Below are 115,343 nucleotides of genomic sequence, written 5' to 3' on the forward strand. Positions count from 1 at the left end.
GTTTTGCTATTCGTGAAGGTGGTCGTACTGTTGGTGCCGGTATCGTCTCTAAGATCATTGAATAAATAATGCTTGTTAAAGGGATGTTAAAAGTGTTTTAGTTTTGAGAGTTAGGGGTATAGCTCAGTTGGTAGAGCGGCGGTCTCCAAAACCGCAGGTCGCGGGTTCAAGTCCTGCTGCCCCTGCCAAAGGGGAATAGAATTTTACATATAAGGGAGTGGATTTTGCTGCCTTTTTCGCTTTTTTTGATATAGGGCTTGTTTTTTTGTGTATGAAACGGTATTGAATAAAAAGTGAGGAAATTGCATAAGTCTGAAAGTTGGCTTTTGCATTTCTTTCTGTTTATTTTTTTGTATAAAATACAATAGGGCTAGAGAGAGTATAGTGTGACGATGGCATCTAAAACCAATCCGATTACCTTTTTGAAGCAGGTTTATGCAGAAACAATTAAAGTGAAATGGCCTACACGTCGTGAGACGGTTATTTCTACTGTTATGGTTTTGTTGGTAACTGCGTTGGCTTCAGCTTTCTTTTTTATTGTGGATCAGGTTATGAATTTTGGTGTTTGGCGGGTTATTGATCTTCTGAAATATCTTTTTAGTTGAGAATGTAAGGAAGTGTGACTGTGGCAGCTCGTTGGTATATTGTTCAGGCATATTCAAATTTTGAAAAGAAAGTAGCGGAAGCTATTGATAAGGAAGCAAAGCAAAAAGGACTTGATCATCTTTTTGAAAAGATTTTTGTTCCAACAGAGCGTGTTGTAGAGGTTCGTCGTGGACGTAAAGTTGATGCTGAGCGGAAATTTTTTCCTGGTTATGTTCTTGTTCGTGCTGAGTTAACAGATGAAGTTTATCATCTTATTAAGAATACGCCTAAAGTGACAGGTTTTTTAGGATCGGATGCGCGTCCTGTTCCCATTTCTGATCGAGAGGTTGAGCAAATTCTCAAACAAGTTCAAGAAAGGGTTGAGTCTCCAAAGTCTTCTGTATTGTTTGAGGTTGGAGAGCAGGTTCGTGTTGCTGATGGTCCTTTTGTTTCGTTTAATGGAATTGTTCAAGAGGTTGAAGAAGAGCGCTCTCGTCTTAAGGTTGAAGTGCTTATTTTTGGGCGTCCTACGCCTGTTGATTTGGAATTTGGTCAGGTTGAAAAACTCTGATTAAACTTAGAGTAGTTTTAATTACTTTAAGGAAGGAGTGGGAGGTGATTTATGGCTTTTGTCGGCTTAATGATCCGAACCACGTGACTGCGGCGGGTAATGGGCAAGATAAATTGTCAGTATACCAGTGAAATTAAAGGCAGATTGTTATGGCAAAAAAAAGTATAGGTCAGCTTAAGTTGCAGGTTCCTGCAGGAGCTGCTACTCCATCTCCACCGATTGGTCCAGCTCTTGGGCAACGCGGTATTAATATCATGGAATTTTGTAAGGCGTTTAATGCAGCTACACAAGAAATGGAAAAGGGAGCACCGATTCCAGTTGTTATTACGTATTACCAAGATAAGTCTTTCACATTTTCTCTCAAGACGCCTCCTGTATCATTCTTTTTAAAGAAGGAAGCAAACCTGAAATCTGGTTCAAAAGAGCCTGGTAAAGTGTCTGTAGGAAGCATTTCTCGCGATAAAATTCGTTCGATTGCGGAATCAAAAATGAAAGATCTTAATGCGAATGACATTGAGGCAGCAATGCGTATGGTTGAAGGTTCTGCTCGCTCGATGGGCTTGGAAGTGGTGGGCTAATATTATGGCAAAAGTAGCAAAAAGAATAAAAAATATCCGAAAAGATATTGATTTTAATGAACTTTACGCTTTAAAAGATGCCGTTTCAATGGTTAAGGAGCGTGCAGTTGCTAAGTTTGATGAAACAATCGAAATTTCAATGAACTTGGGTGTTGATCCTCGTCATGCTGATCAAATGGTTCGAGGAGTTGCTCATTTGCCTAATGGAACAGGAAGAAATATTCGTGTTGCCGTTTTTGCTCGTGGGGATAAGGCTGAGGAAGCTAAGGCGGCAGGAGCTGATATTGTAGGGGCTGAAGATTTGTTTGAAAGCATTAATGGAGGGACTATAGACTTCGATCGTTGTATTGCAACACCAGACATGATGCCTCTTGTTGGTCGTCTTGGTAAGATTCTTGGTCCGCGGAGTTTGATGCCGAATCCGAAAGTTGGTACTGTAACACTTGATGTTGCCGGTGCTGTCAAAGCTTCTAAAGGTGGTGCTGTTGAGTTTCGTGTGGAAAAAGCTGGTATTGTGCATGCTGGTATTGGTAAGGCTTCTTTTGGTGTTGAAAAAATCGTAGAAAATATAAAGGCCTTTGCAAGTGCAGTCATTAAAGCCAAACCGCAAGGTGCAAAAGGTGAGTATATTAAGCGCGTTGCTGTTTCTTCGACTATGGGAATTGGTGTTAAAGTTGATCCAGCAACGGTTCGTTCAGAGCTAGTGTAAGCTGATTTATAATTTTATTTTGGGGTATGTGAATATCAAAATTGTATTTAAAATGCTGGTTTTGATCAGCATTTAGCTATCTAAGCTTTATAGGGCTTAGGTTATACCGGAAGAAATTCCGGAATATCCTGTCCGAGATTGTAGGTGATGCTTTTAAGTATCTTAATCAAAAAAAACCTGCATGAGACTGGGGTAAAAACTGAGAGTTAAAAGACTTAAAGGGTTTGAGCCAAGGTTGCCTTTGATCGTTATGCGTGAAAAAGGGGACAGGATCCTCATCGGTGACATGAAGTATTTTATGTTATCAAAGGTAACCAACAGGTTTGTTTTAAGCAAATCTGTTAAATGGAGAGAGACAGTGAATAGAGCGGAGAAACGCGAATTTGTTACATGGCTTAACGAGGCTTTTCGAAAGTCTGGTTCTGTTGTTGTTGCACATTATTCCGGTCTGACAGTTTCACAGATGAATGATCTACGTTCGAAAATGGGTGAAGCTGGCGGTGCCGTTAAAGTCGCCAAAAACCGTCTTGCTAAAATCGCTCTTCAGGGCACGGAATCTGAATCGATAGTGGGTTTGTTTACTGGACAAACACTTATTGCTTATTCAGAAGATCCAATCACAGCACCGAAAGTTGCTGTTGATTTTGCGAAAAGCAATGACAAATTTGTCATCCTTGGCGGTTCAATGGGTGCAACAAGTTTAACTGTAGATGCTGTGAAGTCATTGGCTTCATTGCCTTCATTAAACGAGTTGCGTGCAAAACTTGTGGGTATGATTTCTACCCCTGCGACCCGTATTGCACAGGTTGTTAATGCTCCTGCTGGTCAGGTTGCACGTGTCATTGGAGCATATGCTCAGAAGGATAAGGCGGCTTAAGGCTGTTTGTATTCACGTTTATGGAAGGGCTTTAATGCTTTTCTGTTTTTTTGGATAAGATTTAATAATGGTTCAAATCTTTTAATTGAAGGAATTTAAAAATGGCTGATCTAGAGAAGATCGTAGAAGACCTTTCTAATCTAACCCTTTTGGAAGCCGCTGAGCTTTCTAAGTTACTTGAAGAGAAGTGGGGAGTTTCGGCTGCTGCTCCTGTAGCTGTCGCTGCTGTTGCTGGTGCTGCTGCTCCAGCTGCTGAAGAAAAAACAGAATTTGATGTTATTCTTGTTGAAGGTGGCGCGCAAAAAATTAATGTTATTAAGGAAGTTCGTGCTCTTACTGGACTTGGTCTTAAAGAAGCTAAAGATCTGGTTGAAGGGGCACCTAAGCCTATTAAAGAGGGTGCTTCTAAAGAAGAAGCAGAAAAAATTAAATCTCAACTTGAAGCTGCTGGTGCTAAAGTAGAACTTAAGTAAATTTAATTTTATCGGCGGGCATTTATGTTCGCCGATTTTCTTTCTCTTAATACAAAGAGGAAAAATAATGAGTAAAAAAACCTTTTCCCAACGGTTTCGTAACAATAATGGGATAGGTTTGCACTATCCGTCCCTTCATCATAGAGTCAAAAAGATAAATGGCTTATGTTGATGGGGAAAGTTAAAGATGCTCATTATTGAGTATCAAGTGAACTGGTCTGCATATGCAGGTTAATGATATAAGGCTTTCAAGGTTGGTCTACCTTGAAGAGTAAAGATCAAGGAGCGACGATGGCTCAGACTCACGCAATGATGTCTCAATTCAATGGTCGTAAGCGCGTACGCAAATTTTTTGGTAAGATTCCTGAAGTAGCAGAAATGCCGAATCTTATTGAGGTTCAAAAAGCGTCATACGATCAGTTTCTCATGGTTGAGGAACCGAAAGGTGGACGACCAGATGAAGGTTTGCAAGCTGTTTTTAAATCGGTTTTTCCTATTTCAGATTTTTCCGGTACAGCTATGCTTGAGTTTGTTGGTTATGAATTTGATTTACCGAAATTTGATGTTGAGGAGTGCCGTCAACGTGATTTAACTTATGCTGCCCCATTAAAGGTCATATTACGTTTGATTGTTTTTGATGTTGATGAGGATACTGGCTCCAAAGATATCAAAGACATTAAAGAGCAAGGCGTTTATATGGGCGATATGCCTTTAATGACGACGAATGGTACCTTTATTGTTAATGGTACGGAACGTGTTATTGTTTCGCAGATGCATCGTTCTCCTGGTGTCTTTTTTGACCATGATAAAGGAAAGTCCCATTCATCAGGAAAGCTTCTTTTTGCTGCTCGTGTTATTCCGTATCGTGGTTCTTGGCTTGATATTGAGTTTGATGCTAAGGACATCATTTATGCACGTATTGATCGACGGCGCAAGATTCCTGTTACTAGTCTTTTGATGGCACTGGGTATGGATGCGTCAGATATTTTATCGACGTTTTATGATAAAGTGCCTTATGAGCGTGATGGAGAAGGATGGCGAGTTCCTTATTCTGTTGATCGCTTTAAAGGAATGAAGCTCATCTCTGACCTTATAGATGCAGATAGTGGTGAAGTCGTCGCGGAGGCTGGTAAAAAATTAACAGTTCGTACTGCGAAGTCTTTGGCAGAAAAAGGACTTAAAGCGGTTAAAGTTAGTGAAGATGATTTATTAGGTTGTTATCTAGCCGAAGATATCGTCAATTACGAAACAGGTGAAATTTACCTTGAAGCTGGTGATGAAATTGACGAAAAAGTATTAAAAATTTTGCTTGATGTTAGTGCTGATCAAATCAATATCCTTGATATTGATCACATGAATATTGGCGCTTATATCCGCAATACTTTGAAGGTGGATAAAAATGAAAGTCGGCAGGATGCGTTATTTGATATTTACCGAGTGATGCGTCCAGGTGAGCCCCCAACAATCGATACAGCAGAAGCAATGTTCCATTCATTGTTTTTTGATCCAGAGCGTTATGATCTTTCAGCTGTTGGGCGTGTTAAGATGAATTTGCGTATGGATCTTGATTGTCCAGACACAGTTCGAATTTTACGCCAAGAGGATATTCTCGCTGTTGTTAAGATGTTGGTTGAATTGCGTGATGGTCGTGGCGAAATTGATGATATTGATAATCTTGGCAACCGTCGCGTTCGTTCCGTTGGGGAGTTAATGGAAAATCAATATCGCATTGGTCTTCTTCGTATGGAGCGTGCGATAAAAGAGCGTATGTCATCGGTTGAAATTGATACAGTTATGCCACAGGATTTGATCAATGCAAAGCCTGCAGCAGCAGCAGTTCGTGAGTTTTTTGGGTCTTCGCAATTGTCGCAGTTTATGGATCAAACTAATCCATTGTCGGAGATTACCCATAAGCGCCGTCTTTCTGCTCTTGGTCCAGGTGGTTTGACTCGTGAACGTGCGGGTTTTGAAGTCCGTGACGTACATCCTACGCATTATGGTCGTATTTGTCCGATTGAAACACCAGAAGGCCCCAATATTGGTCTCATTAACTCCTTAGCAACATTTGCGCGAGTTAATAAATATGGCTTTATTGAAAGCCCATATCGAAAAATTGTTGATGGAAAAGTCACAAAAGAAGTTATTTATCTTTCAGCGATGGAAGAAGCAAAGCATTATGTCGCTCAAGCTAATTCTTCATTAGATAGTGAAGGTCGTTTTACAGAAGAGTTTGTTGTTTGCCGTCATGCTGGTGAAGTTTTAATGGCGCCGCGTGATCATGTTGATTTGATGGATGTTTCACCAAAACAGTTGGTTTCAGTTGCAGCAGCGCTTATTCCTTTTTTGGAAAATGATGATGCGAATCGTGCGCTTATGGGATCGAACATGCAGCGTCAGGCAGTTCCTCTTGTACGTGCTGAAGCGCCATTTGTTGGGACGGGAATGGAAGCCATTGTTGCGCGCGATTCAGGAGCTGCTGTGAGTGCAAAACGTAGTGGTGTTGTTGATCAAGTTGATGCTACTCGTATTGTTATCCGTGCAACAGAAGATTTAGATCCTTCAAAATCAGGCGTTGATATTTACCGCCTACAGAAATTTCAGCGTTCTAATCAGTCCACTTGTATTAATCAGCGTCCTCTTGTACATGTCGGTGATAGGGTAGAGAAAGGTGATATCATTGCAGATGGTCCATCCACGGATCTTGGTGATTTAGCTCTTGGGCGGAATGTTCTCGTAGCCTTTATGCCTTGGAATGGATACAATTATGAAGATTCTATTTTGTTATCTGAGCGCATTGTTGCTGATGATGTTTTTACTTCAATTCATATTGAGGAATTTGAAGTTGCAGCACGCGATACAAAACTTGGGCCTGAGGAAATTACGCGCGACATTCCTAATGTTGCGGAAGAAGCGTTAAGAAATCTTGATGAAGCTGGCATTATTTATATTGGTGCTGAAGTTCAACCAGGTGATATTTTAGTTGGAAAGATTACCCCAAAAGGTGAAAGTCCCATGACGCCGGAAGAAAAGCTTCTGCGTGCAATTTTTGGGGAGAAGGCATCCGATGTTCGTGATACTTCTATGCGTATGCCTCCAGGGACTTTTGGTACTGTTGTTGAAGTTCGCGTTTTTAATCGCCATGGCGTGGAAAAAGATGAACGTGCAATGGCAATTGAGCGTGAAGAAATTGAGCGTTTAGCAAAAGACCGTGATGATGAACAGTCTATTCTTGATCGCAATGTTTATGCGCGTCTTACCGATATGTTGACAGGTAAAGTTGCTGTAGAAGGTCCGAAAGGCTTTTCGGGCAGCAAAAAGCTTGATGGTACAGTAATGGGGCATTATCCACGATCCCAGTGGTGGCAATTTGCTGTTGAGGATGAAAAACTTCAAAATGAAATTGAAGCTTTGCGCAAGCAATATGATGAATCAAAAGAAGCATTACAACGTCGCTTTATGGATAAAGTTGAAAAGGTCCAAAGAGGTGATGAAATGCCTCCTGGTGTCATGAAAATGGTGAAGGTTTTTGTGGCTGTGAAGCGCAAAATCCAACCAGGTGATAAGATGGCGGGACGTCACGGGAATAAGGGTGTTGTTTCACGTATTCTTCCCGTAGAAGATATGCCATTTCTTGAAGATGGGACCCATGCTGATATCGTCTTGAATCCGCTTGGTGTGCCTAGTCGTATGAATGTTGGACAAATTCTTGAGACGCATCTTGGTTGGGCATGTGCGGGGATGGGCAAGAAGATTGGTGATTTGTTAGAATTGTATCAAGAGACTGGGGATATATTGCCGTTGCGTCAGCGTATTGAAAATCTTATGCCTGATGATAATCAAAATGAACCGGTCCGTCAGTATGATAATGAAAGCCTTTACAAATTGGCATTACAGATGAAGAAAGGGGTTTCAATTGCAACGCCTGTTTTTGATGGAGCACATGAGTCTGATATTAACATGATGCTGGAGGACGCAGGCTTAGATAGTTCAGGGCAGGTTACGCTTTATGATGGTCGTACTGGAGAGCCTTTTGATCGTCCAGTAACGGTAGGATATATTTACATGTTGAAATTGCATCACCTTGTTGATGATAAGATTCATGCACGTTCTATTGGTCCCTATTCACTTGTTACGCAGCAGCCATTAGGAGGTAAGGCACAGTTTGGTGGTCAGCGTTTTGGTGAAATGGAGGTTTGGGCACTTGAAGCTTATGGTGCTGCATATACTTTGCAGGAGATGCTAACAGTAAAATCAGATGATGTGGCTGGTCGAACGAAAGTCTATGAGGCAATTGTGCGTGGTGATGATACATTTGAGGCGGGTATACCCGAAAGCTTTAATGTGTTGGTAAAAGAAATGCGCTCACTTGCTCTTAATGTGGAGCTTGATGATGCGCGCGAATTTATTGCACAGCGGGCATTGTCTGATACAGCAGAATAATAATTCAAGGAGCGCAGTAGAAAAAGACTGCGCTCTGATTGCTTTAAGAGTTTCAATAACCTTATTAAGGTTATACAGGTCATTTTTAAAAGTAAATGTATTTTAAAGAAGATCTGTTATAAAAAAATGAGATATTACAACAGGTTCTAAGAATCTTTGAAGGAGAACAGCATGAACCACGAGGTCATGAATCTTTTCAATCCTCAAGCGCCAGCGCAGACATTTGACTCTATTCGCATTTCTATTGCGAGTCCTGAGAAAATTTTGTCCTGGTCGTATGGTGAGATTAAGAAGCCTGAGACTATTAATTATAGGACTTTTAAACCAGAGCGTGATGGTCTTTTTTGTGCACGTATATTTGGCCCTATTAAAGACTATGAATGTCTATGTGGCAAATATAAACGCATGAAGTATAAGGGCATTATTTGTGAAAAATGCGGTGTAGAGGTTACTCTTTCGCGCGTACGTCGTGAGCGTATGGGGCATATTGAACTTGCGGCACCTGTTGCGCATATATGGTTTCTTAAATCATTACCAGGTCGTATTTCTACACTTTTAGATTTAACTTTAAAAGATATTGAGCGGGTTCTTTATTTTGAGAATTATATTGTAACCGAACCAGGATTGACATCTCTTAAGCTCCATCAGCTTCTTTCTGAAGAAGAATATATGCTTGCTATTGATGAGTTTGGAGAAGATCAGTTTACAGCTATGATTGGCGCTGAAGCTATTTACGAGCTTTTAGCTGGTATGGAGTTAAATAAAATCGCCAATGATTTGCGTCTCGAATTAGCTGAAACAACTTCAGAGTTAAAGCAGAAAAAACTGATTAAACGACTTAAAATCGTTGAAAATTTTCTTGAATCTGGAAATAAGCCAGAGTGGATGATTATGAAAACAATTCCGGTTATTCCACCGGATTTGCGTCCATTGGTTCCGCTTGATGGTGGGCGTTTTGCGACATCAGATCTGAATGATCTTTATCGGCGGGTTATTAATCGTAATAACCGATTGAAACGGCTGATTGAATTGCGTGCTCCTGGAATTATCGTGCGCAATGAAAAGCGTATGGTACAAGAAGCTGTTGATGCATTGTTTGATAATGGACGGCGTGGGCGTGTGATTACTGGAGCCAATAAACGTCCTCTCAAGTCCCTATCAGATATGTTGAAGGGTAAGCAAGGACGTTTTCGTCAGAACTTACTTGGGAAGCGTGTTGATTACTCGGGGCGTTCTGTTATCGTGACGGGTCCTGAATTAAAATTGCATCAATGTGGTCTTCCCAAAAAAATGGCTCTTGAATTGTTTAAGCCTTTTATTTATGCGCGGCTTGATGCAAAAGGCTATTCATCAACGGTAAAGCAGGCAAAGAAGCTTGTTGAAAAAGAACATCCAGAAGTTTGGGATATCTTGGATGAGGTTATTCGTGAACACCCTGTTTTACTCAACCGTGCGCCAACATTGCACCGTTTGGGGATTCAGGCTTTTGAACCTATCTTAATTGAAGGCAAAGCTATTCAACTTCATCCACTGGTGTGTACTGCTTTTAATGCGGATTTTGATGGAGATCAGATGGCGGTTCACGTTCCGCTTTCTCTTGAAGCTCAGCTTGAAGCTCGTGTTTTGATGATGTCGACCAATAATATTCTTCATCCGGCCAATGGTGCCCCAATTATTGTTCCCTCACAGGATATGGTCCTTGGTCTTTATTATCTTTCAATTGTTTCTGAAAAAGAACCAGGTGAAGGAATGGCTTTTTCTGACATAGGTGAGCTTCATTATGCCTTGGAAAATAAGGTTGTAACGCTTCATACGAAGATTAAAGGCCGTGTTAAGAATATGGGGAAGGATGGAAAAGAAGTTTCTAAACTTTATGATACGACACCTGGTCGTTTGATTATCGGTGAGCTTTTGCCAAGAAATTCGGATATCTCATTTGATATTGTCAATCAAGAAATGACGAAAAAGAATATTTCTAAAATGATTGATCATGTTTATCGGCACTGTGGACAAAAAGAGACGGTTATTTTTTGCGACCGTATTATGCAGCTTGGCTTTTCTTATGCTTGTCGTGCAGGAATTTCATTCGGTAAGGATGATATGGTTATTCCTGATAGTAAGCCGCGTTTAGTTGCAGAGACAGAAGCTTTGGCTAAGGAGTATGAACAGCAATATAATGATGGTTTGATTACACAAGGTGAAAAATACAATAAGGTTGTAGATGCTTGGGGTAAATGTACAGATCGCGTTGCAGATGAAATGATGAAACGTATTCAAGCCGTCGATTTTGATCCTAAAACAGGTCGTCAACGGCCGATGAATTCGATCTATATGATGTCGCATTCTGGGGCACGTGGTTCTGCTAACCAGATGAGACAATTGGCCGGTATGCGTGGATTAATGGCAAAACCATCGGGTGAAATTATTGAAACCCCCATTATTTCAAATTTTAAAGAAGGTCTAACTGTTAATGAATACTTCAATTCCACGCATGGTGCACGCAAAGGACTTGCTGACACTGCGTTAAAGACGGCGAACTCTGGTTATTTAACACGGCGTCTTGTTGATGTTGCACAGGATGCTATTATTTCAGCAGTTGATTGTGGTACCGCAAAAGGGCTTACCATGCAGCCAATTGTTGATGCAGGACAAATTGTTGCCTCCCTTGGGCAAAGGATTCTTGGTCGTACAGCGCTTGTTGATATTCTACATCCTGTCTCTGGAGAGGTTATCCTTGAAGGTGGAGCGATGATTGAGGAAGCTGATGTCGCGAAGATTGAAGAAGCTGGAATTCAATCTGTTCAAATTCGTTCTGCTTTAACATGTGAAACACGTCTTGGTGTTTGTGCAAAATGCTATGGTCGTGATTTGGCGCGTGGAACACCTGTTAATCAGGGAGAAGCCGTTGGTGTTATTGCTGCTCAATCCATTGGTGAACCGGGAACACAGCTTACTATGCGTACTTTCCACTTAGGAGGAACTGCGCAGGTTGTTGATTCATCTTATTTAGAGGCATCTTATGAAGGTAAGGTGGAGATTCGTAATCGTAATGTGGTTCGTAACTCTGAAGGACATTTGGTTGTGATGGGGCGTAATATGGCTATCCTTATCAAGGATGAGTTAGGAAAAGAGCGCGTTGTACATCGTGTTAGCTATGGTGCCCATATTTTTGTTGATGATGGTGATATGGTTAAACGTGGCCAACGTATAGCAGAATGGGATCCTTACACACGTCCAATTTTAACGGAAGTTGAAGGCTATGTGGGTTTTGAAGATATGATTGATGGTTTATCTGTCACTGAAACAGCTGATGAATCTACGGGTATTACGAAGCGTTTGGTGATTGATTGGCGCGCTAATCCACGTGGTGCGGATCTTAAACCAGCCATTATTATCCATGCAGATAAAGAAGGTGAATCCATTGCTAAATTGTATAAGGGAGGTGAAGCGCGTTATATGATGTCAGTGGAAACTATTCTTTCTGTTGAGCTTGGTGCTCATGTTAAGGCTGGTGATGTTATTGCTCGTTTGCCAATGGAAAGTGCCAAGACGAAAGATATTACGGGTGGTTTACCACGTGTGGCTGAGCTTTTTGAAGCGCGTCGTCCAAAGGATCATGCGATTATTGCTGAAGTAAGTGGTACGATTCGATTCGGCCGTGGTTATAAGAATAAACGTCGTATCATTATTGAACCAAATGATGAAACTCTTGAGGCAGTAGAATATTTGATTCCAAAAGGTAAGTTGTTTCACTTCCAAGAAGGTGATCAAATTGAAAAGGGAGATTATATCCTTGATGGTAATCCAGCACCTCATGATATCTTGGCGATTAAGGGGGTTGAAGCTTTGGCATCTTATCTTGTTAATGAGATTCAGGAGGTTTATCGTTTGCAGGGAGTTCTTATTAATGACAAGCACATTGAAGTGATTGTTCGTCAAATGTTGCAAAAAGTTGAAATTACTGAATCTGGAGATTCTGGTTATATTCCAGGTGATAATGTTGATCGTATTGAACTTGATGAAATCAATGATAATTTGATTGCAGAAGGGAAGAAACCTGCCTCTGGTAATCCCATTCTTCTTGGAATTACAAAAGCTTCTCTTCAAACGCCTTCTTTCATTTCGGCGGCATCGTTTCAGGAAACAACACGTGTTCTTACTGAAGCAGCAGTTTCTGGTAAAATTGATACTTTGCAAGGACTTAAAGAGAACGTTATTGTCGGTCGTCTTATTCCAGCAGGTACGGGGGGTACGATTTCTCAAATCCGTCGTATTGCTGCAGTTCGTGATGATTTGATTGTAGATGAGCAGCGTAAGTCTAGTAATAACGAAGTGGCTAAGGCTATGTTGACAAATATGACAACCCAAGCAGTTACTGAATAATTTAAATATAACATCACATAATAAAAAAACGTCTGAACTTTCTATTCAGACGTTTTTTTATTTCGAAATGCAGAAGTTGCATATTTTCCTGAAAAATATCAAAAATTATAAGGCAATAGTTATTTTAAACATCTTTAGTAGCTTATTGTTTTGTAATTATGTGAAACTCAAAAGCCATATTCAAGGAAAAGAGTTGATTCTCTACAAATTAAATAATGATTGATTTTGAATTTTAGGAAAATTGTTGATTGATATCTTCTATAAAGATTTTAAAGGACTTATAATGAAAGATCGATAGTCTTTTCTGTAATCTAAAAAATAATTGATTCTCTACTATACAATACTTGTATGACAAGAATGTATCTTCTTCTAAATTAGAATGCAGGGAAGTAGAGATTAGGGTGCTCACTAAGTATTATAAAAATAGACATATTTCTTATCACAATGTGATCTATGAAGACAGAATGAAAAAATGTACGAATATTATTCAATTGGAAAATTAACACGTGAGTTTTCAATAACAGCTCGGACTTTGCGTTATTATGAAGAAGAGGGACTTCTTATTCCTTTTCGGCGTGGAAATACACGGCTTTATACACAAACGGATCATCATAAGTTAAAACAAATACTGCGTGCTAAAAGAGTTAAATTTTCGTTGTCTGAAATATCTGATATGTTGACAATGGTTGGAAAACTACCTGATGATGAGAAGAAGCTTAAGAAATTAATTGCAGGAATTCATAAAAAACGAGCTGATTTAAAGCAGATGCAGAATGATATTGATGATCTTCTACAGGATTTAGAACGAATTGAGGAGAGTTTTTTTGAGAGCTTAGCGGAGTTGGGGGTTAATCATTGATTATAAAATTTATTTCATCTGCTTTTAGACAATTTTCTTTTTATTAAAAGAGATAGGTTACACTATCTCTAAGGGGAATCTTTAACACTACATGAAATGTGTAAGTCATTTAAAGAAATAGAGTGTTCGAAAAAAGCTGCGAAGGTATTTTCGCAGTATATTGTCCTTGATAAGTAAAAAAATTATTTTTCATAAAGAAAGTAAAAAACAATGGCAGTTTCTCCTATGAGTGTTTTTCAATCTATTTTATCACGAAAGTCAATTCGTGCTTTTACGGATCAGCCAGTTAGGTTGGAAACAATCAAAGAAATCTTAAAACTTGCAGCACGTGCACCATCTGGAACAAATATTCAGCCATGGCAAGTGATTGTGCTTACAGGAAGTGTATTACAGAAAGTAGGGCAAGAGCTTTCACAACTTGTGCTTTCAGGTGTAAAAGGAGAGCGTGAATATAGTTATTATCCACGTCAGTGGCGTGAGCCTTATATTTCAAGGCGTCGAAAAGTTGGTTTGGATCTTTATCAGAGTCTTGGAATTCAAAAAGGTGATGAAGAAAAAATACTTCATCAAAAGGCGCGAAATTTTTTATTTTTTGATGCACCTGTAGGACTCTTATTTACAATGGATCACGACATGGAAATGGGGAGTTGGCTTGATTTGGGTATGTTTATGCAGACCATTATGTTAGCTGCACGTGGATTTGGATTAGATACCTGCCCTCAAGCTGCTTTTGCTGATTATCATAAAGAGATTCGTACGCTTTTATCTATTCCTTCTGATCGCCATATTATCTGTGGTATGGCACTTGGTTATCGCGATATGAGTGCTCCAGAAAACAATTTTGAGACAGAACGAGAATCGTTAGAAAACTTTGTACGTTTCATTGAAACATACCCATAAAATATTTTATATAATTAAGCATACGTTTTGAAGAACTTGGTGCATTATGCAAAATATTTCCGATAAGAATTTCGCATCTTTATTGAATTTTAATATTGCATATTAACACTTATTTTACTACGTTTGGAACATTAAGAATGGTAACTCTAGGGGCATTGTCCGTTTTTTGAGGGTTGGCTAATGGAAAACACTATAGAAAGAAAGTGTTGGGTGGTAGCAAGACGAGCGACATTCGTGTTTATTGCTGTCATTTTTTTAGTTTATCTCGCAGTTTGATTTTAAACGGGACAAACGTTATGAAAAAGCATATATGCTCAAGCTGTACTATAGTTTTGAGGTGATACGTGTTTCTGTCTGTTTTTGAACTTTTTAAAATTGGGATTGGTCCTTCTAGCTCACATACGATGGGGCCGATGACAGCTGCTAATATGTTTTTGCAAAAGATAGGAGATTTTTCTCAGTCGTCTGATATTCAAGTTTCTCGTATACGTGTTTATCTTTATGGTTCTTTAGCTTTCACGGGTATTGGTCATGCAACAGATAGGGCTATCATATTAGGACTTTTAGGAGAAAAAGCTTCTACTGTTGATCCTGATAGCATGGGAGGGTTGTTAGAAAAAGTTATACGTGAAAAAAAAGTGCAACCAGAAGGCCATCTCGCTTATCAGTTTGATGTGCAGCGTGATCTTATTTTTGAACGAAAGAAAATTCTCCCTGGACATACAAATGGACTAGCCTTTGAAGGACTTAATACTGATGGGAATGTTCTGTTGCGGCAGATTTATTATTCTATCGGCGGTGGCTTTGTTGTGACTGAGGATGAATTAAGCCATATGAATGATAATATACAACCAGAAACATTAGAGGTGCCATATCCATTTGATTCTGCTGGTGCAATGTTATCAATGGCAGAAAAATCAGGACTTTCAATTGCTGAAATGAAGCGCTTAAATGAAGAAACAAAGATAGAGCGTTCTTCTCTTGATACAGGGCTTGATGAAATTTTTTCAGCGATGACAAATTGCATTGATAGAGGTCTTTCACAAGAAGGTGAGTTGCCTGGTGGATTACGTGTTCTAAGGCGTGCTAAAAAGCTGCATGAAACGCTTTTGGAAAATCAAAAGAAAAATCGCAATTATCCACTTTGGGCAAATGATTGGCTTTCGGTATATGCTATAGCAGTCAATGAGGAAAATGCAGCAGGTGGTCGTGTTGTTACAGCTCCAACAAATGGGGCAGCTGGTGTTGTCCCAGCAGTTTTGCGTTATTATCTTCAATTTAATGATGATTCAGATCGAGAGGGAATACATAATTTTCTATTAACGGCAGCAGCTATAGGCGGTGTTATCAAACATAATGCCTCTATTTCTGGTGCAGAAGTTGGGTGTCAAGGTGAAGTTGGAACGGCATCTTCAATGGCCGCAGCAGGGTTGACCGCAGCGTTAGGTGGAACGCCAGCTCAAATTGAAAATGCGGCAGAAATTGCGCTTGAACATCATTTGGGAATGACATGTGATCCTGTTGCAGGTCTTGTACAAGTTCCTTGTATTGAGCGTAATGCAATGGGAGCTGTTAAGGCGGTAACGGCTTCTTCTCTTGCATTATATGGTAATGGAGATCATTTTGTTTCTCTTGATGCTTGTATAGAAACAATGCGCCAGACTGGTCATGATATGAGTGAACGCTATAAAGAGACAAGTAAAGGTGGTCTTGCAGTCAATACAATATCTTGTTAGGATCTGAAACATTTTTCAATCCATAACTGGAATTTTTGGGAGGGGAATCGTATTTCCTGATAAAGCTTATGTTTTTTTGTTACTTATAAATCAAAATTCCACTTTAATGCAACAGCAGCTTGAAATAAATTCGAGATGATTCAGTGTTTTCTTAACGAATAGTAGCTTTGGCATGCAAGTTTGGAGGGGGAGTACTATCAGTATCTATCTGATTTGTCTCTAAAATGGGAAAAAAGTCTAATTTAGAAAAAATAAAAAAGCGTAAAGTAAAATTAGTGATCAGTCTGCCATTATTTTTTAGCTGGGTTTTATGGCTTTTAAAAGTTTCCATAGCCATATCTTTTAAGTAATGGAAGATTATGCCTGAGTATCCAAGGAAAATTTATGTTAAATCTGAATAATTATGATGAGGAGAGAGAATTTTAAAGATTTTAATTTTTAGAAGTGAAGATCTTTTGATACCTAGTATGGTAAAAAATACCTTGAAAAGAAATGCTAATTTACAATAATTAAGAGATATATTGGAAATATCTTTTTTATTTATAAATTCTGTACCGTCAAAAAAACTAAAATAAATAATAGCATATACATTAAAAAATATTTATCAAAATTCTCATGAGAATAGAATGCACACGATAGAACATTATCGTGTTACTCATTCATGAGTTTGCTTTAAAGAAATATCTCTCAACGCTCCCAAACTCATTTCGCGATGGCACCTGTGAATGGTATAACAGTAAATCCATTGAGCTATCCCCATCTTTATGCTTAATAAAAAGAGTATGCTGGCACGATTATACACTTTACCAGCCCCCCTTGTATGGGGACCAAAGCCCTTAGCATTTAAAACGGTTCATTATAGGCATTTTGAGTCTTTTTAGTACAGTTTCACGCCACACACTAATCTCGCTCATAACATACAAGAGAACGGTTTGGATTGATTCAACATAAACAAATTTCAAATGAGAGAATTTTACGATATTCGAGTTTCTCATCTAACATGCAAAATAATGAACTATCTTTATAAATCAGTATCTTGCATATGAATAGTATAATGTAAGTTTTCCATGAATGGTATAAAACCTATAGGGTATTAGCATCTTTATTTATAGAGGGAGAAAGCCAGCACTATTCATCCTTTTTTTTCAACTTTCAATGTTACAAAAGATTCTAGAGTACTTGAAATGATTCATAAGAGATATTTTGATTTCTTTTTTTAATAGTTTAATGCCAATCTTGCTCGTGATGAGCAAGCGAACGATTTTGACTGATTCAATACAAGAAGGAAAATAAGAGAATTTTACGAAAAACTCTTATTCAATATGCAAAAAATAAATTATAAATTAAAATCTTATGGAAATCGGTATCATGATATTTAATCTGATAATTTCTTTTATGTTTTTTCATCGATAGTATTTGTTGTATTTTCCAATTTTCTTTGTCTGTTGAAAGAAATAAAAGTAAGAGGAGTTAGATTATTTTTTACAGCGTTTATGTTGTAAGGGGGACCGTTATTAAGAGGGACTTCCTTTATTGAACTTTTACAATAATCCCTAAAATGATAAGTTTTCATCCAATGAAGCTATTCATTTTTTCCAAAAAGATATCAAGGATAATTTTTATATTAAATCCAAAAGTGAAAAAATATTGGGTGTTTTTTTATGTCTTTGAATAATGGTTTTATTGAAAGCTTGGAGGTATTGGATAGTTGGAAAAGCTGTCAGCACAATTCCATAATAAGAAAAAAGTATGTTTATCAAAGGAGTTTCTAAGGCTGTAGATAATGGTTAATAATAAAATAATTTTTTAGAGATGGTCTGTAGAATTAAATATTTGTTGCTCCTAGACGGATTTTGATAGGCACATTACCAGTCTGGCTAGCAACGCGTAAATGAATGCGTACAGGAGGCATTATGAGACGACGGTTGCGTATTGTTTGGCAAATGAGAAGGTTAACAAGAGATTGTGTATCTAATGCAGTCGAATTATATTTTAAACCAGTAAGTTTTGCGGCAGCATCGTGAAGAGAACGCAATGAAAGGAGGGATGATTGCTTCAATAAAATTTCTTTTTTATGGAATGAAGCAAAAGCATTATCTGTCATAATACTATCCTTAACGCAGAATTCAAAAATTTTTAGTAGGCTACAGTATAGCAGTTAAAATTTGCTTTCTTTAATGTAGAGCAAGCATCAAATGCAGCTTTTTTTGATTGAAACCCTGTAAAGCGCGCTCGGTAATAACGCTGCCCATTTTTTTCAAACAGTTGCATGTGTGAAGATGCGTGCTTTAAAGTAGAAAAAGCTATATTTTTTGCTTTTAAAAGTAAAGTTTTTGCTTGTTCTTCACTAGGAAGAGAACCAATTTGGATAGCCCATCCGGCATTTGTGGACAAAGAGGCTGTTACAATTTTATGAGTCTCAACCGGTATAGTTTTTTGAGGGTTTGGTATTGGTATAATTACCTTATTTACAGCCGTTATTGCGATATTGGAGTTTTTAGGTTGTTCTGCAAATGCTGTCAACATAGTCGAAATTTCATCATCAAAATTACTTGAATCAGCTTTAATAGTCGGTATAGGAGTATTGGCGCCAGTCGGTAAGTGATAGCGTACAGAAGCCATTAAATGTTTACCACTTTTCATTTGGCTTGCTTTGGGCAAATATTGATTCAATAGGCTAGCCATATGCTCGTCACGTGCAGTAGATGATTTACCTCCCATAACAACAGCGACAACAGAGCGCCCATCAAGACGCATTGAAGTTGCTAAATTAGAACCTGACATTTGTGTGTATCCTGTTTTAATTCCATCGACACCTTTCATTATTTTAACGAGTTTATTGTGGCTGTTAATTTTATGCCCACGGAAATTAAAACTTTTTGTTTTGAACAATTTATATTGTTTTGGAAAATGTTTACGTAAAGCTAATGACAAAGTCGCTATATCTCGTGCTGTAGAATAATTGTGCACATCCGGAAGTCCTGAAGCATTTGCGAAATGTGTATGTTTCATGCCAAGTTTACGAGCTTTTACAGTCATCATTTGAGCGAATTTTTTTTCACTACCTCCAAGATATTCTGCAATGGCAGCAGCAACATCATTTGCGGATCTTGTAATGAGTGCTTTAGCTGCTGATTCTGCAGAAATTGTTTGGCCTGCTTTAAACCCAATTTTTGTCGGTGGACGCATTGCTGCATAATGTGAAACGGGAATTGGTGTATTTGGTGTCACACGACGCATCTGCATAGCTTCAAAGAGTAAGTACAATGTCATCATCTTTGTTAAAGAAGCAGGATAACGTTTCAGTGTTGCATTGGCTTGAAATAGAGTTTTTCCCGTAGTAGCATCTATAACAATAGCCGCATACTTATCAGGATAGGCTCCTTGAGGTGTAGCTGATGCCCAACAGTAAGAAAAAGCTAACACAACAAAAGAAATTGCTATTGTTTTACAGTAGCGCATAATTTTTTGATAATTAATATACACTTGCAGTATCCTATTTCTCCATTTATCCTGAAAAACTTCTATAAAGCTTCCTTTTCTGTAATTTGTTGATGCAGTTTAGACGAATGGTATTACTAATTTGTTTACAGAAGTTATTTTATGAGTGAGTGATTGAAGTCTAACCATAGAGGGAATCTTATTTCTAATACATACAGGTATTGCAATAGTTATGAAAGAATTTAAAATTAATAAAAATGTATTGCATGGAAAACGATAATGGGACAGACGCTCATAATAAACTCTATAGCTCATATTATGCATAATGAAAAGGGCAAGAATTGGGATGAAGTTAGGCATGGTGCGGTTATAATGCCTAAGGCTAGAGCAAAACTCGAAAAACCTAAATTATGTCGAGTTTTTTTGCTTAATGATGATTACACACCTATGGATTTTGTTGTTTTCGTTTTGAAGAACTTTTTTAAAAAAAGTTTCGAAGAGGCAACGCGAATAATGTTAAATGTTCATCACAGTGGGATAGGAGAATGTGGAACTTATACTTATGAAGTCGCTGAAATGAAAATATTACAAGTGAGGGAATGTGCGCGTCAAAATGAACATCCGTTACAATGTGTAATGGAATGGAAGTGAGGAATTATGCCATCTTTTACACCTAGTCTTGAAGAGGTTTTGCATCGTGCATTAACAATTGCTACTCAAGCACGGCATGAATACGCAACATTAGAGCATCTTCTACTTGCGCTGTTAGATGATGCCGATGCAAATTCCGTTATTCAGGCTTGCCAGGTAGATGTGGAGGAATTGCGAGAGCGCTTAACCAATTATCTTCGCTCAGAGTTAGATGAACAGATTAGAGCTGATGAGGATACGAAGCCTACAGCTTTTTTCCAGCGTGTTATCCAACGTGCGGTGATTCATGCACAATCAGCTGGAAAAGATGAAGTATCGGGGGCAAATGTTCTTGTTGCAATTTTTTCTGAACGTGAAAGCCATGCAGCATATTTTCTTCAAGAAATGGGAATGACACGCTATGATGCTGTACGTTTTATTTCGCATGGTATCACACGTGATGATGGGTTATCCATGTTACTTGAAGGACTTGAAGAGCAATTAGATCAGCAGATTTCGGATAATGGTGAAAGAGGAACAAGTGCTTTAACGAATTATTGTGTTGACCTCAATTGTAAAGCACTTAATGGAAAAATTGATTTATTAATTGGCCGTGAAATAGAAATTTCACGCATGATTCAGATTTTATGTCGAAGGTCAAAAAACAATCCGCTTTTGGTTGGTGATCCTGGAGTGGGGAAAACCGCTATAATTGAGGGATTAGCAAAGCGCATTGTTGATGGGCAAGTGCCTGAAGTTTTATCAAATGCAACAATATTTTCTCTTGATATGGGGGGACTTGTTGCTGGTACACGTTATCGCGGTGATTTTGAAGAACGCTTAAAGCAAGTTATTAAAGAGTTTGAGCTGTATCCAGATGCTATTTTATTTATTGATGAAATTCATACCTTAATTGGAGCAGGAGCGACATTAGGGGGAAATATGGATGCAGCAAATCTTTTAAAACCTGTATTATCTTCTGGAACTATGCGATGTATTGGTTCGACGACTTACAGAGAATATCGCAAATTCTTTGAACAAGATCGTGCTTTAGAGCGTCGTTTTCAGAAGATTGATATTAATGAACCTTCTGTTACAGATGCGATTAAGATTTTGCAGGGGATGAAGCCTTACTTTGAAGATTTTCATCAGATTAAATATACAGATCAGGCGATGAAGGCATCCGTAGAATTATCTTCACGTTATATAATTGACCGTAGGTTACCTGACAAAGCAATTGATATTATTGATGAAAGTGGCGCAGCGCAAAAGCTTTTGCCACAAAAACAACGCAAGAAGAGTATAGGTGTTAAAGAAATTGAAGCCACTGTTGCTACAATTGCAAGAATTCCACCAAAAACAGTTTCTCGGAATGATCAGAAGATACTGAGTAAGCTTGAAAGAGAACTCAAACATGTTGTTTATGGGCAAGATCAGGCAATTTCCGTCTTAGTTTCATCCATAAAATTGGCGCGAGCAGGTTTACGCGAACCGGATAAACCAATAGGAAGTTATTTATTTTCAGGACCAACAGGTGTAGGAAAAACTGAAGTTGCAAAACAGCTTGCATCATCTTTAGGCATTGAATTATTGCGTTTTGATATGTCAGAATATATGGAACGGCATACGGTAGCACGTTTAATCGGAGCTCCTCCAGGTTATATAGGGTTTGATCAAGGAGGTCTCCTTACAGATGCTGTTGATCAGAAGCCTCACGCAGTCCTATTGCTAGATGAGATTGAGAAAGCACATCCAGAGTTATTTAATATTTTATTGCAGGTAATGGATTATGGTAGATTAACAGACCATAATGGTAAGAAAATTGATTTCCGCAATGTTATTTTGATTATGACAACCAATGCTGGCGCTTCAGATATGGCAAAATCAGCTATTGGATTTGGGAAAGTACATCGTGATGGTGAGGATATAGAAGCAATCAATCGGTTATTTACACCAGAGTTTCGTAATCGGTTAGATGCAATTATTCCGTTTGCACCGTTATCTCATTTAATCATCAATCAGATAGTGCAAAAATTTATTTTTCAGCTTGAAGCACAATTAGCTGATCGGGGAATTTGTTTTGAATTAAGCCCTTCTGCAACTTTATGGCTTTCCAATAAGGGATACGATTCTCAGATGGGAGCACGCCCATTAGGGCGTGTTATACAAGAATATATTAAAAAGCCATTAGCTGATGAAATTTTATTTGGAAAGTTACGCAACGGTGGCATTGTTCGCGTATTGACACAAAAATCAAATGGCAAAAAAGAAAGCTTACAGTTAGAAATTTCATCTTCCGATATATCTGCAAGTTCAAAGAAAAGTAAAATGGAAAATTTTACAAAAAAACGTGTAGGAAAAAAAAGCACAACAACTTAAGAGTGTGTTATAAGGCTGCACGGATTTTCTTTGCATTCTCTTCAAGTATTTCTGTAGGCGTTATTATATTATTATGAGGGGTAAGTTCTATTCCCTCCATACGTGGTATAATATGGAAATGGAGATGATAAACGGTTTGTTGACTAGCTGCTTCATTAAATTGCATGACAGTTATGCCATCTGCTTGAAAGGCTTTTTTGACGGCATTTGCAATTTTTTGAACAGCTTTAATAACAGGAAATAATGTTTCAGTATCTGCATCAAGTAAGTTTCTAGAGCCTTTTTTAGGAATGACCAGCGTATGACCTGGTGCCTGTGGCATGATATCCATAAATCCAATAACATCATCATCTTCGTAGACACGAACAGAAGGGATTTCATTGCGAATCAATTTAGCAAAAATATTGTTATTGTCATAAGCTTGTTTCATACAAATATTTCCTTTTATTGTAAGTTTAAGATTTTAATTAAAAACGAAAAAATACAAAGTTTATCAGAGTTTAAGACAAAGAAGTATTTTGACTTTAGTTATATTTAGGATGGTGCACTGTCTTAATGAAGGCTTAGATTTCTATGATGGCTTCAACTTCTACAGGAACATCCATAGGAAGAGAGGCAACACCAATAGCAGAACGGGCGTGTTTTCCAATTTCACCAAGGATATTGACGAATAAATTAGAAGCTCCATTGGCAACAAAAGGAATATCGGTAAAATGAGAATCTACAGCCACAAAAACAGTAATTTTTACCACACGTTTTATTTTATTTAAGTCACCTAGAGTTGCTTGGAGTTGAGCGAGAATATTGAGAGCGCAAGCTTCGGATGCTTTTTGGGCTTGTTCGGTATTCACAGTTGCACCAACTTTACCGATGGCTATTGGTTTTCCATTAATAAGAGGGAGTTGTCCAGAAATAAAGAGTTGATTGCCACTTTGTGAAGTGGTGATGTAATTGGCAAGGGGGGAGATTACTTCAGGAAGAGTGATTCCGAATTTCTCTAAGTTTTTTTCAATCATATTGGTCATAATTTAAACTCCATAGCTGCTCTATAATACATTCATTGTATAATCTATTTTTTGATTTAAGGAAATGTGTGGTTAATTGAGAAATTAGCCTTTTTTGCCTTATTGTATGATGTTATGCAACGGGGATAAAGTTTGGAATTTGGGAATGATTAGATCATTATTTATAATAATTTCATATATTGTTTTTTTATGTACAGCGAGAGCTGAAGAGCCTATTTTTATTGTGCCTCATCGAGCAATTTATGATTTTCATCTCGATAGCGTTTCTCATGACATGACAATTTCTGCGATGTCAGGGCGAATGGTTTACGAGCTTACTGGTTCGGCATGCCAAGGCTATAGCACACGTTTTCGTTTTATTAGTCGTGTTCACATTGAAGATATGCCGGTACGTTTAACGGATCAACAGACGACGAGTTATGAAACAGGAGACAGCCGTGCATTTCATTTTAATATTACAGATCAAGAGGGAGAAGAGGTTGCGCATCGTGCTGAGGGAGTTGCGGAGCGTACTCAAGATGGTATTACAGTTACCTTAAAAAAGCCAAAGGAAAAAGAGTATAAGCTTGCAATGGCTGAATTTCCAATGATGCAACTAAAAAATATTATCCGCCATGCAAAAGCAGGGCATCATTTTTACAATGTTACTGTATTTGATGGGACAAATAAAGCAGATAAAGTTATAAAAGAAAGTATTGTCATAGGGGAAAAGAAGGCGCTTTTATCTGATAGCGAAACGGAAAAAGTGAGAAAATTGGATGAAGACGAATATTGGCCTGTTACAATTTCTTATTTTGATGATGGAGAAAATAAAGATGGTTTGCCGGTTTATCGTAGTAGTTTTCTCTTAAATGAGAATGGTATCATGCGTGATCTTCATATAGATTATGGAACTTTTTCAGTGCGTGCAAAATTGAACAGTCTCGAATTCTTGGAACTTGGAAAAGATCTTAATCAATGTGAAAATGCAAATATTAAATGATTAAAGAAAATGACTTGAAAAAGAATCAAATATTAGTATGTTTGCGCTATTCCACACGCGGAGTTTGGGTGTTTGCAAATAATTTGTGAGAAAATTCTAGCAAGCATCCGCCGGTAGTAGGTTTTCCTGCTTTTTCCGCGGAGGTTGAACCGGAAAGGATAAGATTTATGGCACTACCCGATTTTACTATGCACCAGCTTTTAGAAGCAGGTGTGCATTTTGGTCACCAGACTCATCGTTGGAATCCCAAAATGACTCCCTATATTTATGGTCAGCGTAATAATATCCATATTATTGACCTTGCTCAGACCGTTCCGCTTTTATACCAAGCGCTTAAACTTGTTTCAGATACTGTTGCGCGTGGTGGTCGTATTCTCTTTGTTGGTACGAAACGGCAAGCATCTGATATTATCGCTGATGCGGCGAATCGTTCTGCCCAGTATTACGTTAATGCACGTTGGCTTGGCGGTATGCTCACAAACTGGAAAACGATTTCCAATTCGATACATCGTTTGCGAAAGCTTGACAAAATTCTTGCTGCTGAGGCGCAAGGTTTTACCAAAAAAGAACGTTTAAATCTTGAACGTGATCGTGAAAAGCTTAATCGTGCGCTTGGTGGTATTAAAGATATGGGATCTGTTCCAGATCTTATATTTGTCATCGATACGAATAAAGAAAATATTGCCCTTCAAGAAGCAAAACGTTTAGGCATTCCTGTTATCGCTATTATTGATACCAATTGCGATCCTGATGACGTAACGCATCCGATACCAGGTAATGATGATGCTTCACGTGCAATTTCTCTTTATTGCGATCTTTTTGCTCGTGCCGCCCTTGATGGTATTGCACGCCAGCAAGGAGCAATGGGTATCGATTTAGGAGCTCAAGTTGATGCGCCTGTGGAGCCTATTTTGGAAGAAAATGCGGTTTCAGAAGTTTCTGAATAATATAAAACGCCTAATTAAGGTACTTTTATTGTCTAAAGAAGAAGTTATAGGCGTGCAGAGGGGTTTTGCACGCTTTCACTATTACAGAATAAAGAGGCAAATATGAGCATTACTGCTGCACAAGTAAAAGAACTTCGAGAACTATCTGGCGCTGGTATGATGGACTGTAAAGCCGCTCTAGCTGAAACCAGTGGTGATATGGAAGCTGCTGTTGATTGGCTTCGTAAAAAAGGAATAGCTAAAGCAGATAAAAAGGCCGGTCGTACAGCGGCTGAAGGATTAATCGGAGTCGTATCAAAAGATTTAAATGCGGTTTTGGTTGAGATTAATTCTGAAACAGATTTTGTTGCACGCAATGCCGGATTCCAAGATATCGTGCGCAATGTAGCAACTGCTGCTTTAGATACGCCAGGTGATGTTGAATCTGTTTCTGTTTCTCTTTATCCAGGTTCTGAGAAGACTGTAGAGCTTACGATTAAAGATGCAATTGGTACAATTGGCGAAAATATGACATTTCGTCGTTCCGCTAAATTGTCTGTTGAGAATGGTGTTGTTGCGACTTATATACACAATAGTGTAGCTGATGGTCTTGGTAAGCTTGGTGTTTTGGTTGCGATTGAAACAACAGGAAATAAAGGGGCTGCTCTTGCTTTTGGTCGGCAGGTTGCGATGCATATTGCAGCAACCAATCCCTTAGCGCTTACAGCACAAGATGTTGATGCTGCTGCTGTTGAACGTGAAAAAGCAATTTTTTCAGATCAAGCACGTCAGTCTGGAAAGCCTGAAAATATCATTGAAAAAATGGTAGAAGGACGTATGCGTAAGTTTTTTGAAGAGGTTGTTTTGCTTTCTCAAGCTTTCGTTATGAATCCTGATATGACTGTTGAGGCAGCTTTAAAGGATGCTGAAAAATCAATTGGCGCACCAGCAAAAATTACAGGCTTTATTCGTTTTGCATTGGGTGAAGGTGTGGAAAAAGAGGAGTCTGATTTTGCTGCAGAGGTTGCTGCTGCTGTAAAAGGCTAGTTATTGCAAACTCTTGATCAGAGATTTAAAATCATATCGTTGGTTGTAGAATCTCTGATGGGAGCAATGTAATTGTTGAGAGGGCGTCACGTGAAAAAAGTGGTGCCCTTCGTGATGTCAAAAGCAAAAAGTCAATGTGCTTTTGGGGAGATTATTAATGGCATTAGCACTTCCGTATAAACGTATTCTTTTAAAGGCTTCTGGTGAAGCTCTTATGGGGGGGCAGAGTTTTGGCATTGATGTTTCTGTTGTAGACCGTATTGCCGCTGATATTGCAGAAGTGCGCACAATGGGGGTAGAAGTTGCGGTTGTTATCGGTGGGGGAAATATTTTTCGTGGCGTTGCTGTTGCTTCGCGTGGTGGGGACCGAGTGACAGGGGATCATATGGGAATGCTTGCAACTGCTATTAACTCTTTAGCATTGCGAACATCTTTGACAAAATTAGGGGTTGAAACTGTTGTACTCTCTGCGATTGCTATGCCACAAATTTGTGAAAGTTTCTCGCAACGTAAAGCAATAGCTTATATGAATCAGGGAAAAGTTGTTATTTTTGCGGGTGGTACAGGAAACCCATTTTTTACCACTGATTCTGCTGCTACTTTACGTGCAGCAGAGATTGGTGCGGATGTCCTTCTTAAAGGAACACAAGTTGATGGTATTTATTCAGCAGATCCAAAGATAGACCCTACGGCTAAGCGTTTTGACCAATTAACACATGTTGAAGTTTTACAATGGGGGTTATCTGTTATGGATTCAACGGCGGTCACTTTAGCACGTGAGAACAATGTACCGATTATTGTGTATTCCATTCATGAAAAAGGCGGTTTGGCTAAGGTCTTGAATGGAACAGGACGCTTTACAATAGTATCGGAATAAGGGTAAGCTTCAAAGGACAATTGAAGGAGACAGAAATATGAATGTTACATCAATTATGGATGATCTGAAACGTCGCATGGATGGTGCTATTGCGGCTTTTAAACATGAATTAGGTGGTTTGCGGACTGGACGTGCATCGGCCAGTTTATTAGAACCGTTGACCGTTGAATCTTATGGTTCTGTTGTGCACATAAATCAGGTTGCTAATATTTCTGTTCCCGAACCTCGGATGCTTTCTGTTTCTGTATGGGATAAAACGATGGTAGGAGCTGTAGAGCGCGCTATTCGCGATTCTGGTCTTGGTTTAAATCCCATAACTGATGGTACGAATTTACGTATTCCTTTGCCTGAGTTGAATGAAGAGCGCCGTAAAGAACTTGTAAAAATTGCACATCACTATGCAGAGCAAGCGCGTGTTGCTACACGTCATGTTCGTCGGGATGGTATGGACAATTTGAAAAAGTTAGAAAAAGATGGTGAAATTGGACAAGATGAAGCCCATAGTTTGTCTGAAAAAGTTCAAAAACTCACAGATGAAACGATTGCTGATATTGATAAAATTTTAGCCGTAAAAGAATCTGAAATTATGCACGTTTAAGACGGTTTTGTCGCTAGAGAAAGATGTTATACTTCCAGCCTGTAAATTGTTTCTATGGATAATAGTAGGAAGTAGAGTGCTCTGTGATAGCAAGGTGTGATGCAGGAAGGTATTTTATCGTTTTATCATCTTGATATGGGAGGGATTGATTTGAAAGGGCAGATGTTTTTATTTTTTAATCTGCATGGTAAATCAAGCTCTTTGCAGGAAGACACTATTGAGCAGCATGGTGAGGGCTTTTAGTTTAGCATGTCTTTGTTAAACTACATAATGAAAGTATTATTAGAAATTATTCAAATATTCTAAGATGAGGGTTGGGGAAAGAATATAACGCAAAAAATAAGCCTAACCTTTCTCTTATTTTCCCATTATAAAACATGTGAGTATAATCGATCAAGCAGATGTTATGTGGCGTAATTCGTTTTTCAATGACGAATAGTTGATAGAGAAGTGTTGTTATACGAAAGCTATATTAGTTAATTCATATGGGAGATAGATAGCTGCTTTTTCATTTTATATTTGAGAAAATATTAAAAAAAATATTTTAGGATTAATCCTGACGGAGATTTTTGAAGTTGGTTTCATTGATTATTGGTCTCAAAAGCGCTATCTTTGTAGACTGAATTATTTATGATAAATTATAAGAGAAATTTATACAAGTATGAAATAAAAATACTGCGTAGGGAAGTTTTTCTTGCGTCAATTTTAGAGCTTGTATTTTCTATTTTTATTGTTTGGATGTTGTTTTGTCTAATTTGGTTTATCGTGTTCTGACAGCTTTTGTGTTTGGCGTTATTGCGTTGTATCTAACATGGTTGGGAGGAATCTTCTTTTTTTTATTTGTATGGTGTATTGGCGGTTTTGTTCTTTATGAGTGGATGAGTATTACTAAAGAGAAATGGTGTATTTTACAAAAAATATTAGCAAGTACCTTTTATTTGATCTTTGGCTTTTTTTTAGTGTTGAGTGTATCTGCTTCATTGATTTTTTGTGTTTTAATCGTTTTGGCTGCGGTGTTGGCTATTATATCTATAAAAAAGAGTGGTTGGGTTTTTTGTGGTTTTTTATATGCATCTTTTCCTGTTGTTGCTTTATGCTTTCTACGGGATCATGAAATGTTGGGGTTCCAAGTTGTTATTTTCTTATTTACGATAGTGTGGGGAACAGATATTGGTGGGTATTTTATCGGACGTGCATTAGGGGGACCTAAATTAGCACCACAATTTTCTCCTAATAAAACATGGTCAGGAGCACTTGGTGGTACATTTGTCGGAGTTTTCGGTGGTATATGGGTTTCTTTTGGATTTTTTGATATAAATTTAGCAAGTTTTTTTGTGCCACTTCTTACACTTGTTTTGTCAATTGTTTCACAATTGAGTGATTTAGGGCAATCATGGCTCAAAAGACGGTTTTCTGTTAAAGATTCTAGTTCTTTATTGCCTGGACATGGTGGTTTTATGGATCGTATAGATGGATTGGTAGGGGCAGCTTTTCTTCTTTATTTAATTGGTTCATTTATGTCTGATATGGATGCACCTTTTAATCTTTTTAGTATGATCTAATTGGGAGAAGGTAGTTTGGGACTTTTAAATTATATCGTCACTATGGGTGATTTTCTTTTAAGAAGTTTGAGTATTCTTTTCATCATTATGATTATCATTTTTGTGCACGAATTTGGGCATTATCTCATTGGTCGGTGGTGTGGTATTAAGGCGTTAGTTTTTTCGCTTGGATTTGGGCCAGAAATAGCGAGTTATACAGATAAGCATGGCACGAAGTGGCGCTTAGCACTTATCCCCGTAGGAGGGTATGTAAAGTTTGTTGGGGATGAGGAAAAAATCGATATGGTATCATCCCAATCATCTCTGATTGTTGATGGTTCATTTGCTAGTGCGCATGCTTGGAAAAAAGCAGCAACTGTTTTTGCCGGTCCTTTTTTCAATGCCCTTTTTACTGTTGTTATTCTAACATTTTTTTTCTTTATCTATGGTCGTGTAGCCATTGAGCCCGTTGTTGGTTCTTTGGTAAAAGATAGCCCTGCTCTTCAGTCCGGTTTGGAGTTAGGTGATCGTTTTGTTGAAATGGATGGACGACGGGTTGAAAGTTTTGAAGATTTGATGAATTATGTAGCTTTTCACGGAAGAGAACCCATAGAGTTTAAAATAGAACGCATGGGGCGATTCTTTACAACGGTGATTACCCCGGAAATCGTTGAGCGAGATGATGGATTTGGTAATCGAACACGAAGTGCTATGATAGGTGTAGGTGTTCCTATTGATTTAAATAATCCTGCACATTTAGATCCAACTTATATAAAACATATTCGCTATGGTTTTGTAACAGCTGTAAGAGAAGCGTCAGATCGTACTGTGTTTATCGTCACTCAAACCGTTCTTTTTATGAGTCGTTTAATAGGAGGAAAAGAGGACCGTTGTCGGCTAAGTGGACCTTCTAAAACCGTTAAAATTGCTTGGAAAGTGAGCGAGACAGGTTTTGTTTCTTTGTTGAATTTGGCAGCTTTTCTTTCAATAAGTGTTGGGCTTATTAACCTTTTTCCGATTCTACCGCTTGATGGTGGGCATCTTTTATTGCATGTCATTGAGGTCATTACTAGGAGGAAAATATCTGCTAAAATTCAGGGAATTATTTTTCGTTTAGGTTTTTCCATTCTTCTCCTTTTTATGATCTTTGTCTTTTTTAATGATTATTTTTGTTGGTTTAGCTAATTAAATTATGGAAAACGCTTTATAAATTGAGTAATAATAGCGAAAACAAATTGAAGGTTGTTTACCATGTCTGCAAAATGTTGTGGCGTCGTACATTATAATGAGTAATTAAGGAATGAAAAGTCTCGCTGTAAAAAGGTTGTTATGGCAGTTAGCTTTTTAAGGCATCATGTCCAAGGAACAAGAGTAAGGTAAAAAAGCCAATGACTACAAATTCAAAGTTTTTAAATGCAGCATCTGTATTGGTGTTAAAGATGGGGATGATTGCCCCAGCAACGGTTTTTATGTCAATTGCTGCGGTTGGAGAAATGCAAGCGTCTGTAGTCCGTTCTATTGAGGTTCGTGGGAATAAGTTTGTAAGTTCTCAGGCGATTCGAGACAATATGGGGATTAAGGCTGGACAAGGGGTTTCCAGTGCTGATGTTGATAATGCTGTGAAGAATCTTTTCGAATTGGGTTTATTTTATGATGTTAAAATAAATCCGGTAGGTGATAAATTGGTTGTATTCGTAAAAGAATATGAGGTTGTCAATCAGATATTGTTTCAGGGAAATAAATCTTTTAAAGACCCAGATCTTAAGCGGTTTATTTCTTTAAAACCGAATGAGCCTTTTAATTCTGCTAAGCTTTCTGCTGATATAAATACAATTCGTGAAGCTTATAAAACTCTTGGTCGTAATAATATCACTGTCAACGTTCAAACGATTAACCTTGGAAAAGGGCGGGTTAATGTAGTATTTAATGTTGTTGAAGGGCAAAAAACAAAGATTGGTGATATCACTTTTAAGGGGAATAGTGTCTTTGGAAGTCGTCGTTTGCGTGATGTGATTTCAACAAAAACTTCAGGAATTTTTTCGAAGTTATTGGGAGGTGATGTTTACAGTGAAGAGCGTCTCGCTGCTGATGAAGAAGCTTTACGTCGCTTTTATTATAATCGTGGTTATGCAGATTTTCGTGTAGTCTCTTCTAAAGCGACTTTTGATGCAGCAAGCAATACATATAAAATTTCTTTCGTTCTTGATGAGGGTGTGCGCTATAAAATTAGTGATATTCAGGTTGAAAGTGATGTTGATGGAATTGACGTTCAATCTGTGAAAAGGGTGCTTAAAACCCAGCCAGGTGATGTTTATAGCGCAGAAGATATTGAACAGTCTGTTGCAATTATTAATAATAAGGTTGCTGATTCGGGATATGCTTTTGCTAAAGTTGAGCCGCGGGGAAATCGTAATTTAGCAAATCATACAATTTCAATTTTATATAATATTGAACAGGGTACACGTGCTTATATTCAGCGTATTGATATACGTGGCAATGAGAAAACGCGTGATTACGTCATTCGCCGTGAGATTGATTTAAACGAAGGGGATGCTTACAATCAAACTTTATTACAGCGGGCAAAACGTCGTCTAGAAAGTTTAGGTTTCTTCAAAGCCGTTAATATTTCAATGGTGCCCACAGATCAATCTGACCAAGTTATTTTGGTAATAGATGTCGTTGAAGCTTCAACAGGAGATCTCTCTCTTTCTGGAGGATATACAACAGGGGGAACAAGTCCTGGTATGTCACTTGAAGTTTCTGTTACCGAACGTAATCTTGGGGGACGTGGTCAATATGTTCGTTTAGGATTAGGTGCGGGGCAAGAAAAATCTCGTAATTATAATTTATCATTTGTTGATCCTTATTTCTTAGGGTATCGTTTATCTGCTGGCGTTGATGTTTTTCGTAGTACTTACCGTGCTGATAAGGCCTATGATGTACGACAGACAGGTGGATCGCTACGGTTTTCATTACCTATTAATAATCAATTATCTGCTAATGTAGCTTATTCTTATGTACAGGAAGAATATGATTTTGGCGGAGAGTACGATTTTGACAAAGAGAGTGACGTAATAGAATTATATGGGAAATATTCTGGTGCGATTGTTCAAGCTGCAAAACAAAGCCCTTGGAAACGTTCATCAATTAGTTATGGTTTCACCTATAATACGATTGATGATATGAGATCCCCCCATGATGGATGGTACGTGCATCTTCTTCAGGAATATGCAGGGCTTGGTGGAAGTGCAAAGTTCTTGAAGACCACGGGTAAGGCGATGATGTACAAGACTCTTTCTGACCAGAAGGATATTGTTGGTTTGCTTTCCTTTGGGGGTGGTTATATCCACGGAATGGGCCGAGATGGTGTTCGTATTTTCGATATGTTTAAAGCGAATACTGATATGATTCGAGGGTTCAAATATAATGGAATAGGTCCGCGTCAGGTTTCCAGTAAGGGTGAGGTTTATTTCTTGGGGGGAACAACATATATGAATGCGACTGCTGAAGTACAGTTTCCTATCCCTGTTGTGCCTGAAGGGTTCGGGTTGCGCGGTGCTTTATTTGCGGATATTGCCACGCTTTATGGCAATAATTATAAAGCCGTTTTTAAGGGTGAACCGTCTGTTACCAATACCAAAAGTGCTTGGCGTTCATCTGCAGGTGTGAGTTTGATGTGGGATTCTCCGTTTGGTCCTTTGCGTTTTGATTATGCTTGGCCAATAACGAAGCAGGAAGGTGATCGTTTGCAACAATTGAATTTTGGTATTTCTACGAAGTTCTGATTTGAGTGATTTTAAGAAGGAAAAACTTGAAGAGAATAGCTTAAGCTGGGAGAGAAAGTGTTTTGATGGCGGATACATTTTTTTTTACGCCGTCCCGGCAATTGACAGTTGCAAATGTTGCTGAGTTGACGGGTGCAAAGCTTCTTAATCCAGAGTTTTCTCATAAAGTTATCAATACTCTTTCTTCACTTGAGAGTGCTGTGGAAGGTTCTCTTGTTTTTGTAGAGCATCGGAAGTTTTCTGATGCTTTACTGGACAGTTCCGCTGTTGCTGTTTTTTGTACGAATGAGATTGTTTTTAAAGTTCCCGAAACTATGGCAATTTTGGTAACATCCACACCACAGCGTGACTTTGCTCAGATTGGTCGTATTTTGTTTCCAGATTCTGTCAAGCCAATGCCTTGGTTAGGATCGAAGGGGATTTCATCGCATGCGCATATTCATCCAACGGCTAAGTTGGCACATGATGTGTGTATTGAAGCGGGAGCTGTTATTGGTAGAAATGTTGAGATTGGTGCAGGAACTCTCATTTCATCCACAGCTGTTATCGGTGAAAATTGCCGTATTGGATGTGACTGCTATATTGCTCCTAAGGTAACAGTTCAGTGTTCTATAATAGGTGATAAGGTTCAGCTTTATCCTGGTGTTTGTATTGGGCAAGATGGTTTTGGTTATGTTGGGGGCGTTTCTGGAATCGAGAAAATTCCACAGCTTGGTCGCGTTATTATTGAGGATGGTGTAGAAGTTGGTGCGAACACGACAATTGATCGTGGGACATTTCAAGATACTGTTATTGGTGAAGGAAGCAAGATTGATAATCTTGTACAAATTGCCCACAATGTAAAAATTGGCCGCTATTGTCTTATTGCTGCTCAATGTGGCATTGCGGGAAGTACATCGATAGGGGATATGTCTCAGCTTGGCGGGGGTGTTGGAGTAGCCGATCACATCATAATAGGTAAATGTGTTCAGATTGCTGCTCGTAGTGGTGTTATGAATGACATTCCGGATGGCGAAAAATGGGGAGGTAGTCCAGCGCGACCATTTAAACAATGGTTTCGTGAAGTAGCGACGTTGCGCAGTATGGGAAAAGTTAAAAAGGAGAAACGCTGATATGATCAGCAGTGAAAAGACTAAAAACTTAGAGGCTGTCGATATTGAAAAACTATTATCAATATTACCGCACCGTTATCCGTTTTTATTAATCGATCGTATAGTTGATATTGATGGTGAACAAGGAGCTATTGGTATTAAAAATATAACGATTAATGAGCCGCATTTTACGGGACATTTTCCCGCAAAGCCTGTTATGCCTGGAGTTTTGATTTTAGAAGCTATGGCACAAACGGCAGGAGCAATAGCACTTTTAAATTTAGGCAATAAGCAAACAAATTTAGTTTACCTTATGACGGTTGATAATGCGAAATTTCGTAAGCCGGTTATGCCTGGTGATCAGCTCAAGATTCATGTTCAGCTTTTGAAAAAAAGATCTGGTATGAGACGTTTTTCGTGCGTTGCAAAAGTAGAAGATGTCCGCGTCGCTGAAGCAGAAATTGCTGCGATGATTGTCGAAGAAGAATAAACGATATTTGATGGGAATTTAAAAATGTCCGGTACAAAAATCCATCCAACTGCTCTTGTGGAGAAGGGAGCGCAGCTTGGTGAGAATGTACAAGTTGGACCGTTTTGTCATATTAGTTCAGATGCTGTTATTGGTGATGGATGCAGTTTGATGAGTCATGTTGTGATAATGGGGAAGACAACGTTAGGAGCCAAGAGTAAAGTATTTTCTCATGCAGTTTTGGGGGGAGATCCGCAAAATAATAAACATAAGGGAGAGGCTACGACTCTTTCGATTGGTAAAAACTGTACGATTCGTGAAGGCGTAACAATGCATAGGGGTTCCGATTCGAGTGTAGGAATGACAGTTGTTGGTGATAATTGCCAATTTTTTTGTTATGCGCATATCGCTCATGATTGTCATGTAGGGAATCATGTAACATTCGCAAATAATGCGATGATAGCTGGTCATGTTATTATTGGTGATTATGTGATTATTGGTGGGGGTGCTGCTGTGCATCAATTTGTTCGTGTTGGGCATCATGCATTTATTGGTGGTGTATCGGCATTGGTTGGTGATCTCATTCCCTATGGAACAGCTGTTGGGGTACAGGCAAAACTTGCTGGCCTCAATATTATTGGCATGAAGCGTGCAGGACTTGAGCGTCAAGATATTCATGCACTCCGTCATGCGGTTGCCATGCTTTTTGATCATAGCAAACCATTTAAAGAGCGTGTCAGTGATGTTGCTTCTTTCTATTCTTCTTCTCAGTCTGTTCTTGATATAGTTAATTTTATTAAGGAAGAAGGAAAACGTTTTTATTGTACACCAAAATTTGAAGGTGATAGAATAAAAGAATATAAGGATTAAAAATGCCTATTTGGGGAGCCAGAGGTTTTCTTTCCGGCCGTACTGCTATTATAGCAGGAAATGGTGTTCTGCCGATTACTGTTGCGCAGGCTCTTGAGAAGAATGGAGAGAATCCTTTTCTTGTGCTTTTGCGTGGTGAGGCAGATTCTGTTCTTTCTCGCTATGAGCATTGCGAGCTATCAATTGTAGAGTTAGCGCGACTCATTAAAATCTTAAAAGAGGCTAGAGTTTATAATGTTGTTTTGGCAGGTGGTGTGAAAAAGCGCCCACTTCTTAAGCAATTGCGACTGGACTGGACAACATTTTTAGCTCTTCCTAAGTTAATCGGAGCTTTGAAGAGAGGGGATGATGCGTTATTAAAAGCTTTTATACGGATTATTGAAACGTATGGTTTTCGTGTTGTTGGTGCTCACGAGATAGTCGCAGATCTTTTAGCTCCTATAGAGTTTGATTTAACAGTGCGGCGTGCTACGCAAAAAGAGAAAAAAGATATTTTTTTAGCAGCAGAAGCAGCAAAGCTTTTAGGTCAATTAGATATCGGGCAAGCCGTTGTTGTTGTCCAAGGAAGGGTGGTTGCACTGGAGGGCGCTGAGGGAACTGATAATATGTTATGGCGTGTTTGTGAAATGCGAGAAAGAGGGCAAATTCCCCTTAAAGGTGGCGTTCTTGTAAAATGTGCAAAACCACAACAGGATAATCGCGTTGATTTACCATCAATTGGGCCCGCGACAATAATGAATATTGCAAAAAGTGGTTTATCTGGTGTTGCAGTGGAGGCAAATAGAAGTCTAATATTATCGGTGAAAACAACAATAGAAAAAGCCAATAAATATTCTCTATTTATAGAGACATTTGAAAAGTTTGCTCATGAATAATTGTTTCTTAAAGATTGCTGTGGTTTCAGGGGAGGAATCTGGTGATTTACTTGCGTCCGATTTAATTTCTTGTTTATCACAACAAACAGGATGCAATATTCATTTGATTGGTGTTGGGGGGAGGCATTTAAAGGCATTAGGTTTAAAAAGCTTTTTTGATTCCCATGATATTGCTTTAATAGGTTTAAAGGAGGTGTTGAAAAAACTACCATTATTGTTGCTACATATTCGCAATTTATCCAAATTTATTGCACAAGAACAACCTGATTGCCTCATTATTATTGATAGTCCTGATTTCACGCATCGTGTTGCAAAAAAGGTGCGCGTTTTAGCGCCTTCTATTCCTATCATTAAATATGTTGCACCAACCGTTTGGGCATGGCGTCCAGAGCGCGCTAAAGCTATGCGCAAGTTTGTTGACCATGTTTTAGCGGTTTTTCCTTTTGAAGAAAAGATTATGCAAGATTTGGGTGGTCCTCCCACGACTTATGTTGGACATCGTCTTTTGACATATCCTCCCCTTTTGATAGTTCAGTCAGAAAAAAAATGCCAATTAGAACAAAGAAATTTGAGCGATACACAAACATTATCGCCTACATTAGTTATTTTGCCAGGATCACGCAATTTAGAAATTCGTTCTTTAATGCCTATTTTTCGAGAAACAGTAGAGATTCTTGTACAACGTATTCCTCATTTACGTATTATTTTACCAACATTACCACGTTTAGCGGATAAAATTCGTGATTTTGTACAAGGCTGGAAAAGCAAAGTGGAAATTGTAGTTGGTGAAGATGCAAAATGGCGTGCTTTTGCACAAGCAGATGTTGCACTTGCAGCATCTGGAACGGTTTCACTTGAATTAGCATTAGCTAAAATTCCAACAGTCCTTTGCTATAAACTTGATCGTTTTTCTAAATTCTTTATTTTCCCTAAAATAATTTTATGGAGTGCAGCTCTTCCCAATATTATTTCTGATAAGCCTATTGTACCGGAATATTTTGATGAATTTTTACGCCCTGGTATGTTAGCAAGACAAGTAGAACAACTTTTGTTTAATCCTTTAATACGACAGGCACAACTCGATGCCTTTGAGATGGTAGAACAGAAAATGAAAACTGAAGTACCATCGGGGGGTGTTGGCGCACAAACAATTATCACTCTTTTAAAAAGCAGGAATAAAATTGTATAAATAAAGCAATATGTTAATGATTAATATTTAATTTTAGCAAGAAAATTACAAGCACGTTGGCTTTTAGGATTAGTAAAAAATTCTTCAGAGGCTGTATCTTCAACAATTTTTCCATTTTCTAGAAAGAGTATTCTTTCTGAGACTTTACGTGCGAAGCCCATTTCATGGGTAACACAAAGCATTGTGATCCCTGTATCGGCCAATCGAGCCATCACGTCTAAAACTTCTCCCACACTTTCTGGATCAAGAGCAGAGGTTGGTTCATCAAAAAGCATGACTTCAGGTTCCATACAAAGTGCACGGGCAATCGCAACACGTTGCTGTTGCCCACCAGAAAGTTGTAAAGGATATTTTTCACAGTGTTTTTCAATACCAACATGCGTTAAGTAGCGAATTGCCCGTTCTTGTGCTTGTTGTTTGGAAAGTCCTTGAACTGTCATAGGTGCTAAAATACAATTTTGTATAACGCTCATGTGGGGAAATAAATTAAAGTTCTGAAAGACCATTCCTATCTTACGAAGAACATTTTTTTGCTGTTGTATAGGAGCGGTATGGATATCAACATTATGGATACAGATTGAACCTTTTTGTGCTTGTTCTAATTGATTAATACAACGGATTAACGTTGATTTTCCTGATCCCGATGGTCCACAAATAACGATATGTTCACCAGCTTGAACATTAAAGTTGATATCATGTAGGACCTGAAAGTTTCCATACCATTTATTTAGATTTCGAATAGAGATCACAGGGTTTTTACAGGGAGAGATCGATTTATTATTTTTCAAATTCATCTTATTTTATTCTTTCATTGATGAATAACTTGATTAATTCAACATTTTTGTTTGTAAAGTTTTTTATGATCATTTTATTTACCGTAAATATCGAGTGAGGCGCTGTTCGATAAAAACAATAAAACGATGAATGAGTTCAACGATAAAGAGATAGATAAGAGCAGCCCAAACGTAAACTTGAAAATCGAAAGTCCGTGAATAAGTGAGTTTAGCAACCCCCATTAAATCATAAACAGTAATAAGTGAGGCAAGAGCACTGGATTTAATCATTAAAGTCAACTCATTTCCTAGGGGGCGTAATGCTACAATCATTGCTTGTGGAAGAATAACTCTAAAAAATGTGACAGAGTTGCTTAGACCTAAAGCTTTTGATGCTTCACGTTGCCCAGTTGTTACGGATAGAAAACTTCCTTTAAAGATCTCAGATTGATAGGCAGCAGAATTGAGAGTAAAAATAAAAAGACAACAATACCACGCGTTTTTAAAAAACCACCACAAACCAACCTGCTGCCAGAAGTCATTCATTGAACCAAGTCCATAATAAAAAAGGAAGAGTTGAACTAATAAAGGAGAGCCACGGAAAAAATAGACATAAGCATTTGCACAATACTGTAAAAATGTATTTTTTGATAAACGTGCAAAAGCGATAAGCATACCAAGAAAAAAACCAAGAGAACAAGAAATAGAAACAAGCTCAACAGTAACAATAAAGCCATTAATAAATTTTGGTCCATAATGGCTTAAAAGATCAGGATTGAAAAGGAAATAAAGCCACTCAGGAATCATTGACGTAGCACCTTTTTATCGCCTATTTGAGTGTATGTTTCCAAATGGCGTAAGATTGCAGTAAAAACCGCTGAAAATAACAAATAGAGTAAGCATGCTACAAGATAAAATAGCATGGGTTTATTGGTAGCAGCGACAGCTAAGTTCGTTTGTCGCATGAGGTCAACAAGTGCGATGGTTGAAACAAGGGATGTATCTTTCAGTAAAGTAAGCCAATTATTAGAAAGTCCTGGCAAGGCATTTCGGATGAGCTGAGGGAAGACAATACGAAAAAATGTGGTTGACCGTGAAAGGCCTAAAGCTTTAGCCGCTTCATATTGGCCTTTATCAAAAATATTAAATGCTCCAAGCCAAACTTCACAAGAAAAAGCTGCAAGAACCATACTAAGCGCAAGAACACCAGCAACAAAAGCATTGATACTGAACATGATTTCAAAATTAAAATAGTCCAAGACATTTTGAATAAGGCTTTGTAACCCGTAGTAAACTAAAAACAAAGTTAAAAGCTCTGGTAGTCCACGAAATACCGTTGAAAAGAGGCGTGCCATCGCTTTGGCCATCTTAATATTGGATCGAATCATCACTGCATTTAGAAGACCTAGAGGAAGTCCTAGAAGTCCACAACATAATGCCAATGACAATGTCATTCCTGCACTAGAAAGTATAACCGCTCCCCATCCACCATTGCTAAATGATAGCAATGCTAAATTTTCAATCATTCTTGTGTTCCTCATGAAAGAGTTAGATAATATTTTTTAGAAATAACTAGCGGGTTTTATTTAAACATCATATTGATATTTAATAGATATCACTTGTAAAATATTTTCTCATAATTTTCTCATAAGTTCCATCTAAACGGATTTCTTTTAGCGCCTTATTGAACTTATTTTTAAGATCATTATTATTTTGACGCAGTGCAATTGCAACAGGAAATTTTGTTTCTTCTAGAGTTCCTAGGAGGAGACAGCAATCTTTTCCTTCATTTTTAAGCCAATTTAATGCTTGTAATTTATCAACAATAATCACATCGAGTCGATGATTTAAAAGGTCACGATTCACTTCTATTGTGGAAGGGTAGAGTTTAATTTTCACCTCTTCAGAAGCATAATGATCTTCTGCATAGAAAGCTTGTGTTGTATTTGATTGTACACCAAGATTTTTACCTCTAAAGTCTTGTGTTGAGATTTCTTTAATTCCCGAAGCTTTGGTAACAATAACAGCCAGTGCTGTATCGTAGTAAGGATCTGTGAAGTCAATTTTTTGTAAGCGCTCTTGTGTAAGAGAGAGGGAGGCAATGATAGCATCATATTTTTTTGCAATAAGTCCAGGAATCATTCCCTCGAAGTCTTGTGTGACAACAGTACACTCAACATTCATTTTTTTACAAAGTGCATAAGATATATCAATATCAAGTCCCTGCAATTTATTATTTGAGTCAATATAACTAAAGGGAGGGTAGGTGCCTTCACTCGCAATTTTTAATGTTTTCGCATCAGCCAATTGGGTGAATAGTGCGGCGCTTATTATAAGAGCTCCTGCTAATAGTTTCATGATGTTCTCCTATTGGATAAGCGGGCAAATATGAAATCACTATGTTTTTATAATCTGTAAGCTTTTTGGGAGCAATTCAAAAATTTATTGATGTTTATTTTAGATCATTATGTTGGACATTATTATCAAAAAAATTATCTTTTTTATTGATAAAAAAAGAATAAATATCTTATTGCTTGTATGATAGGTTAATTTTCACGAAATGATAGATTTGAATCATTTCATGAGTAAAAACTAAGGATTTTTCTTGAAAGTAAGGCTATTCAATTTGAACATAAAGAAAAAATTAGATTTTGATAAATGTAAATTTTCTTATAAAACTGCCGAATTTCCAATTATCTTTGCATGTCCAATAAAGAGTTAAAAAATACTCCTTAAATATAAAAACTGAATTTTAATTCATAGTGATATCTAATCGATATTGAAAGTAAAATATTTTTTCATAATTTTTTCATAGGTTCCATCGGCGCGGATTTCTTCTATTGCTTTATTAAAACTGTTTTTAAGATCGTTATTATTTTGACGGAGTGCAATTGCAACAGGAAATTTTGTTTCTTCTAGAGTTCCTAGGAGGATACAGCAATCTTTTCCTTCATTTTCAAGCCAATTTAATGCTTTTAATTTATCAAAGATAATGATATCAAGCCGATGGCTTAAAAGATCACGATTAGCTTCTATTGCTGTAGGATAAAGTTTGATATTCACTCTTTCAGAGGCATAATGATCTTCCGCATATGCAGCTTGTGTTGTATTCGATTGTACTCCAAGATTTTTACCTCTAAAGTTTTGTGTTGAGATTTCTTTAATTCCCGAATTTTTGGTAACGATAACAGCGAGTACAGTATTGTAGTAAGGATCTGTAAAATCAATTTTTTGTAAGCGCTCTTTTGTAGGAGAAAGGGAAGAAACGATAGCATCGTATTTTTTGGCAAGAAGACCAGGAATCATCCCCTCGAAGTCTTGTGTGACAATAGTACATTCAACATTCATTTTTTTACAAAGCGCATAAGATATATCAATATCAAACCCTTGAAGTTCGTTATTTGAGTCAATATAACTAAATGGCGGATAAGAGGCATCGCTTGCAATTTTCAGCGTTTGAGAATTGGCCGATAGGGTAAACAGTGTTGCGCTTATTATAAGAGCTCCTGCTAATAATTTCATTATGTTCTCCTATTAGATAAGCTGGCAAATATGAAACCATCATGCATTTTTATAATCTGTAAGCTCTTTTGGAGCAATGTAAAAAATTTATCTGGGTTCATTTTGCTATCATTATGCTGGATATCATTATCAAAAAAAATGATTTATTCTTATTAAGTATGGGGATAAAAAATATAGGAAAGAAGTACACCTCTTGTTGATTATATGATGATTTTTAATAATTTTATTTAAAAATCAATAAGTTATATTTAAAAGGAAAACTATTAACTTAAATACAAAGAAAATTTCAGCTCTGAACAGGATAAAATGTAAAGTATTTTTATTCTAATCTACTTGAAAAGGGATAAGAATTTTTTGGCATTTTAAAGAAGCACTTAATGTAAGCCTTTTGCAATTTTATCTGGAGAAGATAGAAAGTAAAATTCTGACATTGCTAGATTTTAATATGTAATAAGGTTTTTAAACATGAGGGAATGACAGGGAATACACTTCCATTAAAGATAATGGGAATTATAAGGTAAAATTTTCAATTTCTTTTTGCTAAATGTTTGGCTAATTTGCAGAAGAGTATTCTCAATTTAAAAATTAGAATTTTTTAGTAAATTTTTATGATGATGTTACCTCTGTAAAAAGAGTTTTAAAATCACGTTTTATAAAAATTCTTAAAGGATATTTTTGGATTATTCTCAATAAAGCTTCAGTAAACTGAAGCTTTATTGATTTCTTTTTTTAATTTGCACGTTCATCTATAGGAACATAGTCACGCATAGCATGGCCTGTGTAGAGTTGTCGAGGACGACCAATTTTTTGTGCAGGGTCCTCAATCATTTCTTTCCATTGTGCTACCCACCCGACACTGCGCGCCAATGCAAAAAGAACAGTAAACATTTCAGTTGGAAAACCTAGAGCTTTTAATGTAATGCCGGAATAGAAATCAACATTGGGATAAAGCTTTTTCTCAATAAAATATTCATCACTTAAGGCAATTTTTTCAAGTTCTATTGCAATATCAAGAAGCGGGTCATCTTGAATGTTGAGTTCTTTTAAAACTTCATGACAGGTTTTTTGCATGATTTTTGCACGTGGGTCATAATTTTTATAGACACGGTGCCCAAAGCCCATAAGGCGGAAAGGATCATTTTTATCTTTTGCACGTGCAATAAATTCAGGAATTCTTTCAATAGAACCTATTTCTTGTAGCATTTTTAAACATGCTTCATTGGCACCACCATGTGCTGGTCCCCAAAGGCATGCAACACCTGCTGCAATACAGGCAAACGGATTAGCACCCGAGGATCCAGCAAGACGTACCGTAGATGTAGAAGCATTTTGTTCATGATCTGCATGAAGGATAAAGATTTGATCCATCGCCCGAGCAAGCACAGGGTTTGTTTTATATTCTTCACAAGGAACAGCAAAGCACATACGGAGGAAATTTGCAGCATAACTAAGATCATTACGTGGATAAACAAATGCTTGTCCGATACTGTATTTATAGGCCATAGCAGCAAGCGTTGGAACTTTTGAGATAAGACGAACAGAAGCAATCATTCTCTGGTGAGGATCTGTAATATCAATAGAGTCGTGATAGAACGCAGACATAGCGCCAAGGCAGGCAACCATGACGGCCATAGGATGAGAATCACGGCGGAAGCCATGGAAGAAGCGTGCAAACTGTTCGTGTACCATGGTATGCTGCATAATACATCGATCAAATTCATTTTTTTCTTGCTGTGTTGGGAGTTCACCATAAAGTAAAAGATAACAACTTTCGAGAAAGTCTCCTTTTTCAGCTAATTGATCAATAGGATAACCACGATAAAGCAATATGCCTTTATCACCGTCGATATAAGTAATTTTTGATTCACAAGAAGCTGTTGAAGTAAAACCAGGATCATAAGTAAAAATATCGGCTTTTTTGTAGAGAGAAGCAATTTCAATGACTTCAGGTCCACTCGTGCCTTTACGCAAGGGAAGCTCTACTTTTTTATCATTCACAATAATATATGCGTTATTCTCAGACATTCGGTATTCCTTTCAGATCCTTCACTGCTAAAAATTAAGACTCTGCTTCATCAGAGTGGGGGATGTATAACTGAAGCTTTTCTTACTTATATTTAATGGTAGATTGCCTCTAAAAGTGAGTACATGCAATCTAAAAATATTTCCTTATTGATCATTATTACTCAATAAAAAATGTATTTCAATGATATAACATAAAAAACTCTTCTAGGGCGCGTTGAGATATCTGTATAGATCCCTATTTGAGGAAATATACTCAGTACACATTATGAGCATATTGTTGTGATAAGTTGGTCCTTGATGCGATGAAGGGATTCATCGCGTCCTAATAAAATAAGAACATCTAAAACACCTGGTGATGTTGCAGATCCTGTAAGAGCTGCGCGAAGTGGTTGGGCAATAGATCCAAATTTGAGATTCTGTGTTTGTACACAAGAGCGAAGTGTTTCATCTAGGTTTTTTGTATCCCAAGAGGGGCAAGCTTTCAGGGCAAGATAAAGATCATTTAAAATGGTTCGTCCATTTTTATCTAAGAGCATTTGTGCTTTTTCATCAAGTTGTAAAGGTCGTTGCGTAAAAATGAAGGAGGCATTGTCAATCAGTTCGCACAGTGTTTTTGAACGTTCTTTCAAATGTGGGATTGCTTTTAAAAATTGAACACGGCGTTTTTCATCAAGTCTTTCAATAATTTGTGCTCCCCTATCGGTTTCTGGTAGAATATTAAGAGCGGCATCAAAAAGTTCTTGATCATTACTCATGCGCATATAATGTCCGTTGATGGAATCGAGCTTTTTGAGATCAAAACGAGCAGCACCTTTGTTAATATCCTCAATGTCAAACCAAGAAATCATATCTTTAAGCGACATCAATTCGTCATCACCATGACTCCAACCTAAACGGACAAGGTAATTGCGCAAAGCAGCAGGAAGATATCCCATTGTTCGGTAGGCATCAACACCGAGTGCACCATGCCGCTTTGATAATTTTGCACCGTTTTCACCATGGATAAGAGGAATGTGTGCCATAACAGGAATATCCCATCCCATTGCCTTAAAGATGATCATTTGTCGGGCAGCATTGGTAAGATGATCATCCCCACGTATAATATGTGTGATGCCCATATCATGATCATCAACGACAACAGCATGCATATAAGTAGGCGAACCATCAGAACGCAAAATAATAAAGTCATCGAGATCTTTATTAGGAAAACGAACATCACCTTGAACACGATCATGTACAATCGTTTCTCCTTCTTCAGGGGCTTTGATGCGAATAACAGGCTTAACACCTTTAGGAGCTTCAGAACGATCACGGTCCCGCCAACGTCCATCATAACGTGGTGGGCGCCCTTCTGCACGGGCTTTTTCACGCATTTCAGCTAACTCCTCAGGTGAAGCATAACAATAATATGCTTTGCCGTCTTTGACCAACTGTTCGGCGATTTGTCGGTGACGTTCAGCACGTTCAAATTGCGAAATAGGGGTGCCATCATAACTAAGCCCCATCCAGTGTAAGCCATCTATAATAGCTTTTACAGCTGCTTCTGTTGAGCGCTCTCGGTCTGTATCTTCAATTCGTAAAAGCATTTTTCCACCGGTATGTTTTGCATAAAGCCAATTAAAAAGAGCAGTACGAGCGCCACCAATATGAAGGAAGCCAGTGGGTGAAGGGGCAAAACGAGTAATAACAGACACGAAATATTTTCCTTTAAACTGAGATATTACTTATAGAACTTTATAGAAAAATCATGTTAGCATAGGTGATGGGGTGTGCAATAGCCATATTGCGAGTTAAAGTGGGGGGCGGATGTTTTATCAAAGTAAAGTTAAAGAGGGTTTATCCGAAAAATCTGTTACAGAAAGAAAAAAGCCATGTCAAATAGGGCAGAGTATTTTTTCTAGATATGATGATGCAAAGAACGGCAGTTATAACCAACAAAAACTTTTTTTATTGACACTCTCAAAAGAAGTAATCATTCGTTTTCGCAAATGGCTAGAAGATTGTATCAATAAAGAAGTTTCTTTTGGTATCCTTTTTTCGCTGATTTTAATCTTTTTTGCTCTAGGAATCATTTTTTATTTTCATTTAGAGTGGGAGCCAAGTTGGGGACAATTGGGGGCGTTGGTCAGTATTTTTCTGGGAATATTCTATGTTGCACGTTTTTATCGAAAAATATGGATTCCCGTGGGATTTTTGTTTTGTATTATATTGGGTGTTTTGGCGGCAAAAATAGAAACGTGGCGTATTGCAACACCCATGTTAAGCAGTGACATCGTCACCACATTGACGGGAAGAATTGTTTCTATTGAGTTAGGCACCAAAGGGGGATTTCGTTTAGTTTTGGATGTTTTGAGTACAGAAAAGCCCATATTATGCCATAGTCTTCATCGTATTCGTTTATCGGCAAGATATTTGCCATCTGGCTTAGCAATTGGTGATGGACTATATGGGAAAGTTAAGATTCGTGCATTTTCTGGGCCAGTGCGTCCAGGAGGCTACGACTTTAGTTTTCATAATTATTTTAAAAGAATTGGGGCACAAGGCGTTTATTTAGGAAAACCAAGAAAAATATCGGTTTCGCAGCCTGATGGAATATTCGCTATCATTCTACAGAAAATTGAAAATTTACGCACGAAGATGACACAAAGAATCCGTATAGCCCTTGAAGGAGAAAAGGGGAGTGTTGCTGCTGCTCTTATAACAGGGCAGCGTGCTGGCATTTCAAATGAGACAAATGAAGCATTACGTACGGCTGGATTAGCCCATATTTTATCAATATCCGGTTTACATATGGCGTTGTTAAGCGGCATAGTTCTTTTGAGTATCCGTAGTTTTTTAGCATTTTTTCCAGTTTTTTCTTCCTATTATTCCAGTAAAAAATTTGCTGCTATCGTTGCGTTTATGATAACAGCTTTTTATTTGTTATTGTCGGGCTTAGCAATATCAGCGCAAAGAAGTTTTGTGATGATTGCTGTTATGTTGGTTGCTATATTGTGTAATCGCTCTGCTATAACAATGCGTAATTTTTCTATTGCAGGGTTGATAACTCTGGCGATGACACCCCATGAAATATTAGGTCCTAGCTTTCAAATGTCCTTTTCTGCGACTGCTGCTTTGATCGCTTTTTTTGATTGGTGGAGTGGAAGATCATTTTTTCGTAAAAGAAAAACAACACCCTCTTATGTTGGAGGAGGAGTGATAAATTTTGCTTTCTTATCGATGCTTTCAACATGTGCTTCTTCCCTTGTTGCAGGGAGTGCAAGTGGAATTTATGCTGCGTATCATTTTTCTAATACGGCATCTTTGAGCATTATCAGTAATGCTTTTGCTTTGCCTGTCATTTCAATTTTCGTCATTCCTTTTGGATTAATTGCAGTCCTCGCAATGTTAGGAGGATTCGAATGGCTCCCCCTTCAAATTATGGGGTTTGGTGTTGATATTGTGATAAAGATTGCGCATGTTATCAAGGCTATTTCTCCTGATTTGAATCCTGGTTTTATGCCGTTATCTGCGTTGGTTTTATTGAGTATAGGCTTGGTTGGACTGACTTTTTGCAAAACACTCATCCGGCTCTTTTTTAGTTTGTTTATTTTGGCTGGTATTTCTATTTGCGTAATGCATTCACCTGTACAACTGATTATAGCAGATAATATGCGTCTCGTGGGCGTTATCCATGATAAAAAATTATATATTGATCGTTACCATATTTCTAAGTTCACGACATCCATATGGAAAAAGTCATTTCGTGTGAATGAAACGATTAAACCAACAAAATATGGTCCTTCGTTGCACGGACAATTTATTTGTGATTATCATGTATGTACGTCATTATTAGAGAATGGATTAAAAGTGGTTGTTTTACAGAGAGAAATAGATCAATGTGTAGAGGCAGATATTCTCATTCATACATTTGTAATGCGTAATCCAACATGTTATAAGAAGGCAAAAATAATATTTACGCCTCAACAATTGTTATCACGAGGAAGCGTTATGATGACCAAAGGTGGAGATATTATTTGGTCTTCGCTAGGGTTTCATAGACCATGGAATATGCACAGACAGCATTCATAAAAAATATAATCTATCATATTTTGCTTCACATTTGGATAATGACAAAACAAAAAATAATAGAAGACTCTTCTGATAAAATTTTGCGGTATTTAAATTAGTAAGTTTATCAAAGTTATTGAAACGAGATAATAATCTACAGTTTTCTAGAAATAGATGATTTTTATATCTGATCATTTTAAATTTTTCAAAAAAATTGATATGTGCATCCTATTGATAGCACAAGATAAATCAAAAATTCTTATTGAATGAGAAAAATGCTAACAAATTTTCTCAAAGAAATAAAAAAGATAATTGTTGATTATTCTATTTTATTCTTATCATATATTTCTATAACGAGTAACATCTCTCCAAGCAAAAGATGATGGTAAATTTAAATAGATTGCGTCAAGAGGTTATCTTTTATTATCATTATTATCGGTGGTAATAGGGGTGATAAATGCTGCTTATACGGATAAAAGGCAAAGTCATTCATGGATGTTCAGCAGTTAAAAAAAATGGCAGCTATTAAAGCGCTTGAATTTATTGAAGATGATATGCGGCTTGGTATTGGATCTGGTTCGACAGTCAATGAATTTATTCGTCTTCTTGGTGGGCGTGTTGCGGATGGTTTGCGAGTGACTGGTGTTGCTACTTCACGATATTCTGAACAACTCTGTCGTAAGTTTGGAGTGCCTGTTAGCACTTTAGAACAAATACCTGAACTGGATCTTGATATTGACGGAGCAGATGAAATTGGTCCTGAGATGATGCTCATTAAAGGTGGAGGGGGAGCATTGTTGTATGAAAAAATTGTAGCATCGGCATCTCGTGCAATGCTTGTCATTGCTGATGAAACAAAGGTGGTAAAACGACTTGGTGCTTTTGCACTACCAATTGAAGTTAATCCATTTGGTATCCATACAACATGCAGAGCCATCGAAAAAGTCGCTGAGGATTTAGGGCTTTCTGGAGAAATTGCATTGCGAATGAATGGAAAAAATCCTTTTGAAACAGATGGTGGCCATTTTATTCTTGATGCATTTTGGGGCTGCATTTTGCAACCAAAACCATTATCGGATGCACTTCTTGCCATTCCTGGTGTTGTTGAGCATGGACTTTTTTTGGGATTGGCTTCACGTGCAATTGTAGCTATGGCTGATGGTCAAACAAAAATTTTAGAATCTTTTGATTTTTAGAGAAGACAGTTTCATGACGATATGTTAGCACAATACAATAAATCAAAGAGTATTGAAATTTTGAATAAATAACGCATTCGAATTATAATTAATTATCGGGGTAATCATTAAATGAAAACAATATTTTCTTTTCAGCGTTTTGTCGTATATTTAGGTGTAGTTGCCGTTTTCGTTGTGAATATTGGAATGGCTTATGCACAAGGTGTGAGCGATCAGCATTTAGCTTCAGCTAGAAAGGCTATAAGTGCCATTCACGCAACGGATCAGTTTGATAGTTTTTTACCAAATGCGGTAGATGATCTTAAAACTGCACTGATGAGGGCTGATCCAAATTTGGCAGAGACTATTTCTGATATTGTTGATAAGCAGGCGCTTGCTTTAATTAAAAGGCGCTCTGATCTAGAAAAAGAGATTGCTCATGTATATGCAAAATATTTTACTCAAAAAGAGCTTGATGCAATAACGGCATTCTACAATTCTGATACCGGTAAAAAGTTTTTGACAGAGGTCCCCAATATCGCACGTGATTCTTATTCAGCATTTGATGCATGGCGTTCTGCGCTTATGCGGGATCTTGTAGAAAATGTGAAAAAAGAGATGTCTGAAACAGTTAATTTGAATAATTCTACTATGCCTACAAATATGCCTATAAAATCAGAATCTTCAGAAAATAAAAAATAGCTTGATTGATATCATGACAACCAATGGGCAATTTCTGATTTTTTAAATAGCGGCGGTTTTTCCGCCGTTTTTAATATTTTAATGAGAGTAGGTCTTTTTAGAATACGGCTTTATAAAAAAATGCTTCTTCAAAAGAAAAAAAGACTTTCATTTGATAATAAATGATCTTAGCCTATTCTTGCAGATACATAAGAAGGAATAATTCGTGGGCTCTTTTGACTTTGATTTATTTGTTATTGGAAGTGGTTCTGGTGGAGTACGTGCAGCACGGCTTGCTGGAGGACTTGGTAAGCGTGTTGCTATAGCAGAGGAATATCGTATAGGGGGTACTTGTGTTATTCGTGGTTGTGTTCCCAAAAAACTTTATGTTTATGCATCACAATATGTAAAAGAATTTAAGAAAAGTGTTGGTTTTGGGTGGAAATATGCGGATCCAATTTTTAGCTGGGAAAAGTTGGTTGCAGCTAAAAATAAAGAAATATCAAGGTTAGAAGGGCTGTATCGTAAGGGATTAGAAAATAACAATGTGCATATTTATGAAAGTCGTGCTACTTTTATAGATGATCACACATTAGAGCTTTCTGCCACGGGTGAGCGGGTAAGTGCGAAAAAGATTTTGATTGCAACAGGGGCAAAATTTGCACCAAATACTCCCATAGAAGGCGGTGGATTTTGCCTCACTTCTAATGAGATTTTTGACCTTGATCAACTCCCAAAATCGATAGTCATTGTTGGTGGAGGGTATATTGGTGTTGAATTTGCTAATATTTTTCATGAATTGGGGGTAAAAACAACGCTGCTCCATCGTGGTGATTTAATCCTTCGTGGTTTTGATCATGATTTGCGGCAATTGCTTAGCGATGCAATGATTGAAAAAGGGATTTCTATTCTCTATGGCGTAACAATTTCTAAAGTGCAGGCTGCAGAAAATTGTTATGAAGTTGTTTTATCAAATGGGCAAACGATCGGTGCCGATCAGATTATGTTGGCTACGGGGCGTGTACCAAATACAACAGGTTTAAGACTTGAGCGAGCAGGTGTTCAAGTGGATGAATTTGGTGCAGTTGTTGTTGATGAAAGAATGACAACGAATGTACCCCATATTTGGGCTGTTGGTGATGTAACAGGTCATATTCAATTAACACCTGTTGCGATTCATGATGCAATGTGTTTCGTGAAGACTGCGTTTGAGAATATTCCCACGACACCTGATTATGATTTAATTACGACGGCAGTTTTTTCTCAGCCAGAGATTGGAACAGTTGGTCTTTCAGAAGAAGATGCGGTACGTCGTTATAAGCGTCTTGAAATTTATCGTACAGTTTTTCGTCCTATGCGTAATGTTTTTTCTGATAGTTCAGAGAAAATGCTTATGAAACTCATTGTTGATGGTGAAAGCCGTATTGTTGTGGGCGCTCATATTTTAGGGGAAAACGCTGGTGAGATGGCACAGCTTATTGGGATAGCTCTCAAAGGAAAGCTGACGAAGGATATCTTTGATGAAACGATGGCAGTGCATCCAACGATGGCAGAAGAATTGGTAACGATGTATAAACCAAGTTATATATATGAAAATGGGAAGAAAATAGAAAGTTAAACAGCATATATTGCGGTAAAAAGCTTTTGATATGCCAATCTGTAAGATTAATCTTTAGAGAGAGTGTAATGATAAAAGAATGGGCACCTGACTCTTGGAGAACAAGGCCAATTAAACAAGTTCCGACTTATCCGGATAAGTCTATGTTAGAAGATGTTGAACGAAAACTGAGAAGTTATCCTCCTTTAGTTTTTGCCGGTGAAGCACGTGATTTAAAAAATGAATTAGCAGCTGTTGCAAAAGGACAAGCTTTTTTATTGCAAGGTGGTGATTGTGCCGAAAGCTTTGCAGAACATGAAGCTGATAATATCCGTGATTTTTTTCGTGTATTTTTGCAAATGGCAATTGTTTTAACCTTTGGTAGTTCTAAACCGGTTGTTAAAATTGGTCGTATTGCTGGTCAATTTGCAAAGCCCCGCTCTTCTGATATCGAAAGCAAAGAGGGAGTTGAATTTCCTGCTTATCGGGGGGATATTATTAATGGCATTGAGTTTGAAGCCGATTCTCGTATTCCAGATCCGCAACGGATGTCTATGGCTTACCGCCAATCTGCGGCAACACTTAATCTATTGCGTGCTTTTTCACAAGGTGGCTATGCTAATTTAGAAAATGTACACACATGGATGTTGAGTTTTGTTTCTAACAGTCCGCAGGGGGAACGTTATGAATTATTGGCAGAGCGTATTTCTGAAGCAATTGATTTTATGCGTTCTATAGGGATTACATCCAAAACACATTCTTCATTGCGTGAAACATCTTTTTATACCAGTCATGAAGCACTTTTGCTTGGTTATGAAGAGGCTTTGACTCGGATTGATTCAACTTCAGGAAATTGGTATGCAACATCCGGTCATATGTTATGGATTGGTGACCGTACACGTCAGATTGACCATGCTCACGTTGAATATTGTCGCGGCGTTAAAAATCCTATAGGATTAAAATGTGGTCCTTCCATTGAGTCTGATGAGCTTTTAAAATTAATTGATATTTTAAATCCAGAAAACGAGCTGGGGCGGCTTACTCTCATTACGCGTTTTGGGTATGATAAAGTTGAAAGTTATCTGCCTAAACTCATCCGTGCCGTTGAATGTGAGAAGCGTGCGGTTATATGGTCATGTGATCCAATGCATGGCAATACGATTACTGCCAATGGTTATAAGACGCGTCCCTTTGATTATGTTTTAAAAGAAGTAGAGAATTTTTTTGCAGTACATCGTGGAGAGGGAACTTATCCAGGAGGTATCCATATTGAGATGACAGGTCGTGATGTTACTGAATGTACAGGAGGGGCGCATGCTATTTCTGTAGACGATTTATCTGATCGTTATCATACGCAATGTGATCCACGGTTAAATGCAGATCAAGCGTTAGAATTGGCTTTTCTTGTTGCTGAACTCCTTAAAAAAAATCGTGTGACTGATTCGTTAGGAGTTGCTGCTGGTGGGTAGGAAAATTTTTCCTAATATACTTTTAGGTCATTATGGCAGAAGAGAATTTTTAAAAAGTGATATTTACTGATGATGAAGAGTAAAGTTGTGTTTGCTAAACTGATGAAATGATACAAAGGCTTATGAAAAATGATTTTCGGGTATCAATTGCCCAATTAAATCCTATTGTTGGTGATATTGAGGGGAATTTTTCTTTAGCTGTCATGGCACATCAAAAGGCCAAAGAAGAGGGGGCTGATCTTGTTTTATTCACGGAACTTTTTATAAGCGCTTATCCGCCGGAAGATCTTGTTCTAAAACCTGCTTTTACAAAAACATGTGAAGAGACTGTTAAGAAATTAGCAAAGATAACCGTAGGCGGACCAGGAATTGTCATTGGTCTTCCATTAAGACGCAATGGCAATATTTACAACGGTGTCATGCTTCTTGATGAAGGGCGAGTCATTGCCGAAAGTTTGAAGTTTGATTTACCTAATTATGCTGAATTTGATGAAAAGCGTTTATTTTCTTCAGGCCCACGACCTGAGCCTCTTATCTATCGTGGGGTAGGACTAGGAATAGTGATTTGTGAAGATATTTGGAATGATTCTTCACTTTGTGCGGAGCTTGGTAATAAAGGAGCGGAAATTATTCTTGTCCTTAACGGATCTCCCTACTATCGTAATAAAACCTTAAAACGTATAGATGTTGTTCATACGCAAGCTCTACGATCTAGGGTACCAATTATTTATGCTAATCAAGTTGGAGGTCAAGATGAGCTCGTTTTTGATGGTGGGTCTTTTGCCTTGAATGGAGAAGGAAAAAAGATATTTCAAATGAAGCACTTTGATAGCCATATTGCTTTAAGCCATTGGCAAAAAATAACGACGGGATGGCACTGTATTTCAGGTCCTAATGAAAGTCTTCTCAATGGATTAGCGGCCGATTATCAAGCTTGTGTTTTAGGTTTGAGAGATTACGTTAATAAAAATCGCTTTAAGGATGTTATTCTTGGTCTTTCAGGAGGAATTGATTCAGCCCTGTGTGCGGCAATGGCGGTGGATGCTCTTGGCTCTGAGAGAGTTCGCACCATTATGATGCCTTATCACTATACTTCACAAGAATCGTTAAAAGATGCTAAAGAATGTGCACAACTTCTAGGATGCCATTATGAAATAATACCGATTGAGCAACCTGTTGAAGCTTTTTTAAAGACAATGGCGCCAGTTTTTCTAGGGTTACCCCCTGATATAACAGAAGAAAATCTTCAAAGTCGTATACGCGGTACACTTTTAATGGCTCTTTCAAATAAATTCGGTTCATTGGTGGTAACGACAGGCAATAAGTCGGAAATGGCTGTGGGATATGCGACACTGTATGGTGATATGAATGGCGGGTTTAATCCTCTTAAAGATATTTATAAAATGCAGGTTTATGCATTAGCTGAGTGGCGCAATAAAAATCACTTGCACAATTTGAGAGGACCAGAAGGGATTGTCATTCCATCCAATATTATAGAAAAAGCGCCTTCTGCAGAGCTGCGGGAAAATCAAAAAGATGAAGATTCTCTTCCGCCTTATCCTATTCTAGATGATATCTTGCAATCTCTTGTAGAAAATGACATGAGTATTTGTGATATTATTAAACGTGGGTATTCACGGGAAACTGTTGAGAAAGTTGAACAGCTTCTTTATGGTGCCGAATATAAAAGACGACAATCTGCACTCGGTGTAAAAATCAGTTACAAGAGTTTCGGACGCGATCGTCGCTATCCCATAGTCAATCATTTTCGCGATAAAAATTGAGTATTATTTTATGGTTAAAGTTCGTTTTGCTCCCTCTCCAACAGGTTATATTCATATTGGCAATATCCGTATTGCGCTTTTCAATTGGCTTTATGCGCAAGCGCATAATGGAGCATTTATCTTGCGCTATGATGATACAGATGTTGAACGTTCTAAACAAGAATATATCGATGCTATTGCTGTTGACCTTGAATGGCTTGGTATTCAACCAGATGCAATTTATTACCAATCTAAGCGATTTAATCGATATGATGAAGTTGCGGAAATTCTCAAACAACGCGGGCTTCTTTATCCCTGTTATGAGACTGCAGAAGAATTAGAACGGCGTCGTAAAATCCAGCTTTCACGCAAATTGCCTCCTATTTATGACCGTGCAGCATTAAAATTGACAGCAGAAGAGAAAAAAAACTTTGAATCACAAGGTCGTAAACCCCATTGGCGTTTTCTTCTCCCTAATTTTGAAAATGATCCTCTACAAACAAAGCGAACAGCAGTTTGTTGGAATGATGCAGTAAAGGGAAAGCAGACGATTGATTTGGCTTCTCTTTCAGATCCTGTTCTCATTCGTGAAGATGGAAGCTATCTTTATACATTGCCGTCTGTTGTTGATGATGTAGATATGGCTATTACGCATATTATTCGTGGGGATGATCATATTACAAATACAGGCGCTCAAATTGCTCTTTTTAAAGCTCTTAATGCAGAATTACCGGTTTTTGGTCATATCAATTTATTGGCGACAGTTTTAGGAAAAGGACTTTCAAAACGTAACAATGATCTTTCTATTCGTTCTCTACGGGAAGAAGGATTTGAATCTATAGCTGTTCAGTGTCTTGCTGTTTTGATTGGGACATCGCAAAATGTGCATCCCTATCCCAATCAAGCAGCGCTTTTAGAACATTTTAATCTTCAAGATACGTCAAAATCGGTTGCAAAATTTGCTGTTGCTGATCTTCTTACTTTGAATAGTCATCTTGTTCATGAACTAACTTATGAGGAAGTAAAAATGCGCCTTAAAAAACTTTCTATTGAGGGAGATAAGGCGGAATATTTCTGGAACGCGATAAGAAGCAATATTAATAAAGTCAATGATGCTGTTTTGTGGTGGAAAATCATTCATGATGAACAGAATTTTGATACAGTGGCACTAGAGGATCGTATTTTTGTGCGCCAATCACTCGATTTCTTACCTGAAAGTGTATTGAATGAGGAAAGTTGGAAAATTTGGACAACGGCATTAAAAGAAAAAACAGGACGTAGTGGGAAAGCTTTGTTTATGCCATTACGTCAGGCACTTACTGGGATGGATCATGGACCTGAAATGGGAAAAATTTTGCAGCTTTTAGGGCGTGAAAGGGTAGCAGAAAGACTCTCTAGGAAATAAGAGCGGCTTTTTAAAAGCATTTCGTTCATTTTACTCTTAAAGAGAGTAAAGAACGGGTTTATTTACACGTTTTTATAAGCATGAAAGCAGGAATATCATCACCAAATCCAAGGGGCGTGTAATTCTTATTTTTTCGTGGGCGTTGTTGCTCAGATGGCTTCTCTTTATTATTTGCATTTTTGATATATTCTGTTTTATTCTCTTCTACAGATTTTTTAGTGTGAGCAACAGGCTCTTTTTGAGCAGTTTTCTTTGATGATTTTGAAGATTTTTTCTTTACAACAATATCTTCTGTTTGATCATCGGCTATTAAAGTTGAGAGATCTCCATTGAGCCATTCAATTTTTTCATTACTCATTTCCTCAATGGCATTGATATATTTTTGATCAGCTTTTGTGACAATTGTAAAAGCTTTTCCGCTACGATTTGCACGCCCTGTACGACCAATTCGATGGATATAGTCTTCAGCATGTGTAGGAACATCATAGTTAAATACATGACTTACAGCTGGGATATCAAGTCCACGGGCGGCAACATCAGATGCAACAAGAAGTGTGAGTTTATTGTCTTTAAAATCGGCCAATGTGCTCATGCGCGAGTATTGGTCCATATCTCCATGAAGTGCACCTACACTAAAATTATGCCTGACGAGAGATCTAAAAAGTTCAGAGATATCTCTTTTTCGATTACAGAAAATAATAGCGTTTTGAAGCTCAGCACCTTCATTATGAATAAGTTCTCGCAAAACAGCTCTTTTATCCCATGACTTACTTCCAGATTTGACGAGCCGTTGTGTAATTGTGGTTGCGGTTGAGGATGCTTTTGTAACTTCAACAGATACAGGAGAATGTAAAAATTGTTTCGTTAGTTTTGTAATTTCTGGCGCCATTGTTGCAGAAAAGAACAAAGTTTGACGCGTAAAAGGAGTTAGCTTACAGATGCGTTCAATATCAGGAATAAAGCCCATATCCAACATGCGATCCGCTTCATCAATAACAAGGATTTCAACGCCCATCAGGAGCAGTTTACCGCGCTCGCAATGATCAAGAAGGCGCCCTGGTGTTGCGATAAGAACATCAGCTCCCCGTTCAAGTTTGCGATCTTGGAGTTCAAAAGAAACTCCACCAATCAAAAGAGCAACATTTAAACGATGATTTATTCCGTATTTATCGAAATTTTCTTCAACTTGAGCTGCAATTTCCCGTGTTGGTTCTAAGATGAGCGTACGGGGCATTCGTGCTCTTGCACGACCTTTTTCAAGGAGAGTGAGCATAGGCAATACGAAAGAAGCGGTTTTACCTGTTCCCGTTTGGGCGATTCCTAAAACGTCTTTTCTTTGAAGGACATGCGGAATTGTTTCACTTTGAATAGGTGTTGGAGTTGTATATCCCGCTGATTTCACCGCATTAATAACCTTTGCGGAAAGACCTAAATCATCAAAACTGTTTAAAGATGGTATCATTTTTTTATCAATTGCTCTGTGATTTTAACTGCGCTATCTAAATGATGATTATAACCAATATTCTACACTCTTAAAAAGTGTTAAGATGTTTTCACAAAAAAACTAACTATAACAATCATATACATATAAAACGCATAATACAATCATTAATAGCGAAATTGTTCTGATAAAATGCGCTCATCCCATGAATGATTTGAGTCAAAAAGGATTGAAGCTGTTACTTCTGTTGCCATTGAAATAGTAACTGAATGAACAGATTTAACTTCAATATTATCTGCAGCAGCGTTGACAGGGCGTTTGTCAGGTTCAAGCATATCAAAGCGCACTATTACTGTATTGGGAAGCAAAGCTCCATGCCAACGCCGAGGGCGAAAAGGGCTAACGGGAGTGAGTGCCATAAGAGGGGCCATAAGAGGTAAGATAGGTCCTTGCGCTGATAAATTATAGGCGGTCGATCCAGCTGGTGTAGCGACGAGGACACCATCACAACTTAATTGTTCCATGCGTACGTTGTTATCAATGGTAATGCGAATTTTTGCAGCTTGATAAGATTGCCGAAAGAGGGATACTTCATTAATTGCAAGCGCCTCGATAGAATCTTGACATTCAGATTTTGCAATCATGCGCAGGGGATGAATTTCTTTTTTATGTGCGACAGCAATACGATTGGGCAATTTTTTTTCATGAAATTCATTCATAAGAAATCCTACAGAACCTTGATTCATACCATAAATAGGTTTGCCTGTGTTCATGACGTCTCGTACGGTTTGTAACATTGTCCCATCACCACCGATTGCAACAACAATATCAGTTTCTTCCAGAGAAGAATGACCATAAACGGAAATTAATTTATGGGTAGCTTTGATAGCGTCCTCAGTTTCTGCGGAAATAAAATGAAAGCGACTTGGTAATGTAGTCATTAAAAAATTATCCTGATATTTATAATGTATGTTGTAACTTATTTTTGAGAGTTTTGAAGTTGTAACAAAAGCTCTTTTTATAATAAAAAGAGCATTGAATAAAGAGAAGTTATTTCAAGGTAAAGTATCATTGAAAAGTAAGAGGAGTGCGTTGTTAGATAAGTTACAAACAAGTAATTTTTTTATTAGAATGATAATTTAGCATTGAAGCTAAGAGTATGATTAGTTAAAAGACCATAACTGATTTTAATAATCAGTTTAAAGCACCCGTAGCTCAGCTGGATAGAGCGCTGCCCTCCGAAGGCAGAGGTCACAGATTCGAATTCTGTCGGGTGCACCAAATTCTTCAACTTCATATCATCCTAAATAACAATATTACCTAAAAAGAAGTCAATTTCCTCTTTTATGAAAATGGTCATTTGAGTTGTTTATTAAGTTTTATAGCGAATAAGAAAATGATTTTAAGAGAAGTAAAATTTACGATTGCGTATATAACTTTTCGGTTAGTCATTTTGAATATCGAGATAAAAAGCAAGATTATCTAAATATGCTTTCAATTTAACTATAAACATTTATAACATAAAAATACATATTAATTCAATATGTTATTGTATAATTGATCTGGCAATTTTGACAGTAGATCGCTAAATATATTGTTTTGAGCATTAAAATAGATAGCTAAATTTGCTTTTATTCTATTTTGGGAGCTAAAGGCTGTTATGGTGAAATGGAACGCGGATGAGGAATATCACCAGTTAAAGGAATAATAATGGGGATAAAAATAATCGTCAAGATTTGAATTATTTCAAAACGCTGTATTCGGTATGGTTATTATGGTTTTGAGAATGGGTATCGGGAAATTTCTCTATACACCAATATTGCCAGTTATATTGGATAAGGGATTGTTTACCTTTAATCAACTTTCTTATATAGCTAGCGCTAATTATGGTGGGGGAGTATGTTCTTTACGTTTGGCAAAATTGGGAATATATCTCTTGCTCCTCACATGCTATCTTGTGCAGCTATAGTAATGAGTGCACTTATTATTTTATTTCCATGGCGGTAGCACTTGATCCGTTTTGCTGCTGGTGAATGATGGTTTTGGGTTCTATTATGGTCATGCAGCATAGCCATAATGGGGGCGGATTATTTCTTCGCTTTATGCAGGTGTAGGAGTTGGTATTCTACTAGGTAATGAATATGTTATTATTAGCTTGAACAGGACGCTTGATGCGACAAACATTTGGTTTGAAGTTGGCTTAATGTTTGTTCAAAATTTTTAAAAACATACAGGTTTAATTATGACAACAATATCAAAAAACACCTCCGTTATTTATTCCATTGCAAATGAAATCGCTTCTGTTAATAAGAAAAAACATCCCAAAAATATGAATTGACCAATCAAATGGATTTCGTGACTGGTCATATATTATATCGCATTTGTGCTTTAAAAGATTTTGGTGATGTAAAAAAAGCGATCCAGATGGTTTTATTGAAAATGAAAGCAACCTCTCTCATGATGGCAATTGCTGGGTTGCTGATAATGCCTGTGTTGTAAAATCTGGTCGTGTTTATGAAAATGCAAGGGGCAATGGCAATGCTGCCATTGGTGGCTATGTGTATGGCAATGCCCTTATATGTGATAAAACCCGCGTGTATTTTGGTGCTCATGTTTATGACAATGCTCATCTTTCTTATAACGTTTGAGTTTATCATTATGCGCGGGTTTATGGAAATGCAAAATTATCCGGTAGTGTATCTATTCATAGCAATGCCGAGGTTTATGATCATGCTGTTGTTAGTATGGCAAGGTTTATGGCAATGCCAAGATCTCTGGTTATTTCGTGATTAGAGGTAATGTATATGGCAATGCAAGGATAAAAAGACATAGCGATTTATATTCGGTTCCCATAAATTGTGAGGTTTATGAAAGTGATAACGTCGTCAAGATTGATAAACAGAATAAATGACAGACGTGGGGAGCGCTTTTTTGATGGCTATAAAAACCTGTCATAAAAGAAAACTGTGCCAATTGATATGACGCGGCTTTTAAATAGAGGTGCTACAGATCATACAAAAGAAATCAATAATGAATGCATATATACAACGTATCATATTGCAAGCGCTCTATTTTATTGATTAAAACTTATCAAAAGGAACATAAATGACAGGTATGATTTTTAATCACTCATTTGAATTACAGAACCTATAAACACTTTTTTATGGCTATAAAACGCATTAAGAATAACGCCCTCATTTTTGAGGGGCATTTGAAACAAAGCACATTATCAAAATGCCTCTTTTAAAACGTTTTTTGTTTGTTTGCTTGCGTTATATCATTAAAAGACTTTTGATTTCATAAGACATAACATTATCAATTTTATTATCTGTTGTGATGATAGTATCTATATAATGCCAGCTTGTCATTTACTAACTTTTTAGTAAGCGGCGCTTTAAAATCGACTTGTCTTTAAATCCTTTTATGTGTTCTTAATGAATTAAAATCTATCTTATGATAGCTTCAAATGATTATTTCTTTTAAGGTTTCGCTCAAAAAAAAAGTAAAACCCATACTATTCTTTAAGCGCATGCAATTTATGTTATCGATAATTTCAAACGATTACGTTTTTAACAATGCGATTTGTGTGTGATAAAAACGTATCATAAAATTTATGAACTGTTATGAATGATAGCTGCTTTTCACTTCATTTGAATGTTTACATGCCTTATAACATTTGCATCATAATTTGCTTTTTATAGTCTATTCATACATGGCAATTGTTTATAAAAAATAGTCAATTGAATCACGTATAAAGTGTGAATTCTAAATGGAATTCATATAAAATAATTTCACACAAACTATTGACTTTGTTGTTTGTTTTTTATGATAAGATGCCATCTCGTTTAGATTTTGCAAAAGAAATCACCAAAGACCTTATTGATAAGATTCTTCTCTCATACGGCGTTATCAATTTTATTTGCAGAAAGCTATTTCGCTTTTGACTTTTGATATGGATACAACCTTTTTTGAGGTAGAGCAAAGAATTTTTTAGCCATGGAGAGTGCAACAGCGCTCTTCAAAAATCTTGATTGGTCTGTTGAGAAAATTAAAGAGGTAGATAATTATTCAGCACGTTATCAACTACCAGATCGTGAAGTACAAGTTCTTTATAATGACGCAATTATCAAAAGTTATCCGCAATTTGATGTTGGATTTTCGATTAGTACTGGTATTTTAGCTGCTGCCTGCATGGTAATTGATTCCTATCAATTCTCAGCACTTACAAGATCTAAAACTTGATTTTGATAAAAAGTGGTTGAGAGTTTGTGAAGAAGAAATATGTGCGGATTGGTTGGAATTAGAGCTTGATTATGTCTTGAAATGGGCGATGGAAAAAATTGATCTTCATAAATGCTTTTATTCCAGATATGGAGCACTACCTTGGCAAAAGAGTGAAGTTGAGGCACATAAGGTTATCAAGATAGATGATGCAGGTTATAGCTTACTTCATATTGGTGCACTGGCTTTATTGGGTGATGTTGCAACCTTACAATCTTATTATCAAAGTTTTAGTGCAGGGAATCATTTAGGCTTTGATGAAAATACCCAAAAGACTCATCTTGAACGTGCATTGGCTTTAGCCAAAGAAGTAGTGAAATCTAAGCAACTCAGCTACACTTTAATTGCAAAAGTAGCAAAAAATATGAGCCATCTGGAAGAAAAACAAAGTTCTTAATAAGAGCTTTCCAGAGAGGTGGAGCTTTATTCTTGGAAGGAAAAAATAGCTAATTTTATCGAAACAAAAGATAAGAAATATCAAAAAGATCTCAAAAGATTATAGGAGGCAGAGTCTAGTTTAACGCTGCCATCATCAATTGAGTGAACCCAACAATGGCGGAATTCTATCTATTGGCGGAAATCTGATGTTTGAAAGAGGGGTTCTTGATGTGAAGGTAATATTGTAATAAATAATTATTATAAATCAATATGTTGTATATATTCATTATTTTTGAGATTAATGACCATTGACAAATAATTTTGCATCATTTTCTCTCTTACAGCTTTTCGTAAATCATCAATGGAAATTTTTATAATGGAAAGTTTATTGATAACATAACCTTTGTATGTTCATTACTTTACGCTTAAAAAAATATAAAAATAATGAAATGCAATTAAGTCATCAACTTCTTATTCTTTTCAATTTTTAATCATAAAAAAATCTTTTTATTCATCTTGCTTATAAAAAGAATTAGATTCTTTCTGGTAAGACAATTGGAGAAATAAGGATTTTAGATATGTTTCGACGTTCCATTTCAATCACTTTAAAGTGTAAACCATCAGTTTCAAAACTTTCTCCCTCATTTGGTAAATGACCAAACTGCCAAAGCATAAAGCCTGCCAGAGTCGTATAACGATCTGCTTCATCTACAAGGTTACGCCCAAGATAACTACTTAAACGGCGGATATCAGCATATCCCTCAACAAGAAGACTGCCATTTTCAAGTCGTTCTGCGATCATGAGTTCTTCATCGTCATCAGGAAAGTCTCCTGCAATAGCTTCAAGAATATCGGTTGGTGTTGCAATTCCTTCAAAAGATCCATGCTCATCAACAATAATTGCAAGCTGAATCGAAGAATGACGTAATTGCTCCATCAATCGTAAAACACTTGTATTTTCATGAACAACGAGGGGTTCTCGCATAGCTTTTTTCCAATTAATCTTTTTCCCCTCAGCCAAATTCAAAAGAAGATCTTTTGTCAATGCAACGCCAACAAATTCATCTACTTTTTCACGCGCAAGAATTAAGCGGCTATGTTTAACCTTTTGTAATTCTTCACGCATTTCATTTTCATCAGCATTTAAATCTAACCACTCAATCTCATTACGCGGCGACATGATAGAGCGAACAGGGCGATCAGCTAAATCGAGAACACCACGAATCATCTCCTTTTCTTCTGGTCTAAACAACTCAGAAGCTGCGGCCTGTTCCGCAATAACATCTACAGTCTCAGCAAGGTGACTATCTTTACTTCCTCCTCCTAAGAGCCTCAAAACAGCATCAGCTGTTCTACTGCGTAGATCATTCGTTTTAATCATTTTTTCACGGTTACGACGTCCAATTTGATTAAAAGCTTCGATGAGAACAGAAAAACCAATAGCAGCATACAAATACCCTTTTGGAATATGAAAACCAAATCCTTCAACAATGAGAGTAAAACCAATCATCATCAAAAAACCAAGACAGAGGATTACAATAGTGGGATGACGATTAATAAAACGCATAAGAACACCAGATCCGCACATCATTACTCCCATAGCAGCTATGACTGCGATATACATAACTGTTGCCTGCTCTTTTGCAATCATACCTGTTGCGGTAATAATACTGTCTAGTGAAAAAACGGCATCCAGCACCACGATTTGAACAATTACTTGCCAAAAAACAGCATAAGCAACGCCTGTTTTTCTTTCATGTGATACCCCTTCTAACCTTTCATGTAATTCTAACGTTCCCTTTGCTAGCAAAAAGGCTCCACCACCGATTAAAATAAAGCTATGCCAACTAAATACAAAAGATGAAAGTGAAAGAATTACCCTATCGAGTCTCATAACCCATCCAATAACTGTAAGAAGGAAAAGCCGCATAATTAATGCTAAAGTAAGACCTAGAAAGCGTGCACGGTCACGCAAATGCAGTGGCAATTTTTCAGCTAAAATTGCAATAAAGATAAGGTTATCTATTCCTAAAACAATTTCGAGAAAAACCAGCGTGATCAAACCAAACCACGCATGGGGATCAGTGATCCATTCCATCATTCCTTACCTTTTAGAAGCTTAAAAGCGCGCGATTGACAAAAAAAATTCATAGGCTTTTATTCGTATATTGGATCATGAACATTGAATGTAAAAAAACTTATATTCAACGAAAAAAACAGCAAAATATTGCTTGAATGCATGTGATTATTGATAAAACAAAATGATGCCCCATCCCGCTTACAACCACAAGAAGGTTCCTCTAAATTTTGCTCGGGCATTATACTCGATAATCCTCCAACTATAGGTTCTGTATAACAATCAGAACACTTATTTAGAAAGTTCCTTATAATGGGTTTATTTTTATATAAGATCAAGTGGTGAATATCATATTTTTAATCTTACAGACAATGAGTCTATATAACAAACAACAAAATATCTGGACATCCATCCTTAGGAGCGTTATAGAAACGCTCATTCTCATCTTTTGAGAAGCTTATGGGTGATTAGCTCAGTCGGTAGAGCAGCTGACTCTTAATCAGCGGGTCGTGGGTTCGATCCCCTCATCACCCACCATTCGATTTTATACCGTAAACAACTTATTGATTGCGTAAATTTTTTTAAGGTACGAGTTGCTAAATAAAATTGGGGAGTAGGATTTCCCTATATGCATTTGTTTAAAAGTGAAGATTGTCGATATAGCTTAGTCATCGGGTGTTGTACTTTTAGGGGCTTAAAGAATTTCAAAGGACATTTAAAGATCTTTTAATGCGTATTGTTTTTTTAAATCGCAATTGGTAAGGAGAAGTTTCTTACCGACAATTGTGCTATTTAAAGGGGTATAAAAATCAACAGTTTTCACTTCTTTTAATATAAATTGACTAAATTTTTTTGGATTTTTAGCATATTGTTTAAAGATAGAAGAAACTTTACACTTTAGTTGTGTCAGCAGCGTGGATATTTTTTGATAACTCTCCCACTTAAACAAAAGATCTCTGTAATAATCATCAGTATTCCAAGAGGGTGAATCAAGATAAAACAAAGTAGTTAGCTGGACATAACAGGAATAAAATTAGATCAGTTTAATGGTTTAAAACTAATACCTGCTAAACGACAGAAAATAAGCTTTAATAGGGCTTTAAGTTTTAGAATATTAAACCGTGCGGTTACGTTATACTGTCTTTCCGTTAGCTTAACCGTTAAAAATATAAACATTAAGAAAGCTGCTCAGAATCATTATAATATATTGATTTATAATAATTAATTATTCTTTGTTTGAGAAAACTTTACTGCCATAAACTTCTTTTGTTTTAATCTCTCTTATAATGAATTAATTAAACTCATTTATTTGTGCATTATAAATGGGATTAACGTGTGGATAAAGACTATTAAAGAAAAGCATAAAAATGATTCTTATTAAAGTTCTTAAGCGTTAAAAGTTATCACAACATTGGAAAAATAGTATAATGGTGCAGGCTTGCTCTTTTATTAAGTATAAAGATGATGGTGCAACAATGGCTTTACTATTATCCATTTACGGGTGTTATTGTGTAATGGGGAAGAGCACTGAGAGAGGTTTCTTAAAAAAGGTATGTAAATTGGCAACACGATGGTGTTTTTTCTTTGAGAGGCTTGATTCTATTAAAGAACGTGACAAACAAAAGCGTGACACAATATGTATACACATTATTCCTATATTTTTGAGAGATGAAAATTTTGTAAAGTTTTTCCTTGTATTTTTATATGATCGTTTAGGAAAAATTCTTTTATTAAAAGGGTTCTTTAAGTATTCTTGATTTATATAATTTTTCTTTTTTAAATAATAAAATGAAGTTATTTTCAGATAGAGGTTTTTAAATTTGAGTATTTGTTTTTTGCAATGATGTGCTTTATCCAACATAAAAATCGATTACATAATAAAATAGTACTTTTAATATTCAAGTTTATGGGAGTTTTTTTGAAGGAAAATAGATAAATATTTCTATATTTTTCGTAAAGTAAGATTCTTATAAAAGGGGACCTTCAAGTTTCAATGTAAAAAAGATAAATAAAAATAATGATTGTATTAATTTACATATACAATCGATTAGCATGGATGATAATCCTTTATAGGCACACAAAAAAGAAGTAGTTGATAGCCTTTTATTTATTCAGGAGGTGTTTTGGGGGCTCTTTTCCAGTATTGATGCGCTTCAAAAATGGCGACCACAAATAATGAAATGATAAGCGGTATAATCAAATAAAACATTCTAAAGACAATAAGTGCTGCAATAACATCGGTTGGATTTATATTGGGCATGCCTGTTATGAAGAGAGCTTCAAGAACTCCTACTCCTCCTGCTGGAGCATTGGAGAGAAGAGTTATCGTAAAAGATGCTAGGAAAACACCAAGAACAGAGATAAAATGAATATCTGCGTTGTGTGGGAGAACAGCATATATAATTCCTGCTGCTCCTAAAAGCTCTAAAGGGCTAATGAGAAGCTGTTGAATAACAATTTTTAGCCGTGGATAGGAAAGTTGAATTTTCTTACCCAAGCGTAAGGGTTTTAACTGAAGCCAGCTGCCAAACGTATAAAGTGCTATACAGCTGAGTAAAATTGCTCCAACCGTTGTTCCTAGCCATTCAGGAAGTTCTTTATGAATGAGGGTGATAATTTCGGGTTGTAGCACCAAAACGATTCCCAAAAGTAAGACTGTGCCGATTACAAAAGTAAAAGAGCAGAAACCTACTAATATTGCGATTTCTGTTCCGTTTAATCCTTTCATTTTATAGGCACGATAGCGCACAACGGCACCAGAAAAAACTGAAGCACCGATATTGTGTGAAAGAGCGTAGGTTGTAAATGAACATATAGCGATAAAAACCCAAGAAATTTTATGGCCTAGATGTTGCAAGGCAATTCGATCATATCCAGCAAGAGCAGCATAAGCTAGGAGAGAACATAAGCAGGCTAATAACCAGTGCTGTGCATTTAAATCGCTCAAGCGCTCCAATACATCCCCAAATGAAATGGCAGAGAGTTTCATATAAAGAATCCGAATAGATATCAGCATTGCTAAGATACCAATCAATGGCCATATAAACTGCTTTATTTTCACGATTCTTTATCCATTTTATGTTTTCTGTAAATTTTCATGATTGAGCATATTCTGTACAGATCTTCGTTCCATTATATACTCTATGATGCCATTGGCAATTTCTTCATTATCCGTTACTACAACATCAGCACCTAAATCAATGAGATATGTTGTTTCTATGTCGGATAATGCATGTGTGATTATCTGGATATCTTTCTTCATATTCCTTATATTAACGATACATTCTCCTACTTCAATGGTGCTTAGCATTGTAATAACAACTTTATCTGCATTACTTATATTTGCTGCGTTCATTATTTCTTGTTGAATGATATTGCCGCAAATAGCCTCAAAGCCATCTGCAATCGCTTTATCAGAGAGGCGTTTTGATTCTTCTACGATCACTATAGGTTTACCTCTATTTATTAAAGATAATGCAACACACTTACCAATACGACCATAGCCAATAATTACGATATGGTTATTTTTTAAGGTCATCGGCAAAAAATCTTGGTCAGGATCTTGTGGATCAATATCAATAATTGTTTGGGTATTTTGTGAAGATGCAGAATTTTTTTCTAGACGTTTTTTAATTTTATTACAGGCAATGAAAACAAGAGGATTGAGCAAAATAGAAAAAATTGCTCCTCCAAGAATTAAATCATGAGCGTCATTGTTTAAAAGTCCTAAGCTTAAACTTAAACCAGCAAGGATAAAGGAAAATTCTCCGATTTGGGCAAGGCTTGCAGAAATAGTCAAAGCTGTTGCATTAGAATAGCGAAAAGCCTTAACGATGAAAAAGGCAACAGCAGATTTTCCGATTACGATAATGAATAAGGTTGCTAAGAGAGGAAAAAAATGAGTTAAGAGTTTCTCTGGGTCAAATAACATGCCTACAGAAACAAAAAAGAGAACAGAAAAAGCATCGCGCAGTGGTAAAGATTCTTCCGCGGCACGGTGGCTTAATTCTGATTCGCTCATGACCATACCAGCAAAAAAAGCACCAAGAGAAAGAGAAACACCAAATAAATGAGCGGCTCCGAAAGCCACTCCTAATGCAATAGCAAAGACGCTAAGACGAAATAATTCACGTGATCCCGATTGTGCGCTCATTTTTAAAAGCCATGGGATAACGCGTCGCCCAATGACGAGCATAAGTGCAATAAATACAATCACTTTCAGGATGGTGAGACCAAAAATACCCCAAATACTTAAATCCAACCATTGAACAAGAGGATCCAACGCTTCTTTTTTGGTGTTGCTGAGGGCACTTGCCAAGGAAGGGATGAGGACAAGTATAAGGACCATTGCTAAATCCTCAATAATCAACCATCCAACGGCAATGCGTCCTTTTTCTGTTTCAATAAGATGACGCTCTTGCAAAGCACGTAGAAGGATAACAGTACTTGCTATGGATAAAGCAAGGCCGAAGATCAAACTACCACCGAAGCCCCAGCCCATAATCAAACCAAGGCACAAACCTAGAAAAGTAGAAAATGCCATTTGTGCAATAGCAGCGGGGACAGCAATAGCTTTGACAGATAAAAGATCTTTTAATGAAAAGTGGAGCCCAACACCAAACATCAGCAAAATAATACCAATTTCAGCAAGTTGATTAATGATGACGGAATCTATTTTAAATCCGCCTGTATTGGGTCCCACAATAACACCGGCTAACAAATAGCCTACAAGTGGTGAAATACGCAAACGGCTAGCAATCATTCCCAAGAGAAATGCTAAACATAAACCTGCAACAATAGTTGTGATAAGTGGTGTGTCGTGGAGCATGGATTATTTACTATTCTTGATCAAAAAGCGAATGAATGAAAATGACTATATTTCTATGAGAAGAGAAGCGAAATGTATCATACGTATTAAAGGGCATTTTTATTTCACTTTGGTATTTGCACGATTATTTCGCTCACGCCACCAATTTCCTAGCAGGAGTAAAATAGGAGCAGCAATAAAGATAGAGGATGATGTTGCAATAATAATCCCAAAGACCATGGGCAATGCAAAATTATGAACAGCACTTCCACCCCATATCGCCATGGGGAGCATAGCAAGAATTGTTGTGGCTGATGTAAAAAAACAACGTACAAGAACCTGATTAATTGACAGATCAATCAGCTCGCGCAACGGCATTTTTTTATAAAGACGCATATTTTCGCGCATCCTATCATAGACGACAACTTTATCATTTATAGAATATCCAACAATTGTTAAGAGTGCAGCGATAGCCGTTAAATTAAAATCAAATTGAAATAAAGCAAAAAAGCCAATCATTTTTGTGGTGTCTAGAATGAGAGTGATAATTGCTCCAATAGCAAAGAACCATTCGAAGCGTAACCATATATAGAGAGACATGGCAATAGCCGCAAGGATAACAGCAGTAAAAGCAGCTGTGGCAAGCTCGCCTGAAATTTTGGGACCAACAACTTCTATTTGATCGAATGTGGTATCGGGATAGATATTTTGTACAGCTGTTTTGACCTTATCAATGGCGATGGTTTGTTGTGCTTCGCTACCGCTTTGTTTCTGCATGCGAATTAATACGGTGTTTTCGTTATCAATATTTTGCAAGGTAACTTCACCAATATTAAGAGTAGAAAGCTTGGAACGCAGAGTTGCTAGATCTGCTGGTGCTTTCGTGGTAATACTCATTTGGCTTCCGCCAATGAAATCAATTCCGAAGTTCAATCCAGGCTTAAAAAAGAGAAAGACTGAAGCCATTGATAAAACAATTGAGACGCCAATACCAATGAAACGTGCTTTCATAAAGTGGAAAGTTGTGTTTTCTGGCATGATGTTGAAAGCAGAGTGAATATGCAATTTTTTAATTTTCCATTTACGAACGATCCAAATCATGATGATGCGTACAATGGTGATATTTGTAAACATGGAGATGATAATACCAAGCAACATTGTTACGGCAAAACCACGAACGGGACCGGTACCAAACCAAAATAGTAAGACAGTCGCTATAATTGCCGTAACATTTGCATCAACAATGGTTGCAAAAGCGTGTTTAAATCCACGATCTAGGGCTGCAAAAGCACTCACACCTTTTCGACTTTCTTCACGGATACGTTCATTGATGAGAATATTAGCATCAACGGCAATACCGATGCCTAAAATAATACCAGCAATACCAGGTAGCGTAAGCGTAGCTCCCAAAAGACTCAGTGCAGCAAATGTTAAAATCGTGTGCAGAGCTAGTGCTATATTGGCAATTAATCCCCAAATGCGGTAGAGAAGAAAAATAAAAATTGCAACAAGAATAAAGCCAATTATGCCGGTGTAAAGTCCCATTTGGATGGCATCAGCACCAAGATTTGGACCTACGGTTCTCTCTTCAATGACCGTGAGTGGTGCGGGGAGGGAACCAGCACGAAGCAGAGCAGCCAGAGTTGAGGCTTCTTTGGGGTCAAAGTTTCCTGTAATTTGACCTTGTCCATTGGGAATGACACTATTGATGGTAGGAGCGGTTAAAACCTTATTATCCAGAACAATGGCAAAAGGACGGTTAATATTTTGTCGTGTTATATCGGCAAATATTTTTGCACCAGCGGAATCTAGAGTAAATGAAATAATGGAACGCCCTGGTATTTGGGGGTCAAAACCTGCACGGGCATCTTTCAGGACATTTCCATCTAAAGCGATTTGATCATAAATTGCATAGTGTTGTGTTGCATCAGTATATCCAGGAAGAATAGAAACACCTATAGGGGGATTATTGGGGTCCACATTAGAAGGAACAAGATGAAAACTCATCTTAGCGGTTGTTCCTAAAAGATCACGTAGTTGTTTTGGATCTTGTAGTCCGGGCAATTGGACCATAATACGATCATTTCCGACCTTTTGGATGGCTGGTTCTGAAACACCAACTTGATCTATACGGCGACGGATGATTTCTAAGCTTTGTTCAATAGCATTGCTTACACGGTCTTTTATACCAGCTTCCGTTAATGTGACGCGGAGAGTTTCATTTTGAGCACTGATCGTGATGTTATGTTCTGTTGTACCAAAGCTACTGTGTATGGGGGTTATTAATGTTTTCAAAGCAGAGAGTGCTTTTTCAGTTTGCGATGGATCAGAAATAAGGGCAATAATACTATCTTCAACGATACGCACACTTGAGGTGCGGATTTGTTTTTCACGCAATACATTGCGTACACTGCCTAAAACTATGTGTAACTGATCGCGTTTTAACGTTTTGCTATCAACTTCGAGCAGGAGAGAAGAGCCTCCTTGAAGGTCAAGACCAAGTGCTACACGGGTGTCGGGTAAGAATTTCGAGTTTTTAACTTGTTCATATGAAAATAAATTGGGCAAGGCAACATAAATGCTGCTTAAAAGAATAAAACAATAAAGGGTAGTTAACCAACCAGGTGTACGCATGATATATTCCGCTAATAGGCAATCTAACAGTTATTCAAAGTTAAAAGCACAAGTAAAATAAGATGATCGTTTTATAATTCAAGGAAGAGAATTTAAGTGTGTTCATTAGGAGGAGCGCGTTTATTTGAGAAATATTGCGTTTTAACGCTACGAAATCGTGTATCAATAGCTGGAATCTTTATTAAAAAGAAATCCAATGTTAGGATTTTTTGAAAGGTTCTCGTAAAAATAGATTCTGTATGGAGTGTTACAAGTTTTTTGTTTTCAGTTGTGGTAACATTCAACTGATTACATTTATTGTGTAAATCAAATCTATTCGTTTTAATGATATTATTGGTGTGTGATTGTTTGATTAAATAAGCACGCGTTCCTAGGTTGCTCGTCAAGAATACACCTAAACTGGATAGAAAAATCCAAGTTGTCAAAGGAAGAAAATCTTCTTTTTTGCAATAGAGGTGCAAAAAACACATGCTAGAGTGCCTTCTTTAATCTTATTGAGTTCAGCTTATTTATTATCCTTTTCTCTTATTATCAGTATTATAGGATAAGGGAAAGCTTTTATAAGATTATTCTACAAAAGTTGAAAATATCTGCTTTATACCATATTAAGGAGGGGGGGGATAAAATCCTTTTTGTGCGCATAAGGTCGATATGTATTCATTTTGTAGAGAAAACATCCACATACTTTTCCTTCTTTTGGGGATTATCTTTGTATTTAATTCTGGTGCATGGGGGAATAGGGGTGCACAAAATACAATTGTCGAACAAACAATAGATTCTTATTCAGTTGATAAAATTATTCAACAACAACAGTTGATTATTGAGACTCTTGAAGAAAATAGTGAAACTTTAAAAAGAGATTTTGACAGAAAGTCAGAAGATGATCGTTCTTTAGAAGAATTGCGGTTACGTGCACAAGATATCAGTGAACGTGCTATTGAAGCAGCATTTGTTTTGCGTCCTCCTCTTAATGAGATTAATACACTTCTTGATCAATTAACAGAGCTTCATCGTGACGTAAAAAAAATGAAAAGCTCAGTGAAAGAATATTCTTACTTGATAGAGCAAAAAGCTAAAATTAACAGTATCATGCTTCGTTTTGAAGAAATTTTCTTAGCGGCAAATAGAATAGCTGAACTTTCTATTTCTCAATCTCGGGAGCTTTTTAAACGCACGCTTACGTATAGGCTTGAGTTTTCGATTCCGATGGTTAAACAGCTCGCCCAAAAAACAAAAGAGGCTTCATCAGATTTTCTTTTGTTGTTAAATTATTGGTGGAATTTTGTATTTTATTTCAAGTTGTTACAACTATTTCTTTCCTTTTTAATTCCACTTTTTATCACTTTGGGTCTTTCGTATTTTTCTCGAAAAGTTCTTGTTCATGTGTATTGCCACTTTAGGAAGTCTAATGAGGAAATATCTTATTTACAACGCTTATTGATCGCCTTTATTTCAGTTCTCTTACCTTCGCTTATATGTACTCTTTGCGTTTATCTTGTGTTGTTTTTGTTTCGTAGTTTTAACTTAGATCTAGGTAAGCTTACAACAGTTTTTGATATGATAGGTTGTCAGATTATTTTAGTATTTTTAATCAATCGCTTAGCAATTGTTCTTTTATCTTCGAATATGCCCCATGCGCGTCTTCTCAGTATTGCACCATCGTCTGCTTATCAATTAGTGATTTTACTCACTTCTTTAGCGGGTGTGTTGGCATTTGATGCTGTTCTTGATAGTATTTATCAAATCATTTCAGCGCCTCTATCTTTGACAATTGCTAAAAGTTTTATTGCTGTTTTTCTTGTAGCGATATTGCTGTTTATAATATCATTTGTACCTTTGCGATTTAGACGTAAGCGTTTTCAAGGAGAAAAAAAAGAACCATATTTTTGGCCATTTTATATACGCATTCCTCTTATTGGCTTGGGGTTACTGCTCTTTGTGTTGAATCTTTTAGGTTATGTTGGTCTTGCACGTTTTATTATGCAGCAAATTATGATTGGTGGAGCATTTTTAGTTCTCATGTATTTAGGAATACAAAGCGCTCAAGCACTTGGAACTAAAGGCCAATTTATGAAAACAACGGTTGGTCATCTTTTGATGCAGAGGTTTCATTTAGAAGAAAAAACGATGAATCAATTGGGAGTTTTTGTGAGCGTTTTTCTCAATTTATTTGTTGTTGTATTTTGTACAATGCCAATTGCTGTACAGTTTGGATTTTCCTATTCTGATTTGAAAGCAGTATTATGGCAATTGGTTACCGGTTTTCAGATTGGAAATATTACTCTTTCTTTGATTTCTATTGTAACAGGAATTATTTCTTTTTGTGTTTGCTGGTTTCTTATTCGCCGATTTATTGGTTGGTTAGATAGTGTGGTGTTGGTTCATGGAGAGTTCGATTCTGGTATACGTAATTCTATCAAAACAGTGATAAGTTATGGAGGCGTTGTTGTGTCTGCTTTGACGGGATTGTCAATGGCAGGTTTGGATCTTAGAAATTTCGCTCTTATTGCTGGAGGACTTTCACTTGGTATAGGTTTTGGTTTACAGAATATTGTCCAAAACTTTGTCTCTGGACTTATTATTTTAGTTGGAAGACCATTTAAAATAGGAGACTATATAGAATCTGGATCAGTAGGTGGTGTTGTTAAGCGTATTAGTGTGCGTGCAACGGAACTTGAGACCATTCAGCGTAAGACGATTATCATTCCCAATTCAAGCCTTATTAATAACAACGTTAGTAATTGGACTAGACGTAATAAAGTAGGACGAATTGATATACCAGTTACTGTATCATCTAAGGTTGCTCCAGAGCATGTTGCTGAAATTTTGTTGGAGATTGCTTTTGCGACAGAAGGCGTTTTAAAAAATCCTACCCCGCAGGTGAGTTTTACAGCATTTGATCATAAGAGTTTTTCCTTTAATTTAGCTATTTATGTGCCTAATATTACCTCACCTTCTCATGTAACCAATGCTCTTCGATTTGTCTTATATAAGCGTTTTGCTGAGGAAGGAATCTTAGAATGCTGAAATATATTTATGCTTTGATTATAGTTATTCTGTTGAATATTTTTACCATAACAGCTTTTGCCGCAACAGTGAAGAATACAGATTTAAAGGTACAATCTCTCGTTGTTATCGAGGGAAGTATACCTTCAAAAGTTTCTTTAAATACTCATCAAACAATTACAATTTGTATGAAGGGATGTTTTATAACTTTTCCTAATAAAGACCGTTTTGCAATAAAGGCAGATGATAATATAGAAATCAGTCGGGGAAGAGCAGTTTTTAAATAAAATGATTGAGAATTTTTATTTGGAGACAAGATTTAGAAGGATAATGATATTGTCGTATTAATAATCTCATCCTTTAGAAAATGGTAGAAAAAAGGTATGATTTTAGTATAAAATGGGTGTATTTTTTAATACTATGTAGAATCTACAGTATGCATTTTGGATATAAGAATATTGAGGTATTTATAATATTTTTAATGAATATCGATTTTTTAAAAAATAGTTACATCACTTTTAGAATTTTTCTCACGAAAAAAGGTGTAAAATATACTATTTTGTGATTTTTTTTGCGTTTGTTTTGATACACAATGTTTTATATTTCATCATTTAAAAAATATAATAAGTATTTTTATTAAATATTTATTATTTGGAGTATTAATTATTCTAATATTTTAAAATTTATTTGATAATATTAAATTTTGATGTAAAGATATATTAATCTAGTGATAGATTTAAATGTAACTATAAAGGAGTACATGTGATTTTGCAGCATAAGAATTTATAAAACTTTGTTTTTCTAAATGTGATTTTTGATTATATTTAAATTTAGCAATGGGGTATAATTTTATGAATACAAAATTTATAACAGCATCTGTTTTTTCTTTAATTTCACCTTCTATAGTACAGGCTGCAGATGTGGTGGCTCATGAAGAGCCAGTACATGTTGCCTCAGAAGTTGTTGCTTCTTCACCTTTTTCTTGGGCAGGTATTTATTTCGGGGGGCAAGTGGGTGGCTTTTCAAGTAAGACTTCTGCGATAACGCGTGATGTTGATATTCCTCTCTATCCTGATGAAGAGAGTAAAAGTAAACCATGGATACCCGTCGAGAAACAGTATATGCCTGAGCTTTCTGGATTTATAGGTGGTTTTTATGCGGGTGTTAATTTTGATCTCGGTAATAATTTTATTGTGGGGATTGATACGGATATTCTTTTAACGGAAAAAAAGGATACAAAAACAAGATTTCAGGCTGATGAATCGAGTGTTGGTGGCCCTGGCACTGGTGGATCGGGTACTGAAGGATCGGGTACTGAAGGATCGGGTACTGAAGGATCGGGTACTGAGGGATCGGGTACTGAAGGAGCGGGTACTGAAGGAGCGGGTACTGAAGGAGCGGGTACTGAAGGAGCGGGTACTGAAGGAGCGGGTACTGAAGGAAAAAGTCGAAAAAGGGCAAAACTTGTCAGTAGACAGGGTAGAGGATTGTCTCGCTCTGTTGCAGAGGATAAAGACAGTTTAACTTTTAATCATACGTTAAAACAAAAATGGACAGGTGCTACACGGGTGCGTGTTGGGTTTTCTGCGGGGCGTGTGATGCCTTATATTGCTGGTGGTATTGCTTATGGACAGTTTCAAGATATTTTGTCGACAGTAATTACGGGAGGTGAGCCCTTTAATAGGACATCGGATGCAACAAAAACGATGATTGGTTATACTCTCGGCGGTGGTGTTGATTTTGCAATGACAGATCATCTTGTTGTGCGTGCGGAATATCGTTACTCAGATTTTGGTAAAAAGAAATTTAAAGACGAGATTGAAGTTAAGTATAAGACGAATGATTTTCGCGCAGGAATAGCTTACAAATTCTAGTTGTGTAGGATAAAGGAGCTTAAATTTAAGAGGTCCTATCTCTTTGATAGGGCCTTTATTTTTTAATGTTATGCATTGTAAATGCTATTTTATGGTGAAGAAAGGGTCTTTGATTTTGAGTGATGATGAGGAGATAAGAAAGAATTATTTAAATTCTTAATTGTTAAGAATGAAAATTCTTTGGTTCACAAGGTATAGTTGAAATATTTATTTGCAAAGAAGGAATGATTCGTTTTTTGCATTATTACGTTATCGCATGATAATATCATTATAGCGTTAAAAAAGTAAACTTAAAGATCATTTTTCTATCTAAACAATTAGAAGATAAAGAAAATTCACATAGAGTGATGCGGATGGTGTGCACGTTTATGCACCAATTTTTTCCTTTAGAATTCTCTACAATATCACCTGATAGCGCGGTTTATCTTTTTTCTATTTAATAACTAATTGTTTTTATTTTATTTATTAAATTTTCTTTTTATATAATCTTGGTATCAGATGAAAGTGCTCCAAGCGCGATTCAAAAGGTGGCTTTTAAAAGGTGGTTCGAAAAATAAGAACATGTGATAGACTATTAGTCTTATCTGTAAAAAATCTATCTAAAGGCAAATATGCTGACAGAGCTGGTTTATGGCTTATAAAAATTGCATCAGATCAAGGATGATGGATTTTTAGGTTTGACCTCAATAAAAGACGACGAGAAACGGGGTTAGGCTTTTGTAGCAATGTATCTTTAAAAGAAGCACGGTTCAAGGCTTCAGCTTGTTATGACTTTTGGGATCAAGGAATTGACCCAATTCACCAAAAACAAAAGAAAATTTGCGTCGGGCAAGGGGGTGTTTCTTTACGAGAAATTGCCTCCAGTGCTTTTGAAGCGAAAAAAAACGAATTGAAAAATGAAGAAAAAGCAGCAAGGTAGTTAACATCTCTTGAGTTATATGTTTTTCCTAAATTTGGTGATATGCCAATCACTGAACTGACGCAAGTCGATATAAAAGGATGCATTTCTCCTATTTGGAAGACAAAAAATGAAATAGAAAGTAAAGCTCTATCCCGCGTGAATATAGCTATAAAACATGCGGTGGCACTTAGTATAGATGTGGATATGCAATTGATACCAAAAGCAAAAGCTTTATTAGGAAAGTTTATTCAAAATACCCAAAATATTCCAGCAATGCCATGGAAAGAAGTACCTAAGTTTTTTCAATCTTTAAATGATGAGCTTGTATCAAATCTAGCCTTAAAACTTCTTATTTTGACGGGTGTTCGTTCTATGCCAATCAGGCATATTCGGTCAGAAGAAATTTATGGATCAATATGAATTATTCCAAAAGAAAATATGAAGGGGATTGTTGGAAAGGTTTCTGATTTTCGTGTGCTGCTTACAACTGAAGCGCTTGCTGTTATTGAAACAGCAAAAAAAAATAGAAAAAATGGTTTTTTATTTGCTGGGAGTTCTGGAAAGCCTATATCTGATATAACACTTTCTAAATTTATGAAAGACAAAGGTTTTGATTATAGACCTCATGGTGTTTGTTCAAGCTTACGGGGCTGGATAGCAGAAACAACGTCAACACCGTTTGAGATTGCAGAATCTGTTCTTGCGCATTCAGTTGGGAATTCAGTGACGAAAGCCTATATGCGAACAGACTTTTTAGCGCAACGGCGTGTTCTTTTAGAGCAGTAGGCTAGCTTTATATCGGGAGTGGTTTGACAAAATATTCAAAATCATTAAATCAGAAATATAATCGCTATTGCTTTATCGTAATGGCAATCCTAAAGCTTCAAAGAGTCGTTGATATCTTTTTTCAGTATCAGCTATGAGTTTATCAAATGAAATCACTTCTATATAGGACTCGTATCTTTTGTGATAACCAAAATATCCCATATGATCACCCGCTTCTGTTAAATCCCAACGTTTGCAACACTCTTGTATTTTTTCAGTTAGATCACAGATGACATAACAGTAACCAGGAACTTTTCCGTTCAAATTTATTGGACGCCCCTTTGGGGTACGTACTTCACCTTCACGAATTTTTTCTAAATAAGTAAAGACCTGCTCAATAGGATCTTTGTCGGTACCAGATTCTGCATCATTTCTCATTGGACGCTTTATTTCCACTATAGTAAGAGACGCCAAAGTAGGAGATGTTGAATTCTCTTTATTGTCTGATACTAATAGAGGAGTACAATAGGTAGAATTGTCATATACTTCTAAACTACATATATCAGGTCTTTCCTTATCCGTAGACCCTGTAAAAGGGACTCTATTTAATGGAAGATCAGAAGCTAAATAATCATGAAATGCTAATTTTTCATCAATCAACCATAAATTACAATTATTCATAGCAACAGAGTCAGAATCGCACTTCATGGGCACTATGAGTTGATGAATAACATTTCTTTAACATATCTTTCTTTGCCATCATCTGTAGAAAGAGAATTTAAAGATTCTTTCAAAAGCTCTATAATAGTCTTTCTATGGCATAAGTAATTAGCCAAATCGGACTTTTTAAGATCACCGACAGCGTTTACATATTTATTAATTCTTGCAGCGTACCGCTCTGGATTTTCTTCTTGTTGAACTGCTAAAACATTATGACCTTCTTCTAAAATTTCATTTTCTACTCTAGCAAGACATTCATGCAAATGTAGTTCCAATTTTTTATCATTTATTTTAGGTGAAATCATATAGTCATTGTCAGTCAAATAGTTTAGGAGTGGACGATAGCGTGGTACTTTATGTGTGAACTTTTCAACTATCTCCTTACTGTTTTGAATGTTTTGCTTTAATTCTACAGCTAAATATTTTTGAATTCTTTCATAAATGGCTTGTCGCATTATCGGAAATGATATTTTTTTCCTTCAAATAAATCTTCTTGTTTATCTTCAACATTTTCTTCAATATCAAAGCCTATTCTTTCAGAACGTACTCTTTCATCTAAAAAAAGAGAGCTTACATAACAAGAGTAGATAAATTCACCTATATCATCTTGCAGTTTTGATTGCATACCCGGAATTTTCTCAGATAACTTTTCTTTTGTAATAGCTCTATTGCCTGCACAAAAACATAAAGCCTGATTTTCTAAAGGTAAGGATCTAAATTTAATATGCATAATAGAAAAATTATAATTTTCTATTTTTATTTTTTCATTTAAAACGGCTCCATGCATGCATTGTTCATATAGATCATTCAATAATATCTTTTCTGTGTCATCTTCAATAGTTATGAAAGGGAAACCACCAATCCTTGCAAAATACCAGAGACAATGTTCTAAGAGTGCTTTTGCGATAGATTGTAGTTTTTTAGGAATACGATTTTTATATTTTTGGTTTAGACCTGTTAACTCAACAATAGTTTCTCTCTTCGTACAATTATCTTGAAATTCGTCTAATTCTTTTATACCTGCAACAGCATCAAATAAAAATGTGCGCCCTTTTAATCCTCTATCTGTTTCATAAATACTCCTGATTTTTATATTATCAAAAGCTTTAAGCCATAAAAGTCGTCCTATACCATGGCAACCTTTATCTCTTTTATGATCTGAGTCTAAAGTTTCAAATGATTGAAAATTATGATCATTAAAGCCTGTACCATTGTCGATCACTTTAAAACCTACAATTTCTGTCTCATTTAGTTTTTCTGTATCTTTGTCAAGTGGTAGTAAAGGTCAGATCGTATGATTGAAATTATAATGTGACTTGAGGAAAAATCATTTCCTATTTCTTCAATGGAATGAATAGAATTTACAACTGCTTCAAAAAGAGGCAGTAGAGCATGATTTTCTGGTAAAGATGTATTTCTTACGCGGCCACTTAAATTTGTTTTCATTATCCATCCTGATCTATAAAAGACAAGAAATTGTGTTGTTTTACGGAGATTTGACTTCCTCTTCATTCTTAAAGGATTAAAATTTCGAAACTGTTCATATCAAATATAGTTTATTAGAAGCTTTAAATTCATGAAATAATTAATTCAAAGATTAATTATTTGAAATCCACTGTTTTAAATGTGCGAAGATATTGTCTATCGCATCCATAAGGCGTGCAAAATCAAGGACCAACAAAAAGATAAAAAACGCTATCCATTTCATCAAGCGAGACATCATTTTCACACTTTTGTAGGTCATGATGATTTCTTGAAGTATTTCTTTTTCTGCTTCTGTAAGCTCTATATCGTCTTGTGTTTTTTTTCTAGCCATGTTTCCACCCACACACGCGTTCACCTAGATTATTGTGCTTTAAGATTTCTCTTGCTAAGTTTGAACTGATGGCGTTCAGATCTTGCCGGCTTAAATAAATTGGCAACCAGCCAACATAAGAAGAAACATATTTATTTGTCGCGCAACCAGTCAGAGAGAGCAGCACGCACATCAGCATCACTTTTTTGATTAACTTCACTTTCCACCTCCAGACGTGTTGTGGCTGCTTTTAAAGCTTTTTCCGTTTGCTTTTGCTGTTCACTCTTTTTACCAAGGGTAAAAGCTCTTGCTAAAATCATAAAAAAAGCGGCTAAAGCCGCGCCTGTTAGCATCAGATTTCTTTTATCCATAAGATCATAGACGGTGCTCCTGAAAGCGTTTAGCAACAAAGAAAATACCAGCACATGCGGCTAAAACCATGATGGTTGCCAAAGCCCATTGGATGGGGCCATTGCCTGCTAACAAGCCGCCAAGACCTGAAAAAGAGCCAATAATCGGTGCAAGAGCTTCTGCTTTGAAAACCCCCGTTGGTGCTTGCGTTTCTACTGTTTGATGATTGGAGGAAACATAAGCCCCTTTAGCCCATAAGCCTGTTTCTGCCGCACGCCGGTGTGCTAGATCTTCAAGACGCTTTCCGCCTGCTTTGGTCCATTTCTGTAGTTCTGCAGGGACAGCTTCATATTCACCTTGATTGAGCTTTTTTAACAGTGTCGAGTTACAAAAGGCTCCTGTTCCTACATTATAGCAAAAAGACACTAACGCCGCGAATTGTTCATCCGTTAATGAAACTGTAACAGCGCGTTCAACGACATTTTCAAATTGTCTTAAATCTTGGCAAAGAAGTTCTTCTGCTTGCTTTTCAGTGATTGTCATGCCTTCGTAAATAAAAGGTTTTCCAGCACTGTTTGTATGTCCATAACCTATTGTCCACACCCCAATGGCATCTTTATAGGCGTTCAAACGCAAACCTTCCCATTGTTTGATAAGTGCTAGTCCTTCTGATGATATTTTCGCATATGCTTCTTCATAAAAAAAGCTTCGCAAAAAGCAGAGCTGGATTAAAAAATTGACATCTTTCTCATTCGAAAGGATGGCTTGTTAAAACCTATGTAGCTTTTTCACTGGAACAAAATAATGTATTTGACAGTATTTATTCTGTATCTGATAAGACACAACTATTTACAGTGTACAAAACAAAATACTTTATGAAATTGCTAGATTATTTAAAAGATGAGATTGCGCAAGCACATGTTGTTACATGGATTGCAAGAATAGAAACAGGATTTCTTGGTAACGCAAAATTCTTTCGTGGAATTGGAGAATTAAAAATAAATCGCGGACTAGGCTATCGTGTTTATTTTTTCAAACAAGGAAAAGAGATTATTTTGTTACTTAATGGCGGCGATAAATCTACTCAGCAAAAAGATATTGAAAAAGCTCTTCAATTAGTAAAGGAAATAAAAAATGGAAATCACCAAGTTTGATACAAGGGAATATTTCAAAACGCCTGAGACTCAGAAAATTCTTTTACAAGATGCTCTTGAAAGCAAGGATAGCAAGTATCTTGCGCATGCTCTTGGCATAATAGTGAAAAATCAAGGAATGAGTAAAATCGCTCAAAATACAGGGTTATCAAGAGAGTCTCTTTATCGTTCTTTAAGCGACAAGGGTGACCCACGACTTTCTACTTTTCTCAGTGTTTTGAGTGCTTTAAATTTGCAGATTAGCTTAACGTCTATCCAAAATAATTGTAAGGAACAAGCGGCTTTAGAAGAAGCAGCTTGATCTGCTTCCCACTTTTAAAGATGGGGGAAGGAAGGTACTTAAGCAACCTTTTTAATGAGGGGCTCTACATCTGGTTTATAACCTATCATGTATCCTCTTTATCCATATGGATGACGCTTTCACTCACGTCACTCATGTAGTTTTTTTGATATTGCGGTCGACAGCCTATAGATGCCCGCGCAAAATGGCGTCATTGATCATATCCTCGGTTCTCACCACCGATAAGAAAGCAAATTTTATATCGCCTGAAAGAGTGCGATTGCCCCAAAGACGATAACCGTTTTCGCGGATAATTGTTGTGATGGTTTGTTCATTGTTGGAACTGCGCGTCCAATTGATTTTTCCATCACGATTCACCTTTACAAAAGGAGCTTATTGGAGAAGACGGTTTAATTGAAGTCAAATGTCCACAATCAACGACCCATCTTCGTTTTTTGTGTATGACGAAATCAAGCCTGAATATCACGCGCAGATGCAATTCCAAATGGTATGCACAGGACGCAAATGGTGTGATTTCATTAGCTATAATCCAAACTTTGTAGGTAAATCTACTGGTTTGAGAATGAAAATCAAACGCATCCTCCGTGATGAGAAACACATTGAAGAGATCAATAAAACTGTTGAAACCTTCTTAGCGGAAATAGAACAAGAGATGCAAAAGATTTTAACAAAAGCTGCTTAAACCTATGGGGGTTCTTCCCCCAACACCCCCGCCCATTTGTATAACATAAAAAAGAGAAAGGTAATGAGATGATATTTGATGATGGAGATAGATATGTAACAACCCGTGAATGTGCAAAGCTTTTTAGTGTATCCACAACCACGATTTGTAATTGGGTACTTCAAAGGGGTATTTCCAGAACTATATAAGCTAGGTAGAGCAGTGAGGTGGACGAAAGAAAGAAGATCTTAACCGTCACTCCAAAGAAAAATAAGGAGCAAATAGGAGTAAATTAGGTAAAGTTGTATAAACCGTAGAAGGCGGTTCAAAAGGTGGTCTTAAAATGGTTATTTAAAGAAAAAATCTATGTATTTCAATACATTAAATATGAAAATGGTGCCCAAAAGAGGACTCGAACCTCCACGCCTTGCGGCACAGGTACCTGAAACCTGCGCGTCTACCAATTCCGCCATCTGGGCTCATAAAATTGATCTAAGCGTATGAAGCAATTCTGTCAATGAAATTATAGAATTTATTTTTTTGCTTAAAACGATTGAATTAAATTTTTTGGGAGATCATGATTTTAGAAGTTTAAGGTGTGAGAACTGTCTTTGATAAAATTGTTGAATCCGGATTAAATGTATAAATAATAGGAATGCCGGTCGCTAATTCTTGAGATATAATTTCCTCACCGGAGAGACCTTCAAGCGCCATAATAAGAGCACGAAGAGAGTTTCCATGCGCTGCGATCAAAACAGTTTGGGAGCGCAAAATATGAGGCTGGATATGGTAAAGATAATAAGGCCAGATGCGCGCACCGGTGTCGCGTAGGCTTTCTCCATTCGGAGGCGCAATCGTATAAGAGCGGCGCCACATTTGCACTTGCTCTTGCCCCCATTGTTGGCGTACTTCATCTTTATTTAAACCAGAAAGATCACCATAATTACGTTCATTTAATGCGGGATTTTTTATCACTTCTAAATCTGATTGTCCCATTTGCTCTAAAATGTACTGAGCCGTTTTTTGAGCACGCTGTAAGGCAGATGTATAAGCGATATCAAACTTCAAACCATATTCTTTCAGTTTTTTTCCTGCTGCTATCGCTTCTGCATGACCTTTTTCTGTTAAATCGGGATCTTTCCAACCGGTAAAAAGGTTTTTGAGATTCCATTCACTTTGTCCATGACGAATTAGTACAAGTATGCGTTCCATTATGAATTGCCTCTATTCTATTGATTGTTTAAAATTCATCGTTCAATCCCAAAACATCGAGCATGGAATAAAGACCGTTTTCATGATTTTTTGCCCACAAAGCTGCTTTTAATGCGCCATTGGCAAAGATAGAGCGTTCTTGCGCTGTATGTGAAAGAATAATGCGCTCATGGGAACCGGCAAAAATGACACTGTGTTCTCCAACAACTGTTCCACCACGTGAACAAGAAAAGCCAATGGAGCCTTTTTCGCGTTTACCTATATGACCATTGCGTTCGTTGACACGCACATTTTTAAGCATAACATTGCGCCCTTCAGCTGCTGCTTGGCCAAGAAGAAGGGCTGTTCCAGAAGGGGCGTCAACTTTGTTCGCGTGATGCATTTCATAAACTTCGATATCAAAATCATCGGCGCCTAATGCTTTAGCGGCTTTCTTTACAAGGTTGGCCAAAAGATTTATTCCAAGGCTCATATTTCCGGATTTGACAATTGTTGTATATTTCGCAAAATCTGCAATTTTTTCTTCTTCTGTTTTGCTAAATCCTGTGGTGCCAATAATATGGACAAGGCTTTTTTGAGCAGCGTAGTTAGCATAAAGAATACTGGCTTCTGGTTGAGAAAAATCTAAAATACCTTCTGTGTTAGAAAAGGCATTTTCAGGATCGTCAGTAATGCCAATTCCAAGAAAATCTGAACCAATTAAGGCACTGGCATCTTTTCCTACAAACGGTGAGCCTTTGCGTACAAGAACAGCACAAAGCTCTACATCTCTCCTCTGTTGTATTGCTGTAATGAGTTCACGTCCCATTCTTCCATTTGCACCAACAACTGTAAGGCGCATTCTTATCTCCTTATGACACTTCACTGTGCAGTATAGGCAAATTCTTGCCTTCTTTCCAATGGTTCTTTTTCTTTATAGGAAAAAATTTTTCCTGCTTTAATTTATCTTCTTGTGCTGTAAAACACTGTTGTTTAGAGAAAGTAATATAAGATCTACAAATTTAAATAGAGATGTTTTTCGTTAGAGTGTGTGATGAATATTCCTAAATAAGGTTTGCTTATGAAACCTAATGAAGATTGTGTATTACTTCACGTTTTTGTTTCTTTCGTTCTTTAAGGGGAGGGGCGTTCTTCATGCAAAACAAGATCTCCCAAACAAATACACTTATGTTGTCAATTCATGCGCTTGTCTTAAAGAAATATTTCTCAATACTTCTAAACTATTTTATGATAGTGCTCGTGAGTGGTATCACGAGAGAGTATCCATGAATAATATAAAATCTATTCTGCGCCACTATCTTTATGCTTCATAAAAGAGAAAATTAGCACTACCGTATGTTTTGTTAGCCTTTAATGTTTTAACAATCCTTGGCACTTAGGCATTTCCATTCTTTTCTTTAATATTTTTTCACGAACCAATTCCATGTGTGACGCATAAGCAAGCGATTTTGATTGTTTCAAATTTGATGAAGGTAATGAGAAAAAGGTATTTGGAATTGATGATTCAAGTTAAAAAAAAACGATTATTTATCGTTGTACATCAATAGGTTACACATAAATAAAATCACGTAAAAGAGGTGTAGAAATAAGGGGACAACAAGAAGTTGGATTGTTTACACACGAGAGTTTGTCGGATTCTTTATCTTTTAGGAAAGTCAGTTGAAAAAATTGTTATGTTGTAAAAACGCATGATGAGGCTTTGTTTATTATAGAGCAAAGAGTATATATGTTATGCAATGCGTTTTTTCATATATTGGGGAGAATGGAGGATAACATGCGTTAAGTATTGTTATTTCATTTTCCTAGCTTCCAGTGATGCTACAGCTCTTATATTTAAAGAGAGTCTTTAAAATCCTTTCTTATTATTCCTATGCTAATCTTTTTTGTGACACGTCAAGAAAGTGATTTTTTCATGCATTATAAGGGGGGATAAAATAAGAAAATATTATGGGGGGGCTTATTCTCTGTTTAATATGATTCTAAATCAATGTATTATCGTATTGTTTATACGCATGCATAAAAATTCATAAGCCTATAAATATCCTTTAGATAAAATATCGTTTTTACTTTTGTTTGTGGGAGAAGGCTAGAAATCAAGATCTGCATAGTGAGCACTTGCAACAATTCCGCGGACGCGATCTGTTAAAAGAGAACGAAAAGAAGGGCGTGATTTAATTCTCATATACCAGTCTTTGGCAGCAGGAGATTGTTCCCAGTCAATTTCCCCTAGAAAGTCAAGTACAGAAATAGAGGCTGCTGCTGCTAGGTCTGCATAGGACAAGGCAGAACCGACTAAGCTATCGCGAGAGGCACAGAGCCAGTTGAGATAGTTCATATGTGGTAAAATATTGGCACGTGCATTGCGTAAAATTTGTGAATTAGGAGCACCACCACCAATGGCAAGTGGCATTTCACGTTTATGGATTCGTTCTCGTACGATATGGCGCGTTGCTTCATTTTCGAATTTATTTAAGAACCAGTCATTGAGACGGCGTACTTCCGCACGATCTAAAGGATTTTCCGGAAAGAGCTTATTGTCTTGTCGTAAACTTCCATGTGTTTCGTCTAAATATTCGCAGATAACAAGAGGACCTGATAATGGAACCTCGTGTTCATCGAGAAAAACAGGAACATGACCAGCGGGATTGAGGGCTAGAAATTCGTGTCTTCTTGCCCATTCATATTCTTCAATCAGTTGAGTGGTTACACCATATTCCCCAAGAATGAGGCGTATGAAGCGCGAGGCAGCGGATAGGGGAGAGTGAAAAAGTGTCAGCATAATTTACACTATCAAATAGAGTTGATGAGAATTCTTTCAAGTAATCATTTTTATAAAGATGCTTGACTAGAAGTACAAGATCATTAGCAGCTGCTAGTAATTATAATTAATAAATTGTTAATAATAGCAATTGTTCTTTTATGCGATGGTTTGCAAAATGGCAGCACGTAATTCTTCTAAACCGAGAGCTTTTTCTGAAGAGGTTACAAGAAGCTCAGGATAAGCTGCCGGACGTTTGAGAAGCTTTGTTTGTGTGCTCATAATTAATTTTTCCAAGGCATTTGATTTGATTTTATCGCTTTTTGTCAAAACAATTTGATAAGAAACGGCTGCTTTATCAAGGAGAGCAAGAACATCTTCATCATTATTTTTGATTCCGTGCCGTGAATCAATTAAAATATATACACGTTTTAATGTTGTGCGCCCCCGTAAATAGCTAAAAATCAAATTTGTCCACGCATCAACCAGATTTTTAGGAGCAGCAGCGAAACCATAACCAGGCATATCTACTAATGCTAGAGGGGGAAGATCTCCTAGCTGCCCACTGAAGCCATCGGGAACAAAATAATTAAGCTCTTGAGTCCGTCCTGGTGTATTTGAGGTGCGTGCTAAGCTTTTTTGTTGGACGAGTGCGTTTATTAAAGATGATTTTCCAACATTGGAACGTCCTGCAAATGCAATTTCTGGTGGTCCTTCAGGGGGAAGAAAGCGTATCGCTGGTACACCACGAATAAAAATCCAATTGCGAGAAAAAATTCCAGAAAGGGAAGAATTTCTTGTCATTTATGCACTTCTTTTTTGGGTGATCTTCTCCACATGGCTTTCAGATTATCAAAAAGCTCAATTTTCACTCCTTGGCGCTTCATCATGATACCTTGCTGAATGATTGATAATATATTGTTCCATGCCCAATAGATGACGAGACCAACAGGGAAAGAGGCGAGCATAAAAGTAAAGACAACAGGCATCCATGTGAATATCATCGCTTGGGTTTGGTCTTGAGGAGCGGGATTCATACGCATTTGTAAAAACATCGTTATTCCCATAATCAAAGGCCATGCACCAATCATAAGAAATGTTGGCGTTGTATACGGTAAGAGACCAAACAAGTTAAAAAGAGAAGTTGGATCAGGTGCCGCTAAATCTTTAATCCAGCCAAAGAAAGGGGCATGGCGCATTTCAATGGTTATATAGAGAACTTTATAAAGAGCAAAGAATATTGGGAATTGAACCAACATTGGCCAACAACCTGCAAGGGGATTAATTTTTTCGGTTTTATATAGTTCTATTATTGCTTGTTGTTGCTTGGTTCGATCATCGGGATATTTTTCTTTTATTTCTAGCAACCGCGGTTGTAGAAGCTTCATGCGTGCCATAGATTTGTAAGATTTATTGGCTAGAGGAAAAAGAAGAGTTTTTAAGAGCACTGTGACAAGAAGGATGGCTATACCAAAATTTCCTGTTTGTTTATAAAGAATATCAATGAGAGAAAACATTGGTTTGGTAATGAAATCAAACCAGCCCCAATCAATTAAAAGAGCAAATTTTTTGATTTTTAGGTCATTTTGATAGTTATTAATAATTTCAACTTGTTTTGCACCAGCAAAAAGACGATTTGTAATAGTTTTTGTTTCATTTGGGGCAATCGTTAAAAGCGATCCTAGCAAGTCAGACTGATAATGCGTTTGCAAACGATCAAAATAAATAAAACGGCTTGTATATTCTTTATTTTGCGGGGGAATAACTGCTACAGCCCAATATTTATCGGTAATACCAATCCAACCTCCTGTTACTTTTGAGAAAGTCATGCTCTTTTGCCCATTATCAGGATTCGGGTCAAGCTCTGCTAAGGTTTTATATTTTTCAGTTTTGAGCGAATCTCCTGCAATACCTATCATACCTTCATGAAGTAAATAGGTTGCATTTGTATGTTCTGGTGGTGCTGCACGTGCAACGCGGGCATAGGACGAGAGATATATTGGTTGATCACTTTCATTGCTGATAGAATCTTCAATGGTAAACATGAAATGATCATCAACAGAAAGAATACGCCGGAAGATCTGTCCTTGTCCATTATTATAAATTAAAGTGATGGGTGTTGAAGGAGTCAGGATTGTATTGTTTCCCTCTATTTGCCATTGTGTATCCGATTGTGGCAAAGCTTTTGCTGGTAAAGATGCACTTGCAAAACCAAATTCAGCAAGGTAGGTCGTTTTGAAACCCTTAGGATTCAGCAAATCGATTTCCGGTGATTTTTTATCGACTGTTAAACGATATTTTTTGAGGTGAAGATCATCAAATTGTGCACCAACAAGATTAATAGAGCCTTCCAGTTCATTGGTTTTGATCGCAATACGCTTTGTTTTGGCCAATACAGCTTTCCGGATCTCAGGTGTCATTGGCTGTTCGATGATAGATGTTGCTTGATGCGTTGAGGTATCGTCAGAAAAATTCGTCGTGGTAGTAGAAAGGGTTGATTGTTGTTTTGACAATTGCTGTGTGATGACTTGTTGTTTTTGTAACTTTGCTTGTTTGGGAGCAACATGAAGAAATTGCCATGCGATGAGCACTACGAAAGATAAGCCAATAGCGATAAAGAAATTGCGGTTATATTCCATCCGTACACCCTTGTTGTTGTTGCTGATGTTTTATTTTTGGTTTTATTCGCCGATTTAATTCACTAATTAAGGATGTAAAAGGCGCATGTAACGCATCACGATATGCTACAATGACATAGTCTGTTCCTGCTTCCATGTGGTTTGTTACACCAACTCTTACGGCTTCACGCAAGCGCCTTTTGATACGATTACGCTTCACAGCATTACCGTTTTTACGAGTAACAGTGAAGCCTACACGTGCAACAAGAGAATCTTTTCTTTCTGTTGTTTGTTCACGAGATTTAACTTCGAGCAAAAATAAAGGACCACGCCGCTTTTCTCCTGTACGGACAGCCAAAAAGTCTGCTCTTTTGCGAATACGGCAGGGATGTTTTTTCTTCATAAAAGAACATTTCGCAATTTCACTAAATGCCTGCAAGCAGGCATTAGAGGTTCATAACAAAAGTTTCACAACGAAGAAACGGTGAGCAATCCTCAACGGTTGTGAAAATTTAAATGGTTAAGCAGAGAGCCGCTTACGTCCACGAGCACGTCTTGCAGCAATAACTTTACGTCCTCCAGCTGTAGCCATGCGTGCACGAAACCCATGGCGGCGTTTACGGACAAGTTTAGAGGGTTGGTAAGTACGTTTCATTTATTTAAATACCGCGGAGTGCGGCCCTTCTTAATCTTCGTTTTATGAGCAGTTATGCGCGAGATGAACGATTTTATCCTATCATACGGCTGTTAACCCATAAGGAAAAATATAAAAAAAGTCAATCTTAGATTGTTTTTCTCTTAGATTGTTTTTCTCGCTCTTGAAAGAATACAAAACACCTTATAATTGTCTGTGATACTTTTTTACGATATTGTAAGAGTGTCAGAAATAACGATTGAGTCTATAGAAAATAAATGACTAGGGCGTTAAAGAATTAAAGAAAGTGTGACTGATTATTGTATACTCAATTTAAAGTATCCTTTAATATTAAAATTTTTATCAGAACATTCATTAAAGTGGTTGTAGACAAACACGATTGATAGGATTTTATAGCAGATTTTATGTTTGAGATTCTTTATTTAAGGATGGTTTCATATTTTTAAAGAGAAAAGATATAAGTAATTTATACTTTATAATTTTGAGTAAAGTAGAAAATTATCAGGTGATGAACCTGTAAGTATTTTTCGTTCTTATGCTTATATTTGCTGGTATTTTTATAGAGAGGAAAGAACGTGGATTCTATTACAAGTGAGGCTGTCCGCAACGTATTACGTAAAATTAAAGGACCAGATCTTGAAAGTGATATTGTGTCGTTGGGGCTTCTTTCAGAAATATTGATTGCTGATGGTAAGGTTTTTTTTTCCATTACAGTTCCTGATGGAGGTGTGCAAGAATGGGAATCATTGCGTCGTTCTGCTGAAAAGATGGTATGTGCTTTGGAGGGAGTGGAATCTGTTGTTATCACACTTACAGCAGAAAAAACAACAAAGGCAGCACCTAGACGGAGAGCAAATCTCTTACCTATCAAAATGCCCATAGAAGGTGTGCGGCATGTGATTGCTGTTGCTTCTGGAAAAGGAGGGGTCGGAAAATCTACGATGGCAATAAATATCGCCTTAGCTTTACAAGATTCTGGTTTCAAGACGGGGGTGATGGATGCTGATATTTATGGTCCATCTTTGCCGCGTTTGACAGGACTTGTTAATCAAAAACCACAGCTCATTGGAGAAAAAAAGATTCAACCTCTTGAAAAATTCGGACTTAAATTGATGTCGATGGGATTTTTGGTTGAGGAAGAAAAGCCGGTAGTATGGCGTGGTCCTATGGTTATGGCAGCGGTAACGCAATTGTTACGAGACGTTTTATGGGGACCTCTGGACGTTTTAGTCGTTGATATGCCGCCCGGTACAGGGGATGCACAACTAACGCTTGCACAACAGGTACAATTAACAGGTGCGTTAGTTGTCTCTACGCCCCAAGATCTTGCTTTAGTGGATGCGCGTAAAGCAATAGAAATGTTCATGAAAGTCAATGTTCCTATTTTAGGAATTATTGAGAATATGAGTTATTTTATCGCTCCTGATACGGGAAAACGCTATGATATTTTTGGCTATGGTGGTGCACGGGCAGAAGCGGAACGTCGAGAAGTCCCTTTCTTAGCGGAAATACCGCTTGATGCAGCTTTACGATTTTCTTCAGATGAGGGGATCCCTATTTTTGTTGCTAAGCCTAGTAAAGAGCATACTAAACTGTATCGTAAAATTGTTGATCAAATAAAAAATCAACTCTTTTAAATGGATATTTGTTTGAGAAAGTTTATTAAAACACAATCATGGAAGACGTAAAAATAGTTGCTTCTTTGTAAGGGGAGGTTTTAATGTGTGAGTGGAGTATATAGGTTAAATAAACAAAAAATTATTCATGCGTTTGGATAACCTGAAGGGGACCCAAATTAGAAGAGATAGAGCCATGAGGTAGAAAAAAATATTGGTATTGAGGATAAAAGAAGAAGACAGAAAATAAAAATAATTTAGAAAAATTGTAAAAGGTTGTAAAAAATATTTTAAAAATCAATTCTTTTCATAAGATGGTATCTTTTTCAGGTGTAAAAAGCATTTTTCGATATGAGTTTTCTTGATATAAATCTTCAACATTTAGCTCTTTCTTATTGAGATGATAAAAAAATGTTGGTCAAGTCTTTTTAGAAGCATTCATTTTTTGCAAAGTAGCCTCAAGAGCCGTTGTTAAAGCATTCCTTCCCCCTTGATGAGAAAAGTAATTTGACAAAAATTCATTTGTTCCACCCTTTGTTGAAAACTCTTTTTCAAGCAGTGCAAAATCGAGAAATGCAGAACGATTCGTTGCTATAATTTTACGCATTTCATCCGTAAGATTTCCAAACATCATGGTAAGGAATTCTGCTGATTGCTGTTTTTTTAACCCCTGTGTTATAAACCACTGATGGGCTGTTTCTATAAAATTAAAATATACTCCCATCAGAGAACCAGCTGTCATAAAAAGATTAAATTGCTCTTCCTTATCCAGCACCAATGTGCCCCCCAATGCATCAAATAAAGTGCGTAAAAAGGGATGATCGGGATAGACTGGTGTCAAATTTTTGCATTCTGCAACAAAAGGTAATGGAACAGCACGATAAACTTTATGATTAATCCACTCTTCTATTTCTGCTGCTTTTGCCATAGCAAGTACGGAAATAACCAGCTGTTCTGGACGAAAATGAAGAGAGCGCAAAACGCCTTCTGCAATTTGGTTGGGCAAGCAAAGAAAAACACAATCACTAATATCGAGCAACGCTTGGTTATTTTCAGCAATTATAACTTTATCATAAGTGTTTGAAAGGCGCTCTGCTGTTTGTGCATTGCGAGGTGAAACAATAATGGAAGAAACATCAAAGGTGCTTGTCATGAGTCCATTCACCATTGAAGCACTGATTGTACCCGTTCCCAAAAAGCCAAGTTTCATTTCTATTTCTCAGTTTTATATTTTAAAAGGAATCTCAATCAACATTTCAGGTGTTTTAACTAACATAAGCGCTAATTGAAGAGGCAACACATATCATAGCAAGAATAATCAAGCCCAAATAGATTTTTGGTTTGTCAAAGAGAACGGCAAAAGCAGAAAACCAACCAACAACAGCTGCGGCTAATGCAAATAAAAAACCTGGTTTATTCATAAGTACAATATGCATTGCCATTAAACCACCAATAATCAGCGCTCCAAAAACAATGAGTAAACCTGTTGCAAACTTTTCATAATCATCCATATTTCACTCCTTATAGCGCTCAAACGGTTACACACTTTTTAACGCATATGCACATAAAAACGAAATGTTTTTTATTGAGTATGGTTAAAATGGGGGCTGCCTCTTATTGATTAGATGTAAAAAATGCAGGGATATGCTGTGGCCAACGCCAAGGTAAAATTGCAATCAAATCAAAGCGTACAGATAAAAGGGCATAATCTTTTTGCCGTGCGAGCCAAATATCGGCTGCTGCCTCAATTCGCTTTTCATTCATTCGGGAAACCGCTTCCATTGCTTCAGCCAACGTTGAACGTGCTTTAACTTCAACAATTAACACAAGATTTCCACGTCGTGCAATTAAATCAATTTCCCCACATTTTGTTTTAAAACGCATTTCGGCAATGTGAAACCCTTTACAACGTAGCCACCAAGCTGCCAATTTTTCTGCACGGATCCCTCGATAAAAAGACTTTTGTCTGCGTTTTTTTTGTATCATCTTACGCATTTTTTAAAAAAACTAACCGCTGAAAAAGTTCCTGCTTTTTAAAACCGGTCTCTTTTGCAACCAAAGCTGCTGCTTGAGCAGCAGAATGTGTCTGCGCGCGTTCTAATAGCATTTCATCAATTTCTTGATCACTTATCACATTTAAAGAAGAGGATGATTCTCCAACAAGCACAACAATTTCCCCACGAATATGTGCTTGTTTTCTGTAATTTTCCAACAAATTCCCTAAATTGGAAACATCTACTGTTTCAAACTTCTTTGTTAATTCACGACAAATGGCAGCAGGTCGATCAGCCGAAAAAAGAGTGACCATATCCTGTAAAGTTTCAACAAGACGATGCGGTGATTCATAAAAAATTAAAGTTGCTGGAATCTCTTTTAATTGTTCCAACCGTTTTCTGCGCTGTAGCTTGCGTGCACTCAAAAAACCTGCAAAAAAAAAGCTATCAGTAGGAAGCCCTGTCGGTATAAGAGCGGCTAAAAGAGCGGATGCTCCAGGAATAGGAATAATTTTATGACCAGCTTTACGGGCTTCTTCCACCAATCGAAATCCGGGATCAGAAATAAGTGGTGTTCCCGCATCTGAAACAAGCGCTACTGTTTTGTTTTCTGCTAAAGCCGCTAAGAGCTTCGGACCCGCTTTTTGCGCATTATATTCATGATAGAGAAAAGTTTTTTTTTGAATACCGTAACGTTCCAACAAAATACGTGTTACCCGTGTATCCTCACACGCTAAAATATCAATTCTTGCAAGCACTTGCAAAGCACGAAGCGTAATATCTGCAAGATTTCCGATAGGCGTTGCCACAAGATAAAGCCCTGATTCTATAACGGGTGCAGAATAAGCATGCGCACCTATAAAATATGCTTTTTCACACATGCTCTTTTCTTTTCATCAAATTTCCCTCACCACAAGAGTTTTATCCATACCCATAAGCCATTTGGGCTCATTTTTATCAGCGCATTTTTTTATCATTATAAAGGCTTACCTTACTCGAATAATCGATTACACTACAATAAGATAATCTCATATTTAACGTCTTAATCTAACATTATTATCTATTTTGATCCGCGTTATCTTTTTTAGTAAAACAAATTCCAGATGTAACCAATATTCTATCAGCTCCACGATTTTCTATAAAGTTTTTCCTTCGAGAACCAAAAAACAATTTTACCTATGCCACCATCTCACGCTTGGCTGTGCTCTTTTAAAAGCTAAGCTTTTTAGACTATTTCCATAACGCCTATCTTTCAAATATTCTATTGATATCCAAACTGTTTTTCTGAGCAAATGTAAACAGCCTGTTTTGAAACATAAACAGCTAATTGTATTGTTATTGATCAAATATAAGCCCTTATCAGAAAAATATTTCATTTTTTCATATTCTCTACAGCTTTAACAGTATAATAAGTACCTTAGAAACGTTTAAGGCTAATTGTATATTTCAATTTTAGGAGAATGAACAATGATTATACATTGGGGCATTACATATTGGGATAGAAGGGGCCCTCATTGCCTTGCGGACAGGTCCAAGTGATATTTTGGTTCGGATCTTTGATATCGCATGTTTTACAATGTATGCAATTTGAAGCGTTGATAATATAAGTCAGATGATCATTATACTCTAGCCACTCGTAGACAGCGGCGGGGCAATAGTGTGTGGAAGGTGCCCCATAGATTGCATATTCGGAGTCTTTTTGTTTTCTTAATGAGGCTATTTTTAAATGGCAAGGTTGATTTTCTTCATGGTGCGTATTGGAAAGGGCAACACTTGAAAGGCGATCAAAGGTTACAACACCATCTGGTTTTGGGTAAGCAATGGGTTGAAATTTTTTTGCTGGTTCAAGATATGCATAATCTTCCTTTTTGTGGGGGAGTGTTTTAAATAAGGAAAATCCGAACAGCTGTTGCCACCACATATCAAAACCGGCAAGTTTAATTCCATATTTTGTCCCATATTGTGCCCAGAGCGGTTTGGCATTTCGCACTTTATAAAGATCTTTGCCAATGGGACCTTTTCGCCACTGTTCTTCGATTTCTTTAACCTCATCATGGGCACGTCCTTGCGTGAGAGCGGTAGCGATTTTATCGGCAGCTAATATGCCAGATAAGATGGCATTGTGTGAGCCTTTGATACGAGGAACATTGACAAAGCCAGCAGAGCAGCCAATAAGTGCTCCACCAGGAAAGGTGAGTTTTGGTACAGATTGCCAACCTCCTTCGCTGATAACACGTGCACCATAGGAAAGACGTTTTGCACCTTTGAAGATTTCATAGAGTTTTGGATGTGTTTTAAAACGTTGAAATTCTTCAAAAGGAGAAAGATAAGGATTTTTGTAATCTAAGTGCACAACAAAACCGACAGAAATGACATTGTTTTCTTGGTGATAAAGAAAGCCACCACCACCGGTATTATTGTCTAAGGGCCAACCAGTGAAATGTTGCACTAAACCGCGTTGGTGTTTATGGGGATCAATTTCCCAGAGTTCTTTGAGTCCAAGACCAAATTTTTGTGGTTCACGATTTTTGCTAAGGTTGAAATGTTTTATCAGTTGTTTTGCAATTGAGCCGCGTGCTCCTTCCGCAATCAGAGTATATTTTGCCAATAACGCCATACCAGGCATATAATTTTTTCCAGGGGTTCCATCTTTGTTAAGCCCCATATCACCGGTGAGAACACCAATGATAGCTCCGTTATCTTTTTGGATAATGGGCTCTGTTGCTGCAAAACCAGGATAGATTTCAACACCCAACGCTTCAGCTTTTTTGCTTAGCCAGCGGCAGACGCTCCCAAGCGAAACGATATAACATCCGTTATTTGATAAGATTCTGGGATGCAAAATATTGGGCAATAGTGTCGCTTTTTGAGGCTTTAGAAAAAAAAATTGGTCCTGGATGACAGGGGTTGTGAAGGGATGGTCGTTGTCATTTCTCCATTCTGGTAAGAGTGTATCGATACCAATGGGGTCAACAACTGCGCCCGAGAGAATATGTGCACCAACTTCGGTCCCTTTTTCAACAATTGTAACAGAAAGCTCAGGATTAATTTGTTTAAAGCGAATTGCGGCAGAAAGCCCTGCAGGTCCTGCTCCGACAATGACTATGTCAAACTCCATACTTTCACGTTGGTCATGCGGAAATGCATTCATAACTTATAAAGCTTTCTCTAATTCTGGAATAATTTGGTGGAGATCACCTACAAGGGTGTAATCGGCAATTTGCATGATGGGAGCTTCTTCATCTTTATTAATGGCAACAATAATTTGTGCATCCATTATACCGGCTAAATGCTGGATTGCACCGGAAATGCCAACGGCGATATAGAGTTCAGGGGCAACGACTTTTCCTGTTTGTCCAATTTGCCAGTCATTGGGAGCGTAGCCTGCATCAACTGCTGCGCGGCTGGCACCTAAAGCGGCATCTAATTTGTTTGCAAGGGGAAGAAGAAGTGCCATAAATTGTTCTTGAGAACCAAGACCACGCCCGCCTGATATAATAACACGTGCAGAGGTAAGATCAGGACGATCAATTTTGTTGGTTTCTTCTTTTACGAAAGAAGAAAGATTTGGATTGGGAGCTGGTGTTATTATTTTAATGGGAGCAGAATTATTTTGGGAAGGCGTTGGTGTGAAAGAAGCTGTGCGAACTGTTATAATTTTTTTATGATCATTGGTACGGACAGTTTCAAGTACATTGCCTGCATAAATGGGTCGTTTGAAGGTATCGGGTGAAAGAACGGCGGTAATATCTGAAATTTGCATAAGATCAAGAAGGGCTGCTACGCGTGGCATCACATTTTTTCCAGTGCTGCTGGATGCAGCCATGATCACATCATAATCATTTGCTAACGTGAGAATTGTATCTGCCATAGGCTCGGCAAGTTGATGGGCTAAATAGTCTGCTTTTGCAATAAGAACTTGCCGCACACCATTAAGTTTAGCACTATTTTCCGCTATCGTTTGAATTTTTTCTCCGCAAACCAGAATATCGATATCATTACTGAGTGCGCGTGCAGCGGTGAGCGCTTTTGCTGTTTCTTCTGTATTATGATCAGCCAATAAAAGAATTGCCATAAGTTTTTGCCCTTTTATGTGAGTGTTGCTTTTACTCTAGTGGTGAGAATATTAAATGCAGTTCTTTTGTTTTAGCGCACTGACAAGCTCTACTACATTCGCCACTTTAATACCGGATTGACGGGGTTTTGGCTCTTCAACGCTTAAAATTGTTAAGCGTGCTTCCGTATCGATGCCAAGATCAGCAAGAGATTTTTGTTCAATGTTTTTCTTTTTTGCTTTCATGATATTGGGGAGAGAGGTGTAACGCGGTTCATTGAGCCGTAGATCGGCGGTCATAACCATGGGAAGGGGAAGACAAAGGGTTTGTGTTCCATTATCAACTTCACGAGTAACTGTAGCATGCCCATTTTCTATGTTAAGATGTGAGGCGAAAGTTGCCTGTCCCCAACCAAGAAGAGCTGCGAGCATTTGTCCTGTTTGGTTGCTATCGTCATCAATTGCTTGTTTTCCTAAAAAGACCATATCGGGTTTTTCTTCATCAACAATAGCTTTGAGAACCTTAGCAATTGCTAAGGGTTCAAGTGTTTGATCCGTTGTGACAAGAAGTGCGCGATCAGCGCCCATTGCAAGTCCTGTTCGTAGAGTTTCTTGGGCTGCTTCTGGGCCAATTGAAACAAGAAGAACTTCTGAAATTTTACCGGATTCTTTCTGGCGAATAGCCTCCTCCACGGCTATCTCATCAAAAGGATTCATAGACATTTTTACGTGAGACAGATCAACACCTGTACTATCGGGTTTGACGCGTATCTTGATGTTATAATCAACAACACGTTTGACAGCGACAATTATCTTCATAATGATCCTCTTTGTTTGTATGACCACAAGTTTATAGCAATACTCATAAGAAACCAAATTGTTTAGAATGAAGTCTCATTTATAACTTGTGTTATCTTTCATATAAGCTTTTTTTACGTTTACTTGTACTTTCTCGTCGTTATTTTCAATCTTCATATTTTTGCATTGCTATAATTGCCTTATTTGCTTGAATAAAAAGTAAAAAAATCAACCTGTCTTGTGAGAATATTCTTTTTTAGTTTCTTATGCTTTGTTTATGATGGTGCAATAGGTCCTTTATACAGTGAAAAAGATAAAAATGGGGGAATGATTTTGCTCTTCAAATTGTGAAGACAGAAAAATTAAAGATCTGTCTTTCAAATATTTTGGATAAAGATTGGGGAAAATATTTCTAACAAAAAAGTTTTTAGGAGTTCTTAAAGCTCTATTTACTAAAATAGAGCACACTTTCTCATCATTTGTTGCGATTCTTTTCAAAAAGGTTAATGAGGGGTAGGCGTTTGTGAATACGAAGGGTCATACGATCGATCAGGCGACCAATCAGGTTAGGAATGGTAAATTCTTTTCTTTTGTTGAACAGAAAGAAAGAATGGATACTTCTGTAGAAGTAACGATGTCGGATATTGCTCAAAAATTACGCACCGTTTATACGCAAATGCAAATGAAGCATCCGCCCCGTTCTTTGATGCAGCAGAGTTCTGTAGAAGAGCATTTTAAATCTTATTTAGATGATATTAGTCGAGCCATTTTGGCTGAACATTATATACGTCGTCAAAGAGAAAAAAAGCTTTTTGAGTCTTTAGAGCAGATTAAAACAATTGTCAAAAGTTTGCAGAGTGAAAAAAAAAGCTTAGAAGAAGAAGCGGTAACACGACGGGTATCTCGTTCAAAATCACCTGATTCTGTTGTACAAAAACTTGCTCATATGGAATGTAAGGAAAATCAAGAACGTTTATTCCTTCAAAAGATGCAAAATTTTTCGAAACAAAACGGTATAATTCCACTCCAAACAAATGTTGAAAATACGTTGCAGCAAGAAAATAGAAGTTCTTTGCCCAGTGATGCTCTGAAACCTTCTTTTAAAAAGGATGAGGGAGTAGTGAAGCGTGCTGTGATAGAAGAAAAGGGTATGATGGGTGTTCAGGTATCTAATCATTGCAGTGAGAATGGTTTTTTTTCTTTAAAGGTGCAGTCTCGGGAACATGTCTCGTTTTTATCTTATTTGGTAAAAAAAAGTGTTCTTTGTTTTTTAACCGTTGTATTTGTGTTAGCGATAACGTTATGTCTTTATAGCTTTTTAAAAGGAGCTCGTTTTTTTTAATTTGTATGATGTTGATGTTAATAGATGTGAAATGTACTGCGCATTCGTGTTTGTACGAAAGCTATAGCAACTAGAATTATTCTTTTAAACACGCAACAAAGATTATTGGAAAAGAGGATAATTGGAGAAGGATTCTCTAATTGTTAAAAAAAACTCAAATTATCTTGAAGGTTCTGTAAGTGAGTATTTATTTACCAATTGCTGAAATGTCACTCAATATGCTGATCTTGATTGGTATGGGAGTCGTTGCTGGTTTTTTTTCAGGCCTTTTTGGAATCGGTGGTGGATTTCTCATCACACCGTTATTGATTTTTTATAATATTCCTCCTGCTATTGCTGTTGGAACAGGTGCTAACCAGATGATTGCGTCATCTGTAACAGGAGCAATTACACATTTTAGAAGACGTACGCTCGATATTAAACTTGGTATTCTTTTGGCGATTGGAGGAGGGGGGGGGTCTTTAATCGGGATTCAGGTTTTCTCTGTTTTGAAAAAGTTAGGTCAATTAGACTTAATGATTTCGCTTCTTTATGTGATTCTTCTTGGAAGTGTAGGAAGCTTGATGATCGTTGAAAGTTGGTATGATATGATGCGCAAGCGTAAGGCAGGAAAAGCCAATATTCGTCTTGCTGGTCGACATAACTGGATTCATCGCTTACCCTTAAAAATGCGTTTTCGGACATCTATGATATATGTTAGCATTATTCCAGTTTTAGGGATTGGTCTCATTGTGGGGTTGTTGTCTTCTATTATGGGAATTGGTGGGGGGTTCTTTATGATACCAGCATTGATTTACCTTCTGCGTGTTCCAACCAGTGTGGTGATTGGGACTTCACTTTTTCAGATTACATTTGTGTCTTCTTTCACGACAGTTTTGCAAAGTATGACTAATCAGTCCGTTGATATTGTCTTGGCTTTTTTGTTAATGCTTGGAGGAAGTATTGGTGCGCAATATGGAACAAGGGCTGGACGGAAGTTAAAGGCTGAACAACTGCGTATGGCGCTTGCATGTTTAGTGTTGATTGTGTGTATGCGTCTTGCTTTTCAATTATTTATACGCCCTGATAATCTTTTCTCTCTGGATATTCTTATGAGATAAAAATGGGTAGATTATTTTTTTTATACATCATTGCAGGTTTCTTTTATTTTATTTCTTTTTCTACATGGTCACATGTTGGGACGCCAGCTACATCCATTGATCAACTTGACCACGAAACTGTCCAAATTATCGTAACAACGAATACGATTACTGTGGATGCAAATTTTGCTGGTCGTGATCTTTATATTGCTGGTGTTTTGGAAAATATTGATCCGTTATATTCTCGACAGAACCGTTATGATGTTGTTGTAAGCTTGGAGGGACAAGATCGGACAATGGTGATGCGAGAAAAAAAACGCAATGCCGGTGTATGGGTTAATACAGATTCTCTTATTTTTAAAAAGGTTCCTCTTTTTTACTCTATGGTCACAACACGTGAAATTGACGATATTACGAGTATTGAAGATTATAAACGCTTAGGGTTAGGATTACTCTATTTGCCATTACAGACGGATGAACAAGATCAGAAAAAAATACAAAGCTTTCGCGATGAACTTATAAAATTGCAAAAAGCTAAAAGCCTTTATTACGAGGAAGTAGGTGGTGTTCGTTTTGGTTCTGACACACTTTTCACAGCACATTTTCGTTTGCCAGCAAATATTCCTGTTGGACATTATAAAGTTCGTGCTTATCTTTTTCGTGATGGACAGTTTATTGATAGTGCAACAACGACTCTTGAAATTGTTAAAGCACATATCGCTTATACAATTTTTTATGCAGCGCACAAGTATCGTTTTTTATATGGTATTGTTGCAGTGATTATTGCTATTACTACAGGATTTTTATGTCGTTTGATTTTTCGAAAAGATTAGCACAAGGAAAATGTTAAGGCTTTTATTTTTTATGAAAAATTCGTAAGATAAGAAAAATAGGTACAACAATAATAGCTCCCGTCATAGTTATATGAAAGAAATTTGTAAGCGTTATAAATCCTGCTTCCCATAGTGATTGAAAAAAATCTACTATTCTTTGTATGAGGTTTCGAGGTGTCCATCCCAAAAAATTCATTACGATGCCAATGAAGAATGAAAGGATAAGCAATTTTAGACTAACACGGTTTAATGTTCCTCCAAGAAACGCATGAGAAGAATTTAACAATTTTTTCTTTCGGTTCATTTTAATATACTTTCGAAGATCGTGTTTTTTATTGTATTAACATAGTACAGCGATGTTATTATCATAAAAGAAAAATATTTTTTATTTTTTCTTACTTTTTTAAGTTCACTACCTTAGTACTGGTGTAATAACAGTGCTGTTTTTTGAAATATACGCGTATTTTATTGCATTTTCGCGATATTTTCAGGGCGCTTCATTTAATGAAATGAAGGGGTATCCTTTTGTTTCTGAGAATTTGTAGAGAAATTTTATAACGTTTCGATATTCCGCGTCAGGGTGAGAGTTTTTGTTCGTTGAAGATTTTGTAACCGACTTATTGTTGTTGTGTATAGAAATAATATTTCAAGACAGTTTACTTAAAAAAAGACTATCTATTCTGATAAGGGTATGCTTATATAGGTATTATATTTAGGTATTTCAACCTTAGTCATTGAAAAGATTTTTTTCTGAAAAAATGCAAGCAATGAATTGAGTGTTGTTAAAGGAGCAAAGGTATTTAAAATACAATATTGAAAAAAGTTTTGTTATGTACGAACGCGTGAGGGAATGTCAGAGGTTTGTGGTGCCCGTGCTCCTTTTATTTGGAAATAAGATATAATGAGAAGCTGTTATTTAGTGGGGAATTATGGAAAAATCCAAAATTCCTTTTGCAGAAGGGGTAGAGGTGGTTGATGTTGGGCGATGGGCAAATTTTTCTGTTTTGTTGAAATATCAAATTATTATGAAGGCTCTTTGTTATTAAGGTTTTTGAGCTAACAGGGGATTGTCCTTTGATGGCATAAAAACGCTAGAGTAAAGAAGAGCTGAACTTGTCCGACAAGAGAGAAGAAATCTTTGTCTTATAGCCTTCAATGGTAGACGTTGTAATATCATCAATAATTGGTGATGGGTTATGTCATTCATCATATATTAGATTGTTTTTCGGTGCATAGTCTAATTTTATTATTTTGCACATTCTTGTTGCGTGGGGAATTTATACAATAAACTTTAAAAGGAAAAGTCTATGAACTTAAAAAGAAAAATATTGAAAAGTAGCGGATCTCTTGTTTCTGCTCTTATTGCGCTGGGGGTAGTTGTACAACAGGTTTCTGCAAAAACACCGGCTGATACCCTTGTGATGGCTTGGAATCTTGATGCAATCAGTACATTTGATCCTGCGCAGCTCACGGATGTTTATGGAAGTGAAATTGTTCGCAATGTTTGTGATAACTTAGTCAGTACTGCGACAGATGATCCTGCTAAAATGGTTCCCGCTTTAGCAACTCATTGGGATGTTTCAGGTGATGATCACAGTACGGTGATTACCTTTCATTTGCGTGATGGTTTGAAGTTTAATAATGGCAAGCCAGCCAATGCCAATGATCTTGTTTGGGGTATGAGGCGGGTTGTCAAATTGAAGATGGGTAATGCGGCAATTTTTAATGAATATGGAATTACAGAACAAAATGTTGATGATGCTTTGCAAGCTGTTGATGAGAAAACAGTGGTGATGAAATTTGATAAGCCTTATCCAGCAGAGCTCATTCTTAATAATATTGTTGCAAGTCCTGCAACAGCTTTGCTTGATCGTAAGACGATCATGAAACACGAAAAAAATGGTGATTTGGGAAATCAGTATTTGAAAACTCATGCTGCTTGCGTTGGTCCTTATCAGTTAAAAAGTTGGCGCCCTGGAGAAGCGATTTTATTGCGTGCAAGCTCTCATTATTGGGGACAAGCACCTAAACTAAAGCAGATTGTAATTCGCCATGTTGCGGAGCCTGGAACACAGCGCTTGTTGTTGCAAAAACATGATATTGATGTTGCTCGTAATTTGACACCTGAAGATCTTGCAGATCTGCAAAAAACAACAGATGTTAAAATCAAAGAAGTGTTAGAACCATCCATGATGTATTGGGGATTCAATACGACGAATCCCATTTTTGCTAAGGAAAAAGTACGTTTGGCGATGCGTTATCTTATAGATTATGAAGGTCTTGGCAAGAAACTTCTCAAAGGGATTGGTATTCCACGGGCAAGTTTTGTTCCTCTTGGCAATCTTGGGGCTTTGGATGAAAAAGAAGGGCAACCCTTTAAGCTTGATATTCAAAAAGCCAAGCAGCTTTTAGCAGAGGCCGGTTATCCGAACGGATTTGAGGCAAATTTTCTCGTATCAAACACTCCTTATACTTTATTACTTGCTCAGTCACTCCAAGATAGTGCTGCGCAGGCGGGTGTGCGTCTTAAAATTGAACGTGTGGCAGGTACACAGTTGTTTTCAAAAGTGAATGCACGGGCTTTTGATACGGCTTTTGTCGGATGGAATAATGATTCTGCGGATCCTCATACAATGGCTTCACGTCTTGTTTATAATCCAGATAATCGGTTTGAGGCAAAAAATACAGCTTATCCTAGTTGGCAGCATGGATATTTTGATGCCAAGATGAATCAAAAAGTTGAAGATGCGTTGTTTCAAAAAGATCCACAAAAACGGGCGCAAATATATGCTGATTTACAACGTGAACTTATGCAAAAAGGACCTTATGCGTTTATCTATCAGAAATATGGCGTCGTCGCGATGACACCGGATATCAAAAAGTGGGTTTGGAATAGTGCACCGCATATTTTTTATAGTAAAATTGAAAAATAAGCGTGTCTTCAATGGTGTTCAATAGATAAAGGACATCGTCTTGATATATTCGGCGTATTGTATAAATTTTTAAGCTTTGCAATACGTCGAAGATCATAGGTAATGCGTGATATATTGTTGAATGTCTTTTCAAGACATTCGTTTAAAGAGATTTTTCATTCTCATTAGAGGTGTATTTGTGTGGATGTTAAGATTGAATATTTCAATTTCTCTGAATTGAAAAGTGGTCAATTTATTTGTTAAAAAGCTGAGTGTAACAAATGTCGCGGAATTTAGTAGTGCTAAAGGTGCAAAGGTTTTGCGATGTTGAAAGAAAGTTTTGTTATGGGGGGTACACAAGGGGTATCAGTTTTTTATGGTGTTCATATTTTCTTTTGCTTTGAAAGATGATGAGATGCCAATTGGAGGGAGTTATTTTACGGGGAGTGATGAAAAACAATCAAATTTCCTTTTGAAGAAGGAATAAAAGTCGTTGCACTTAGCAAACTAACGAATTTTCCTGTTTTATCAAATCGTCAAATTATTATGAAAGCTCTTTGTTATTAAGGTACTTGAGCCGAAAGGGCTAGTGCTTTGATGGTATGCAAAACGCCGGAAGAAATAAGAGACAAACTTGCTGAACAAGATAGAGAAAAAATATTGGTTTTATAGTCTTCAATAGTAGGCGTTATGATATCGTGGATAAGCTCTGTTGTTGGTGAGCGTTCATTATATATCAGAGTGTTTTCCTTTGTATGTTTTGGTTTGGCTTGTAAGTGTAGGCAGGAGGAGTCATTGGCAAGAGGTGCTTGTTCTTGAAGATTTTAAAGCTTGGTCTTTAGGAGCCTATAGTTCGTCTAAACTTAATTATTAAGCACGTTTTGCTGCATGGGGAATTTATACAATAAACGTTAAAAGGAAAAGTCTATGAACGTGAAAAGAAAAATATTGAAAAAGAGCTGTTCTTTTGTTTCTGCTGTTTTTGTAATGGGGATGTTTGTGCAACAAGTTTCAGCAAAAACACCTACCGATACGCTTGTAATGGCCTGGAATCTGGATCCAATAAGTACATTTGACCCTGCACAACTCAATGACCGTTATGGAATTGAAGTGGTTAACAATATTTGTGATAATTTGGTCGTTTCTGCTACAAATGATGCAGCTAAAATGGTTCCTTCTTTGGCAAAGAGTTGGGATGTTTTAAGTGATGACCAGAGTACGGTGATTACTTTTCATTTGCGCGATGGTTTAAAGTTTAACGATGGTAGATTAGCCAATGCCAATGATCTTGTTTGGGGTATGAAGCGGGTTGTGAAATTGAAATTGTCCAATGCGGCAACATTTAATGAATATGGGATTACAGAACAAAACGTTGATGAGGCTTTTCAAGCACCGGACGACAAAACGGTGGTGATGAAATTTGATAAACCTTATCCTGCAGAGCTCATTCTTAGCAATATTTCCACTAATCGCACTGCTGCCTTGCTGGATCGTGAGACACTCATGAAAAACGAACAAGATGGCGATATGGGAAACCGGTATTTGGCAAGTCATTCTGCTTGTGTTGGTCCTTATCAGTTAGAGAGTTGGCGTCCTGGAGAAGCTCTTTTATTGCGTGCAAGCTCCAATTATTGGGGTGAGGCGCCTAAATTGAAGAAGATTTTAATTCGCCATGTTGCGGAGCCTGGAACGCAACGTTTATTATTGGAAAAATACGATATCGATGTTGCACGTAATCTGATGCCAGAGGATTTGGCAGATCTCCAAGCAACAACGGATATTAAGGTTGAAAAAGTGTTGGCGCCCTCCATGATTATATGGGGTTTTAATACGACGAACCCTATTTTTGCTAAGGAAAAAGTGCGTTTAGCGATGCGCTATCTTATTGATTATGAAGGACTCAGTAAGACCCTTCTCAAAGATGTTGGTATTCCCCGTGCAAGTTTTATTCCTCTTGGTAATCTTGGGGCTTTAGATGAAAAAGAAGGACAACCCTTTAAACTTGATCTCCAAAAAGCAAAGGAACTTTTAACAGAGGCAGGTTATCCGGATGGTTTTGAGGCCAATATTTTTGCAGGGGCATCTCCTTATCCTTTTGCTTTGCCTATTGCTCAGTCTCTCCAAGACAACGCAAAAAAGATTGGGGTACATTTTAAAATTGAACGTTTTGTAGGTACGCAGTTGTTTTCAAAATTTTATGCGCGTGGTTTTGATACGATTTTTTTCGGATGGAATAATGGCTCTGCGGACCCCCATACAATGGCTTCACGTCTTATTTACAATCCTGATAATCGGTTTGAGGCAAAAAATACAGGCTACGCTAGTTGGTGCCATGGGTATTTTGATAAAAGTATGAATCAAAAGGTTAAGGATGCGTTGTTTGAAAAAGATCCCCAAAAACGGGTGCAAATGTATGCTGATTTGCAACGTGAATTTATGCAGAAAGGACCCTATGCTTTTATTTATCAGACATATGTTTCTGTAGCGATGACACCTGATGTCAAAAAATGGGTTTGGAATAGTGCCCCACGTATTTTTTATAGTGCAATTGAAAAATAAGAAGGTATCAGGTTTATAAAATATAAAAAACATGATCATGATATATTTGACGTATTGCAAAGTTCTTAAATGCTTTGCAATACGTTGAAGATTGTGAATAATAGAGGATATATTGCTGAGTGTCTTTTCAAGATTTCTATTTCAAAAGAGATCTTTCATTCTCATTAAAGATGTGTTTTCTTGGATGTTTAAGACTTAATATTTCAACTCCCATGAATTGAAAAGTGGTCAATTCATTTGCTGAAAAAATTAGTACAACAGATGTTGTGGCATTTAGCATTGCTAAAGGAGAAAAGACTTTGCAATATTGAAGAAAAGTTTTGGTGTGGAGGTGAAGAGAAATATCAGTTTTTTATGATGCCTATGTTATGGTTCCTTTTGTTTTGAAAGATAACACTCCGCAATTGGAGGGTATTATTTTATGGGGAGTGATGCAAAAATTCAAATTTTCTCTTGAGAAGGAGGGTAAATAATCAATTTCAGCAAATTACAATTCATTCAAAATCATCAAAATATCAAATTTTTATTGAGGCTTTTGAAGTAACCGGAGGTGGTGTTTTCGCGACACTTTTTAGAAAATCAAAAAAGAAATTTGAAGCAAAAGGTCTGATTGATAAAGCAAAAGGAAACTTTGCCTGATATGTCCCAAATTGTAAGCACTGTGATATCTCCAACAGATGCTGTTATGCCTAATACCTTCGTTTTATATCAGATCGTTTTCTGTTGAGTTTTTAATTTTATTTCGAGGAGGTATGTTTTCTAAGTCTAATCTTATTATTTCTTGCACGTTATTGTTGCATGGAGAACTTATACAATAAATTTTAAAAGGAAAAGTCTATGAACTTGAAAGGAAAAATATTGAAAGGGAGCAGTGCTTTTGTTTCTGCTGTTATTGCACTGGGGATTTTGGTGCAACAAGTTTCAGCAAAAACACCTGCCGATACGCTTGTGATGGCTTGGAATCTTGATTCAATAAGTACATTTGATCCCGCACAAATTAATGACCGTTATGGTAATGAAGTTCTTGTCAATGTTTGTGATAATTTAGTTGAACCAGCTAAAGATAATGCAGCTAAACTTGTTCCCTCTTTGGCGAAGAGTTGGGATGTTTCAAGTGATGATCAGCGTACGGTGATTACTTTTCATTTGCGTGATGGTTTGAAGTTCAATGATGGTCGTCCTGCGAATGCCAATGATCTAATTTGGAGCATGAAGCGGGTTGTTAAATTGAAGATGGCTACTGCGGCGACATTTAATGAATATGGTATCACAGAACAGAATGTTGATGAGGCTTTTCAAGCACCGGACGACAAAACAGTGGTGATGAAATTTGATAAACCTTATCCAGCAGAGCTCATTCTTAGCCATTTTGCCACTAGTCGTACTCTTGCTTTGCTTGATCGTGAGACACTCATGAAACACGAAAAAAATGGTGATATGGGAAACCGGTATTTGGCAAGCCATTCTGCTTGTGTTGGTCCTTATCAGTTAGAGAGTTGGCGTCCTGGAGAAGCTCTTTTATTGCGTGCAAGCTCCAATTATTGGGGTGAGGCGCCTAAATTGAAGAAGATTTTAATTCGCCATGTCGCGGAGCCTGGAACACAACGTTTATTGTTGCAAAAACACGATATCGATGTTGCACGTAATCTAATGCCAGAGGATTTGGCAGATCTCCAAGCAACAACGGATATTAAAGTTGAAAGAGTGTTAGAGCCATCCGTGATCATATGGGGTTTCAATGTGACAAATCCTATTTTTGCCAATGAAAAAGTGCGTTTAGCGATGCGCTATCTTATTGACTATGAAGGACTCGGTAAGACTCTTCTCAAAGATGTTGGTGTTCCACGTGCAAGTTTTATTCCTCTTGGTAATCTTGGGGCTTTGGATGAAAAAGAAGGACAACCCTTTAAACTTGATCTCCAAAAAGCAAAGGAACTTTTAACAGAGGCAGGTTATCCGGATGGTTTTGAGGCCAGTATTTTTGCTGGTACTTCTCCTTATCCTTTTGCTTTGCCTATTGCTCAGTCCCTTCAAGACAATGCAAAAAAGGTTGGGGTACGTTTTAAAATTGAACGTTTTGTGGGCACGCAGTTATTTTCAAAACTATCTGCACGTACTTTTGATACGATTTTTTTCGGATGGAATAATGATTCTGCGGATCCTCATACAATGGCTTCACGCCTTATTTACAATCCTGATAATCGGCTTGAGGCTAAAAATACAGGCTATGCGAGTTGGTGCCATGGGTATTTGGACGAAACTATGAATCAAAAGGTTCAAGATGCGTTGTTTCAAAAAGATCCCAAAAAACGGGCGCAAATGTATGCTGATTTGCAACGTGAATTTATGCAGAAAGGACCTTATGCTTTTATCTATCAGACGTATCACACAATAGCGATGACACCTGATGTCAAAAAATGGGTTTGGAATAGTGCCCCACGTATTTTTTATAGTGCAATTGAAAAATAAGAAGGTATCAGGTTTATAAAATATAAAAAACATGATCATGATATATTTGATGTATTGCAAAGCTCTTTAACACTTTGCAATACGTTGAATTTTATCGGGAATGGATTACTATGTTGTGTAGAGAATTTTATTTCAGGAATTCTTATGAAAGATGTGTTTGTGTGGATGTTAAGATTGAATATTTTAACTTCTATTGATACGGCTTTCGGATGGAATAATAACTTTGGAGATCCCCATACAACGGCTCCAAGCTTTTTTTATAACTCGGATAATCGGTTTGAAATTCAAAATATAAGCTTGTTCTAGCCGGTGTTATGGGTATTTTGATGAAGCTATAAATAAAAATTTTAAAGATTGTGTTGTTTCAAAAAGTTTCACAGAAACGGGCGTAAAGAATTGAAAAATGGTAAGGTTGTTTAGTGAAAAAACAGGTATAACAAATGTGGCAGAATTTACTGTTTCCGAAATAGCAGGAGCTCTAAAGCGTGTTGTTGAAGAAAAGTTTGGTTATGTACGGGTGCGTGGGGAGATATCAGGTTACCGTGGTACTCATGCTTCGGGACATGCTTATTTTGCTTTAAAAGATGATAAGGCACGGTTGGAAGCTGTTATTTGGCGTGGAGTGATGGAAAAGCTCAAATTTCCTCCTGAAGAAGGGATGGAAGTGGTTGCTGTTGGTAAACTTACAACTTATCCAGGATCATCGAAATATCAAATTGTCATTGAGGCTCTTGAACCAACGGGGGTTGGTGCTTTGATGACACTTCTTGAAAATCGTAAGAAAAAGTTTGTGGAAGAAGGCTTATTTGATGAAGCAAAGAAAAAACCTTTGCCTTATATGCCTCGAATTATAGGCGTTGTCACATCACCAACAGGTGCTGTTATTCGTGATATTATTCATCGTATATCCGATCGTTTTCCGTTACATATTTTGGTTTGGCCTGTACGTGTTCAGGGGGAAACAAGTGGGAGAGAGGTAGCTGTTGCTGTTGAAGGTTTTAATGCTCTTGCTCTAGGAGGACTTATTCCAAAACCTGATCTTATTATTGTTGCACGAGGAGGGGGAAGTTTAGAAGATTTGTGGGGGTTTAATGATGAAGCTGTTGTTCGTGCTGTTTATGCTTCTGCTCTTCCCGTTATTTCTGCTGTTGGGCATGAAACGGACTGGACTTTGATTGATTATGTCGCTGATTGGCGTGCTCCAACTCCTACAGGAGCTGCAGAAAAGGCTGTTCCCGTTAAGCTTGATCTTGAAGTGTGTGTTGCGTCTCTTGGGGCACGTTTGCGCAAGGGACTTGTACGTTCTTTTGATTTTCATCAACAAAAGTTGCGTGCAGCCAGACGTGGTCTTCCCACTGTCGACCAACTTTTTGCTCTACCACGGCGTGGTTTTGATGAAATTTCAAATCGATTACAGCGTGCTCTTTGTGTGAGCTACGATAAAAAATGTTTTTCTTTTCATACTCTTCGTTTACGTCTTTCGCTACGTTTGTTAAATAGTGAAAAAGCACAACGCAATACAAAGGAATATACGGCGCGCCTTCATCGTGCTTTTGTGCGTAGTGTGGAAAAACAACGTGCCCAAATGGAGCTTGCATTCAGACTTTTAAAAAGCACTTCTTATCAGAATATTTTAGAGCGTGGTTTTGTTTTGGCTTTGGGGCAAGATAATAAGCCCGTTAAACGGTTGACTCAGTTTCCTGAAACAGGGCAAATAAATTTACGCTTTTTTGATGGTGATATCAGTGTTGCAATACAAGAACCTATTTTTTCTAAACGTTCAAAACACAAGCAGATAAAGCCGCCAAACGATGATCAAGGAACTCTCTTTTAATACGGTTAATGCCATGCTTGCGGAAGGTCTTCTTAAGGGAGTGGATGGAAAAGTTCGTTGCGCATGGGCTGGAACGGATCCACTTTATTGTGCTTATCATGATAACGAATGGGGAAAACCTGTTTTTGAGGATATCTGTTTGTTTGAAAAAATTTGTCTTGAAGGTTTCCAAGCGGGGCTTTCTTGGTTTACAATTTTAAAAAAACGCTCTTTTTTTCGCATTGCATTTGATCACTTTGACTTTGAAAAGATTGCTCATTATGATGAGCTAAAGGTGCAAATGTTAATGCAGAATAAAGACATTGTTCGCCATCAAAGAAAAATTCAATCAGTGCTTAATAATGCACTTAGAGCACAGGAAATTATAACAGAGTGGGGGAGCTTGTCCCGCTATTTTTGGTCTTTTCAGCCACCACAATCAGAGCGTTATGAAAAGATAGACTTTCAAACACTGTCGGCTCATCCTACAACCCCTGCTTCTCTTCGTCTTTCTCAAGACTTGAAGAAACGTGGCTGGACATTTATTGGTCCCACAATTTGTTATGCTTTTATGCAGTCCGTAGGGATTGTTAATGATCATCTTGAAGGATGTTTTTGTCGATAAATTAGCCAACGTTCTTTTGTAAGGGTAATGATCAATAGGATAATAATTGAATTGTTTAATAAATGTATAGATTATACAACTCCACTGTATAAGATAATTAAAATATATAAACTATACAATATCAACGATTTCCTACTATTGTTGGCACTCAAAACGATAAAGGTATAATTTTGAGGATGAAAAAATAGATGCAAAAAGGAGTGATACCTTAACTGTCATGTATCTGAAGTTAGATAATGGTAATGTCTTGTATGTTTTAAAGAAACATCTAGTGTATCAAAGCCCATTTTGCGACGCAGCCCATGAATGGTATAATAGTCAATCCATTGTGCACTCCATCTTCACGCTTATGACGGAGCAAATCGGCACCATCACACACTTTACGAGCGTTCAATGTTGTGCAACAGTCTTTGGCATTTGAAATGGTTCAGAAGAGGTGTTTTTATTTCTGTTAATAGACATGACCGTTATAATAAGTAATGAATATTTTATTCATGTTTATTGACGAATGCAAAGTGGTTTTTAGAGGGCGTGCTGTTGTTGCATTGTTATATTTTACTTTGGTTGTATGGTAGTTGGTTTATTTGTGTGTAGGTCGATTGTCCAATACTTACCTAGGCAATAAAAATAAAATGCAGCGATGAAAAATTAAAGTTAAATGACTCAAGCTGCTTGTGTTGGGTTTTATTATCTGATAGTTTTCTCTTATTAGAGAGTGATCTTGCCGCGTGTGCGCTCCATTTTTGGGAAGGTGATTAAGCTCAGGCAGGCTTGTATCCACTACATTGCTTAGTTGAATCTCTGTATGTTTCTGCTGGAAACAAGAGTTTTGTTGCAGTATGTTGTTTTCTGTTCTATTTTTATAGTGGTAAAGCAATGATGCGCACTAAAGTTTAGAAGGGTTTATATTCGTTATGTCTTTGGGGGGTAGTCTGATGAATTTTGTTTTTATCAATAGAGAAGTGCATTTTAGTGTGTATTCTTTTATTGCAAGCTTTATCTCTCAAAAGACAAAGCTTGGAAGGGGTGATTATTCTCATTGTTTCTTTGTTTTTGTTAACGTGTTTGGTTTTGTTGGTAAAAACGTAAAGCTTTTGACACTTGGTTTTCAAAAGATTAAGCAGATTTTTGTGGGGGGTAGAGTTTTAGAAAAGATCTTTTCTTATGCCTTTCTGCTATTTTAGTGCAGTTTTGATCATGTAGTAAAGATGCACCGCATCTTGAAATTGAGTGTTTGAGGAGAATGACGATTTTTAAAGTTTGCATATTTTATTTTAAATACCGCCTAAAGGAATAGAATGGTGAATTCATAAATTTTTGCGCAATGATTTTTTTAAAAGCTTACCATTTTGGGGGCTACAAGGCTTATCGTTTTGATGATTAATGGGGCTGGTATACGGCATTATCGTATGCAAAGAAAGGTTATGAAAGAATGTGATACTGGTTAGCAAAACATATATTTCATGTTCGCTATGGTTTGATTGAGATGTAAGTCAATGAATTTATAAAGTAGATGACTCTGTATAGGCGATTAGAATGTATTTGTTCAATGTGTATAATTATAAATTTGCCATGTTATTTCAGCGTCATTAATTAATAAAAAATAAATAAAGGGAAACGTTTATGAACTCGAAGAAAACAATATTGAAAAGTAGCAGCTCTCTTGTTGCTGCTCTTGTGGCACTGGGAGTAGTTGTACAACAGGTTTCAGCAAAAACACCGGCTAATACTCTTGTGATGGCTTGGAATCTTGATGCAATCAGTACATTTGATCCTGCCCAAAGCAATGATGTTTATGCAAGTGAAATTATTGGAAATGTTTGTGATAATTTGGTCAGTACTGCGACAGATGATCCAACAAAAATAGTTCCGTCTTTAGCAACTCATTGGGATGTTTCAGGTGATGATCACAGTACGGTGATTACCTTTCATTTGCGTGATGGTTTAAAGTTTAACGATGGTAGATCAGCCAATGCCAATGATCTTGTTTGGGGTATGAAGCGGATTGTCAAATTGCAGATGGCTAATGCAGCAATTTTTAATGAATATGGAATTACAGAACAAAATGTTAATGATGCTTTGCAAGCTGTTGATGAGAAAACAGTGGTGATGAAATTTGATAAGCCTTATCCAGCAGAGCTCATTCTGAATAATGTTGTTGCGAGTCGTGCAACAGCTTTGCTTGATCGTAAGACGATCATGAAACACGAAAAAAATGGTGATTTGGGAAATCAGTATTTGAAAACTCATGCTGCTTGCGTTGGTCCTTATCAGTTAAAAAGTTGGCGCCCTGGAGAAGCGATTTTATTGCGTGCAAGCTCTCATTATTGGGGACAAGCACCTAAACTAAAGCAGATTGTAATTCGCCATGTTGCGGAGCCTGGAACACAGCGCTTGTTGTTGCAAAAACATGATATTGATGTTGCTCGTAATTTGACACCTGAAGATCTTGCAGATCTGCAAAAAACAACAGATGTTAAAGTTGAAAAAGTGTTGGTGCCAACCATGATGTATTGGGGATTCAATACGACGAATTCCATTTTTGCTAAGGAAAAAGTGCGCTT

General features: G+C 37.2%; 91 protein-coding genes, 4 tRNA genes and 7 pseudogenes (1 of these 102 running past the window's edge). 61 read left to right on the forward strand and 41 right to left on the reverse strand.

Annotated elements, in window-relative coordinates:
• The 13 genes and pseudogenes from ACFIJ7_RS03940 to ACFIJ7_RS04000 form a co-directional block, all read left to right on the forward strand.
• Positions 1-65: pseudogene (locus ACFIJ7_RS03940) on the forward strand (elongation factor Tu); the annotation flags it as partial.
• 47 nt (positions 66-112) lie between these two features.
• A tRNA-Trp gene (locus ACFIJ7_RS03945) sits at positions 113-188 on the forward strand.
• A gap of 204 nt (positions 189-392) precedes the next feature.
• Entirely contained in the window at positions 393-605 is a 213-nt protein-coding gene (gene secE / locus ACFIJ7_RS03950) for a preprotein translocase subunit SecE (RefSeq protein ID WP_375636240.1), read from the forward strand.
• A 20-nt stretch (positions 606-625) separates the two neighbouring features.
• Positions 626-1,156: a transcription termination/antitermination protein NusG gene (gene nusG / locus ACFIJ7_RS03955; RefSeq protein ID WP_012755024.1), complete on the forward strand. Its 531-nt coding sequence runs from the start codon at positions 626-628 to the stop codon at positions 1,154-1,156.
• 149 nt (positions 1,157-1,305) lie between these two features.
• On the forward strand, positions 1,306-1,734 hold the full coding sequence (rplK, locus tag ACFIJ7_RS03960; protein ID WP_273723157.1) for a 50S ribosomal protein L11: 429 nt from the start codon (positions 1,306-1,308) through the stop codon (positions 1,732-1,734).
• Between the two features lie 4 nt (positions 1,735-1,738).
• Entirely contained in the window at positions 1,739-2,443 is a 705-nt protein-coding gene (gene rplA / locus ACFIJ7_RS03965; protein ID WP_375636241.1) for a 50S ribosomal protein L1, read from the forward strand.
• A gap of 358 nt (positions 2,444-2,801) precedes the next feature.
• Entirely contained in the window at positions 2,802-3,320 is a 519-nt protein-coding gene (rplJ, locus tag ACFIJ7_RS03970; protein ID WP_375636243.1) for a 50S ribosomal protein L10, read from the forward strand.
• Between the two features lie 101 nt (positions 3,321-3,421).
• Positions 3,422-3,793: a 50S ribosomal protein L7/L12 gene (gene rplL, locus ACFIJ7_RS03975; protein ID WP_012755028.1), complete on the forward strand. Its 372-nt coding sequence runs from the start codon at positions 3,422-3,424 to the stop codon at positions 3,791-3,793.
• 291 nt (positions 3,794-4,084) lie between these two features.
• Positions 4,085-8,233, forward strand: a complete 4,149-nt coding sequence (rpoB, locus tag ACFIJ7_RS03980) for a DNA-directed RNA polymerase subunit beta (RefSeq protein WP_375644665.1) — start codon at positions 4,085-4,087, stop codon at positions 8,231-8,233.
• A gap of 171 nt (positions 8,234-8,404) precedes the next feature.
• On the forward strand, positions 8,405-12,616 hold the full coding sequence (gene rpoC, locus ACFIJ7_RS03985) for a DNA-directed RNA polymerase subunit beta' (RefSeq protein WP_375644666.1): 4,212 nt from the start codon (positions 8,405-8,407) through the stop codon (positions 12,614-12,616).
• 472 nt (positions 12,617-13,088) lie between these two features.
• Positions 13,089-13,475, forward strand: coding sequence for a MerR family DNA-binding transcriptional regulator (locus tag ACFIJ7_RS03990; protein WP_375644667.1), 387 nt, complete (start codon positions 13,089-13,091; stop codon positions 13,473-13,475).
• A gap of 210 nt (positions 13,476-13,685) precedes the next feature.
• Complete coding sequence (locus ACFIJ7_RS03995; protein WP_375644668.1) at positions 13,686-14,375, forward strand: nitroreductase; 690 nt, start codon at positions 13,686-13,688, stop codon at positions 14,373-14,375.
• A gap of 344 nt (positions 14,376-14,719) precedes the next feature.
• The gene (locus ACFIJ7_RS04000) at positions 14,720-16,111 is read left to right on the forward strand and encodes an L-serine ammonia-lyase (RefSeq protein ID WP_375636252.1); all 1,392 of its coding nucleotides are present in this window, start codon (positions 14,720-14,722) and stop codon (positions 16,109-16,111) included.
• 1,825 nt (positions 16,112-17,936) lie between these two features.
• On the opposite strand, the gene ACFIJ7_RS04005 is transcribed toward ACFIJ7_RS04000, so the two are convergent.
• Both ACFIJ7_RS04005 and ACFIJ7_RS04010 read right to left on the reverse strand, forming a co-directional pair.
• Positions 17,937-18,215, reverse strand: coding sequence for a hypothetical protein (locus ACFIJ7_RS04005; RefSeq protein WP_375626277.1), 279 nt, complete (start codon positions 18,213-18,215; stop codon positions 17,937-17,939).
• A gap of 32 nt (positions 18,216-18,247) precedes the next feature.
• Complete coding sequence (locus ACFIJ7_RS04010) at positions 18,248-19,597, reverse strand: D-alanyl-D-alanine carboxypeptidase (RefSeq protein WP_375644669.1); 1,350 nt, start codon at positions 19,595-19,597, stop codon at positions 18,248-18,250.
• A gap of 234 nt (positions 19,598-19,831) precedes the next feature.
• Here ACFIJ7_RS04010 and clpS point away from each other — a divergent pair, with 234 nt between their 5' ends.
• Positions 19,832-20,203 carry an ATP-dependent Clp protease adapter ClpS gene (clpS, locus tag ACFIJ7_RS04015; RefSeq protein ID WP_273788139.1) on the forward strand — a complete coding sequence of 124 codons (372 nt, stop codon included), beginning with the start codon at positions 19,832-19,834 and terminating at the stop codon, positions 20,201-20,203.
• A 6-nt stretch (positions 20,204-20,209) separates the two neighbouring features.
• Positions 20,210-22,561, forward strand: coding sequence for an ATP-dependent Clp protease ATP-binding subunit ClpA (clpA, locus tag ACFIJ7_RS04020; RefSeq protein WP_012755037.1), 2,352 nt, complete (start codon positions 20,210-20,212; stop codon positions 22,559-22,561).
• A gap of 7 nt (positions 22,562-22,568) precedes the next feature.
• Here the strand turns inward: clpA and ACFIJ7_RS04025 are convergent, their stop codons facing one another.
• Positions 22,569-22,991 carry an HIT family protein gene (locus ACFIJ7_RS04025; protein ID WP_012755038.1) on the reverse strand — a complete coding sequence of 141 codons (423 nt, stop codon included), beginning with the start codon at positions 22,989-22,991 and terminating at the stop codon, positions 22,569-22,571.
• A gap of 133 nt (positions 22,992-23,124) precedes the next feature.
• Positions 23,125-23,586 carry a RidA family protein gene (locus tag ACFIJ7_RS04030; protein ID WP_208439554.1) on the reverse strand — a complete coding sequence of 154 codons (462 nt, stop codon included), beginning with the start codon at positions 23,584-23,586 and terminating at the stop codon, positions 23,125-23,127.
• Positions 23,587-23,731: 145 nt separating this feature from the next.
• Between ACFIJ7_RS04030 and ACFIJ7_RS04035 the strand changes: the two genes are divergently transcribed.
• The 14 genes from ACFIJ7_RS04035 (at position 23,732) to lpxB (ending at position 37,836) form a co-directional block, all read left to right on the forward strand.
• Positions 23,732-24,568 carry a cell envelope integrity EipB family protein gene (locus ACFIJ7_RS04035; protein WP_375644671.1) on the forward strand — a complete coding sequence of 279 codons (837 nt, stop codon included), beginning with the start codon at positions 23,732-23,734 and terminating at the stop codon, positions 24,566-24,568.
• Positions 24,569-24,735: 167 nt separating this feature from the next.
• On the forward strand, positions 24,736-25,515 hold the full coding sequence (gene rpsB, locus ACFIJ7_RS04040) for a 30S ribosomal protein S2 (RefSeq protein ID WP_375644672.1): 780 nt from the start codon (positions 24,736-24,738) through the stop codon (positions 25,513-25,515).
• Positions 25,516-25,617: 102 nt separating this feature from the next.
• A complete protein-coding gene (gene tsf / locus ACFIJ7_RS04045; RefSeq protein WP_375636260.1) occupies positions 25,618-26,541 on the forward strand; it encodes a translation elongation factor Ts in 924 nt (307 codons plus the stop codon).
• A gap of 157 nt (positions 26,542-26,698) precedes the next feature.
• The gene (gene pyrH, locus ACFIJ7_RS04050) at positions 26,699-27,418 is read left to right on the forward strand and encodes a UMP kinase (protein ID WP_375636262.1); all 720 of its coding nucleotides are present in this window, start codon (positions 26,699-26,701) and stop codon (positions 27,416-27,418) included.
• A 37-nt stretch (positions 27,419-27,455) separates the two neighbouring features.
• A complete protein-coding gene (gene frr, locus ACFIJ7_RS04055; protein WP_375636264.1) occupies positions 27,456-28,016 on the forward strand; it encodes a ribosome recycling factor in 561 nt (186 codons plus the stop codon).
• Between the two features lie 99 nt (positions 28,017-28,115).
• Positions 28,116-28,259 carry a hypothetical protein gene (locus ACFIJ7_RS04060; RefSeq protein ID WP_375636266.1) on the forward strand — a complete coding sequence of 48 codons (144 nt, stop codon included), beginning with the start codon at positions 28,116-28,118 and terminating at the stop codon, positions 28,257-28,259.
• Positions 28,260-28,762: 503 nt separating this feature from the next.
• The gene (locus ACFIJ7_RS04065; protein ID WP_375636267.1) at positions 28,763-29,578 is read left to right on the forward strand and encodes a phosphatidate cytidylyltransferase; all 816 of its coding nucleotides are present in this window, start codon (positions 28,763-28,765) and stop codon (positions 29,576-29,578) included.
• Positions 29,579-29,593: 15 nt separating this feature from the next.
• Positions 29,594-30,742: an RIP metalloprotease gene (locus ACFIJ7_RS04070; protein WP_375636269.1), complete on the forward strand. Its 1,149-nt coding sequence runs from the start codon at positions 29,594-29,596 to the stop codon at positions 30,740-30,742.
• A 203-nt stretch (positions 30,743-30,945) separates the two neighbouring features.
• Positions 30,946-33,342 carry an outer membrane protein assembly factor BamA gene (gene bamA / locus ACFIJ7_RS04075; protein ID WP_375636271.1) on the forward strand — a complete coding sequence of 799 codons (2,397 nt, stop codon included), beginning with the start codon at positions 30,946-30,948 and terminating at the stop codon, positions 33,340-33,342.
• A 65-nt stretch (positions 33,343-33,407) separates the two neighbouring features.
• Positions 33,408-34,454 carry a UDP-3-O-(3-hydroxymyristoyl)glucosamine N-acyltransferase gene (lpxD, locus tag ACFIJ7_RS04080; RefSeq protein ID WP_375636272.1) on the forward strand — a complete coding sequence of 349 codons (1,047 nt, stop codon included), beginning with the start codon at positions 33,408-33,410 and terminating at the stop codon, positions 34,452-34,454.
• Position 34,455: 1 nt separating this feature from the next.
• Positions 34,456-34,923, forward strand: coding sequence for a 3-hydroxyacyl-ACP dehydratase FabZ (gene fabZ, locus ACFIJ7_RS04085; RefSeq protein WP_375626256.1), 468 nt, complete (start codon positions 34,456-34,458; stop codon positions 34,921-34,923).
• A 24-nt stretch (positions 34,924-34,947) separates the two neighbouring features.
• Positions 34,948-35,772 (forward strand): acyl-ACP--UDP-N-acetylglucosamine O-acyltransferase, encoded by an 825-nt coding sequence (lpxA, locus tag ACFIJ7_RS04090; RefSeq protein WP_375636274.1) that lies wholly within the window; start codon positions 34,948-34,950, stop codon positions 35,770-35,772.
• 2 nt (positions 35,773-35,774) lie between these two features.
• Positions 35,775-36,647 carry an LpxI family protein gene (locus ACFIJ7_RS04095; RefSeq protein ID WP_375636276.1) on the forward strand — a complete coding sequence of 291 codons (873 nt, stop codon included), beginning with the start codon at positions 35,775-35,777 and terminating at the stop codon, positions 36,645-36,647.
• Complete coding sequence (gene lpxB / locus ACFIJ7_RS04100; protein WP_375644673.1) at positions 36,640-37,836, forward strand: lipid-A-disaccharide synthase; 1,197 nt, start codon at positions 36,640-36,642, stop codon at positions 37,834-37,836. Before ACFIJ7_RS04095 ends, lpxB begins: the two co-directional genes overlap by 8 nt.
• Before the next feature lie 20 nt (positions 37,837-37,856).
• Here lpxB and ACFIJ7_RS04105 read toward each other — a convergent pair whose 3' ends face one another.
• From ACFIJ7_RS04105 to gltX (ACFIJ7_RS04135), 7 genes are all read right to left on the reverse strand, one after another.
• Positions 37,857-38,630: an amino acid ABC transporter ATP-binding protein gene (locus ACFIJ7_RS04105; RefSeq protein ID WP_375644674.1), complete on the reverse strand. Its 774-nt coding sequence runs from the start codon at positions 38,628-38,630 to the stop codon at positions 37,857-37,859.
• A 78-nt stretch (positions 38,631-38,708) separates the two neighbouring features.
• On the reverse strand, positions 38,709-39,416 hold the full coding sequence (locus ACFIJ7_RS04110) for an ABC transporter permease (protein ID WP_375636281.1): 708 nt from the start codon (positions 39,414-39,416) through the stop codon (positions 38,709-38,711).
• Positions 39,413-40,135: an ABC transporter permease gene (locus tag ACFIJ7_RS04115; protein WP_375636283.1), complete on the reverse strand. Its 723-nt coding sequence runs from the start codon at positions 40,133-40,135 to the stop codon at positions 39,413-39,415. Before ACFIJ7_RS04115 ends, ACFIJ7_RS04110 begins: the two co-directional genes overlap by 4 nt.
• A 79-nt stretch (positions 40,136-40,214) precedes the next feature.
• Positions 40,215-40,967, reverse strand: a complete 753-nt coding sequence (locus ACFIJ7_RS04120) for a transporter substrate-binding domain-containing protein (RefSeq protein ID WP_012755056.1) — start codon at positions 40,965-40,967, stop codon at positions 40,215-40,217.
• A gap of 411 nt (positions 40,968-41,378) precedes the next feature.
• Complete coding sequence (locus ACFIJ7_RS04125) at positions 41,379-42,131, reverse strand: transporter substrate-binding domain-containing protein (protein ID WP_012755057.1); 753 nt, start codon at positions 42,129-42,131, stop codon at positions 41,379-41,381.
• Between the two features lie 729 nt (positions 42,132-42,860).
• Positions 42,861-44,156 (reverse strand): citrate synthase, encoded by a 1,296-nt coding sequence (gene gltA / locus ACFIJ7_RS04130; protein ID WP_375636285.1) that lies wholly within the window; start codon positions 44,154-44,156, stop codon positions 42,861-42,863.
• Positions 44,157-44,419: 263 nt separating this feature from the next.
• Positions 44,420-45,850: a glutamate--tRNA ligase gene (gene gltX / locus ACFIJ7_RS04135; protein WP_375636287.1), complete on the reverse strand. Its 1,431-nt coding sequence runs from the start codon at positions 45,848-45,850 to the stop codon at positions 44,420-44,422.
• Between the two features lie 112 nt (positions 45,851-45,962).
• Here gltX (ACFIJ7_RS04135) and ACFIJ7_RS04140 point away from each other — a divergent pair, with 112 nt between their 5' ends.
• The 7 genes from ACFIJ7_RS04140 to gltX (ACFIJ7_RS04170) all read left to right on the forward strand — a co-directional run bounded on the left by ACFIJ7_RS04140 (position 45,963) and on the right by gltX (ACFIJ7_RS04170) (position 56,296).
• The gene (locus ACFIJ7_RS04140; protein ID WP_375636288.1) at positions 45,963-48,227 is read left to right on the forward strand and encodes a ComEC/Rec2 family competence protein; all 2,265 of its coding nucleotides are present in this window, start codon (positions 45,963-45,965) and stop codon (positions 48,225-48,227) included.
• A gap of 470 nt (positions 48,228-48,697) precedes the next feature.
• Entirely contained in the window at positions 48,698-49,402 is a 705-nt protein-coding gene (rpiA, locus tag ACFIJ7_RS04145; protein WP_375636290.1) for a ribose-5-phosphate isomerase RpiA, read from the forward strand.
• Positions 49,403-49,513: 111 nt separating this feature from the next.
• A complete protein-coding gene (locus ACFIJ7_RS04150) occupies positions 49,514-50,083 on the forward strand; it encodes a DUF2059 domain-containing protein (protein ID WP_375636292.1) in 570 nt (189 codons plus the stop codon).
• A gap of 205 nt (positions 50,084-50,288) precedes the next feature.
• Complete coding sequence (gor, locus tag ACFIJ7_RS04155) at positions 50,289-51,680, forward strand: glutathione-disulfide reductase (protein ID WP_375636294.1); 1,392 nt, start codon at positions 50,289-50,291, stop codon at positions 51,678-51,680.
• Positions 51,681-51,748: 68 nt separating this feature from the next.
• Positions 51,749-53,128, forward strand: coding sequence for a class II 3-deoxy-7-phosphoheptulonate synthase (locus tag ACFIJ7_RS04160; RefSeq protein ID WP_375644675.1), 1,380 nt, complete (start codon positions 51,749-51,751; stop codon positions 53,126-53,128).
• A 122-nt stretch (positions 53,129-53,250) separates the two neighbouring features.
• Entirely contained in the window at positions 53,251-54,912 is a 1,662-nt protein-coding gene (locus tag ACFIJ7_RS04165) for an NAD+ synthase (RefSeq protein WP_375636298.1), read from the forward strand.
• Positions 54,913-54,922: 10 nt separating this feature from the next.
• Positions 54,923-56,296, forward strand: a complete 1,374-nt coding sequence (gene gltX / locus ACFIJ7_RS04170; RefSeq protein ID WP_375644676.1) for a glutamate--tRNA ligase — start codon at positions 54,923-54,925, stop codon at positions 56,294-56,296.
• A gap of 58 nt (positions 56,297-56,354) precedes the next feature.
• Here the strand turns inward: gltX (ACFIJ7_RS04170) and ACFIJ7_RS04175 are convergent, their stop codons facing one another.
• Together ACFIJ7_RS04175 and ACFIJ7_RS04180 are read right to left on the reverse strand one after the other, a co-directional pair.
• A complete protein-coding gene (locus ACFIJ7_RS04175; RefSeq protein WP_375636301.1) occupies positions 56,355-57,758 on the reverse strand; it encodes a DEAD/DEAH box helicase in 1,404 nt (467 codons plus the stop codon).
• Between the two features lie 146 nt (positions 57,759-57,904).
• Complete coding sequence (locus tag ACFIJ7_RS04180) at positions 57,905-58,678, reverse strand: NAD kinase (RefSeq protein WP_012755068.1); 774 nt, start codon at positions 58,676-58,678, stop codon at positions 57,905-57,907.
• A gap of 263 nt (positions 58,679-58,941) precedes the next feature.
• Between ACFIJ7_RS04180 and ACFIJ7_RS04185 the strand changes: the two genes are divergently transcribed.
• The 6 genes and pseudogenes from ACFIJ7_RS04185 (at position 58,942) to ACFIJ7_RS04210 (ending at position 62,415) form a co-directional block, all read left to right on the forward strand.
• Positions 58,942-59,018 (forward strand) — tRNA-Arg (locus ACFIJ7_RS04185).
• Between the two features lie 505 nt (positions 59,019-59,523).
• Positions 59,524-59,706 carry a YbfB/YjiJ family MFS transporter gene (locus tag ACFIJ7_RS04190; protein WP_375636341.1) on the forward strand — a complete coding sequence of 61 codons (183 nt, stop codon included), beginning with the start codon at positions 59,524-59,526 and terminating at the stop codon, positions 59,704-59,706.
• A 153-nt stretch (positions 59,707-59,859) separates the two neighbouring features.
• Entirely contained in the window at positions 59,860-59,961 is a 102-nt protein-coding gene (locus tag ACFIJ7_RS04195; protein ID WP_375644721.1) for a hypothetical protein, read from the forward strand.
• 122 nt (positions 59,962-60,083) lie between these two features.
• Positions 60,084-60,648, forward strand: a pseudogene (locus tag ACFIJ7_RS04200) (hypothetical protein).
• Positions 60,649-61,733: 1,085 nt separating this feature from the next.
• On the forward strand, positions 61,734-61,979 hold the full coding sequence (locus ACFIJ7_RS04205) for a hypothetical protein (RefSeq protein ID WP_375644677.1): 246 nt from the start codon (positions 61,734-61,736) through the stop codon (positions 61,977-61,979).
• A gap of 88 nt (positions 61,980-62,067) precedes the next feature.
• Positions 62,068-62,415, forward strand: coding sequence for a DUF6990 domain-containing protein (locus tag ACFIJ7_RS04210; RefSeq protein ID WP_375644678.1), 348 nt, complete (start codon positions 62,068-62,070; stop codon positions 62,413-62,415).
• A gap of 513 nt (positions 62,416-62,928) precedes the next feature.
• Here the strand turns inward: ACFIJ7_RS04210 and ACFIJ7_RS04215 are convergent.
• Positions 62,929-64,497 (reverse strand): TerC family protein, encoded by a 1,569-nt coding sequence (locus tag ACFIJ7_RS04215; protein WP_375644679.1) that lies wholly within the window; start codon positions 64,495-64,497, stop codon positions 62,929-62,931.
• Between the two features lie 437 nt (positions 64,498-64,934).
• Between ACFIJ7_RS04215 and ACFIJ7_RS04220 the strand changes: the two genes are divergently transcribed.
• Positions 64,935-65,010, forward strand: a tRNA-Lys gene (locus ACFIJ7_RS04220).
• A 1,570-nt stretch (positions 65,011-66,580) separates the two neighbouring features.
• Here the strand turns inward: ACFIJ7_RS04220 and ACFIJ7_RS04225 are convergent.
• From ACFIJ7_RS04225 to ACFIJ7_RS04240, 4 genes are all read right to left on the reverse strand, one after another.
• Complete coding sequence (locus tag ACFIJ7_RS04225; protein ID WP_375636305.1) at positions 66,581-67,534, reverse strand: YbhN family protein; 954 nt, start codon at positions 67,532-67,534, stop codon at positions 66,581-66,583.
• 15 nt (positions 67,535-67,549) lie between these two features.
• Positions 67,550-69,301: a YbaL family putative K(+) efflux transporter gene (ybaL, locus tag ACFIJ7_RS04230; RefSeq protein WP_375636306.1), complete on the reverse strand. Its 1,752-nt coding sequence runs from the start codon at positions 69,299-69,301 to the stop codon at positions 67,550-67,552.
• Between the two features lie 99 nt (positions 69,302-69,400).
• Complete coding sequence (gene secD, locus ACFIJ7_RS04235) at positions 69,401-71,914, reverse strand: protein translocase subunit SecD (protein WP_375644680.1); 2,514 nt, start codon at positions 71,912-71,914, stop codon at positions 69,401-69,403.
• A 92-nt stretch (positions 71,915-72,006) separates the two neighbouring features.
• A complete protein-coding gene (locus ACFIJ7_RS04240; protein WP_375629096.1) occupies positions 72,007-72,384 on the reverse strand; it encodes a hypothetical protein in 378 nt (125 codons plus the stop codon).
• Positions 72,385-72,565: 181 nt separating this feature from the next.
• On the opposite strand from ACFIJ7_RS04240, the gene ACFIJ7_RS04245 reads away from it, so the two are divergent.
• The 4 genes and pseudogenes from ACFIJ7_RS04245 to ACFIJ7_RS04260 all read left to right on the forward strand — a co-directional run bounded on the left by ACFIJ7_RS04245 (position 72,566) and on the right by ACFIJ7_RS04260 (position 78,481).
• Complete coding sequence (locus ACFIJ7_RS04245; RefSeq protein WP_375644681.1) at positions 72,566-74,941, forward strand: mechanosensitive ion channel domain-containing protein; 2,376 nt, start codon at positions 72,566-72,568, stop codon at positions 74,939-74,941.
• Positions 74,935-75,207, forward strand: coding sequence for a hypothetical protein (locus ACFIJ7_RS04250; protein WP_375644682.1), 273 nt, complete (start codon positions 74,935-74,937; stop codon positions 75,205-75,207). Before ACFIJ7_RS04245 ends, ACFIJ7_RS04250 begins: the two co-directional genes overlap by 7 nt.
• A gap of 564 nt (positions 75,208-75,771) precedes the next feature.
• On the forward strand, positions 75,772-76,794 hold the full coding sequence (locus ACFIJ7_RS04255) for an outer membrane protein (protein WP_375644683.1): 1,023 nt from the start codon (positions 75,772-75,774) through the stop codon (positions 76,792-76,794).
• A gap of 667 nt (positions 76,795-77,461) precedes the next feature.
• Positions 77,462-78,481 (forward strand): annotated as a pseudogene (locus ACFIJ7_RS04260) (tyrosine-type recombinase/integrase).
• A gap of 72 nt (positions 78,482-78,553) precedes the next feature.
• On the opposite strand, the gene ACFIJ7_RS04265 reads toward ACFIJ7_RS04260, so the two are convergent.
• The 6 genes and pseudogenes from ACFIJ7_RS04265 to ACFIJ7_RS04290 form a co-directional block, all read right to left on the reverse strand.
• Positions 78,554-79,168, reverse strand: coding sequence for a hypothetical protein (locus ACFIJ7_RS04265; protein WP_375644684.1), 615 nt, complete (start codon positions 79,166-79,168; stop codon positions 78,554-78,556).
• A 5-nt stretch (positions 79,169-79,173) separates the two neighbouring features.
• Complete coding sequence (locus ACFIJ7_RS04270) at positions 79,174-79,635, reverse strand: hypothetical protein (protein ID WP_375644685.1); 462 nt, start codon at positions 79,633-79,635, stop codon at positions 79,174-79,176.
• Positions 79,635-80,402, reverse strand: a complete 768-nt coding sequence (locus ACFIJ7_RS04275; protein ID WP_375644686.1) for a hypothetical protein — start codon at positions 80,400-80,402, stop codon at positions 79,635-79,637. The genes ACFIJ7_RS04270 and ACFIJ7_RS04275 overlap by 1 nt, the downstream gene beginning before the upstream one ends.
• A 375-nt stretch (positions 80,403-80,777) precedes the next feature.
• Positions 80,778-80,996 (reverse strand): hypothetical protein, encoded by a 219-nt coding sequence (locus ACFIJ7_RS04280; RefSeq protein ID WP_375644687.1) that lies wholly within the window; start codon positions 80,994-80,996, stop codon positions 80,778-80,780.
• A gap of 131 nt (positions 80,997-81,127) precedes the next feature.
• A pseudogene (locus tag ACFIJ7_RS04285) lies at positions 81,128-81,354 on the reverse strand (hypothetical protein).
• Entirely contained in the window at positions 81,351-82,040 is a 690-nt protein-coding gene (locus ACFIJ7_RS04290; RefSeq protein WP_375644688.1) for a lysozyme, read from the reverse strand. Before ACFIJ7_RS04290 ends, ACFIJ7_RS04285 begins: the two are co-directional and overlap by 4 nt.
• 104 nt (positions 82,041-82,144) lie before the next feature.
• On the opposite strand from ACFIJ7_RS04290, the gene ACFIJ7_RS04295 reads away from it, so the two are divergent.
• On the forward strand, positions 82,145-82,480 hold the full coding sequence (locus tag ACFIJ7_RS04295) for a type II toxin-antitoxin system RelE/ParE family toxin (RefSeq protein WP_372440016.1): 336 nt from the start codon (positions 82,145-82,147) through the stop codon (positions 82,478-82,480).
• On the forward strand, positions 82,461-82,781 hold the full coding sequence (locus tag ACFIJ7_RS04300; RefSeq protein ID WP_012755081.1) for an addiction module antidote protein: 321 nt from the start codon (positions 82,461-82,463) through the stop codon (positions 82,779-82,781). The genes ACFIJ7_RS04295 and ACFIJ7_RS04300 overlap by 20 nt, the downstream gene beginning before the upstream one ends.
• 168 nt (positions 82,782-82,949) lie before the next feature.
• On the opposite strand, the pseudogene ACFIJ7_RS04305 reads toward ACFIJ7_RS04300, so the two are convergent.
• A pseudogene (locus ACFIJ7_RS04305) lies at positions 82,950-83,096 on the reverse strand (phage tail protein); the annotation flags it as partial.
• A gap of 56 nt (positions 83,097-83,152) precedes the next feature.
• Between ACFIJ7_RS04305 and ACFIJ7_RS04310 the strand changes: the two are divergent.
• A pseudogene (locus ACFIJ7_RS04310) lies at positions 83,153-83,463 on the forward strand (YqaJ viral recombinase family protein); the annotation flags it as partial.
• A gap of 68 nt (positions 83,464-83,531) precedes the next feature.
• Positions 83,532-83,738, forward strand: a pseudogene (locus ACFIJ7_RS04315) (helix-turn-helix transcriptional regulator).
• A gap of 98 nt (positions 83,739-83,836) precedes the next feature.
• On the opposite strand, the gene ACFIJ7_RS04320 reads toward ACFIJ7_RS04315, so the two are convergent.
• From ACFIJ7_RS04320 to rpmH, 8 genes are all read right to left on the reverse strand, one after another.
• Positions 83,837-83,921, reverse strand: a tRNA-Leu gene (locus ACFIJ7_RS04320).
• A gap of 112 nt (positions 83,922-84,033) precedes the next feature.
• Positions 84,034-84,654 carry a 2,3-bisphosphoglycerate-dependent phosphoglycerate mutase gene (locus ACFIJ7_RS04325; RefSeq protein WP_375636317.1) on the reverse strand — a complete coding sequence of 207 codons (621 nt, stop codon included), beginning with the start codon at positions 84,652-84,654 and terminating at the stop codon, positions 84,034-84,036.
• Between the two features lie 28 nt (positions 84,655-84,682).
• Positions 84,683-85,495, reverse strand: a complete 813-nt coding sequence (dapB, locus tag ACFIJ7_RS04330) for a 4-hydroxy-tetrahydrodipicolinate reductase (RefSeq protein ID WP_375636318.1) — start codon at positions 85,493-85,495, stop codon at positions 84,683-84,685.
• A 1,245-nt stretch (positions 85,496-86,740) separates the two neighbouring features.
• Complete coding sequence (locus tag ACFIJ7_RS04335) at positions 86,741-87,433, reverse strand: glutathione S-transferase family protein (RefSeq protein WP_208439566.1); 693 nt, start codon at positions 87,431-87,433, stop codon at positions 86,741-86,743.
• Between the two features lie 138 nt (positions 87,434-87,571).
• Positions 87,572-88,216, reverse strand: a complete 645-nt coding sequence (gene yihA, locus ACFIJ7_RS04340) for a ribosome biogenesis GTP-binding protein YihA/YsxC (RefSeq protein WP_375644689.1) — start codon at positions 88,214-88,216, stop codon at positions 87,572-87,574.
• Positions 88,213-90,051: a membrane protein insertase YidC gene (gene yidC / locus ACFIJ7_RS04345; RefSeq protein WP_375644690.1), complete on the reverse strand. Its 1,839-nt coding sequence runs from the start codon at positions 90,049-90,051 to the stop codon at positions 88,213-88,215. The genes yihA and yidC overlap by 4 nt, the downstream gene beginning before the upstream one ends.
• On the reverse strand, positions 90,041-90,433 hold the full coding sequence (gene rnpA / locus ACFIJ7_RS04350; protein WP_015856278.1) for a ribonuclease P protein component: 393 nt from the start codon (positions 90,431-90,433) through the stop codon (positions 90,041-90,043). The genes yidC and rnpA overlap by 11 nt, the downstream gene beginning before the upstream one ends.
• A gap of 117 nt (positions 90,434-90,550) precedes the next feature.
• Positions 90,551-90,685 (reverse strand): 50S ribosomal protein L34, encoded by a 135-nt coding sequence (rpmH, locus tag ACFIJ7_RS04355; RefSeq protein ID WP_005864709.1) that lies wholly within the window; start codon positions 90,683-90,685, stop codon positions 90,551-90,553.
• Between the two features lie 575 nt (positions 90,686-91,260).
• Here rpmH and ACFIJ7_RS04360 point away from each other — a divergent pair.
• Positions 91,261-92,322 carry an Mrp/NBP35 family ATP-binding protein gene (locus tag ACFIJ7_RS04360; protein WP_375644692.1) on the forward strand — a complete coding sequence of 354 codons (1,062 nt, stop codon included), beginning with the start codon at positions 91,261-91,263 and terminating at the stop codon, positions 92,320-92,322.
• Between the two features lie 397 nt (positions 92,323-92,719).
• On the opposite strand, the gene ACFIJ7_RS04365 is transcribed toward ACFIJ7_RS04360, so the two are convergent.
• From ACFIJ7_RS04365 to ACFIJ7_RS04395, 7 genes are all read right to left on the reverse strand, one after another.
• Positions 92,720-93,511: a pyrroline-5-carboxylate reductase gene (locus ACFIJ7_RS04365; RefSeq protein WP_375636324.1), complete on the reverse strand. Its 792-nt coding sequence runs from the start codon at positions 93,509-93,511 to the stop codon at positions 92,720-92,722.
• 55 nt (positions 93,512-93,566) lie between these two features.
• Positions 93,567-93,812, reverse strand: a complete 246-nt coding sequence (locus tag ACFIJ7_RS04370) for a hypothetical protein (RefSeq protein ID WP_015856281.1) — start codon at positions 93,810-93,812, stop codon at positions 93,567-93,569.
• 103 nt (positions 93,813-93,915) lie between these two features.
• Complete coding sequence (locus tag ACFIJ7_RS04375; RefSeq protein WP_375636343.1) at positions 93,916-94,284, reverse strand: YraN family protein; 369 nt, start codon at positions 94,282-94,284, stop codon at positions 93,916-93,918.
• 4 nt (positions 94,285-94,288) lie between these two features.
• Entirely contained in the window at positions 94,289-95,176 is an 888-nt protein-coding gene (gene rsmI / locus ACFIJ7_RS04380) for a 16S rRNA (cytidine(1402)-2'-O)-methyltransferase (RefSeq protein WP_375636326.1), read from the reverse strand.
• 605 nt (positions 95,177-95,781) lie between these two features.
• Positions 95,782-97,446, reverse strand: a complete 1,665-nt coding sequence (locus tag ACFIJ7_RS04385) for a 4Fe-4S dicluster domain-containing protein (RefSeq protein ID WP_375644693.1) — start codon at positions 97,444-97,446, stop codon at positions 95,782-95,784.
• Between the two features lie 3 nt (positions 97,447-97,449).
• The gene (locus ACFIJ7_RS04390) at positions 97,450-98,370 is read right to left on the reverse strand and encodes an electron transfer flavoprotein subunit alpha/FixB family protein (protein ID WP_375644694.1); all 921 of its coding nucleotides are present in this window, start codon (positions 98,368-98,370) and stop codon (positions 97,450-97,452) included.
• A gap of 51 nt (positions 98,371-98,421) precedes the next feature.
• On the reverse strand, positions 98,422-99,168 hold the full coding sequence (locus ACFIJ7_RS04395) for an electron transfer flavoprotein subunit beta/FixA family protein (RefSeq protein ID WP_015856286.1): 747 nt from the start codon (positions 99,166-99,168) through the stop codon (positions 98,422-98,424).
• A gap of 502 nt (positions 99,169-99,670) precedes the next feature.
• Here ACFIJ7_RS04395 and ACFIJ7_RS04400 point away from each other — a divergent pair.
• The 3 genes from ACFIJ7_RS04400 to ACFIJ7_RS04410 all read left to right on the forward strand — a co-directional run bounded on the left by ACFIJ7_RS04400 (position 99,671) and on the right by ACFIJ7_RS04410 (position 102,401).
• The gene (locus ACFIJ7_RS04400; RefSeq protein WP_375644695.1) at positions 99,671-100,489 is read left to right on the forward strand and encodes a hypothetical protein; all 819 of its coding nucleotides are present in this window, start codon (positions 99,671-99,673) and stop codon (positions 100,487-100,489) included.
• Positions 100,490-100,668: 179 nt separating this feature from the next.
• Positions 100,669-101,589 (forward strand): sulfite exporter TauE/SafE family protein, encoded by a 921-nt coding sequence (locus ACFIJ7_RS04405; protein ID WP_015856288.1) that lies wholly within the window; start codon positions 100,669-100,671, stop codon positions 101,587-101,589.
• 2 nt (positions 101,590-101,591) lie between these two features.
• The gene (locus ACFIJ7_RS04410) at positions 101,592-102,401 is read left to right on the forward strand and encodes a TIGR02186 family protein (RefSeq protein ID WP_375636335.1); all 810 of its coding nucleotides are present in this window, start codon (positions 101,592-101,594) and stop codon (positions 102,399-102,401) included.
• A 22-nt stretch (positions 102,402-102,423) separates the two neighbouring features.
• Here ACFIJ7_RS04410 and ACFIJ7_RS04415 read toward each other — a convergent pair whose 3' ends face one another.
• Positions 102,424-102,705, reverse strand: a complete 282-nt coding sequence (locus ACFIJ7_RS04415; protein WP_375636337.1) for a DUF6460 domain-containing protein — start codon at positions 102,703-102,705, stop codon at positions 102,424-102,426.
• Between the two features lie 1,003 nt (positions 102,706-103,708).
• Here ACFIJ7_RS04415 and ACFIJ7_RS04420 point away from each other — a divergent pair.
• The 6 genes from ACFIJ7_RS04420 to ACFIJ7_RS04445 form a co-directional block, all read left to right on the forward strand.
• Positions 103,709-105,334, forward strand: a complete 1,626-nt coding sequence (locus tag ACFIJ7_RS04420; RefSeq protein WP_375644696.1) for an ABC transporter substrate-binding protein — start codon at positions 103,709-103,711, stop codon at positions 105,332-105,334.
• Positions 105,335-106,240: 906 nt separating this feature from the next.
• On the forward strand, positions 106,241-107,872 hold the full coding sequence (locus ACFIJ7_RS04425; RefSeq protein ID WP_375644697.1) for an ABC transporter substrate-binding protein: 1,632 nt from the start codon (positions 106,241-106,243) through the stop codon (positions 107,870-107,872).
• 837 nt (positions 107,873-108,709) lie between these two features.
• Positions 108,710-110,341, forward strand: a complete 1,632-nt coding sequence (locus tag ACFIJ7_RS04430; RefSeq protein WP_375644698.1) for an ABC transporter substrate-binding protein — start codon at positions 108,710-108,712, stop codon at positions 110,339-110,341.
• Positions 110,342-110,744: 403 nt separating this feature from the next.
• A complete protein-coding gene (xseA, locus tag ACFIJ7_RS04435; RefSeq protein WP_375636740.1) occupies positions 110,745-112,175 on the forward strand; it encodes an exodeoxyribonuclease VII large subunit in 1,431 nt (476 codons plus the stop codon).
• Positions 112,153-112,779 (forward strand): DNA-3-methyladenine glycosylase I, encoded by a 627-nt coding sequence (locus ACFIJ7_RS04440; RefSeq protein ID WP_375636738.1) that lies wholly within the window; start codon positions 112,153-112,155, stop codon positions 112,777-112,779. The genes xseA and ACFIJ7_RS04440 overlap by 23 nt, the downstream gene beginning before the upstream one ends.
• 1,623 nt (positions 112,780-114,402) lie before the next feature.
• Positions 114,403-115,343 carry the 5' portion of an ABC transporter substrate-binding protein gene (locus ACFIJ7_RS04445; protein ID WP_375644699.1) on the forward strand. Its footprint extends 685 nt past the window's final position, so the window shows 941 of its 1,626 coding nt (coding positions 1-941); its start codon is at positions 114,403-114,405; the stop codon falls past the right edge of the window.

Source organism: Bartonella sp. MR100HLJHH (assembly GCF_042194215.1).
GTDB lineage: Bacteria > Pseudomonadota > Alphaproteobacteria > Rhizobiales > Rhizobiaceae > Bartonella > Bartonella grahamii.

Bases quoted from the DNA above. Each gene is read 5' to 3' on its own strand.
- ACFIJ7_RS04025 (WP_012755038.1), bottom strand. From the start codon at position 22,991: ATGAAACAAGCTTATGACAATAACAATATTTTTGCTAAATTGATTCGC.
- ACFIJ7_RS04410 (WP_375636335.1), top strand. From the start codon at position 101,592: ATGGGTAGATTATTTTTTTTATACATCATTGCAGGTTTCTTTTATTTT.
- lpxB (WP_375644673.1), top strand. From the start codon at position 36,640: ATGAATAATTGTTTCTTAAAGATTGCTGTGGTTTCAGGGGAGGAATCT.
- ACFIJ7_RS04190 (WP_375636341.1), top strand. From the start codon at position 59,524: ATGGGTATCGGGAAATTTCTCTATACACCAATATTGCCAGTTATATTG.
- rplL (WP_012755028.1), top strand. From the start codon at position 3,422: ATGGCTGATCTAGAGAAGATCGTAGAAGACCTTTCTAATCTAACCCTT.
- ACFIJ7_RS04005 (WP_375626277.1), bottom strand. From the start codon at position 18,215: ATGACAGATAATGCTTTTGCTTCATTCCATAAAAAAGAAATTTTATTG.
- xseA (WP_375636740.1), top strand. From the start codon at position 110,745: ATGGTAAGGTTGTTTAGTGAAAAAACAGGTATAACAAATGTGGCAGAA.
- ACFIJ7_RS04300 (WP_012755081.1), top strand. From the start codon at position 82,461: ATGGAAATCACCAAGTTTGATACAAGGGAATATTTCAAAACGCCTGAG.
- ACFIJ7_RS04255 (WP_375644683.1), top strand. From the start codon at position 75,772: ATGAATACAAAATTTATAACAGCATCTGTTTTTTCTTTAATTTCACCT.
- ACFIJ7_RS04325 (WP_375636317.1), bottom strand. From the start codon at position 84,654: ATGGAACGCATACTTGTACTAATTCGTCATGGACAAAGTGAATGGAAT.
- pyrH (WP_375636262.1), top strand. From the start codon at position 26,699: ATGGCATTAGCACTTCCGTATAAACGTATTCTTTTAAAGGCTTCTGGT.
- ACFIJ7_RS04125 (WP_012755057.1), bottom strand. From the start codon at position 42,131: ATGAAATTATTAGCAGGAGCTCTTATAATAAGCGCAACACTGTTTACC.
- gltX (WP_375644676.1), top strand. From the start codon at position 54,923: ATGGTTAAAGTTCGTTTTGCTCCCTCTCCAACAGGTTATATTCATATT.
- ybaL (WP_375636306.1), bottom strand. From the start codon at position 69,301: ATGCTCCACGACACACCACTTATCACAACTATTGTTGCAGGTTTATGT.
- gltA (WP_375636285.1), bottom strand. From the start codon at position 44,156: ATGTCTGAGAATAACGCATATATTATTGTGAATGATAAAAAAGTAGAG.
- ACFIJ7_RS04395 (WP_015856286.1), bottom strand. From the start codon at position 99,168: ATGAAGATAATTGTCGCTGTCAAACGTGTTGTTGATTATAACATCAAG.
- ACFIJ7_RS04420 (WP_375644696.1), top strand. From the start codon at position 103,709: ATGAACTTAAAAAGAAAAATATTGAAAAGTAGCGGATCTCTTGTTTCT.
- bamA (WP_375636271.1), top strand. From the start codon at position 30,946: ATGACTACAAATTCAAAGTTTTTAAATGCAGCATCTGTATTGGTGTTA.
- ACFIJ7_RS04215 (WP_375644679.1), bottom strand. From the start codon at position 64,497: ATGATGGAATGGATCACTGATCCCCATGCGTGGTTTGGTTTGATCACG.
- clpA (WP_012755037.1), top strand. From the start codon at position 20,210: ATGCCATCTTTTACACCTAGTCTTGAAGAGGTTTTGCATCGTGCATTA.
- secD (WP_375644680.1), bottom strand. From the start codon at position 71,914: ATGCGTACACCTGGTTGGTTAACTACCCTTTATTGTTTTATTCTTTTA.
- ACFIJ7_RS04110 (WP_375636281.1), bottom strand. From the start codon at position 39,416: ATGATTCCTGAGTGGCTTTATTTCCTTTTCAATCCTGATCTTTTAAGC.
- ACFIJ7_RS04415 (WP_375636337.1), bottom strand. From the start codon at position 102,705: ATGAACCGAAAGAAAAAATTGTTAAATTCTTCTCATGCGTTTCTTGGA.
- ACFIJ7_RS04270 (WP_375644685.1), bottom strand. From the start codon at position 79,635: ATGCGACAAGCCATTTATGAAAGAATTCAAAAATATTTAGCTGTAGAA.
- rpoC (WP_375644666.1), top strand. From the start codon at position 8,405: ATGAACCACGAGGTCATGAATCTTTTCAATCCTCAAGCGCCAGCGCAG.
- ACFIJ7_RS04035 (WP_375644671.1), top strand. From the start codon at position 23,732: ATGATTAGATCATTATTTATAATAATTTCATATATTGTTTTTTTATGT.
- ACFIJ7_RS04120 (WP_012755056.1), bottom strand. From the start codon at position 40,967: ATGAAACTATTAGCAGGAGCTCTTATAATAAGCGCCGCACTATTCACC.
- rnpA (WP_015856278.1), bottom strand. From the start codon at position 90,433: ATGAAGAAAAAACATCCCTGCCGTATTCGCAAAAGAGCAGACTTTTTG.
- dapB (WP_375636318.1), bottom strand. From the start codon at position 85,495: ATGCGCCTTACAGTTGTTGGTGCAAATGGAAGAATGGGACGTGAACTC.
- ACFIJ7_RS04240 (WP_375629096.1), bottom strand. From the start codon at position 72,384: ATGTGTTTTTTGCACCTCTATTGCAAAAAAGAAGATTTTCTTCCTTTG.
- lpxA (WP_375636274.1), top strand. From the start codon at position 34,948: ATGTCCGGTACAAAAATCCATCCAACTGCTCTTGTGGAGAAGGGAGCG.
- rplK (WP_273723157.1), top strand. From the start codon at position 1,306: ATGGCAAAAAAAAGTATAGGTCAGCTTAAGTTGCAGGTTCCTGCAGGA.
- ACFIJ7_RS04060 (WP_375636266.1), top strand. From the start codon at position 28,116: ATGCAGGAAGGTATTTTATCGTTTTATCATCTTGATATGGGAGGGATT.
- clpS (WP_273788139.1), top strand. From the start codon at position 19,832: ATGGGACAGACGCTCATAATAAACTCTATAGCTCATATTATGCATAAT.
- rpmH (WP_005864709.1), bottom strand. From the start codon at position 90,685: ATGAAACGTACTTACCAACCCTCTAAACTTGTCCGTAAACGCCGCCAT.
- ACFIJ7_RS04390 (WP_375644694.1), bottom strand. From the start codon at position 98,370: ATGGCAATTCTTTTATTGGCTGATCATAATACAGAAGAAACAGCAAAA.
- ACFIJ7_RS04280 (WP_375644687.1), bottom strand. From the start codon at position 80,996: ATGGCTAGAAAAAAAACACAAGACGATATAGAGCTTACAGAAGCAGAA.
- ACFIJ7_RS04095 (WP_375636276.1), top strand. From the start codon at position 35,775: ATGCCTATTTGGGGAGCCAGAGGTTTTCTTTCCGGCCGTACTGCTATT.
- ACFIJ7_RS04245 (WP_375644681.1), top strand. From the start codon at position 72,566: ATGTATTCATTTTGTAGAGAAAACATCCACATACTTTTCCTTCTTTTG.
- ACFIJ7_RS04165 (WP_375636298.1), top strand. From the start codon at position 53,251: ATGAAAAATGATTTTCGGGTATCAATTGCCCAATTAAATCCTATTGTT.
- ACFIJ7_RS04440 (WP_375636738.1), top strand. From the start codon at position 112,153: ATGATCAAGGAACTCTCTTTTAATACGGTTAATGCCATGCTTGCGGAA.
- ACFIJ7_RS03995 (WP_375644668.1), top strand. From the start codon at position 13,686: ATGGCAGTTTCTCCTATGAGTGTTTTTCAATCTATTTTATCACGAAAG.
- tsf (WP_375636260.1), top strand. From the start codon at position 25,618: ATGAGCATTACTGCTGCACAAGTAAAAGAACTTCGAGAACTATCTGGC.
- yidC (WP_375644690.1), bottom strand. From the start codon at position 90,051: ATGGAATATAACCGCAATTTCTTTATCGCTATTGGCTTATCTTTCGTA.
- rpoB (WP_375644665.1), top strand. From the start codon at position 4,085: ATGGCTCAGACTCACGCAATGATGTCTCAATTCAATGGTCGTAAGCGC.
- rplA (WP_375636241.1), top strand. From the start codon at position 1,739: ATGGCAAAAGTAGCAAAAAGAATAAAAAATATCCGAAAAGATATTGAT.
- rsmI (WP_375636326.1), bottom strand. From the start codon at position 95,176: ATGTGTGAAAAAGCATATTTTATAGGTGCGCATGCTTATTCTGCACCC.
- ACFIJ7_RS04180 (WP_012755068.1), bottom strand. From the start codon at position 58,678: ATGACTACATTACCAAGTCGCTTTCATTTTATTTCCGCAGAAACTGAG.
- ACFIJ7_RS04425 (WP_375644697.1), top strand. From the start codon at position 106,241: ATGAACGTGAAAAGAAAAATATTGAAAAAGAGCTGTTCTTTTGTTTCT.
- lpxD (WP_375636272.1), top strand. From the start codon at position 33,408: ATGGCGGATACATTTTTTTTTACGCCGTCCCGGCAATTGACAGTTGCA.
- ACFIJ7_RS04105 (WP_375644674.1), bottom strand. From the start codon at position 38,630: ATGAATTTGAAAAATAATAAATCGATCTCTCCCTGTAAAAACCCTGTG.
- ACFIJ7_RS03990 (WP_375644667.1), top strand. From the start codon at position 13,089: ATGTACGAATATTATTCAATTGGAAAATTAACACGTGAGTTTTCAATA.
- rpsB (WP_375644672.1), top strand. From the start codon at position 24,736: ATGGCACTACCCGATTTTACTATGCACCAGCTTTTAGAAGCAGGTGTG.
- ACFIJ7_RS04175 (WP_375636301.1), bottom strand. From the start codon at position 57,758: ATGATACCATCTTTAAACAGTTTTGATGATTTAGGTCTTTCCGCAAAG.
- ACFIJ7_RS04385 (WP_375644693.1), bottom strand. From the start codon at position 97,446: ATGAATGCATTTCCGCATGACCAACGTGAAAGTATGGAGTTTGACATA.
- rpiA (WP_375636290.1), top strand. From the start codon at position 48,698: ATGGATGTTCAGCAGTTAAAAAAAATGGCAGCTATTAAAGCGCTTGAA.
- ACFIJ7_RS04115 (WP_375636283.1), bottom strand. From the start codon at position 40,135: ATGATTGAAAATTTAGCATTGCTATCATTTAGCAATGGTGGATGGGGA.
- ACFIJ7_RS04150 (WP_375636292.1), top strand. From the start codon at position 49,514: ATGAAAACAATATTTTCTTTTCAGCGTTTTGTCGTATATTTAGGTGTA.
- ACFIJ7_RS04365 (WP_375636324.1), bottom strand. From the start codon at position 93,511: ATGAAACTTGGCTTTTTGGGAACGGGTACAATCAGTGCTTCAATGGTG.
- secE (WP_375636240.1), top strand. From the start codon at position 393: ATGGCATCTAAAACCAATCCGATTACCTTTTTGAAGCAGGTTTATGCA.
- ACFIJ7_RS04140 (WP_375636288.1), top strand. From the start codon at position 45,963: ATGTTTTATCAAAGTAAAGTTAAAGAGGGTTTATCCGAAAAATCTGTT.
- ACFIJ7_RS04370 (WP_015856281.1), bottom strand. From the start codon at position 93,812: ATGGATGATTATGAAAAGTTTGCAACAGGTTTACTCATTGTTTTTGGA.
- fabZ (WP_375626256.1), top strand. From the start codon at position 34,456: ATGATCAGCAGTGAAAAGACTAAAAACTTAGAGGCTGTCGATATTGAA.
- yihA (WP_375644689.1), bottom strand. From the start codon at position 88,216: ATGACAAGAAATTCTTCCCTTTCTGGAATTTTTTCTCGCAATTGGATT.
- frr (WP_375636264.1), top strand. From the start codon at position 27,456: ATGAATGTTACATCAATTATGGATGATCTGAAACGTCGCATGGATGGT.
- ACFIJ7_RS04205 (WP_375644677.1), top strand. From the start codon at position 61,734: ATGGAGAGTGCAACAGCGCTCTTCAAAAATCTTGATTGGTCTGTTGAG.
- ACFIJ7_RS04030 (WP_208439554.1), bottom strand. From the start codon at position 23,586: ATGACCAATATGATTGAAAAAAACTTAGAGAAATTCGGAATCACTCTT.
- ACFIJ7_RS04430 (WP_375644698.1), top strand. From the start codon at position 108,710: ATGAACTTGAAAGGAAAAATATTGAAAGGGAGCAGTGCTTTTGTTTCT.
- ACFIJ7_RS04160 (WP_375644675.1), top strand. From the start codon at position 51,749: ATGATAAAAGAATGGGCACCTGACTCTTGGAGAACAAGGCCAATTAAA.
- ACFIJ7_RS04250 (WP_375644682.1), top strand. From the start codon at position 74,935: ATGCTGAAATATATTTATGCTTTGATTATAGTTATTCTGTTGAATATT.
- ACFIJ7_RS04265 (WP_375644684.1), bottom strand. From the start codon at position 79,168: ATGAAGTGCGATTCTGACTCTGTTGCTATGAATAATTGTAATTTATGG.
- ACFIJ7_RS04335 (WP_208439566.1), bottom strand. From the start codon at position 87,433: ATGCTGACACTTTTTCACTCTCCCCTATCCGCTGCCTCGCGCTTCATA.
- ACFIJ7_RS04210 (WP_375644678.1), top strand. From the start codon at position 62,068: ATGGAAAAAATTGATCTTCATAAATGCTTTTATTCCAGATATGGAGCA.